The 106,630-nt window shown below is 68.6% G+C and carries 109 protein-coding genes, 5 tRNA genes and 1 pseudogene (2 of these 115 only partly in view); 43 read left to right on the top strand and 72 right to left on the bottom strand.

All coding sequences use genetic code 11. The features are described 5' to 3' along the window. The 21 genes from B043_RS0106750 to B043_RS0106645 all read right to left on the bottom strand — a co-directional run. Positions 1 to 265: the 5' portion of a cytochrome c-type biogenesis protein gene (locus B043_RS0106750; protein ID WP_016329812.1), read on the bottom strand. It extends 158 nt beyond the left edge of the window; only the first 265 of its 423 coding nucleotides appear in the window; its start codon is at positions 263 to 265; its stop codon lies off the left edge, out of view. Then, entirely contained in the window at positions 262 to 738 is a 477-nt protein-coding gene (locus B043_RS0106745; protein WP_413217682.1) for a TlpA family protein disulfide reductase, read from the bottom strand. Before B043_RS0106745 ends, B043_RS0106750 begins: the two co-directional genes overlap by 4 nt. Positions 739 to 791: 53 nt before the next feature. Continuing rightward, positions 792 to 2,723 carry a heme lyase CcmF/NrfE family subunit gene (locus tag B043_RS0106740; RefSeq protein WP_016329814.1) on the bottom strand — a complete coding sequence of 644 codons (1,932 nt, stop codon included), beginning with the start codon at positions 2,721 to 2,723 and terminating at the stop codon, positions 792 to 794. Further along, positions 2,720 to 3,148, bottom strand: a complete 429-nt coding sequence (gene ccmE / locus B043_RS0106735) for a cytochrome c maturation protein CcmE (RefSeq protein ID WP_016329815.1) — start codon at positions 3,146 to 3,148, stop codon at positions 2,720 to 2,722. The genes B043_RS0106740 and ccmE overlap by 4 nt, the downstream gene beginning before the upstream one ends. Before the next feature lie 91 nt (positions 3,149 to 3,239). Further along, positions 3,240 to 3,923: a cytochrome c biogenesis protein CcsA gene (gene ccsA, locus B043_RS0106725; RefSeq protein ID WP_038036929.1), complete on the bottom strand. Its 684-nt coding sequence runs from the start codon at positions 3,921 to 3,923 to the stop codon at positions 3,240 to 3,242. 47 nt (positions 3,924 to 3,970) lie between these two features. After that, a complete protein-coding gene (locus B043_RS0106720) occupies positions 3,971 to 4,636 on the bottom strand; it encodes a heme exporter protein CcmB (protein ID WP_016329818.1) in 666 nt (221 codons plus the stop codon). Continuing rightward, positions 4,633 to 5,202 carry an ABC transporter ATP-binding protein gene (locus B043_RS0106715; protein ID WP_016329819.1) on the bottom strand — a complete coding sequence of 190 codons (570 nt, stop codon included), beginning with the start codon at positions 5,200 to 5,202 and terminating at the stop codon, positions 4,633 to 4,635. Before B043_RS0106715 ends, B043_RS0106720 begins: the two co-directional genes overlap by 4 nt. A gap of 38 nt (positions 5,203 to 5,240) precedes the next feature. After that, entirely contained in the window at positions 5,241 to 5,909 is a 669-nt protein-coding gene (ccdA, locus tag B043_RS0106710) for a cytochrome c biogenesis protein CcdA (RefSeq protein WP_016329820.1), read from the bottom strand. Positions 5,910 to 5,918: 9 nt separating this feature from the next. Next, the gene (locus tag B043_RS0106705) at positions 5,919 to 6,467 is read right to left on the bottom strand and encodes a c-type cytochrome (RefSeq protein WP_016329821.1); all 549 of its coding nucleotides are present in this window, start codon (positions 6,465 to 6,467) and stop codon (positions 5,919 to 5,921) included. Further along, complete coding sequence (gene soxC, locus B043_RS0106700; RefSeq protein WP_018461394.1) at positions 6,460 to 7,743, bottom strand: sulfite dehydrogenase; 1,284 nt, start codon at positions 7,741 to 7,743, stop codon at positions 6,460 to 6,462. Before soxC ends, B043_RS0106705 begins: the two co-directional genes overlap by 8 nt. 64 nt (positions 7,744 to 7,807) lie before the next feature. Further along, positions 7,808 to 9,094, bottom strand: a complete 1,287-nt coding sequence (locus tag B043_RS0106695; RefSeq protein WP_018461393.1) for an FCSD flavin-binding domain-containing protein — start codon at positions 9,092 to 9,094, stop codon at positions 7,808 to 7,810. A 12-nt stretch (positions 9,095 to 9,106) separates the two neighbouring features. Then, complete coding sequence (locus B043_RS0106690) at positions 9,107 to 9,958, bottom strand: translation initiation factor 2 (RefSeq protein WP_018461392.1); 852 nt, start codon at positions 9,956 to 9,958, stop codon at positions 9,107 to 9,109. Further along, complete coding sequence (locus B043_RS0106685) at positions 9,955 to 10,386, bottom strand: rhodanese-like domain-containing protein (RefSeq protein WP_018461391.1); 432 nt, start codon at positions 10,384 to 10,386, stop codon at positions 9,955 to 9,957. Before B043_RS0106685 ends, B043_RS0106690 begins: the two co-directional genes overlap by 4 nt. Positions 10,387 to 10,388: 2 nt before the next feature. Further along, the gene (soxA, locus tag B043_RS0106680) at positions 10,389 to 11,183 is read right to left on the bottom strand and encodes a sulfur oxidation c-type cytochrome SoxA (protein ID WP_026234167.1); all 795 of its coding nucleotides are present in this window, start codon (positions 11,181 to 11,183) and stop codon (positions 10,389 to 10,391) included. Between the two features lie 3 nt (positions 11,184 to 11,186). Next, a complete protein-coding gene (gene soxX, locus B043_RS0106675) occupies positions 11,187 to 11,747 on the bottom strand; it encodes a sulfur oxidation c-type cytochrome SoxX (protein WP_026234166.1) in 561 nt (186 codons plus the stop codon). Continuing rightward, positions 11,744 to 13,465, bottom strand: a complete 1,722-nt coding sequence (gene soxB, locus B043_RS0106670) for a thiosulfohydrolase SoxB (RefSeq protein WP_018461388.1) — start codon at positions 13,463 to 13,465, stop codon at positions 11,744 to 11,746. Before soxB ends, soxX (B043_RS0106675) begins: the two co-directional genes overlap by 4 nt. Further along, the gene (gene soxX / locus B043_RS0106665; RefSeq protein WP_018461387.1) at positions 13,462 to 14,034 is read right to left on the bottom strand and encodes a sulfur oxidation c-type cytochrome SoxX; all 573 of its coding nucleotides are present in this window, start codon (positions 14,032 to 14,034) and stop codon (positions 13,462 to 13,464) included. The genes soxB and soxX (B043_RS0106665) overlap by 4 nt, the downstream gene beginning before the upstream one ends. Positions 14,035 to 14,046: 12 nt before the next feature. Further along, positions 14,047 to 14,814, bottom strand: coding sequence for a sulfur oxidation c-type cytochrome SoxA (gene soxA, locus B043_RS0106660; RefSeq protein ID WP_018461386.1), 768 nt, complete (start codon positions 14,812 to 14,814; stop codon positions 14,047 to 14,049). A 43-nt stretch (positions 14,815 to 14,857) separates the two neighbouring features. After that, positions 14,858 to 15,184, bottom strand: a complete 327-nt coding sequence (soxZ, locus tag B043_RS0106655) for a thiosulfate oxidation carrier complex protein SoxZ (protein ID WP_016329831.1) — start codon at positions 15,182 to 15,184, stop codon at positions 14,858 to 14,860. A gap of 12 nt (positions 15,185 to 15,196) precedes the next feature. Continuing rightward, on the bottom strand, positions 15,197 to 15,649 hold the full coding sequence (soxY, locus tag B043_RS0106650; protein ID WP_016329832.1) for a thiosulfate oxidation carrier protein SoxY: 453 nt from the start codon (positions 15,647 to 15,649) through the stop codon (positions 15,197 to 15,199). Then, positions 15,642 to 16,076 carry a SoxW family protein gene (locus B043_RS0106645; protein WP_016329833.1) on the bottom strand — a complete coding sequence of 145 codons (435 nt, stop codon included), beginning with the start codon at positions 16,074 to 16,076 and terminating at the stop codon, positions 15,642 to 15,644. Before B043_RS0106645 ends, soxY begins: the two co-directional genes overlap by 8 nt. A gap of 351 nt (positions 16,077 to 16,427) precedes the next feature. Between B043_RS0106645 and B043_RS0106640 the strand changes: the two genes are divergently transcribed. From B043_RS0106640 to B043_RS0106630, 3 genes are read left to right on the top strand one after another with little or no spacing between them, the layout of a single operon-like run. After that, the gene (locus B043_RS0106640) at positions 16,428 to 16,874 is read left to right on the top strand and encodes a c-type cytochrome (RefSeq protein ID WP_018461385.1); all 447 of its coding nucleotides are present in this window, start codon (positions 16,428 to 16,430) and stop codon (positions 16,872 to 16,874) included. Positions 16,875 to 16,930: 56 nt separating this feature from the next. Continuing rightward, complete coding sequence (locus B043_RS0106635) at positions 16,931 to 17,884, top strand: ABC transporter ATP-binding protein (RefSeq protein ID WP_026234165.1); 954 nt, start codon at positions 16,931 to 16,933, stop codon at positions 17,882 to 17,884. Then, positions 17,881 to 18,492 (top strand): thiamine diphosphokinase, encoded by a 612-nt coding sequence (locus tag B043_RS0106630; protein ID WP_018461383.1) that lies wholly within the window; start codon positions 17,881 to 17,883, stop codon positions 18,490 to 18,492. Before B043_RS0106635 ends, B043_RS0106630 begins: the two co-directional genes overlap by 4 nt. Before the next feature lie 75 nt (positions 18,493 to 18,567). Here B043_RS0106630 and B043_RS0106625 read toward each other — a convergent pair whose 3' ends face one another. Continuing rightward, a complete protein-coding gene (locus tag B043_RS0106625; RefSeq protein WP_018461382.1) occupies positions 18,568 to 19,029 on the bottom strand; it encodes a hypothetical protein in 462 nt (153 codons plus the stop codon). Between the two features lie 40 nt (positions 19,030 to 19,069). On the opposite strand from B043_RS0106625, the gene B043_RS0106620 reads away from it, so the two are divergent. After that, positions 19,070 to 19,303 carry a hypothetical protein gene (locus tag B043_RS0106620; protein ID WP_018461381.1) on the top strand — a complete coding sequence of 78 codons (234 nt, stop codon included), beginning with the start codon at positions 19,070 to 19,072 and terminating at the stop codon, positions 19,301 to 19,303. Positions 19,304 to 19,307: 4 nt separating this feature from the next. Here B043_RS0106620 and guaB read toward each other — a convergent pair whose 3' ends face one another. Together guaB and B043_RS0106610 are read right to left on the bottom strand one after the other, a co-directional pair. Further along, on the bottom strand, positions 19,308 to 20,792 hold the full coding sequence (guaB, locus tag B043_RS0106615) for an IMP dehydrogenase (protein ID WP_016329839.1): 1,485 nt from the start codon (positions 20,790 to 20,792) through the stop codon (positions 19,308 to 19,310). A 34-nt stretch (positions 20,793 to 20,826) separates the two neighbouring features. Continuing rightward, the gene (locus tag B043_RS0106610) at positions 20,827 to 21,990 is read right to left on the bottom strand and encodes an MFS transporter (RefSeq protein ID WP_026234164.1); all 1,164 of its coding nucleotides are present in this window, start codon (positions 21,988 to 21,990) and stop codon (positions 20,827 to 20,829) included. 45 nt (positions 21,991 to 22,035) lie between these two features. Here B043_RS0106610 and B043_RS0106605 point away from each other — a divergent pair, with 45 nt between their 5' ends. Next, the gene (locus B043_RS0106605; RefSeq protein WP_016329841.1) at positions 22,036 to 22,365 is read left to right on the top strand and encodes a tRNA-binding protein; all 330 of its coding nucleotides are present in this window, start codon (positions 22,036 to 22,038) and stop codon (positions 22,363 to 22,365) included. A gap of 12 nt (positions 22,366 to 22,377) precedes the next feature. Here the strand turns inward: B043_RS0106605 and B043_RS0106600 are convergent, their stop codons facing one another. Then, positions 22,378 to 23,409, bottom strand: coding sequence for an SIS domain-containing protein (locus B043_RS0106600; RefSeq protein WP_018461379.1), 1,032 nt, complete (start codon positions 23,407 to 23,409; stop codon positions 22,378 to 22,380). A gap of 30 nt (positions 23,410 to 23,439) precedes the next feature. Here B043_RS0106600 and B043_RS0106595 point away from each other — a divergent pair, with 30 nt between their 5' ends. The 3 genes from B043_RS0106595 to uvrA are packed head-to-tail and all read left to right on the top strand — an operon-like array spanning position 23,440 to position 26,952. Continuing rightward, the gene (locus B043_RS0106595; RefSeq protein WP_018461378.1) at positions 23,440 to 23,673 is read left to right on the top strand and encodes a YlcI/YnfO family protein; all 234 of its coding nucleotides are present in this window, start codon (positions 23,440 to 23,442) and stop codon (positions 23,671 to 23,673) included. Beyond that, on the top strand, positions 23,655 to 24,053 hold the full coding sequence (locus B043_RS0106590; RefSeq protein WP_016329846.1) for a type II toxin-antitoxin system VapC family toxin: 399 nt from the start codon (positions 23,655 to 23,657) through the stop codon (positions 24,051 to 24,053). The genes B043_RS0106595 and B043_RS0106590 overlap by 19 nt, the downstream gene beginning before the upstream one ends. Before the next feature lie 40 nt (positions 24,054 to 24,093). Then, positions 24,094 to 26,952, top strand: a complete 2,859-nt coding sequence (gene uvrA / locus B043_RS0106585) for an excinuclease ABC subunit UvrA (protein WP_016329847.1) — start codon at positions 24,094 to 24,096, stop codon at positions 26,950 to 26,952. On the opposite strand, the gene trmFO is transcribed toward uvrA, so the two are convergent. Then, positions 26,949 to 28,259, bottom strand: a complete 1,311-nt coding sequence (gene trmFO, locus B043_RS0106580) for a methylenetetrahydrofolate--tRNA-(uracil(54)-C(5))-methyltransferase (FADH(2)-oxidizing) TrmFO (RefSeq protein ID WP_018461377.1) — start codon at positions 28,257 to 28,259, stop codon at positions 26,949 to 26,951. The genes uvrA and trmFO overlap by 4 nt on opposite strands. A gap of 54 nt (positions 28,260 to 28,313) precedes the next feature. Between trmFO and hisF the strand changes: the two genes are divergently transcribed. From hisF to B043_RS0106555, 5 genes are read left to right on the top strand one after another with little or no spacing between them, the layout of a single operon-like run. Continuing rightward, positions 28,314 to 29,072, top strand: a complete 759-nt coding sequence (gene hisF, locus B043_RS0106575) for an imidazole glycerol phosphate synthase subunit HisF (RefSeq protein ID WP_018461376.1) — start codon at positions 28,314 to 28,316, stop codon at positions 29,070 to 29,072. After that, positions 29,068 to 29,691, top strand: coding sequence for a bifunctional phosphoribosyl-AMP cyclohydrolase/phosphoribosyl-ATP diphosphatase HisIE (gene hisIE / locus B043_RS0106570; protein WP_026234163.1), 624 nt, complete (start codon positions 29,068 to 29,070; stop codon positions 29,689 to 29,691). Before hisF ends, hisIE begins: the two co-directional genes overlap by 5 nt. 7 nt (positions 29,692 to 29,698) lie before the next feature. Beyond that, positions 29,699 to 30,667 carry a class II fructose-bisphosphatase gene (gene glpX / locus B043_RS0106565; protein WP_018461375.1) on the top strand — a complete coding sequence of 323 codons (969 nt, stop codon included), beginning with the start codon at positions 29,699 to 29,701 and terminating at the stop codon, positions 30,665 to 30,667. A 16-nt stretch (positions 30,668 to 30,683) separates the two neighbouring features. Then, a complete protein-coding gene (locus B043_RS0106560) occupies positions 30,684 to 32,444 on the top strand; it encodes an adenosylcobalamin-dependent ribonucleoside-diphosphate reductase (RefSeq protein ID WP_018461374.1) in 1,761 nt (586 codons plus the stop codon). After that, positions 32,441 to 33,115, top strand: a complete 675-nt coding sequence (locus tag B043_RS0106555) for a DUF58 domain-containing protein (protein ID WP_026234162.1) — start codon at positions 32,441 to 32,443, stop codon at positions 33,113 to 33,115. Before B043_RS0106560 ends, B043_RS0106555 begins: the two co-directional genes overlap by 4 nt. On the opposite strand, the gene B043_RS0106550 is transcribed toward B043_RS0106555, so the two are convergent. From B043_RS0106550 to B043_RS0106535, 4 genes are read right to left on the bottom strand one after another with little or no spacing between them, the layout of a single operon-like run. Continuing rightward, a complete protein-coding gene (locus tag B043_RS0106550) occupies positions 33,083 to 34,948 on the bottom strand; it encodes an aldehyde ferredoxin oxidoreductase family protein (RefSeq protein WP_018461372.1) in 1,866 nt (621 codons plus the stop codon). The genes B043_RS0106555 and B043_RS0106550 overlap by 33 nt on opposite strands. A gap of 56 nt (positions 34,949 to 35,004) precedes the next feature. Next, on the bottom strand, positions 35,005 to 36,258 hold the full coding sequence (locus B043_RS0106545; RefSeq protein WP_026234161.1) for an ABC transporter substrate-binding protein: 1,254 nt from the start codon (positions 36,256 to 36,258) through the stop codon (positions 35,005 to 35,007). A 53-nt stretch (positions 36,259 to 36,311) separates the two neighbouring features. Then, on the bottom strand, positions 36,312 to 37,508 hold the full coding sequence (locus tag B043_RS0106540; protein ID WP_018461370.1) for a carbohydrate ABC transporter permease: 1,197 nt from the start codon (positions 37,506 to 37,508) through the stop codon (positions 36,312 to 36,314). Further along, positions 37,498 to 38,691, bottom strand: a complete 1,194-nt coding sequence (locus tag B043_RS0106535) for a carbohydrate ABC transporter permease (protein ID WP_018461369.1) — start codon at positions 38,689 to 38,691, stop codon at positions 37,498 to 37,500. Before B043_RS0106535 ends, B043_RS0106540 begins: the two co-directional genes overlap by 11 nt. A 28-nt stretch (positions 38,692 to 38,719) precedes the next feature. On the opposite strand from B043_RS0106535, the gene tsaB reads away from it, so the two are divergent. Continuing rightward, positions 38,720 to 39,268, top strand: coding sequence for a tRNA (adenosine(37)-N6)-threonylcarbamoyltransferase complex dimerization subunit type 1 TsaB (gene tsaB, locus B043_RS0106530; RefSeq protein ID WP_155987405.1), 549 nt, complete (start codon positions 38,720 to 38,722; stop codon positions 39,266 to 39,268). Here tsaB and B043_RS0106525 read toward each other — a convergent pair. Beyond that, positions 39,265 to 39,912, bottom strand: a complete 648-nt coding sequence (locus tag B043_RS0106525; protein ID WP_018461367.1) for a flavodoxin family protein — start codon at positions 39,910 to 39,912, stop codon at positions 39,265 to 39,267. The two genes, tsaB and B043_RS0106525, sit on opposite strands and share 4 nt — an antisense overlap. 45 nt (positions 39,913 to 39,957) lie before the next feature. After that, entirely contained in the window at positions 39,958 to 40,938 is a 981-nt protein-coding gene (locus tag B043_RS0106520) for a lipocalin family protein (RefSeq protein WP_018461366.1), read from the bottom strand. Positions 40,939 to 40,995: 57 nt separating this feature from the next. On the opposite strand from B043_RS0106520, the gene B043_RS0106515 reads away from it, so the two are divergent. The 4 genes from B043_RS0106515 to aspS all read left to right on the top strand — a co-directional run bounded on the left by B043_RS0106515 (position 40,996) and on the right by aspS (position 44,706). Next, positions 40,996 to 41,754 carry a TatD family hydrolase gene (locus B043_RS0106515; protein WP_016329861.1) on the top strand — a complete coding sequence of 253 codons (759 nt, stop codon included), beginning with the start codon at positions 40,996 to 40,998 and terminating at the stop codon, positions 41,752 to 41,754. Next, on the top strand, positions 41,751 to 43,043 hold the full coding sequence (locus B043_RS0106510) for a phospholipase D-like domain-containing protein (protein ID WP_018461365.1): 1,293 nt from the start codon (positions 41,751 to 41,753) through the stop codon (positions 43,041 to 43,043). Before B043_RS0106515 ends, B043_RS0106510 begins: the two co-directional genes overlap by 4 nt. Next, on the top strand, positions 43,030 to 43,329 hold the full coding sequence (locus B043_RS0106505; RefSeq protein WP_016329862.1) for a hypothetical protein: 300 nt from the start codon (positions 43,030 to 43,032) through the stop codon (positions 43,327 to 43,329). Before B043_RS0106510 ends, B043_RS0106505 begins: the two co-directional genes overlap by 14 nt. A gap of 108 nt (positions 43,330 to 43,437) precedes the next feature. Then, positions 43,438 to 44,706 carry an aspartate--tRNA(Asn) ligase gene (gene aspS / locus B043_RS0106500; RefSeq protein WP_016329863.1) on the top strand — a complete coding sequence of 423 codons (1,269 nt, stop codon included), beginning with the start codon at positions 43,438 to 43,440 and terminating at the stop codon, positions 44,704 to 44,706. A gap of 93 nt (positions 44,707 to 44,799) precedes the next feature. On the opposite strand, the gene B043_RS0106495 is transcribed toward aspS, so the two are convergent. From B043_RS0106495 to sdhC, 4 genes are read right to left on the bottom strand one after another with little or no spacing between them, the layout of a single operon-like run. Continuing rightward, on the bottom strand, positions 44,800 to 45,498 hold the full coding sequence (locus B043_RS0106495; protein WP_018461364.1) for a succinate dehydrogenase iron-sulfur subunit: 699 nt from the start codon (positions 45,496 to 45,498) through the stop codon (positions 44,800 to 44,802). Positions 45,499 to 45,506: 8 nt separating this feature from the next. After that, positions 45,507 to 47,240 carry a succinate dehydrogenase flavoprotein subunit gene (gene sdhA, locus B043_RS0106490; RefSeq protein WP_018461363.1) on the bottom strand — a complete coding sequence of 578 codons (1,734 nt, stop codon included), beginning with the start codon at positions 47,238 to 47,240 and terminating at the stop codon, positions 45,507 to 45,509. 1 nt (position 47,241) lies between these two features. After that, positions 47,242 to 47,637 carry a succinate dehydrogenase hydrophobic membrane anchor subunit gene (locus tag B043_RS0106485; RefSeq protein WP_016329866.1) on the bottom strand — a complete coding sequence of 132 codons (396 nt, stop codon included), beginning with the start codon at positions 47,635 to 47,637 and terminating at the stop codon, positions 47,242 to 47,244. Next, positions 47,627 to 47,992 (bottom strand): succinate dehydrogenase, cytochrome b556 subunit, encoded by a 366-nt coding sequence (gene sdhC / locus B043_RS0106480; protein ID WP_016329867.1) that lies wholly within the window; start codon positions 47,990 to 47,992, stop codon positions 47,627 to 47,629. Before sdhC ends, B043_RS0106485 begins: the two co-directional genes overlap by 11 nt. Positions 47,993 to 48,273: 281 nt before the next feature. Between sdhC and speD the strand changes: the two genes are divergently transcribed. From speD to B043_RS0106460, 4 genes are all read left to right on the top strand, one after another. Beyond that, the gene (gene speD / locus B043_RS0106475; RefSeq protein ID WP_016329868.1) at positions 48,274 to 48,708 is read left to right on the top strand and encodes an adenosylmethionine decarboxylase; all 435 of its coding nucleotides are present in this window, start codon (positions 48,274 to 48,276) and stop codon (positions 48,706 to 48,708) included. A 65-nt stretch (positions 48,709 to 48,773) separates the two neighbouring features. After that, positions 48,774 to 49,919 (top strand): COG1470 family protein, encoded by a 1,146-nt coding sequence (locus tag B043_RS0106470; RefSeq protein ID WP_018461361.1) that lies wholly within the window; start codon positions 48,774 to 48,776, stop codon positions 49,917 to 49,919. 4 nt (positions 49,920 to 49,923) lie between these two features. Next, complete coding sequence (locus tag B043_RS0106465; protein ID WP_018461360.1) at positions 49,924 to 50,844, top strand: ABC transporter ATP-binding protein; 921 nt, start codon at positions 49,924 to 49,926, stop codon at positions 50,842 to 50,844. Further along, positions 50,834 to 51,790: an ABC transporter permease gene (locus B043_RS0106460; RefSeq protein ID WP_016329871.1), complete on the top strand. Its 957-nt coding sequence runs from the start codon at positions 50,834 to 50,836 to the stop codon at positions 51,788 to 51,790. The genes B043_RS0106465 and B043_RS0106460 overlap by 11 nt, the downstream gene beginning before the upstream one ends. A 42-nt stretch (positions 51,791 to 51,832) precedes the next feature. On the opposite strand, the gene B043_RS0106455 is transcribed toward B043_RS0106460, so the two are convergent. Beyond that, complete coding sequence (locus B043_RS0106455) at positions 51,833 to 52,213, bottom strand: cupin domain-containing protein (protein ID WP_018461359.1); 381 nt, start codon at positions 52,211 to 52,213, stop codon at positions 51,833 to 51,835. After that, positions 52,213 to 52,836 (bottom strand): phosphoribosyltransferase, encoded by a 624-nt coding sequence (locus tag B043_RS0106450; RefSeq protein ID WP_016329873.1) that lies wholly within the window; start codon positions 52,834 to 52,836, stop codon positions 52,213 to 52,215. The genes B043_RS0106455 and B043_RS0106450 overlap by 1 nt, the downstream gene beginning before the upstream one ends. Before the next feature lie 80 nt (positions 52,837 to 52,916). On the opposite strand from B043_RS0106450, the gene B043_RS0106445 reads away from it, so the two are divergent. After that, positions 52,917 to 54,599 carry a long-chain-fatty-acid--CoA ligase gene (locus tag B043_RS0106445; RefSeq protein WP_018461358.1) on the top strand — a complete coding sequence of 561 codons (1,683 nt, stop codon included), beginning with the start codon at positions 52,917 to 52,919 and terminating at the stop codon, positions 54,597 to 54,599. A 59-nt stretch (positions 54,600 to 54,658) separates the two neighbouring features. On the opposite strand, the gene rpsI is transcribed toward B043_RS0106445, so the two are convergent. Continuing rightward, on the bottom strand, positions 54,659 to 55,045 hold the full coding sequence (rpsI, locus tag B043_RS0106440; RefSeq protein ID WP_016329875.1) for a 30S ribosomal protein S9: 387 nt from the start codon (positions 55,043 to 55,045) through the stop codon (positions 54,659 to 54,661). After that, a complete protein-coding gene (gene rplM / locus B043_RS0106435; protein ID WP_016329876.1) occupies positions 55,045 to 55,470 on the bottom strand; it encodes a 50S ribosomal protein L13 in 426 nt (141 codons plus the stop codon). Before rplM ends, rpsI begins: the two co-directional genes overlap by 1 nt. Positions 55,471 to 55,610: 140 nt before the next feature. On the opposite strand from rplM, the gene B043_RS0106430 reads away from it, so the two are divergent. Next, positions 55,611 to 57,233, top strand: coding sequence for a CTP synthase (locus B043_RS0106430; RefSeq protein ID WP_016329877.1), 1,623 nt, complete (start codon positions 55,611 to 55,613; stop codon positions 57,231 to 57,233). Positions 57,234 to 57,252: 19 nt separating this feature from the next. On the opposite strand, the gene B043_RS0106425 is transcribed toward B043_RS0106430, so the two are convergent. Both B043_RS0106425 and B043_RS0106420 read right to left on the bottom strand, forming a co-directional pair. After that, positions 57,253 to 58,284, bottom strand: coding sequence for a DUF815 domain-containing protein (locus tag B043_RS0106425; RefSeq protein ID WP_026234160.1), 1,032 nt, complete (start codon positions 58,282 to 58,284; stop codon positions 57,253 to 57,255). A gap of 34 nt (positions 58,285 to 58,318) precedes the next feature. Continuing rightward, positions 58,319 to 58,394: transfer RNA gene (locus B043_RS0106420), tRNA-Lys, on the bottom strand. A 163-nt stretch (positions 58,395 to 58,557) separates the two neighbouring features. Here B043_RS0106420 and B043_RS0106415 point away from each other — a divergent pair. The 4 genes from B043_RS0106415 to B043_RS0106400 are packed head-to-tail and all read left to right on the top strand — an operon-like array spanning position 58,558 to position 64,886. Then, positions 58,558 to 63,036, top strand: a complete 4,479-nt coding sequence (locus B043_RS0106415) for a glutamate synthase-related protein (protein ID WP_018461355.1) — start codon at positions 58,558 to 58,560, stop codon at positions 63,034 to 63,036. A 55-nt stretch (positions 63,037 to 63,091) separates the two neighbouring features. Then, the gene (locus tag B043_RS0106410) at positions 63,092 to 63,643 is read left to right on the top strand and encodes a protoglobin domain-containing protein (protein ID WP_016329880.1); all 552 of its coding nucleotides are present in this window, start codon (positions 63,092 to 63,094) and stop codon (positions 63,641 to 63,643) included. Positions 63,644 to 63,689: 46 nt separating this feature from the next. After that, positions 63,690 to 63,917 carry an FmdB family zinc ribbon protein gene (locus tag B043_RS0106405; RefSeq protein ID WP_016329881.1) on the top strand — a complete coding sequence of 76 codons (228 nt, stop codon included), beginning with the start codon at positions 63,690 to 63,692 and terminating at the stop codon, positions 63,915 to 63,917. Positions 63,918 to 63,953: 36 nt separating this feature from the next. Then, positions 63,954 to 64,886: a prohibitin family protein gene (locus tag B043_RS0106400; protein ID WP_018461354.1), complete on the top strand. Its 933-nt coding sequence runs from the start codon at positions 63,954 to 63,956 to the stop codon at positions 64,884 to 64,886. Here the strand turns inward: B043_RS0106400 and B043_RS0106395 are convergent. From B043_RS0106395 to B043_RS12815, 5 genes are all read right to left on the bottom strand, one after another. Further along, positions 64,883 to 65,317 carry a DUF192 domain-containing protein gene (locus B043_RS0106395; RefSeq protein ID WP_018461353.1) on the bottom strand — a complete coding sequence of 145 codons (435 nt, stop codon included), beginning with the start codon at positions 65,315 to 65,317 and terminating at the stop codon, positions 64,883 to 64,885. The genes B043_RS0106400 and B043_RS0106395 overlap by 4 nt on opposite strands. Positions 65,318 to 65,325: 8 nt before the next feature. Continuing rightward, positions 65,326 to 65,784 (bottom strand): DUF192 domain-containing protein, encoded by a 459-nt coding sequence (locus B043_RS0106390; RefSeq protein WP_018461352.1) that lies wholly within the window; start codon positions 65,782 to 65,784, stop codon positions 65,326 to 65,328. Further along, positions 65,763 to 66,371, bottom strand: coding sequence for a dTMP kinase (gene tmk, locus B043_RS0106385; protein ID WP_018461351.1), 609 nt, complete (start codon positions 66,369 to 66,371; stop codon positions 65,763 to 65,765). The genes B043_RS0106390 and tmk overlap by 22 nt, the downstream gene beginning before the upstream one ends. Next, a complete protein-coding gene (locus tag B043_RS0106380; protein ID WP_018461350.1) occupies positions 66,368 to 67,093 on the bottom strand; it encodes a Nif3-like dinuclear metal center hexameric protein in 726 nt (241 codons plus the stop codon). Before B043_RS0106380 ends, tmk begins: the two co-directional genes overlap by 4 nt. Before the next feature lie 66 nt (positions 67,094 to 67,159). Continuing rightward, positions 67,160 to 68,245 (bottom strand): Ig-like domain-containing protein, encoded by a 1,086-nt coding sequence (locus B043_RS12815; RefSeq protein ID WP_026234159.1) that lies wholly within the window; start codon positions 68,243 to 68,245, stop codon positions 67,160 to 67,162. Between the two features lie 127 nt (positions 68,246 to 68,372). On the opposite strand from B043_RS12815, the gene B043_RS0106370 reads away from it, so the two are divergent. Then, positions 68,373 to 70,172: a S9 family peptidase gene (locus B043_RS0106370; RefSeq protein ID WP_018461348.1), complete on the top strand. Its 1,800-nt coding sequence runs from the start codon at positions 68,373 to 68,375 to the stop codon at positions 70,170 to 70,172. An 84-nt stretch (positions 70,173 to 70,256) separates the two neighbouring features. On the opposite strand, the gene B043_RS0106365 is transcribed toward B043_RS0106370, so the two are convergent. The 5 genes and pseudogenes from B043_RS0106365 to B043_RS0106340 form a co-directional block, all read right to left on the bottom strand. Next, positions 70,257 to 70,348 (bottom strand) — tRNA-Ser (locus tag B043_RS0106365). Continuing rightward, a pseudogene (tilS, locus tag B043_RS12650) lies at positions 70,327 to 71,867 on the bottom strand (tRNA lysidine(34) synthetase TilS). The gene B043_RS0106365 and the pseudogene tilS overlap by 22 nt, the downstream one beginning before the upstream one ends. 25 nt (positions 71,868 to 71,892) lie before the next feature. Next, positions 71,893 to 71,970: transfer RNA gene (locus B043_RS0106350), tRNA-Ile, on the bottom strand. Positions 71,971 to 72,182: 212 nt separating this feature from the next. Then, a tRNA-Met gene (locus tag B043_RS0106345) sits at positions 72,183 to 72,259 on the bottom strand. A 68-nt stretch (positions 72,260 to 72,327) separates the two neighbouring features. Then, entirely contained in the window at positions 72,328 to 72,777 is a 450-nt protein-coding gene (locus B043_RS0106340; RefSeq protein ID WP_018461347.1) for a YbjN domain-containing protein, read from the bottom strand. 104 nt (positions 72,778 to 72,881) lie between these two features. On the opposite strand from B043_RS0106340, the gene icd reads away from it, so the two are divergent. Continuing rightward, complete coding sequence (gene icd / locus B043_RS0106335) at positions 72,882 to 74,162, top strand: NADP-dependent isocitrate dehydrogenase (protein ID WP_016329903.1); 1,281 nt, start codon at positions 72,882 to 72,884, stop codon at positions 74,160 to 74,162. Here the strand turns inward: icd and B043_RS0106330 are convergent. Then, positions 74,159 to 75,949: an RNB domain-containing ribonuclease gene (locus tag B043_RS0106330; protein ID WP_018461346.1), complete on the bottom strand. Its 1,791-nt coding sequence runs from the start codon at positions 75,947 to 75,949 to the stop codon at positions 74,159 to 74,161. The two genes, icd and B043_RS0106330, sit on opposite strands and share 4 nt — an antisense overlap. 67 nt (positions 75,950 to 76,016) lie before the next feature. Between B043_RS0106330 and B043_RS0106325 the strand changes: the two genes are divergently transcribed. After that, positions 76,017 to 77,729: a M3 family oligoendopeptidase gene (locus B043_RS0106325; RefSeq protein ID WP_018461345.1), complete on the top strand. Its 1,713-nt coding sequence runs from the start codon at positions 76,017 to 76,019 to the stop codon at positions 77,727 to 77,729. Between the two features lie 14 nt (positions 77,730 to 77,743). Beyond that, positions 77,744 to 78,802 carry a tRNA pseudouridine(13) synthase TruD gene (gene truD / locus B043_RS0106320; RefSeq protein WP_018461344.1) on the top strand — a complete coding sequence of 353 codons (1,059 nt, stop codon included), beginning with the start codon at positions 77,744 to 77,746 and terminating at the stop codon, positions 78,800 to 78,802. Positions 78,803 to 78,854: 52 nt separating this feature from the next. On the opposite strand, the gene B043_RS0106315 is transcribed toward truD, so the two are convergent. Genes B043_RS0106315 through B043_RS0106305 form a run of 3 tightly spaced genes read right to left on the bottom strand, consistent with a single transcriptional unit; the run spans position 78,855 to position 80,308 of the window. After that, entirely contained in the window at positions 78,855 to 79,289 is a 435-nt protein-coding gene (locus B043_RS0106315; RefSeq protein WP_026234158.1) for a hypothetical protein, read from the bottom strand. A 21-nt stretch (positions 79,290 to 79,310) separates the two neighbouring features. Further along, positions 79,311 to 79,679, bottom strand: a complete 369-nt coding sequence (locus B043_RS0106310) for an alpha/beta fold hydrolase (protein WP_018461342.1) — start codon at positions 79,677 to 79,679, stop codon at positions 79,311 to 79,313. Continuing rightward, positions 79,676 to 80,308 carry an alpha/beta fold hydrolase gene (locus tag B043_RS0106305; protein WP_018461341.1) on the bottom strand — a complete coding sequence of 211 codons (633 nt, stop codon included), beginning with the start codon at positions 80,306 to 80,308 and terminating at the stop codon, positions 79,676 to 79,678. The genes B043_RS0106310 and B043_RS0106305 overlap by 4 nt, the downstream gene beginning before the upstream one ends. Positions 80,309 to 80,329: 21 nt before the next feature. Here B043_RS0106305 and B043_RS0106300 point away from each other — a divergent pair, with 21 nt between their 5' ends. After that, entirely contained in the window at positions 80,330 to 80,734 is a 405-nt protein-coding gene (locus B043_RS0106300) for a PaaI family thioesterase (protein ID WP_018461340.1), read from the top strand. A gap of 36 nt (positions 80,735 to 80,770) precedes the next feature. Further along, entirely contained in the window at positions 80,771 to 82,549 is a 1,779-nt protein-coding gene (uvrC, locus tag B043_RS0106295; RefSeq protein WP_016329911.1) for an excinuclease ABC subunit UvrC, read from the top strand. Here uvrC and B043_RS0106290 read toward each other — a convergent pair. Continuing rightward, complete coding sequence (locus B043_RS0106290; protein WP_016329912.1) at positions 82,521 to 83,555, bottom strand: RCC1 domain-containing protein; 1,035 nt, start codon at positions 83,553 to 83,555, stop codon at positions 82,521 to 82,523. The genes uvrC and B043_RS0106290 overlap by 29 nt on opposite strands. 53 nt (positions 83,556 to 83,608) lie before the next feature. On the opposite strand from B043_RS0106290, the gene B043_RS0106285 reads away from it, so the two are divergent. The 5 genes from B043_RS0106285 to B043_RS0106265 are packed head-to-tail and all read left to right on the top strand — an operon-like array spanning position 83,609 to position 89,129. Beyond that, complete coding sequence (locus tag B043_RS0106285) at positions 83,609 to 85,387, top strand: arginine--tRNA ligase (RefSeq protein ID WP_026234157.1); 1,779 nt, start codon at positions 83,609 to 83,611, stop codon at positions 85,385 to 85,387. A 33-nt stretch (positions 85,388 to 85,420) separates the two neighbouring features. Continuing rightward, positions 85,421 to 86,467 carry a S1C family serine protease gene (locus tag B043_RS0106280; RefSeq protein ID WP_016329914.1) on the top strand — a complete coding sequence of 349 codons (1,047 nt, stop codon included), beginning with the start codon at positions 85,421 to 85,423 and terminating at the stop codon, positions 86,465 to 86,467. Positions 86,468 to 86,470: 3 nt separating this feature from the next. Further along, entirely contained in the window at positions 86,471 to 87,064 is a 594-nt protein-coding gene (locus B043_RS0106275; RefSeq protein ID WP_016329915.1) for a deoxynucleoside kinase, read from the top strand. 8 nt (positions 87,065 to 87,072) lie between these two features. Continuing rightward, positions 87,073 to 87,672, top strand: coding sequence for a deoxynucleoside kinase (locus B043_RS0106270; RefSeq protein WP_018461338.1), 600 nt, complete (start codon positions 87,073 to 87,075; stop codon positions 87,670 to 87,672). Continuing rightward, positions 87,669 to 89,129 carry a Mur ligase family protein gene (locus tag B043_RS0106265; RefSeq protein WP_018461337.1) on the top strand — a complete coding sequence of 487 codons (1,461 nt, stop codon included), beginning with the start codon at positions 87,669 to 87,671 and terminating at the stop codon, positions 89,127 to 89,129. Before B043_RS0106270 ends, B043_RS0106265 begins: the two co-directional genes overlap by 4 nt. Here the strand turns inward: B043_RS0106265 and B043_RS0106260 are convergent. The 4 genes from B043_RS0106260 to B043_RS0106245 are packed head-to-tail and all read right to left on the bottom strand — an operon-like array spanning position 89,091 to position 92,798. After that, on the bottom strand, positions 89,091 to 89,687 hold the full coding sequence (locus tag B043_RS0106260; RefSeq protein WP_026234156.1) for a TetR/AcrR family transcriptional regulator: 597 nt from the start codon (positions 89,685 to 89,687) through the stop codon (positions 89,091 to 89,093). The genes B043_RS0106265 and B043_RS0106260 overlap by 39 nt on opposite strands. Positions 89,688 to 89,712: 25 nt before the next feature. Next, positions 89,713 to 90,207, bottom strand: coding sequence for a hypothetical protein (locus B043_RS0106255; protein ID WP_018461335.1), 495 nt, complete (start codon positions 90,205 to 90,207; stop codon positions 89,713 to 89,715). A 10-nt stretch (positions 90,208 to 90,217) separates the two neighbouring features. After that, a complete protein-coding gene (locus B043_RS0106250; protein ID WP_018461334.1) occupies positions 90,218 to 91,936 on the bottom strand; it encodes an FAD-dependent oxidoreductase in 1,719 nt (572 codons plus the stop codon). A 7-nt stretch (positions 91,937 to 91,943) separates the two neighbouring features. Next, positions 91,944 to 92,798 (bottom strand): NAD(P)H-dependent flavin oxidoreductase, encoded by an 855-nt coding sequence (locus B043_RS0106245; protein WP_026234155.1) that lies wholly within the window; start codon positions 92,796 to 92,798, stop codon positions 91,944 to 91,946. A 36-nt stretch (positions 92,799 to 92,834) separates the two neighbouring features. Between B043_RS0106245 and B043_RS0106240 the strand changes: the two genes are divergently transcribed. Beyond that, positions 92,835 to 94,004 carry an MFS transporter gene (locus B043_RS0106240; protein ID WP_018461332.1) on the top strand — a complete coding sequence of 390 codons (1,170 nt, stop codon included), beginning with the start codon at positions 92,835 to 92,837 and terminating at the stop codon, positions 94,002 to 94,004. Here B043_RS0106240 and B043_RS0106235 read toward each other — a convergent pair. The 3 genes from B043_RS0106235 to B043_RS0106225 are packed head-to-tail and all read right to left on the bottom strand — an operon-like array spanning position 93,966 to position 96,878. Further along, the gene (locus B043_RS0106235; RefSeq protein ID WP_018461331.1) at positions 93,966 to 95,396 is read right to left on the bottom strand and encodes a glycosyltransferase family 2 protein; all 1,431 of its coding nucleotides are present in this window, start codon (positions 95,394 to 95,396) and stop codon (positions 93,966 to 93,968) included. The two genes, B043_RS0106240 and B043_RS0106235, sit on opposite strands and share 39 nt — an antisense overlap. Further along, a complete protein-coding gene (locus tag B043_RS0106230) occupies positions 95,384 to 96,532 on the bottom strand; it encodes a HEAT repeat domain-containing protein (RefSeq protein WP_018461330.1) in 1,149 nt (382 codons plus the stop codon). Before B043_RS0106230 ends, B043_RS0106235 begins: the two co-directional genes overlap by 13 nt. Further along, entirely contained in the window at positions 96,516 to 96,878 is a 363-nt protein-coding gene (locus B043_RS0106225; RefSeq protein WP_026234154.1) for a response regulator transcription factor, read from the bottom strand. The genes B043_RS0106230 and B043_RS0106225 overlap by 17 nt, the downstream gene beginning before the upstream one ends. Before the next feature lie 57 nt (positions 96,879 to 96,935). On the opposite strand from B043_RS0106225, the gene B043_RS0106220 reads away from it, so the two are divergent. Further along, positions 96,936 to 99,314 carry a tetratricopeptide repeat protein gene (locus B043_RS0106220; RefSeq protein WP_245538886.1) on the top strand — a complete coding sequence of 793 codons (2,379 nt, stop codon included), beginning with the start codon at positions 96,936 to 96,938 and terminating at the stop codon, positions 99,312 to 99,314. Here the strand turns inward: B043_RS0106220 and B043_RS0106215 are convergent. Next, positions 99,286 to 101,451, bottom strand: coding sequence for an ATP-binding protein (locus B043_RS0106215; protein WP_018461327.1), 2,166 nt, complete (start codon positions 101,449 to 101,451; stop codon positions 99,286 to 99,288). The two genes, B043_RS0106220 and B043_RS0106215, sit on opposite strands and share 29 nt — an antisense overlap. Positions 101,452 to 101,496: 45 nt before the next feature. Beyond that, complete coding sequence (locus tag B043_RS0106210; RefSeq protein ID WP_016329927.1) at positions 101,497 to 101,814, bottom strand: cupin domain-containing protein; 318 nt, start codon at positions 101,812 to 101,814, stop codon at positions 101,497 to 101,499. 55 nt (positions 101,815 to 101,869) lie between these two features. Here B043_RS0106210 and B043_RS0106205 point away from each other — a divergent pair. Then, positions 101,870 to 101,946: transfer RNA gene (locus B043_RS0106205), tRNA-Pro, on the top strand. Positions 101,947 to 102,018: 72 nt separating this feature from the next. Continuing rightward, complete coding sequence (locus tag B043_RS12325; RefSeq protein WP_038036926.1) at positions 102,019 to 102,717, top strand: MIP/aquaporin family protein; 699 nt, start codon at positions 102,019 to 102,021, stop codon at positions 102,715 to 102,717. Here B043_RS12325 and fba read toward each other — a convergent pair. The 6 genes in view from fba to B043_RS0106170 are tightly spaced (at most 52 nt apart) and all read right to left on the bottom strand, a layout consistent with a single transcriptional unit that may run on beyond the window. Then, positions 102,692 to 103,615 (bottom strand): class II fructose-1,6-bisphosphate aldolase, encoded by a 924-nt coding sequence (fba, locus tag B043_RS0106195; RefSeq protein WP_018461326.1) that lies wholly within the window; start codon positions 103,613 to 103,615, stop codon positions 102,692 to 102,694. The two genes, B043_RS12325 and fba, sit on opposite strands and share 26 nt — an antisense overlap. Further along, positions 103,596 to 104,264, bottom strand: coding sequence for a ribulose-phosphate 3-epimerase (gene rpe / locus B043_RS0106190; RefSeq protein ID WP_018461325.1), 669 nt, complete (start codon positions 104,262 to 104,264; stop codon positions 103,596 to 103,598). The genes fba and rpe overlap by 20 nt, the downstream gene beginning before the upstream one ends. 9 nt (positions 104,265 to 104,273) lie before the next feature. Next, positions 104,274 to 105,239, bottom strand: coding sequence for a phosphoribulokinase (locus B043_RS0106185; protein WP_016329931.1), 966 nt, complete (start codon positions 105,237 to 105,239; stop codon positions 104,274 to 104,276). After that, entirely contained in the window at positions 105,229 to 106,107 is an 879-nt protein-coding gene (locus B043_RS0106180) for an AAA family ATPase (RefSeq protein WP_016329932.1), read from the bottom strand. The genes B043_RS0106185 and B043_RS0106180 overlap by 11 nt, the downstream gene beginning before the upstream one ends. Positions 106,108 to 106,159: 52 nt before the next feature. Next, positions 106,160 to 106,591 (bottom strand): ribulose bisphosphate carboxylase small subunit, encoded by a 432-nt coding sequence (locus tag B043_RS0106175; protein ID WP_016329933.1) that lies wholly within the window; start codon positions 106,589 to 106,591, stop codon positions 106,160 to 106,162. A gap of 12 nt (positions 106,592 to 106,603) precedes the next feature. After that, a protein-coding gene (locus tag B043_RS0106170) for a form I ribulose bisphosphate carboxylase large subunit (RefSeq protein WP_018461324.1) crosses the window boundary here: on the bottom strand, positions 106,604 to 106,630 show its final stretch. The gene runs 1,419 nt beyond the window's last position; only the last 27 of its 1,446 coding nucleotides appear in the window; its start codon lies off the right edge, out of view — the gene reads right to left on this strand; its stop codon occupies positions 106,604 to 106,606.

The raw sequence follows: 106,630 nt of genomic DNA, 5'->3' as shown, positions 1-106,630 counted from the left end.
CGTAGAGGATCCAGTCCCCGTAGCGCTCCACGAAGAAGGCCTTGATCTCCTCGGGGCTCTTGCCCTCTTGGAGCATCTCGGCGATGAGCCGGCGCATCTCCACCGCCACCCCGGAGTTGCTCTCCGCCGCGGACTCCCCCTGGCACACGGGGCAGCGGAGGGCCCGGGCGATCTGGAACACCTCCGGGGAAAGGTCGGGGGGCGGGGCGGTCTCCTGGGCCAGGGCCCCCGCCCAGAAGAGGAGGACGAGAAGGAAAAGCCTCACCGGAGCACCTCCTCCAGGTAGCGGCTCAAAGCGGCCTCGTCCACCGCCCCCGCGTGCCTTAGGACCACCCGGCCCTCCCGGTCGATGAGGAAGGTTTCGGGCACCCCGTACATCCCGTAGTCCACCCCCACCCGGCCCCGGGGGTCAAAGACGCTGGGGAAAGAAAGGCCGAACTGCTCCACGAAGCGCACCGCCTCCGCCTCCTTGTCCTGCACGTTCACCCCCACGAAGAGCACCCGCTCCCGGTAGCGCCGCCAGAAGGATTCCAGCACCGGGGCCTCCTCGTAGCAGGCGGGGTAGCACCAGCTGGCCCAGAAGTTGAGGAGGATGGGCTTCTTGCCCAGGTGGTCCCCAAGCCGGAAGGCCTCCCCCCACTCCGCCCGGTAGGGGGGGAGGAGGGGCAGGGTGAAGTCCGGGGCGGGGCGCCTTTCCTGGGCCAGGACGGAGGGCAGCTCCTTGGGGTTCCGCTGCATCCCCCACCAGAAAAGCCCCGCCAGGAGAAGGGGGAGGAGGAGCCAGAACCACCTCACGCCGCCTTCACCTCCCCCACCTCGGCCCGCCGGCCCGCGGGCCAGAGGATGTAGAGCGTCCCCAGGGCCATGAGCCCACCCCCCACCCAGAGCCAGAGGACCATGGGGGTGAGGATGAGCCGGATGGAGGCCCACTCCCCCTTCTCCCGGTCAAAGTCCATGAGGACGAAGTAGTAGTCGTCCTTCAGGGTGTAGACCACCTTGGGGGAGGGCAGGGGGGACTGCATCTGGGGGTAGAAGTGGAGCCTGGGGCGCACCTCCCCGAAGCGATCGGTGCGGAGGAGGGCCTCCACGGCGAAGCGCCGCCCCTCGTCCAGGGCCCGCACCCCCTGGAAGGTGAGGGTGAGGCCCGCCACCGGCCAGGACTGGCCCTTGTAGAGGGTCTTCTCCGCCTCGAGGCGGTAGGCCTGGCTGAAGGCGATGGCCAGGCCCATGAGGGCCACGCCAAAGTGGACGAGGAGGCTCCCCACCCGCCTGCGGTTTTCCAGAAAGCCCCAGGGGTTAAGCCCCGCCGCCTTTCTTGCTAGAAAGCCCTCCCGGAAAAGAAGCCCCACGGCCAGGGCGTTGTAGAGGAAAAGCCCCACCGCCAAGGAAGCCCCCAGGGTGTAGCCCCGGAGGAGGCCGAAAAGGGTTCCCAAGAGGAGGCCCGCAAGGAGAAGGTACAGGTTGCGGAAGACCTCGGGCCGCGGCCGCCGCCAGGGGAGGATGGGCCCCACCCCCATGAGGAGGAGGATCCCCACCCCGATGGGGGCGGAGATCTGGTTGAAGAAGGGGGCCCCCACGCTCACCTTAGCCCCGGAAACCGCCTCCACCAGGAGGGGGTAGAGGGTCCCCAGGAGGACCACCAAGGCCCAGCCCGCGAAGAAGAAGGCCCCCAGGAGCAAAGCCCCTTCCCGGGAAAGGGGACGGAAGACCGCGGCGTCCCGCACCTCCCGGCTCACCCGGTAAAGGAGGCCGAGGCCGAGGAAAAGGGAGGCCAAAAAGCCCCCTAGGAAGATGGGGCCCACGGGGCCTTCGGCGAAGGCGTGCACGGACTGGATGACCCCGCTCCGGGTGAGGAAGGTGCCGAGGAGGGTGGCGGAAAAGGCCAGGGTCACGAAGGCGAAGTTCCAGACCTTGAAGGCCCCCCGGGTCTCCTGCACGTAGGCGGTGTGGAGGAAGGCGGTGGCGAGAAGCCAGGGGATGAAGCTGGCGTTCTCCACCGGGTCCCAGGCCCAGTACCCGCCCCAGCCCAGAACCTCGTAGCTCCACCACCCCCCCGCCACCTTCCCCGCGGTGAGGAAGCCCCAGGCGATGAGGGCCCACCAGCGGGTCTCCCCCACCCAGGCCTGGTAGCGCCTGGTGGCCATGGCGGCCACCGCGTAGGCGAAGGGTACGGAAAACCCCACGAAGCCCAGGTACATGAGCACGGGGTGCACGGCCATCATCCAGTGGTTCTGGAGGAGGGGGTTGGGGCCCATGCCGTCCGGGGGAGGGTTGGGCAGGGTCTCAAAGGGGCTCGCCGCCGTGGCCATGACCCCGAAGAAGAAGACCTGGATGCCGAAGAGGACCGCTAGGATGAGGGAGGAACGCCAGGGATCGGGGAGGCGGCGGCTGGCCAGGAGGGTGTAGAAGGTCTGGAGGAGGCCCCAAAGGAGGATGGAGCCCTCCAGGGCCGCCCAGGGGGTCACCAGGGTGACCCAAAGGGGGTCCTTGGTGGTGTGGTGGGCGGCCACGTAGGCCAGGGTGAAGTCGTGGGTGAGGAGGGCCCACTCCAGGGCGAGGAAAGCGGTAAGGGCCGCGAGGAAGGCGGGGAGGACCAGGGCCCTCGCCCCCTTTAAGAGGCGGCCTTCCCCCTGGAGGTAGGCGAGGAGGGCCAGGGCCAGGCCCAGGAGGCTAAAGGCTAGGGCCAGGCTTACGCCCAGGTTGCCCAGAAGGGCCGGGGTCATTTGGCCTCCTCAATGAGCTTCCGGACCTCCTCGGGGGTGTAGCCCTCCTTGGGGGGCTGGTAGGTTTCCGAGTGCTTCACGAGAAGGTTGGTGCCCTGGAAGGTCCCCTCCCGGAAGCGGCCCTCCACCACCACCCCCTGCCCCTCCTTGAACATCCCCGGGGGGGTGCCCTTGTGGACCACCGGCACCTCCGCCACCCCGTCCGTGAGGACGAAGCGGAGCTCCAGCCGGTCCTTGTCGTACTGGACGGTGCCCGGCTTGACGAGCCCCCCCAGGCGCACGGGGCGGTTCTGGTAGCGGGCCTGCCCCTCCAGGTACTCGGAAGGGGTCAGGAAGTAGACCAGGTTCTGGCCCAGGCCCCCGAAGATGAGGTAGCCCAAGGCCCCCAGGATGACCAGAAGCCCCACCGCGTACTTGAGCCTCATCGCACCCTCCGGTACCGCCAAAAGAGGTAGGCCAGGTAGCCGAAGACCGTGAGGTAGGTGAGGGCGTAGACCCAGGTGACGAAGACCTCGCTCATGCCTCCTCCTTCCGGGCCTCGAGGGCGGCCAAGAACGCCCGGAAGCGCAAAAACCCCAGGTAAAGCAGGGTGAAGACCAAGAGGTTAAAGAGCAGGGCCTGGAGCATCTCCGGGGCCATGTGGATCTTGCCTGTGGTGAGGTCAATGGACTGGGTCTGGTGGAGGCTCCGCCACCACTTCACGGACATGTAGCTGATGGGCACGTTGATGAAGCCCAGAATCCCCACCGCCGCCGCCGCCTTGCGGCGGAGCTCGGGGTCCTCAATGGCCCCCCGGAGGAGGAAGTAGCCCACATAGACGGCGAAGAGGATGGCGGTGGTGGTGAGCCTAGGTTCCCAGGTCCAGTACACCCCCCAGGTGGGCCGGGCCCAGAGCATCCCCGTGACCAAGGCCAGCCCCATGAAGACCAGGCCGATCTCCGCGCTGGCCAGGGCCACCCGGTCCAGGCGGGGGTCCTGGCGGAAGAGGTAGAGGAGGGAGTAGAGGAAGGTGACGAAGAAGGCCAGGTAGCCCAGCCAGGCGCCGGGCACGTGCAGGTACATGATGCGGGCCAGGTACCCCTGGTTGGCGTCCGGGGGGGCCGCCAGGGCCAGGTAGAGCCCCACGGGCAGGAGGGCCAGGCCCAGGCCCAGGAAGAGCCAGGTCCAGGTGTCCGGTCGGTCCTTCATCTGCGCAGTCATGGTCACTCCTCCTTAAGTTTGCCGCCTCTCGGTTAAGCCACCGTGAACTACCCCTCCATGACCACCGGGAAGAGGAGGGCCGCGGCGGTGACGTACACCACGTCAAAGACCCCAAGGAGCTGCCACCAGCCCGCCACCTCTCCAAGGTCCACCCCCTCCACCAGGCCCAGGCTGGCCCGCACCGCGGCCAGGACCACGGGCACCACTAAGGAGAAGAGGAGGAGGGGCAACAGAACCTCCCGCCCCCGAAGCCGGGCGAGGAGCCCCGCGTAGAAGGTGGCCACGCTGGCGTAGCCCAGGGTGCCGAGGAGCACCGTAAGGTAAAGGGCGAGCCCCTTTTCCAGGGGAAGGTAGAAGAGCCCGGCCACCACCAAAAGGGCCAGGGCCCCCAAGGGGGCGAGGAGGAGCATCTGGAAGAGGAGCTTGCCGAAATAGACCCACTCCTTCCCCCCGGGGGTGAGGAGGAGGTCGTCCAGGGTGCCGTCCTCCACCTCCAGGGCGAAGGCCCGGCTGGCGAGAAGGGTGCTGATGAAGGCCAAGGCCACCCAGAGCACCCCTGGGCCCGCCCGCCTCAGGAGGCCCTCCTCCGGCCCCAGGGCCAGGGCCATGAGGAAGACGGTGAGGAGGAAGAAGGCCAGGAGGGAAGCGAGCCCGGCCCGGTCCCGCACCTCGAGGCGGAGGTCCCTCAGGGCCAGGAGGAGGATCCGCCTCACGCCGCCCCCAGGCGCAGGACCCGGTCCGCCACGCCCTCCGCCAGGGCCAGGTCGTGGGTGGCCAGCACCACCCCGCCCTCCCGCCTGGCCTCGGAGAGGACCTCCCTAAGGAGGCCCCGCCCCTCCCCATCCAGGGCCGTTTCCGGCTCGTCCAGAAGCCAGATCTCGGGCCTAAGAAGGAGGAAGCGGGCCAGGGCCAGGCGCTTTTTCATCCCGCTGGAAAAGGTGAAGAGGGGGCCTTCCGGGGGAAGGCCAAAGCGGGCCAACACCCCCTCCACCTCCCCCTTCCGCCCGTGGAAGGCCAGGTCGTAGGCCAGGTGCTCCCGGGCGGTGAGGTGGCGGTGGAAGGCCGGGGGGTTGGGGAGGAAGAGGGCCCGCCCCTTCCGCTCCACAAAGCCCCTTGTGGGCTTCAAGAGCCCCGCCATGAGCCTCAGGAGGGTGGTCTTGCCGGACCCGTTGGGGCCCAGGAGGGCCACCACCTCTCCCCTTTCTAGGGTGAAGGCGAGGTCTTTCAGGACCCAGTCGCGGCCAAAGCGCTTGGAGAGGCCCTCGAGGCGAAGCAACATGGCTTAAGTCTACCCCGCACCCTTCGGGAAAAACGTCCCTAGAGGTAGCGTTGGAGCCACTCGGGGGTCAGGCGCAGGAAGAAGGCGTTGAGGGCGGTGAGGGTATCCGTGAGGAGGAGGACCCCCACCAGGAGGAGCACCACCCCCGCCAAAAGCTCCACGTAGTGGGAAAGCCGCCCCGCCCGCCTAAGCCACCCTTTGAGCCGCTCCGCGAAGAGGGCCACCAGGAAGAAGGGCACCGCCAGGCCCAGGATGTAGGCCAAAAGGAGCCCCACCCCGCCCCCCACCGCGGTCAAGGTGAGGATGGCCCCCAGGATGGGGCCGATGCAGGGGGTCCACCCCAGGCCCAGGGTGGCCCCCAGGAGGAACGCCCCCAGGGGGCTTCCCGTCTCCCCCTGGTAGCGGAGGCCCACGCTCCAGCGGGGCCTTAGGCCCAGCATGTAGAGGCCGAAGAGGATGAGGAGCACCCCCCCGATCCGGGCGAGGAGGGGGCGGTACTCAAAGAGGAGCCCCCCGAGGAGGGTGAAGGGGAGGCCCAGGAGGAAGAACACCGCCCCGAAGCCCAGGATGAAGAAGAGGGCGTTGAAGAGGGGGCGCCCCCTCTCCCCCCCCAGGTAGAAGAGGTAGGTGGGGACCAGGGGCAGGACGCAAGGGGAGAGGAAGGAGAGCACCCCCGCCAGAAAGGCCGCGCCCAAGGAGACCGTCATGACCCCATCCTACGGCAGGGTGAGCCAGGGAAAGCGGCGCTTCGTCTCCGGATCCAGGTCCAGAAGCTCCCGGGCGGGCATGCGGATCTTGGGCAGGGTGGTCTGGTTGATGGGGGTGTCCGCGTCGGTGATGCCGTTCATGTAGAGGAGGTAGGCCACCAGGTGGTAGACCTCCTCGTTGGTGAGGCTCCCCTCGGCCCCGAAGGGCATGGCCCGGCGGATGTAGTCGTACAGGGTGGTGGCGTAGGGCCAGTAGTTGCCGATGGCGTACTCCACGGGCTCCGTATCCGGGGTGATGGGGAAGGGCTCGGCCACCAGGCGGTTGAAGGGGTACCCCTCCCCGCTGGCCCCGTGGCAGGAGGCGCACTTCTCCGCGTAGATCCGCCCGCCCTCCTCCACCTTCCCCTCCCCCGGGGGAAGGCCCCGGCCATCGGGGAGGACGGCGGGCCGGAGGTCGTACTGGAGGGCGAGGTCCTCGGAAATGGGGGTCCCGAGGCCGTAGCGGGCCCCCAAGGCCAGGCCCAAGAGGCTTAAGAGGATCAGGACGCGCTTAACCATCAAACACCTCCCCACCGCACCCGCCCGCCGGGCCGAAGGCCACGCTCCCCAGGGGCCGGTCCCCGTTCACCACCCGGCCGTCCTTCAGCACGCGCCAGGCCTGGATGGCGTTGTAGTGGTAGCGGTTGTTCTTCCCCCACTTCTTGAAAAACTCCTCCCGGGTGGGCTGGGTGTTCCCCTTCTCGTCCCAAGCCCGGCTCCAGAGGACCACCTCTTCCCCGTTCCAGTACCAGGGCATCTTGAAGCGCACGAAGGCGTAGCGCTCCACGGGGGGCTCGAGGGTGGCCTGGCGCCAGGTCCTGCCCTCGTCAAAGGAGATCTCCACCTTGGTGATGCGGCCGTGCCCGCTCCAGGCCAAGCCCCGGATCTCGTGGAAGCCCGGCTTGATCTCCTGGAGCCCCGAGGGGTAGGTGATGATGGACTCGGGGTCCATGACCCAGGTGAAGGCGAGAACGCGGCCGTCCGCCATCACGTCCGTGTACTCGCTGGTCTCGTCCTTGGCCATGGTGGGCAGGTCCGTGACCAGGATGCGGCGGAGCCACTTCACCTGGATGCTCCCCTCCCAGCCCGGCACCACCAGGCGCACGGGGTAGCCCTGCTCCGGCCTCAGGGCCTCCCCGTTTTGGGCGTAGGCCACCAGCACGTCCTCCATGGCCTTCTCCAGGGGGAGGGAGCGGGTGTACATGGCCGCGTCCATCCCCTCGGGGATGAGCCACTTGGCCTCGGGCTTAACCCCCGCCTCCTTGAGGAGGAGGGCCAAGGGCACCCCGGTCCAGCTGGCGTTGGAGGCCAGGCCGCGGCTACGGGTGGCGGTGAGGTTAGGGTCCGGAGGGTTGCGGTAGCCGTTTTGCCCGTTGCCCGCGCACTCAATGAAGTAGGTGCGGGTCACGGAGGGGAAGCGCTTGAGGTCCTCCAGGGTGAAGACCAGGGGCCGTTCCACCATGCCGTGGATCACCAGGCGGTAGGCCTTGGGGTCCACCTGGGGCACCCCCGCGTGGTGGCGCTCAAAGTGGAGGCCGTTGGGGGTGATGACCCCCTCCAGCTTCTCCAGCGGGGCGAAGTCCGCCCCCGAGTGCCGGGTGCGCAGGTTGGGGGAGATGTAGCGCACCACCCCTTCCTCAAAGGGGCTCCGGGTCCCGTACTCGGAAAGAGGGGCCCCCAGGGTCTTCAGGGGCTCAAAGGCCTTCTCGTCCCAGGGCGCACCCTGGGCCTTTCCCTTTAGGAGGCCCAAAAGGCCCCCTGCGCCTAGAAGCCGGAAAAACTTCCTTCGGTCCATATACCCTCCCACAGTATCTAGGGGCTACAGAAAACCCCGCCCCCTTGGGGGGCGGGGCAGGGGGTTAGGCGGGGCCGAACATGTCGTTCCAGATCCCCGTGGCCCAGCCGAAAGCCGCGGTGCCGTTGGCCGCGGAGCGCTGGTTGTCCACGGAGCTCTGGCTCTTGATCTGCTTGGCCGCCTCGTCCCAGGAGTAGTTGGCCGCCACCCAGATGGCCTCCTCGGAGTCCACAAAGGAGTAGCAGATGTTGTTGGGAAGCTCGGGCGGGATCTCGGTGAGGGGCTTCCCCTGGAGGCGTTCGGTGATCTGGCGGGCCACGATGGTGCCGGAGACGTAGGCCACCATGCCGCTCTTGGGGTAGGGGGTGTTGCCGGTGATGTCCCCCAGCAGGTAAACCCGGTCGTCCTTCTCCGAGAAGAAGTAGGGGATGCGCACGTTGGCCCAGCGTTCCCCCAGGCCCACCTGCTGGACGATGTCCGCGGCCTTCATGGGGGGGATGATGTTGGCCAGGGTGAAGGGCACGTCCCCAAGTTCGGTTTGCACCACCTTCTTCCCGTAGTCCAGGCCGGTGATGCGGGTGTTGGGCACGTACTCCAGGTAGTCCTTGTAGAGCTCGTTGTAGGCGGCGAGGAAGCCAGGGGCCTTGGAGATGGGCTGTGGGTTGGCGTCTAGGACGATGACTTTCCCCTTTACCCCCTTGGTCTTAAGCCGCCAGGCCAGCATGGCCGCCCGCTCGTAGGGGCCCGGGGGGCAGCGGTAGGGGGGGTTGGGGATGTACATGACGAGCTCCCCACCGGTCTCGTCAAACTGGTCCAGCATGCGCCTCAAGGCGATGTGCTCAAAGGGGCGGAAGCCCACGGGGAGGAACTGCTTGGCCTCTTGGTAGCCGGGGATGGCCTCGTACATGTAGGCGACGCCAGGGGCCAGGACCAGGAAATCGTAGGAAAGGTACCCCCCCGTGGTGCGCACCAGGCGGCGGCCCAGGTTGATGTCCAAGACCCTTTCCTGGACGAAGACCACCCCGTCCTTGACCACGTTGGTGTAGTCAAAGACGAGCCACTCCAGAGGCTTCACCCCCGCCAGGAAGAGGTTGGACATGGGGCAGGACATGAAAAGGGGCTTCTGCTCCACCAGGACCACTTCCACGTTGGGGTTCTGCTGCTTCACCTTTCGGGCCACGGTGGTCCCGCCCCAGCCGCCCCCCACCACCACCACCCGGGGGGCCCGGGTGCGGGGGAGGAGGGTGGGCGGGGAAGCGTAGAACTCCTGGGCGAAGCCCTGGCCCAAGGCCCCGGCCGCGGCCAAGGCGGCCCCCGTCTTGAGAAGCTGGCGCCGGTTCACCTTGCTCATGCGTTCCCTCCCTTATGGACCAGGGCGGTAGGGCACCCCGCCCACGGTCTCCAAAACGGAGCTCATCACCTGGCGGGCCTCCTGGAGCATGGCCACCGCAGGGGAGCCCATGACCCCGGGCATGATGGTCATGAGCATGGGCTCGATGGCCCCCACCAGGACGTCCTTGCCCATCTGCATGGCGAAGAAGCGGCAGGGTGCAGCGAAGCCCCCCGCGGGCTGGGTGAGGAACATGATCCGGGCCCACTCGCTCTTGCAGGGCATGATCACCGTCACCGGGCCCACCTTCACGTTGGGGAGGAGGTTAAGGCCGTTTGCCGCCAGTTCCGCCTCCACCTGGAGGACCACGTCCTCCAGGGCGGCGTTGGGGACGCGGTAGAAAAGGGCGGGCATCATGCCGCTAGAGGGGTCGGGCATCATGGCCGGAGGCAGGCGCTTCACCACCCCAAGCCGGCCCAGCGCGGCCTCCAGCCGCCAGGTGAGCCGCTCCACCTCGCCCCCGTACACCCCCAGCATCCCAAAAAGGAGGCGGCCGTCAAAGGTGCCCACGGTGTACCGCTCCCCCCCTCCGGTGATGAACACCGTGGGGGGCAGGACGATGGCCGCCATGGGGTTCTTGCTCACCGCCTCGAGGCTCCCCTTTTCCGGCTTGAGGACGATGAGCCGGTAGTCGGGGAAGCCGGGCCCCGTCACCTGGCGCACCTGCTCCCCCAGGTTCAGCACCCGGTCGGGCTCCAGGCCCACCGCCTTGAGGGCGGCCAGGGTCCTCCCCTCCACCGCCTCGAGGCTTCCCCGCACCTCCACCAGGAGAGATTGGGCCAGGGAAAGGCCCGCCACCAAAAAGAGCGCAAAAAGCTTCCTCATGATCCTCCCTCCACCGGCAGGCCGGCGTCCAGCCAGCCCTTGAACCCATGGGCGATGTTCTTCGCGTTCTTGTACCCGGCCGCCTGTAGGAAGGCGGCCACCACCATGGAAACGCTCCCCGAGTTGCAGTAGACCAGGATGAGGGCCTCCTTATCCTTGGGGAGCTCGGAAAGGCGCCTCGGCACCTGGCCCGCGTAGATGTGCACCGAGCCCGGGATGTACCCCTTTTTGCGCTCCTCCTCCGTGCGCACGTCCAGGACCAAGGGCTCAAAGAGGAGGAGGTCCGCGGCCTCCGTGGGGTAGACCAGGTAGCTCGCCGGGGGTACCTTTTCTATGAAGGTTCCAAAGGCCTGGACCCACCCCTCCCCCTCCGCCCCCCGGGCCAGGGGGAGGAGGGGGAGGAAAAGGAGGAGGTCGCGCCTACGCATGGCTAGCGGGTGAAGAAGGGGAGCTCCTCAAAGGTCTTCCCCGCCTTGGTGGCCTCGGCCAGCATGTAGACCGTAAGGGCGATGTGGGGCTCGGAGTAGAAGGCGGGGGGGTGGATGCCGATGGACTCGTAGCAGAAGTTGATCCGGTCCTCCATGGTGTAGAGCTTGTCCGCCTCAAAGCGGTAGGCCGGCCACTCGTTCCCCAGGCCCTGCTTGGGGCTCCGCACCGGGGAGAGGCGCACCCTCTGGCCGGCGTACTGGTCGTGGCAGACCGCGCAGCTCATGTCCCGGCTCCCGGCACGGGTATACCAGAGCTCCCGGCCCAGGTTGTACATGGCCAGCTCCTCCGGGTGCTTGGGCACCACCTGGATCTTGGCCTTGGAGGAGAAGGAAGCGATGTAGGTGGTGATGGCCTGCACCTCCTCCCGCTTGATCTCCCCTGGCTTATACCCCTGGACGGTCTGCATGCAGGTGTAGACCCGGCTTTCCAGGTCCTCCACCTTGCGGCTATCGGGGAAGTACCTGGGCAGGATGGCGTAGACCCCTTCCAGCACCCCAGGCCCCTTGCCGAAGTCGCAGGCCTCGAGGGTCTTCCCGGAAGGCCCTTTGCGGTGGAAGAGCTCCTTGCCCTCCTCCACGAAGAGCTCCCCGGGGAGCACGCCGAAGGTTTCCAGGTACATCTGCCGCTGGCGCATGGCCTCCTCAAAGGGGTCCAGGGGCTTCTGCCCTTGGGTGTAGGCGAAGAGGGCCCCGAGGCCAGCCAAGCCCAACAGAACAGGAACAAGGCGCTTCCTCACAGCTCACCTCCGGTTGATGGGGGACTCAGGGTCCAAGAGGAAGGCCACCAGGTCCGCGGTCTCCTCAGGGGTGAAGAGGCCGTGCACCCCGCCCCGGTACATGAGGGAGCAGGGCACGAAGGCCCAGGCGTTGTAGATCTTCTCGTAGGTGTAGCGCACCACCGCCTCGGACTGGCCCCTGGCCCCGTAGTTCAGGAGGCTCGGCCCCATGGTGCCGTGGGCCACCTCGTCCGCCACCCCCTGGTGGCAGGCGTAGCAGTTCCCCCGCCTGGGGTCGGTGAAGACCTTCTCCCCGTTCTTCCAGTCCCCCATGAGCTTCCCGTTCTGGGGGTACTTGATGAGGGCCTTCTGCTCCTCCAGGAAGGCCGGGATGAGCTCGGGGGGGAGCTTGTCCCGGTACTGGGTGCAGAGGGCCTGGGCCTTATCCTGGCCCAGCATCACCTGGGCAAACTCGGGGCCACCGGACTGGATGGCCGCCTGGAGCCGGGCCTTGAAGGGGCTTAACTGGGAAAACCCGAGGCCCAGGAGCAAAAGACCTATGGCCAAAACCGCACTTCGCTTCATCCCGTCACCTCCGGTACACGGTAGTTGCGCCCCAGAACGCGCACGTTGGGCTCGGGCAGGACGCGCACCCGCCCCACGGACTTCAGGTAGGCCGCCACCACCTCGTGGATGGGCCTGGGCTCATACCCGGGCTTGGCCTCCCCCACCCGCTGGAGCCTCCCCCCGTAGGCGGCCACCAAATAGCGGCGGTTCGGGTCTAGGGGCCTCCCCCCCACCTCCACCTCCCGGATGCGCCGGCCCGCGGGGGCGTCGGGGTCCAGGACGTACCGCAGGCCCACCGCCCGGCTCACGTCCCCCCCCTGCTGGTAGAAGGGGTCGGGGGTGAAGACGTTGCTGGCGATGTCCTCCAGCACGTTCCGGATCTGCTCCCCCCTGAGGTAGAAGAGGTAGAGCTCGGGGTAGGTGAAGCCCAGGTAGGCGTAGAGGTGGTCGTAGGTGATGGCCTGGCCGGGGAGAAGGGTGGTCCCCCAGCGCACCGCGGGGCTGAAGACCACCTCCACCTCCGGATAGGTGGCCCGCACCGCCTCCCCCACCAGCTGGTCCCAGGTGGAGTAGAGGGTGTCCCGCTTGTAGAGGAGGGTTTCGGTGACCGCCAGGGGGGCGAAGAGGTGGTCCCGGTGGGGGGCGGTCTTCTCCTCCAAGAAGGCCTCCACGTCCTCGGCCTTGGGAAGGTGGTTCGCCAGAACCGGCAGCACCCGCACCCGCAGGTTGGCCACCCCTCCCTTCTTGAGCTTCAGGTCCACCCGCATGAGGGCCTTCCCCGCGGTGCTCCCCGCCACGATCCAGGTCTTCCCCACCCGCCAAGGCAGGGGGGTGAGGTCGTGGGTGTGGCCGGAGAGGATGAGGTCTATCCCCTGCACCCGCTCCGCCAGGGCCGCGTCCAGCTGGAGGCCGTTGTGGGAGAGGAGGACCACCGCGTCCGCCCCTTCGGCCCGGGCCCGGTCCACCGCCTCCTGGAGCCGGCGCACGTCCAGGGCAAAGGAAAGCCCCTCGGTGAACTCCTCGGGGTGGGAGACCTTCACGTAGGGGTAGCTGGCCCCCACCACCGCGAGGGCGTAAGGCCCCACCCGGTGGAGGCGGTAGGCGGGAAAAAGGGGATCTCCGAAAAGCTCGTCCACCACGTTGTAGGAGAGGAGCTCCCCCCCAAACCGACTGAGGAGCTCCTCCACCCGCGCCCGCCCCAGGGTCCACTCCCAATGGGAGACCATGTGGTCCACCCCCACCAGGTTCTGCCACTCCACGATGGCCTCCCCCTGGGTGAGGAGGGAAAGCCCGGAGTTGGTCCAGGTGTCCCCCCCGTCCAGGACCAGGGCCTTCCCCCCTTCCGCCTCCACCTGGGCCTTCTGCGTTCGGATGAGGGCGGTGAGGGCGCTGAACCCACCCAAGGGGCCGAAGGCCCGGGCCAGCTCTACGAAGTCCAGGTAGGAGAGGAGGTGGGCGAGAAGGGAGCCTCGAGGCACCCCGTAGTAGCGCAGGATGGCCTCCCCCGTGAGGTACCCGGGCCGCCCCATGAGGGGCTTGGGGGCGATGAGGTTCGGGGGCTCCATGAAGTGGTGGGGGAAGGCCTGGCCGTGGAGGTCCGAGAAGTAAAGGAGGGTGGCCTCCCCGTAAGGGGGAAGGTCGTAAAGCTTGGACGGGTTCTCCAGCACCTGGGCCAGGGCCTTAGGGGAAAGGCCGGCCAGGGCGGAGAGCAGGAAGAGGAGCTCCCTTCGGTTCATCGCGACCCCACCGCGGGCTTGGTGTTGAAGTCGGACTCAGGGTCCAGGAGGTAGGCCACCACGTCGGCGATCTCCTCCGGGGTGAGGCCCCCCAAGGCCCCAAAGCGGTACATGACCGTGCAGGGGAAGTAGGCCCAGGAGTTGTAAATCACCTCGTAGGTGTAGCGCTGGACCGCCTCCGACTGGCCCCGCTGGAGACCGTACTTCTCCAGGCTGGGCCCCACGTCCCCCCCCAGGTGCACAGGGGAGCCAAAGTGGCAGGAGAAGCAGTTGGCCTTCTGCAGGTTGTTGAAGATGGCCCCACCCTTGCGCCAGTCCCCCATGAGCTTCCCGTCCGCGGGGTAGCGGATGAGGGCCCGCTGCTCTTCTATGAACTTGGGAAGGAGCTCCGCGGGAAGGCGGTTTTTGTGCAGGGAGCAAAGGGCCTGGTCCGGGCGCTGGTTGATGAAGACCTCCGAATAAGCCTTGCCGCCCTCCTGGATGCGCTTAAGCTCTTCCTCCGTGAAGTACCGCTGGGCCAAGGCCAGGGCCAAGACCAGGAGGAGAAGTGGGATGGCAAGCTTCCGCATGGCTACCCCCTTCTACCGCACGAAGGCGGGCCACTCTTCCACCACGGCCCCGTTGTTGTTATAGGCCAGGAAGAGCTCTAGGGCCAGGATGGGCGTGGAGTAAAAATTGGGCTGCGGGTGGCCGATGTTGCCGTAGCAGGCCCGGATGCGGTCCTGCATGGTCCAGATCTGGTCGTTGGAGTAGCGGTAGGCGGGCCAGTGGGTCCAGGACTTGTCCTCCCCCAGGACGTCCGCGTAGGGCAGGACCCCCGCCCGGCGCTTGACGTAGGTTATATGGCAGGTGGCGCAACCGATGTCCCGCTGGCCGCTTCGGGCGTAGAAGAGCTTTTCCCCCAAGGCGTAAAGGGCCCTCTCTTCCGGGAAGAGGAGGCGCACCTGGATCCTGTGCCCGGTGGACTTGCTGGCGATGTAAAAGGCCAGGGCCACCACCTCCTGCCGCTTCACCTCCTGGGGTTTGTAGCCCAGGACCCTGGTCAGGCAGGTCACGATGCGGCCGTCCAGGTCCTCCACCCGGCCCGTATCCAGGAAGTAGCGGGGAAGCCGGGCGGCCGCTCCCTCCAGCACCCCCTTCCCCAGGCCGAAATCGCACTCGGCCATGGTCTTCCCAGAAGGCCCCTTGCGGTTAAAGAGCTCCTCCCCCTGCTGGACCACCAGCTCCGTGGGCAGGATGCCCGCGGTCTGGAGGAGGAGCTCCTTTTGGCGTTTGGCCTCCTCCCGCGGGTCCGTGCCTTGGGCGAACGCCATGAGGGCCAGAAAAACGCCCCAAACCCATACCCGCATACCCCACCTCCATAAAGCGCCCGGGTTCCCCCGGGCGCCTCGCCTACGCCAGCTCCAGCTTGACGGAACCCTCGCCCGTATCCCCGTCGGTGTCCTTCAGCCTTACCACGAAGGTGCCCGGCTTCTCCGCCTTGAACTTGAAGCCGTAGAGGGGGTTGGCGCTGGTGGAGGGGCCGGGGCGGGCCTCCGAGACCTTTTCCCCCTCAAAGTAGACCTCTACCAGGTTGATGTACTTGGCGGGGATGAGCTTCCCCTCCGCATCCCGACGGGTGCCGGGCTCGTTGGGGTGCTGGGCCACCGCCTGGAGCTTCACTTCCTCCCCCGCCTTGGGCTTGGCGGGCGTTAGGCGTACGATCACACGGATGGCCATGGTCTACCTCCTTTAACCGCACCCACCCACGGTCACGCGGGTGCTGGCCGAGGCCAGAAGGAGCTTGCCGTCGGTGGTCTCCACCACCGCCCGCACCGCCGTGGTCTCCGCCAGGCGGACCCGGGTGGCGTAGTAGGGCAGGGCCTTCATGGGCATGAAGGTGACGAGCCTCGGGGTGGGGTTCTTGTCCGCGAAGAGGTGCACCGCCTTGATCTGGTTAGAGGGCAGGTTCACCTCCACCTCCGCGGGCACGTTGGCCCCGCTCTCCGCGATGGCGGGCATGGTGAGCTTGATGGCGCTCGAGGGGGTCAGGTCCTTAAAGCCCTTGCCCAAGGCCTCCTGGAGGGCCTTCTCCAGGTTGGCCAGGTCCTCGCCCTCCAGGGCCTGGGCCTTGGCCGGGAAGCCGGCTACGGCCAGGGCCCCGAGGGCCAAGCCGGTGGTCTTCAGAAAGCCTCGCCTATTCACACGCACCTCCTTTGGCGCACATCCGGCGCAGCTCCTCCAGAAACTGCGCCCGGGGCCGGCTGCCAAAAAGCCGGCCCACCTCTTCCCACGCCCCCCCTTTGGGGACGAGGAAGACAAAGGTAGGGTTGCCCGGCACCCGGTGGCGCCGGGCCAGGTCCTGGCCCTCCGGGGTTTCCGTGGATACGGAGGCCACCACGAAGCGGCTCTCCAGGAGGCTGGCCACCCTGGGGTCGGAGAGGACGAAGGTGTTCATCTGGTCGCAGTAAGGGCAGTGGGGGCTGTGGAAGTACACCATCACCACCCGGCCGTGGGCCTGGGCCAAGGCCAGGGCCTCGCCGTAGGGATACCAGCGGGAGAAATCGGTCTGGGCGCCCTGCACCCACCCCAAGAGGACCATCAGGAGAACCGCCACCCCGTAACGGCGCATACACTACTCCGCCTGGGTACACCCCAAGGACATTTGTACCTTACTGCGCCGTCAGGGGTTTGTCAACAAAAATACACTTTTCACAAAGGGGGACCCCCTCACAGATAAGCCTCTCCTTTACGGGTAAAAACAAAACACTTACCCCAAGGCCAAAGGGGGTCAAACCCTCCCCTTTCCCGGAGGGCGCAGCCGGATCTCGCGCAGGGATAAACCCCATACGGGTAAACCAAAGGCCGCCCTCACCGAAGTAACCCCCTTCCTCCGTGAGAACCGATAGCTTAAGGAAGGCTAAAGCCATACCCCTTGACGCGGGCCCCGGGACAAAATACCCTATCCCCCGGAGGGTTAGCGATGAAGCGGACCATCTTAGGGCTTCTGGTTTTGGGCAGCCTGGCCTTGGCCCAGGCGGACGGCGCCAAGCTCTACGCCCAGTGCGCGGGGTGCCACCAGGCCACCGGGCAGGGCCTTCCCGGGGCCTTCCCGCCCCTGGCGGGCCACGTGAGCGAGGTCCTGAACCTGAAGGGCGGGCGGGAGTACCTGATCCTGGTCCTCCTCAACGGCCTCCAGGGCCCGATTGAGGTGAAGGGCATGAAGTACAACGGGGCCATGCCCGCCTACGGCCAGCTCAAGGACGAGGAGATCGCCGCCCTGCTCAACCACATCTCCACCGCCTGGGGGGACGACAAGAAGGTCAAGGGCTTCAAGCCCTTCACCGCCGATGAGGTGAAGGCCCTGAGGAGCAAGAAGCTTACCCCCCAGCAGGTGCTGGAGGAGCGCAAGAAGATCGGCCTGAAGTAAAGGGTGCGTTGAAGGAAGCCCCGGGAGGTCCCCGGGGCCTTTGCTTTAATGGGGGGGTGCTGGCGCTTAGCCTTAAGAAGGCCTTTCCCGGCTTCCGCCTCGAGGCCCACCTGGAGGCGGCGGAAGGGGAGGTCCTGGCCCTTTTGGGCCCATCGGGAAGCGGGAAGAGCACCCTCCTAAAGCTCATCGCCGGGCTCCTCCCCCCGGACGAGGGCTTCGTGCGCTTTAGGGGGGAGGACCTCACCCCCCTCCCCCCCGAGCGGCGCAAGGTGGGCTTCCTCTTCCAGGACTACGCCCTCTTCCCCCACCTCAGCGTGGCGGAGAACATTGCTTTCGGCCTGGTGGAGGCCCGCTGGCCCAAGGGGGAGCGGGAGAGGCGGGTGGCGGAGCTTTTGGAGAGGATGGAGCTCACCCCCCACGCCCAAAAGAAGCCCGGGGCCCTTTCCGGGGGGGAGCAGCAGCGGGTGGCCCTGGCCCGGGCCCTGGCCCCCCGCCCCAGGCTCCTCCTCCTGGACGAGCCCCTGGGGGCCCTGGACCGGAGGCTCAGGGAGGAGCTCCTCCTCTTCCTCCGGAGGACCCTCCGGGAGGAAGGGGTCACCGCCTTGCTGGTGACCCACGACCAGGAGGAGGCCTTCCTCCTGGCCCACCGCCTGGCCATCCTAAAGGCCGGGCGGGTGGTGCAGGTGGGGCGGCCCGAGGAGGTCTACGGAAGGCCAAAGGATGCCTGGACCGCCCGCTTCCTGGGCCACAAAAACCTCCTCTCCCCCGAGGAAAGCGAGGCCTTAGGCCTTCCCCCAAGGCCCCACCTCCTCCCTCCGAGGGCGCTGAGACCAGGAGGGGAGCTTACTGGCGTGGTGGAGGAGCGGCTTTTCTTCGGAGGGCGGGTGGGGCTTTGGGTGCGGGTGAGGGGGGTTAGGCTCTACCTCGAGGCCCCCGAGGGCCCGGCGGAGGGGGCCCCCATTCCCCTGGCGCTGGACCTTGGGCTGGCCCTGCCCCTGGAGGAAGGATGAGCCACTTCGCCCTCCTCCTAGGCGGGCCCCTCCTGGTGACGGAGGCCCTGAAGGAGAGGCTTGAGGGCTTCCGCCTTCTGGCCGCGGACTCCGGGGCCCGGCACGCCCTGGCCCTGGGGGCGGTGCCGGAGCTTTGGCTTGGGGACATGGACTCCAGCCCCCCCTGGCTCCAACGGGCCCTGAAAGCCCCCAAGGAGATCCTCCCCCGGGCCAAGGACAAGACGGACGGGGAGGCCCTCCTGGAGCGGGCCCTGGCCCTGGGGGCGGAGGAGGTCCTCCTCCTCGGGGGGATTGGGGGTCGGCTGGACCACACCCTGGCCCACCTGAACCTGGCCTTCGCCCTGGCCCAAAAGGGTTTAAAGGTGGAGCTCACGGACGGGCTTACGCGGGCCTTCCCCCTCCTTCCCGGAGTGCACGCCTTCCCCCTCCCCCCCGGCACCCCCTTCAGCCTCCTCCCCTACCCCGAGGCCACCTTGGGGGTGGAGGGGGCGAGGTGGAACCTCCCTCCCACGCCGCTCAAGGCCACCACCCTCACCCTGGAGAACGAGGCCCTGGGCCCCATCCGGGTGGAGGTGGTGGAGGGGCGGGCGGTCCTTTACCTCTTCTAAGGCTTTCCTTTGGGGTACATCCTTATTATACACCGGTTTGCGGAGTTGTAAAGGGGTATGCAGCCCAAGCCCCCCTCACCCCCCCGCCACCCGGTGGAAGGCGTTGAGGAAGAGGGGGAGGTCCCGGGCCCTTTCCTCCTGTTCCCTTAGGGCCTCCTCAAAGGCCAGGGGGGCCATGAGGAGGTGGGGCAGGCGCAGGAAGCCCAGGTAGTAGGCCCCGGCCTGGCCGGGGTGGCGGAGGCGGGCGCGCTCCTCGGGGAAAAGGAGAGCCTCAAAGGCCTCGGGGGAGGCCCAGTAGGGAGCGTCCTTGGTCCTCTCCACAAAGGCTTTAAGGCGCAAGGGGTTCGTCCAGTACCCGTAGCGGAGGCGCTCGTCCAGGGCCTCCAGCTCGGCAAACCGCCCGGATCGGGCAAGCTCCAGCCGCCTCAGGCGGAGCCTGGCGTACTGGGCTAGGGAAAGCACCTCCCGGCCCAAGCCCCGGGCCAGGAGGAGCCTCGAGGCCACCACGTAGTCCTGGTACTCCCGGTAGGGGTCCACCCCTTCAGCTTGCCCCAGGGGCGCGGGGTAGGATGGTGCCATGGACCGCAAGGCCTGGGTCATGCGGGCGGTGGAGGCCCTTCGCTACGCCACCTTCAAGGACATCCAGCGCTATCTGGACGAGGAAGGGGAGCCCTTTTCCAAAAAGGAGCTGGAGGACACCCTGAAGGCCCTGGTGCAAGAGGGGAAGCTGGAGGAAAAGGAGGGCCTCTTCCGCCCCGCCCGGAAAAGGGGAGGCGGGGAGGCCCTGAAGCGGCTTTTTGGTGAGGAGTAAAGGCCTAGCGGGAGTAGTTGGGGGCTTCCTTGATCACCACCACGTCGTGGGGGTGGCTCTCGATGAGCCCGGCCATGGTCATGCGCACGAAGCGGGCCTTCTGGCGGAAGGTCTCTATGTCCGGCGCCCCCACGTAGCCCATGGCGCTCCTCAGGCCCCCCACGATCTGGTAGAGGACATCCGCCACCGGGCCCTTGTAGGGCACCATGCCCTCAATCCCCTCGGGGACGAGCTTTTTGGCCTCGGTCTCCCCGCCTTTCCCCGCCTCCTGGAAGTAGCGGTCCGCGGAGCCCTGCTTCATGGCCCCCAAGGAGCCCATGCCCCGGTAGAGCTTGTAGCGGCGCCCGTCCTTCAAGACCTCCTCCCCGGGGGCCTCGTCCGTGCCCGCCAGCATGCTCCCCAGCATCACCGTGTGGGCCCCCGCGGCCAGGGCCTTGGCCACATCCCCGGTGTACTTGATCCCGCCGTCGGCGACGATGGGCACGTCCAGGCCCGCCACCCCGGCCACGGCCTCGAGGATGGCCGAGATCTGGGGCACCCCCACCCCGGTGACCACCCGGGTGGTGCAGATGGACCCCGGGCCGATGCCCACCTTCACCGCGTCCGCCCCCCTTTCCGCCAAGGCCCTCGCCCCCTCCCGGGTGGCCACGTTCCCCGCGATGACCTCCACCTTGTCCCCGAAGGTCTCCTTGAGGTAGAGGAGGGCCTCCAGGATGCCCTTAGAGTGGCCGTGGGCGGAGTCCAGCACCAGGACGTCCACCCCCGCCTCCACCAAGGCGGCGGCCCGCTCGGGCAAGTCCCGGCCCGCCCCCACCGCGGCCCCCACCAGGAGGCGGCCCTTCTCGTCCTTGGCGGCGTTGGGGTACTGCTTGCGCTTCACGATGTCCTTCAGGGTGAGGAGGCCCTTCAGCCGCCCCGCCTCGTCCACCAGGGGAAGCTTCTCCACCTTGTGCCGCCTTAGGAGCTCCTCCGCCTCCTCCAGGGTGGTGCCGGGGGGCGCGGTGACGAGGCGCTCAAAGGGGGTCATGACCTCGGTCACGGGGCGCTTCAGGTCCCGCTCAAAGCGCAGGTCGCGGTTGGTGACCAGGCCCAGAAGCTTCCCGTAAAGGTCCACCACGGGCAGACCCCCGATGCGGTACTCCCGCATGAGCCTCTCCGCGTCCTCCAGGGTAGCCGTGGGGGGGAGGGTCACCGGGTCCTGGACCATCCCCGCCTCCGAGCGCTTCACCTTGCGCACCATGGCCGCCTGGGCCTCGATGGGGAGGTTCTTGTGGATGACCCCAAGCCCCCCCTCCCGGGCCATGGCGATGGCCATCTCCGCCTCCGTCACCGTGTCCATGGCCGCCGAGAGGATGGGGATGTTGAGCCAAAGCCGTTTGGTGAGCCGGGTCCTGACGGAAACCTCCCGGGGGAGGACCTCGGAGTAGTCGGGAAGGAGGAGCACGTCGTCAAAGGTGAGGCCCTCGTAAAGGATCTTCCCCTCGTACATACCCACCAGGCTAAGGGGGAAGGGGGGCTTTGGTCTAGGCCTCCGCCCCCCGTTGGGCCAGGAAGGCGAGGAGGCCCAAAAGGAGAAGGCCCAAGGCGAAGGGCACGGGCTCCCCCCTCGAGGCCTGCCCCACCCCCGTGGCTAGAAGGCTCGCGAGAAGGGTGGAGAAAAACCCCGTGAAGCTCGCCGCCAGGCCCGCCACCCGCCCAAGGCCCTCGAGGGCCCGGGCCTGGGCGTTGGGGAAGGCCAGGGTCACCAGGAAGAGGACCAGGGAGAGGTGGAGCCAAAGCCCCAGGGCGCTGGGGAAAAGGGCGGTGAGGGGAAGAAAGGCCAAGGCCAGGAGGAGGGCGAGGAGGCTTAAGCGGAGGCTTCGGGCAAGGCCTAGCCCCTCCACCGTGCGCCCGTTTAGGAGGTTGGCCAGGGCCTGGAGGAGGCCCGTGCCCCCAAAGGCCAGGGCGAAACCAAGCCCCGAAAGCCCAAGCCGCCCGTAAAGGAGGGGCGCGGCGCTCAGGTAGGCGTAGAGCACCCCAAAAAGGGCCCCCAGGGCCAGGGTGTAGAGGAGGGCCCGCCGGTCCCCTAGCACAAGAAGAAGCCCTTCCCAAAGGGTCCCCAGGGCCAGGGGCCTCCGCCTTTCCTCGGGGAGGGTCTCTCCAAAGCGCAAAGCCCCCCAAAGGAGGACGAGGAGGGCGAGGAGCACAGGAAAGGCAAAGGGCGCGCGGAAGCCCAAGGGGAGGAGGGCCACCCCTAGGCTCGGGGCCAGGACGGGGGCCAGGAGGAGGACGAAGAGGGCCTGGGAAAGCCGTCTCGCCATGGCCTCCCCCCGGTAGAGGTCGCGGATGGCCGCGGTGGCCACCACCCGGAAGGCCGCCCCGAAGAACCCCTGGAAGACCCGGGCCCAAAGGAGGAGGGAAAAGGTGGGGGCGAACAGGGTAAGGCTTCCCGCAAGGAGAAAGCCCAAAAGGGCCCCCATGAGCACCGGCCGCCTTCCAAAGGCATCCGCCAGGGGACCAAAGAGGAACTGGCCTAAGGCGAAGCCCAGGAAGTAGAGGCTCACGAGCAGCCCCCCCTGGGCCTCAGGGACCCCGTAGTGGGCCATGGCGGCCTTAAGGGCCGGCAGGATCACGTCTATGCTGAAGGCCACCAGGCCCATGAGGGCCCCGAGGTAGAAGGTGCGTTCCCCTCCCTTCACGAAGGCCATTATGGGGGCTTGCTAAGGGAAAGCCAAGCTGGAAGAATACCTTCCATGAACCCCTTGGAAGCCTTCCAGCTCCTGGACCTAAGGGTGGGGCGCGTCCTAAAGGCCGAGCCCCACGAGAAGGCCAGAAAACCCAGCTACAAGCTCTGGATTGACCTCGGGCCCCTAGGGGTAAAGACGAGCTCGGCCCAGATCACCGAGCTCTACCGCCCGGAGGAGCTCGTGGGGCGGCTTGTGGTCTGCGCGGTGAACCTGGGCACCCGCTCTGTGGCCGGCTTCCCCTCGGAGGTGCTGGTGCTGGGGGTACCGGACGAGGAGGGGCGGGTGGTCCTCCTCACCCCGGAGAGGCCCGTGCCCCTAGGGGGGAGGGTGTTCTAACGCTGCCTTTCCCTACCGGGTCCGGGTGACCTTGGAAAGGTGCCGGGGCCGGTCGGGGTCCTGGCCCCGTGCCCGGGCCAGGGCCTCGGCCAAGGGGTAGAAGGCCTGGGCCAGGAGGAGGGGGTTGAGCTCCGGGGGGAGGGCCAGGGGGACCTTGAGGGGGCTATGGGCCAGGGCCAGGGCGTCGGGCTCGGCGGAGAGGACCAGGAGGTGGGCCCCCTTGGCCTTAAGACCCTCCAGAGCGGAAAGGGCACCCTCAAAGGCCTCGTCCTTCTGCACCAGGGCGAGAACGGGAAAGCCCTCTTCCAATAGGGCCTGGGGCCCGTGGAGGAACTCCGCCAGGGAAAGGCCTTCCGCGTGGAGGGCGGCCACCTCCTTGAGCTTGAGGGCGGCCTCGAGGGCCAGGGGGTAGGCAAACCCCCGGCCCAGGGCGAAAAGCCCCTCCGCCTCCTCCAGGTACTCCAGGCTCCCCTCCACCCCCAGGGCCCGGAAGAGGGCCTCGGGGAGGAGGGGGAGGGCCTCCCTTAGGCGCCCCTCCTCCAGGAGGTGGGCGAAAAGCTGGAGGAAAGCGGCCAGCATGGCGAGAAAGCTCTTGCTGGCGGCCACCGCCTTTTCCTCCCCCGCGTGGAGGGGGAGGAGGACCTCCGCCGCCTGGGCCAGGGGGCTATCCTCCCGGTTCACCAAGGCCACGGTGAGGACCCCCGCCTCCCGGAAGGCCCGCACCGCCTCCACCACGTCCGGGCTTTCCCCGCTTTGGCTAAAGGCCAGGAGGAGGGCGGGGTGGGGCAGGCGGGGCCTGGCCCGGTAGAGGGTGAGGACGGAAGGGGCGAAGGAGAGGGTGGGCCAGAGAAGGCGGGCCTCGAGGAGGTACTTGGCGAAGAGGGCCGCGTGGTCCGAACTCCCCCGGGCCACGGTGAGGACCAGGGCCGGGGGGCGCCGCCGGAGGAAGGCGGCCAGGCCCTCCACCTCACCCCGGTTCTCCCGGAGAAGGCGCTCCACCACCAGGGGGGCTTCCTCGGACTCCCGGCGGAAGTGGGATGCCATAGCCCCACTTTAGCATGCTAAAATCATGCCGTGAGCACCCTTCAGGTCAAGAGGGTCCCCCCGGAGCTCAAGGCCCGCCTCCTCCGCCAGGCCAAAGCCCAGGGGGTCTCCCTCAGCGAATGGGTCCTAAGGGCCCTGGAGCGGGAGGTGGAGCGGGCCGAGTGGGAGGAACGGCTAAGGGGCCGGGAAGCGGTCCACCTCGGGGTACCGGCCGGCGCCCTCCTGGAAGAAGCGCGGGAGGAACGGTGGGGCGGCTCGTCCTAGACGCCTCTGCCGCGGCGGAATACCTCCTCCGCACCCCCCTCGGGCTCCAGGTGGAGGCCCTGGTCGGGGAACACCTCCTTTACGCCCCTGCCCTTTTGGACGCGGAGGTTCTGGCCGTCCTGAGAAAAGCCGTCCTATCGGGAAGGCTTTCGGAAAAACGGGCCCAAGAGGCGGTGGAAGACCTCAGGAGCTGGCCCCTAAGGCGGGTGGACCACCGCGCGCTTTTGGAAGAGGCCTGGGGCCTTAGGGAACGGGTTTCGGCCTACGACGCCCTCTACGTGGCCCTGGCCCGGAGGCTTTCCGCCCCTCTCCTCACGGCGGATGGCCCTCTGGCCCGAACCCCCGGGCTTGGGGTGCCCCTCCTCCACCTCCGCCTCTAGACCCTAGCCCCTCCTGGGAAGGGGTGGTATACTTCCACGGATGGACCGCATCGTCATCCGGGGCGCGCGGGAGCACAACCTCAAGAACATCAGCCTGGAGCTTCCGCGGGGCAAGTTCATCGTCATCACCGGGGTTTCGGGCTCGGGGAAGAGCACCCTGGCCTTTGACACCCTGTACGCGGAGGGGCAGCGGCGCTACGTGGAAAGCCTCTCCAGCTACGCCCGCCAGTTCCTGGGGGTCATGGACAAGCCCGAGGTGGAGAGCATCGAGGGCCTCTCCCCTGCCATCTCCATTGACCAGAAGACCACCAGCCACAACCCCCGCTCCACCGTGGGCACGGTGACGGAGATCCACGACTACCTCCGCCTCCTCTTCGCCCGGGTGGGCACCGCCCACTGCCCCGAGTGCGGCCGCCCCATAGAGAAGCAGTCCGCCACGGAGATCACCGACCGCCTCCTCGCCCGCCCCCCGGGGACCCGGGCCATCCTCATGGCCCCCCTGGTGCGGGGAAGGAAGGGGGAGTACCGCAAGCTCTTCGCCCAGCTCCTCAAGGAGGGGTACGCCCGGGTGCGGGTGGACGGGGTCATCTACCCCCTGGAGGAGGCCCAGGGGCTGAATCTGGAAAAGTACGAAAAGCACGACATTGACCTGGTCATTGACCGGGTGGCCCTCCGCGAAGAGGAGCGGCCCCGGATCGCGGAGGCGGTGGAGCTCGCCCTCCTCCGGGGGGAAGGCCTCTTAAGGGTCCTCTACCCCGACCTGGGCGAGGAGGAGCTCTTCTCGGAGAAGTTCGCCTGCCCGGAGCACGGGAGCGTGCTGGAGGAGCTGGAACCCCGCATCTTCTCCTTCAACGCCCCCTACGGGGCCTGCCCCGCCTGCTCGGGGCTTGGGTACAAGCAGGAGTTTGACCCCGCCCTGGTGGTGAACCCCGAGGCCTCCTTGGCGGAAGGGGCCATCCTCCCCTGGGCCCGGGGGCGGGACACGGGCCGGAGCTACCTCTGGGAGCGGCTTAGGGCCTTGGCGGAGCACCTGGGCTTTGACCTCAAGACCCCCTTCAAGGACCTGCCCGAGGAGGCCCAGAAGGCGGTGCTCTACGGCCTCCCCGAGCCCTTCCAGGTGGTCTTCCGCCGGGGGGGGAAGGAGACCTTCCGGGTGGAGGTGCACTACGAGGGGGTCATCCCCTGGCTGGAAAAGCGCTACCAGGAGGCGGAGTCCGAAGGGGTGCGGGAGGTCCTGGAGGGGTTCATGAGCCTAAGGCCCTGCCCGGTCTGCGGGGGGACGCGGTACAAGAAGGAGGTCCTCTCCGTGCGGGTGGCGGGGAAGAACATCGCCGAGGTCTCGGCCCTCCCGGTGCGGGAGGCCCTGGAGTTCTTCCGGGGCCTCGAGGAAAAGCTCCCCCCCTTCCAGGCCAAGATCGCCCACCCCATCCTGCGGGAGATCGTGGAGCGGCTGGGCTTTTTGGTGGACGTGGGCCTGGACTACCTCACCCTGGACCGGGCGGCCAACACCCTCTCCGGCGGGGAGGCCCAAAGGATCCGCCTGGCCACCCAGGTGGGCTCGGGGCTCACCGGGGTGCTCTACGTGCTGGACGAGCCCAGTATCGGCCTCCACCCCCGGGACAACCAGCGCCTCATCCGGACCCTGAAGCGCCTCCAGGCCCTGGGGAACACCCTCATCGTGGTGGAGCACGACGAGGAGACCATGCGGGCCGCGGACTGGATCGTGGACATGGGCCCGGGGGCGGGGATCCACGGGGGGGAGGTGGTGGCGGAAGGCCCCCTGGAGGCCATCCTGAATAGCCCAAGAAGCCTCACCGGGGCCTACCTCCGGGGGGAGAAGAAGATCGCCGTGCCCCGGGAAAGGCGGAAGGGGAACGGGAAGTGGCTGGTCCTCAAGGGGGCTAGGGCCAACAACCTGAAAGGGGTCACCCTGAGGATCCCCCTAGGCCGCTTCGTGGCCGTGACCGGGCCTTCGGGCAGCGGCAAGAGCACCCTCATCCACGACGTGCTCTACGCCGCTTTGGCCCAGAAGCTCATGCGGGCCAAGGCCGTCCCCGGGCCCTACGAGGCCCTGGAGGGCCTCGAGCACCTGGACAAGGTCATCGAGATAGACCAGTCCCCCATCGGCCGCACCCCCCGCTCCAACCCCGCCACCTACACCGGCATCTTTGACGAGATCCGCGACCTCTTCGCCAAGACCCCGGAGGCCAGGAAACGGGGGTACGGCCCCGGCCGCTTCTCCTTCAACGTGAAGGGGGGCCGGTGCGAGGCCTGCGGGGGGGACGGCACGGTAAAGATTGAGATGCTCTTCCTCCCCGACCTCTACGTGCCCTGCGAGGTGTGCAAGGGCAAGCGCTACAACAAGGAGACCCTGGAGGTGAAGCTTCGGGGCAAGAACATCGCCGACGTGCTGGACATGACCGTGGAGGAGGCCCTGGACTTCTTCCAGAACATCCCCACCATCGCCCGCAAGCTCCAGCTCATGGTGGACGTGGGCCTGGGCTACATGAAGCTGGGCCAGCCCTCCCCCACCCTCTCCGGGGGCGAGGCCCAACGGATCAAGCTGGCCACGGAGCTGGGGCGCAAGGCCACGGGCCGCACCCTCTACATCCTGGACGAACCCACCACCGGCCTCCACTTTGACGACGTGGCCAAGCTCCTAGACGTCCTCCACCGCCTGGTGGACGCGGGGAACACCGTGGTGGTCATCGAGCACAACCTGGACGTGGTGAAGACCGCGGACTGGGTCATAGACCTGGGCCCCGAAGGGGGGGACCGGGGCGGGGAGATCGTGGCCGAGGGCACCCCGGAGGAGGTGGCCCGCTCGGGAAGCCCCACCGGGGTCTTCCTGGCCAGGATCCCGGAGATCGCGGAGAGGATCGGGGTGGCGGCGGACTAAGGGTTGGGCACGGGGAGGAGCTCCTCCAGCCAGCGGGCGAAGGCCTGTAGGCCCCTTTGGTACATGGCCTGGCGCTTGGCCTTCTTGTCCTTGACCTCCACCGGGGGCACCAGGCCCCAGTTGGCGTTCATGGGCTGGAAGCCCTCGGGGTTGGCCGTGGCCAGGAAACGCACCAAGGCCCCCAGCATGCTCTCCTCCGGGGGGGCGGTGGGGGGAAGGCCAAGGACCTTGCGGGCGGCGTTGAGCCCGGCGAGGAAGCCCGTGGCCGCGCTTTCTAGGTAGCCCTCCACCCCCGCCAGGACCCCCGCGGCGAAGAGGCCCTCCTCCCCCTTAAACTCCAGGGTCTCCTGGAGGAGCCGGGGGGCGTTCAGGTAGGTGTTCCGGTGCATGACCCCGTAGCGCACGATCTCCGCGTTCTCCAGCCCGGGGATCATCTGGATGAGGCGCTTCTGCTCGGGCCACTTGAGCCCGGTCTGGAAGCCCACCAGGCTCCACATCCGCCCCGCCTTGTCCTCCTGGCGGAGCTGGACCACGGCGAAGGGCTCCCGCCCCGTGCGGGGGTCCTTGAGCCCCACGGGCTTCATGGGGCCGAAGAGGAGGGTCTGGTAGCCCCGGCGGGCGAGCTCCTCCACCGGCACGCAGGCCTCGAAGAACTCTAGCCTCTCCCACTCGTGGGGGGTGTGGCGCTGGGCCTCGAGGAGGGCCTCGTGGAAGCGGCGGTACTCCTCCTCCGTCATGGGGCAGTTCAGGTAGTCCGCGCTCTGGCCGTAGCGGCCCGCACGGAAGCACTTTGTGAGGTCAATGCTCTCGTAGAGGACGATGGGGCTTGCCGCGTCGTAGTAGGCCAGGAAGTGGTCCCCGAAGCGCCGCTTCAGGGCCTCCGCTAGGGCCTCGCCCGTAAGGGGGCCGGTGGCGAGGACGGTGATGCCCTCCGGGATCTCCCGCACCTCCTCCCGCACCACCTCCAAAAGGGGGTGGGCGGAAAGCCTCTCCGTGATGTAGGCGGAAAACTCCTCCCGGTCCACGGCGAGGGCCCCCCCGGCGGGGACCCGGGCCCTATGGGCGGCCTCCATGACCAGGCTTCCCGCAAGGCGCATCTCCGCCTGGAGAAGGCCCTTGGCCTGGGTCTCCCCTTCCCCCCCTAAGGAGTTGGAGCAGACGATCTCCGCGAAGCGGTCGGTGGCGTGGGCGGGGGTCATGCGCTTGGGTCGCATCTCAAAAAGGCGCACGGGCACCCCCAGGCGGAGGAGGGTCCAGGCGGCCTCGCTCCCCGCAAGCCCAGCGCCCACCACGTTCACCCGTTCCATCCCTCCCACTCTAGCAGGGGAAAGGCCTTGGGGAAAGTGGCCTATAATGGCCCCGTGGGCCTGGCCAAGCGCATCATCCCCTGCCTGGACGTCCACGCGGGCCGCGTGGTGAAGGGGGTGAACTTCGTGAACCTAAAGGACGCGGGGGACCCGGTGGAGGCCGCCCGGGCCTACGACGGGAGCGGGGCGGACGAGCTGGTCTTCCTGGACATCTCCGCCACCCACGAGGAGCGGGCCATCCTTCTGGACGTGGTGGCGAGGGTGGCGGAGTCCGTCTTCATCCCCCTCACCGTGGGGGGCGGGGTGCGGAGCGTGGAGGACGCCAGGCGGCTCCTCAAGGCCGGGGCGGACAAGGTGAGCGTGAACTCCGCGGCCGTCCGGCGCCCCGAGCTCATCGCCGAGCTCGCCGACCACTTCGGCGCCCAGGCGGTGGTCCTGGCCATTGACGCCCGCTGGAAGGGGGATTTCCCCGAGGTCCACGTGGCGGGGGGGCGCATCCCCACGGGCCTCCACGCGGTGGAGTGGGCGGTGCGGGGGGCGGAGCTGGGCGCGGGGGAGATCCTCCTCACCAGCATGGACCGGGACGGGACCAAGGAGGGGTACGACCTGAAGCTCACGGAGATGGTGGCCCAGGCGGTGAACGTGCCGGTGATCGCCAGCGGGGGCGCCGGCCGGATGGAGCACTTCCTGGAGGCCTTCGCCGCGGGGGCGGAGGCCGCCTTGGCCGCCAGCGTCTTCCACTTCGGGGAGATCTCCATCCCAAAGCTCAAGGGCTTCCTGGCCCAAAGGGGCGTGGAGGTGCGCCTTGATTGACCTTTCCCAGGTGCGCTTTGACGAAGGGGGCTTGGTGCCGGTGGTGGTGCAGGACGCCCGCACGGGGGAGGTCCTCACCCTGGCCTACGCCAACCGGGAGGCCCTGGAGGAAACCCTAAGGACGAGGCGGAGCACCTTCTACAGCCGAAGCCGGAAGGCCCTCTGGCGCAAGGGGGAGACCTCCGGGCACGTGCAGGAGGTGGTGGAGGTCCTCCTGGACTGCGACGGGGACGCGGTGGTCTACCGGGTCCTGCCCCAGGGCCCCGCCTGCCACACCGGGGAGAGGAGCTGCTTCCACCGGGCCCTCCTGCCCGGGAACCCCCCTCTCGGCTTCGTCCTGGCCCAGGTCTACGCCACCATAGAGGAGCGCCTGAAGACCCTCCCCGAGGGGAGCTACGTGGCCCGGCTACACCGGGAGGGGCTGGACCGCATCCTGAAGAAGATCGGGGAGGAGGCGGGGGAAGTCATGATCGCCGCCAAAAACCACAACCCAGAGGAGCTCCGCCACGAGGCCGCGGACCTCCTCTTCCACCTTCTTTTGGTCCTGGCGGAGGAGGGGGTGGGCCTCGAGGCCCTGGCGGAGACCCTCTGGGCGCGGCACCGGCCCCGGCCGGTATGATGGAACCATGGAAATTGAGCGCCGACTGGTCCTGGAGGTGGTGCGGGTCACGGAGCAGGCGGCCCTGGCCGCCAGCCGCTTCGCGGGCAAGGGGGACAAGGAGGCGGTGGACGAGGCGGGCACCGAGGCCATGCGCCGCGTCCTGAACGAACTCCCCATCCGGGGCACGGTGGTCATCGGGGAGGGGGAGATGGACGAGGCCCCCATGCTCTACATCGGCGAGGTCCTGGGCCAGGGAGGGGTGGAGGTGGACATCGCCGTGGACCCCGTGGAGGGCACCACCACCGCGGCCAAGGGCCTCCCCAACGCGGTCACCGTCATCGCCCTAAGCGAGAAAGGGGGGCTCTTCCACGCCCCCGACATGTACATGGAAAAGCTCATCGTCCCTCCCCCTGCGGCCGGGCTCGTGGACCTCACCTGGCCCGTCTCCGCCAACCTCAAGGCCCTGGCCTTGGCCCTGCAGCGGGCGGTGGAGGACCTGGTCATCGTGGTCCTGGACCGGCCCCGGCACGAACGGCTCATCCGGGAGATCCGCGAGGCCGGGGCCCGGGTCAAGCTCATCTCCGACGGGGACGTCATCGCCGCCCTGGCCGCGGCCATAAGGGGCACGGGGGTGCACGCGGTCATGGGCATCGGCGGGGCCCCGGAAGGGGTCTTGGCGGCGGCGGCGCTCAAGTGCCTCGGGGGGGAGATCCAGGCCCGCTTCACCCCCCAAAACGAGGAGGAGCGGGCCCGCCTCAGGGCCATGGGGGGGGATGAAAGGCGGGTCTACCGCACGGAGGACCTGGCCCCAGGCCGGGAGATCGTCTTCGCCGCCACCGGCATCACCGACGGGGACATCCTCCAGGGGGTGCGCTTCTTCGGCGGCGGCGCCCGGACCCACTCCATCGTCATGGGCCACGCCACCCGGGTGGTGCGCTTTATAGATTCCATTCACCTTTTTGAAACGGGGGCCCGGGTGACCATCCGGGTCTAGGGCGTAAACTGGAAGGGTGCCCAAGGCCTATCGGGAAGAGGAAGCCTGGCGGCTGGCCCTGGACTTCTTCGGTGGGGACGAGCTCAGGGCTGGGGTCTTCCTGAACCGCTACGCCCTTAGGGACGAGGAGGGCCGCCTTCTGGAGGCCACCCCCGAGGAGCTTTGGCAGAGGCTCGCCCGGGGGGTGGCCCGGGTGGAGCGGGGGGCGGAAGGGGAGGTGCTGAGGCTTCTCGGGGACTTCCGCTTCGTCCCCGGGGGGCGGATCCTCTTTGGCCTCGGGAACTGGCGCAAAAGCACCCTTTTCAACTGCTACTTCATCCCCATCCGAGAAGACTCCGTGCGGGGCATCGCCCGCTTTCTGGAGGAGGCCATGCGCACCTTCGCCTACGGGGGCGGGGTGGGCACCAACGCGGACGTCCTCCGCCCCCAAGGGGCCAAGGTGGGCAACGCCGGCGTGGAAAGCTCGGGGGCGGTGAGCTTTTTGGAGCTCTTCTCCACCCTGGCGGGGGTGATGGGGGCGAGCGGCGGCCGGCGGGGGGCCCTCATGCTCACCTTCTCCGACACCCACCCCGACCTCCCCGCCTTCATAGAGGCCAAGACCGACCCCGAGCGGCGGCGCATCCGCCACGCCAACCTCTCCGTGCGGGTTACGGACGCCTTCCTCGAGGCCGCCCTGGAAGACGCCCCCTGGACCCTAAGCTTCACCACGCCCCGGGAGGAGATCCAAAAGACGGTGCGGGCCAGGGAGGTGTGGCAGGCCCTGGTGGAGGCCGCCTGGAAAAGCGCCGAGCCCGGCCTGCTCTTCTGGGACCGGATCCGCACCTGGGCCACGGCCCAGTACGGGGGCCTGGAGGTCCAGGGGGTGAACGTCTGCGGGGAGGTGCCCATGGAGCCCTACGGGGCCTGCAACCTGGGAAGCCTGAACCTGGCGGCCTTCGTCCAGGCCCCCTTCACCCCCAAGGCCCGGCTGGACTTCGCCGCCCTGGAGGAGGCGGCCATGGGGGCGGTGCGCTTCCTGGACGCCATCGTGGACCTGGGGAAAACCCGCCACCCCCTAAGGGCCCAGCGGGTGGCCTCCCTCCGAAGCCGCCGCATCGGGCTTGGGGTCATGGGCCTGGCGGACGCCCTCGCCATGCTGGGCCTCCCCTACGGCTCAGACGAGGCCCTGGCCCTGGCGGAGGAGGCCCTGCGCCGCATTAAGGAGGCGGCCTACTGGGAAAGCGCCCGCCTGGCGAAGGGTAAAGGGCCCTTCCCCGCCTTTGACCCCCGGGCGCACCTCCAAAGCCCCTTCATCCAGGCCCTGCCCGAACCCCTCTTTCTCCAGGTGGAAAAGGGCCTGCGCAACGCCGCCCTCCTCTCCATCGCCCCCACGGGCTCCATCTCCCTCCTGGCGGGGGTGACGAGCGGGATCGAGCCCATCTTCGCCCTCACCTACCTGCGGCACGCGGGGGGGCAGGTCTACCTGGCGGAGCACCCCCTCTTGAAGCGCTACCGGCAAGCGGGGGGCAAGGACCTCCCGGACTGGCCCACGGCCCACCAGGTGGACCCCTTCCGGCGGGTGCGCCTCCAGGCGGTGCTCCAGCGGCACGTGGACCAGAGCATCTCCTCCACGGTGAACCTGCCCCGGGAAACCCCCAAGGAAACCGTGGAAAAGCTCTTCCTGGCCGCCTGGAAGGAGGGGTGCAAGGGGATCACCGTCTTCCGGGAGGGGAGCCGGGAAGAGGTCATCGAGCCCCTACCCCCCTTGGGCGTGTGCACCTTCTGCCAGACCCCATGACCCGCTACCGCATCGCCACCCGCCCCCACCTCCCCTACCCCGGGGAGCGCCTGGCCCGGAAGAAGGGCACAGGGGGAGAGTTCTACGAGCTCCGCCCCTACGCGGAAGGGGACGAGGTGCGCCGGGTCCACTGGCGGGCCTACGCCAAGACCGGCCGGCTCTACACCCGGGTGGAAACCGCCCCCGAGCGGGCCCGCTTCCGCTTTTTTCTGGACGAAAGCGAGAGCATGCGCCTCCACGGGAAACTCCCCTACGCGCAAAAGGTGGCCCAGCTCCTCCTGAAGATCGCCCGCCAGGAGGACGCGAGGGCCCGCCTGGAACGGGGCCCCCTCACCGCCCTAAGGCCCGGCCGGGGCGTCTTGGTCCTCCTCACGGACGGCCTGGACCCCCTGCCCTGGGCCCGCTTCCTCCCCCGGCGGGTGGTCCTGGTGCAGGTGCTCTCCCCCCTGGAGCTTAACCCCCCCTTCCGGGAAGCCCTTCTCCAGGACGTGGAGACGGGGGAGGCCCTAAGCGTGGGGCTAGGGGAGGTGGAGGCCTACAAGGAAGCCCTAGCCGCGCACCTCAAGGCCCTGCGGCTCCTCGCCCTAAGGCGGGGGCGGTACGCCCTCCTAAGGGTGGGGGAAGCCCCCCTCCCTGCCCTAGTGCGCCAGGGCGTCCTGGAACTCCTCTAGGCCGAGGGCAGAAAGCCTTCCCCTATCCACCCCCTCCTCCCAGCCCGCCAGGCGCCGGTAGGCCTTAAGGGCCTCCTGGAAGGCCTCCCGCTCCAGCCGGGCCTCGGGGTTTCCTTTCCGGAAGGGCTGGAAGAAGCGCTCCGGCAGGCGGTCCTCCTCCGGACCCAAGCCTTCGCGCAGGTTGAAGAGCCGGGTGAGCTGGAGGGTCCTCTCCCCTACCTGGAGCATCTCCTCCGGGGAAAGGCGCCAGCCCGTGGCGGCGTAGACCGCCTCCTGCCACTCCTCCGGGGTCCAGGGGACGAAGTCGCAGAGGACCAGGCTGTTCACGAACCCCCGCTCCCGGGTCTTGGTCCAGAGCATGCGCACCTTGGCCTCGGAAAGGTCCTCCACGGGGAGGGGGGCGAAGTCTTCCCCGTAGAAGCGGAGCTCCTTCAGGGCCCGGCCCTCCTTGGCGTAGGCGGTGTCGTGGAGGTTGTGGTTGTGGTCGGCCCCCGTGGGGCTCACCGCGTACCCCACCCCCAGGGCCCGCTTGTACCGGGGGTCGTGCATGGGCACCTCCTGGCCCTTCACGTGCATGGCGAGCTCCGGGTGGCCTATGGCCTCCGCGAGCCGCTTGGCCCCCTGGGCGAGGAGCTCCCCCAAGCGCCCTTCCCGCCGGGCGAGCTTCTCTATGGCCGCGATGAGGGCCTCCCCGTTCCCGAAGCGGAGGCCCAGGCCCTCGTCGTCCAGATAGCCCTTCTCCACCGCCTCCATGGCCGAGGCGATGGCCACCCCCACCCCGATCACGTCCAGGCCGTACTGGTTGCAGAGGGTGTTGGCCTTGGTCACCGCGTAGGGGTCGGTGACCCCGCAGGTGGAGCCCAAGGCCCCCAGGCCCTCGTACTCCGGCCCCCCGTACTCGGGGCGCACGTCGTAGCGGCCCGTGCCCTCGATGCGCACCACCTGCTTGCAGCGGATGGCGCAGGCGTAGCAGGTGTCCCGGCCGATGCGGATGCCCAGGGCGTCCAGGCTGGTGCCGTCCAGGGCCTCGGCTCCCTCGAGGTGGCCGTCCAGGAAGTTGTGGCTGGGAAGGACCCCCCGGAGGTTAAAGGGCTTCACCGTGCCCACGGTGCCCATGGTGACCAGGCCCGCGGCCCGCTCCATGCGCTCCTCTACCATGCGCCGGGCCAAGGTTTTGAGGAGGGCGGGGTCGTGGTAGGCGGGCCGGGTGGCGGGCTTGGCCCGGGCGGAGACCGCCTTCAGCCCCTTGGCCCCCATGACCGCCCCCAAGCCCCCCCGGCCGGCGAAGTGGGCCAGGTCGTGGATGACGTTGGCGGTGAGGACCCGGTTCTCCCCCCCAAGGCCGATCTGGGCCACCCGGGTGGTGGGCCCGTGGACCTCCTTGATGAGGGCCTCCACCTCCAAGGGGTCCTTGCCCCAGAGGTGGGGGGCGGGGTGGAGGCGCACCTCCCCGTCCTCCACGTGCAGGTAGACGGGGCCTTCCGCCCGCCCCAGGACCACCAGGGCGTCCAGGCCGGCGTTTTTCAGCTCCGCCCCGAAGAAGCCGCCCCCCTCCGCGTCCCCGTACCCTCCGGTGAGGGGGCTCTTGGCGGCCACGGTGTTCCGGCCGGAGCCGGAGATGGGGGCGCCGGTGAGGACCCCGGGGGCGAAGACCAGGGCGTTTTCCGGGCCCAGGGGGTCCGCCCCCGGGGGCACGTGCTTGAGGAGGAGGTAGGCGGCTAGGGCCCGCCCCCCCAGGTACCGGCGCCAGAAGGCCTCGCCGTAGCTCTCGTACCAGATGCGGCCCGTGGAGAGGTCCGCGAAGGCCACGCGGTCGTGGTAGCCCTTGGGCATGGCCTAAGTATACGCCCCGCCGCAAGGGGTCTTGCGGCGGGGACGGGGCCTTGCCCTTAGCGGGTCTTGCCGGCGAGGAGGTCTTCCGCCTGCTTCTGGGCCTTGTCCAGGGCGGCCTTGGGGTCCACCCCGTTCAAGATGGCCTCCTTGATGGCCTGGCCCAGGATGTCAAAGCGGATCTGCTCCCACTCCGCCAAAGCGGGCTCCAGCTTGGCGTAGCGGGACTGGCGCACGATGGTGGCGAAATCGGGGTTCTCCGCCACGTAGCTCTGGTACACCGGGTCCTTAAGGGCGGCCTCGGTGACGGGCACGTACCCCGTGGCCGTGGAGAACACCGCCTGGGCCCGGGGGCTGATGACGAACTGGAGGAAGTCCTTGGCCACCGCCTGGGCCTCCTTGGGGCTATTCCGGAAGACCACCAGGTTGGTCCCCTGCACCAGGCCGAAGCCGGGCTGGCCCGCCTTCCTTCCGGGCAGGGTGGCCACGCCCAGGTCAAACTTAGCCCCCTGACGGTAGAAGGTGTAGCCCGCGGAGGTGTCCACGCTGAAGGCGTAGGGCCCGGAACCCAGGTTCTGGTTGATGTAGCCGGAGGTGATGGCCTTGGCCCAGCCCTCCTTCACCCCCCGCTGGAGGAGGCTTAGGGCCTCCACCGCCTCCTTGGAGTTCAGGACCAGACGGCCCCCCTTCAGGTACTCCCCGCCCAGGTTGAAGAAGAAGTAGGCGAAGGTGGAGGCGTCGGGCTGGAACCAGTAAACGGGGCCCCCCTCCGCCTGGGCCAGGCGGCGGCTTAGGGCCACGAACTCCTCCAGGGTGGCCGGGGGCTTGGCCTTGTGCTTGCGGAGGAGGTCGGCGTTGTAGTAGAGGACCTGGATGCTCTTGTTGAAGGGCACCCCGTAGACCAGGCCGCCGAAGCGCACCCCGTTCAGGAAGGTGAGGTTCACCCCCTGGAGGCGCACGCCCAGGGTTTCAATGGGCAGAAGGGCTTTGGCCTCGAGGTACAGGGCGATGTTGTTCTCGTAGGCCTGGGCCATGGCGGGCACGTTCCCCGCGGCGAAGGCGGCCTTGATCTTGGTGGAGAGGTCCCGGTACCCCCCCTGGGGCACGGGGCGGACGCACCGGCCCTGCTGGGCCTTGTTGAACTCCACCACCAGGTTCTCCAAGGCCGCCTTGGGGGCCCCGCCGGTGAAGCCGTGCCAGAGCTCGGCCACCACCTTGGCCTTGGCGCACTGTTCCTTGATCACGTCCTCGGGCTTGGCCCCTTGGGCCAGGGCCAGGCTGAGCACCGCCGGTAGGAGAAGCCAACCTTTCATACGCACCACCGGGCTTAGCCTACCACAGGGTTGGTCATCCCTCGGTCAAGGCCTCACTTGAGCCCCGAGCGGGCGATGCCCTCGGTGAACTGGCGCTGGGCCAGGAAGTAGCCCAGGATGACCGGCAGGATGACGAAGGTGCTGGCGGCCATCAGGGCCCCGTAGTCCGAGCCCGCCTCCTGGACGAAGGCCTGAAGCCCAAGCTGCACGGTGCGCATCTCCGGGCTCTGGGTGACGATGAGGGGCCAGAGGAGGGCGTTGTAGGCCCCCAGGAAGGTGAAGATGCCGTAGGAGATCATGCCCGGCACGGCCAGGGGCAGGGCGATGCGGAAAAGCTGGGTGAGGGGGCCCGCCCCGTCAATGCGGGCCGCGTCAAAGAGATCCTGGGGGAGGGAGAGGAAAAACTGCCGCAGGAGGAAGACCCCGAAGACCGAGGCCAGCCAGGGGACGATGAGGGCGTAGTAGGTGTCCAGCCAGCCCAGCCGGGCCAGGAGGACGTAGTTAGGGATGAGGAGGACCTCCCCCGGCACCATCATGGTGGCCAGGATGAGGACGAAGACCCCCTCCTTGCCCGGGAAGGGCAGGCGGGCCAGGGCGAAGGCCGCCAAGGCCGCCAGGAAGAGGCCCACCGCCACCTGGGTGAGGGCGGTGAAGAAGCTGTTGAAGAAGTAGCGGCCCCAAGGGGCGGCCCGCCAGGCCTCGAGGTAGTTGTGGAAGACGTACCCCAAGGCCCCCGGGGCGATGTTCACCCACTCCAGCCGCCAAAACGCCCCCTGGGAGCGGAGGGCATCCGGGGGCAAGGGGGGGCTTAGGGGCAGGTCCTTGGGCCAGAGGACCACCAGGGGCAGCACCCTAAAGGCCTCCCCCGTGGTGTTGAGAAGCCGGATGCGCCAGGCCCCTTCCCCGTAGACCACCTCCACCTTGGTCCCTTCCGCCCGGGGGTCCACGAAGGCCCCCGGGGTCCTGGGCACCAAGGCCCGGGGGGGCTCCCCCCCTTCCGGGGCCGGGAAGCGGAGCTCGAGGCTCCGCCCGGGGCCCAGGCCCCCCCAAAGGGGGCTATCCCCCAGGCGGGCGGCCTGGAACCAGTTTTGCGGCTTCATCCGCTCGGGCCACCAGATGGGCTCGGCCTGGAGGGCCTCCTGTGGGCTTTTGAAGCTGGTGGCCAGCATCCAGTAGAAGGGGAAGGCCATGAGGACCCCCCCAAAAAGGAGGAAAGCGTGGACGAGGAGCACCCCCAGGCTACGCCTCATAGTGCACCCGCCTTTCCAGGACCCGCCGCTGGAGGAGGGTGAGGGCCAGGATGATCAGGAAGGTGAGGGTGGCGATGGCGCTGGCGTAGGAGAAGTCCGCGTCCCTGAAGCCCTTGTTGTAGAGGTAGAAGGCCACGGTGAGGGTGTCCTGCAAGACCCCCCCCGTGGGGGTGAGGACGTAGACCTGGGTGAAGACCTGGAAGGCCCCGATGAGCCCCAGGGTGAAGAGGAAGAACAGGGTGGGGGAAAGGAGGGGCCAGGTGATGTAGCGCTGCTTCTGCCAAAAACTCGCCCCGTCCAGCTCCGCGGCCTCGTAGTACTCCTTGGGGATGCTCTGGAGCCCCGCCAGGAGGATGACTACCTGGTAGCCCAGGAAATGCCACACGCTCATGACCATCACCGCCAAAAAGGCCAGGCTGGGCCCGGCCAGAAACCCCTGGACCTTGAGGCCCAAAGGCTCCAGGAGGAGGGCAAAGACCCCCTTGGGGGTGTTGAGCCAGTCCAGCCCCGGGGTGCCCAGGAGCCAGTTCAGAAAGCCGAACTCCGGGTGGTAGATCCACCGCCACACCGCGGCCGCCGCGGTGAGGGCGGTGATGTAGGGCAGGAAGAAAAGCGTCCGGTAAAGGCCCTGGAAGGCCAGGCGCAGGTTCAGGAGGATGGCCACCCCCGTGGCCAGGAGAAGCCCCGTGGGCACGGTAAAGAGCACGTACCAGAAGGTGTTGCCCAACGCCCGCCAAAAGAGGGGGTCCCGGAGGAGGATGGCGTAGTTCTCCAAGCCCGCAAACTCTGCCCGGCGCAGGAAGTTCACCTTCTCGAAGAGGCTTAGGTAGAAGGCGTACAGGGTAGGAAAGACCTGCCAGATGAGGAGGAGGGCGAGAAAGGGCCAGACGAAAAGCCAGCCGTAAAAGGCCCCCTGGGCCTTCTCGGGAAGGCGGCGGGCCTCGAGGAGGAAAAGGAGAAGGACCGCCAGCACCGGCGCCCAGGGCCAGACCCAGGCTAAAAGCCCCAGGAGGAGAAGGCCGTACACCGCCCCATACCGGAGCCCCCAAAGGGCGAGAAGCCCGTAGAGGAGGAGGGCCAGGTAAACCCCCCCGGGAGGGAAGAAGCCAAGGGCCCTGGCGTAGGCCGCCAGGGCCAGGAGCACGCCAAGCCCTAAGGCTAGGGGAAAGGGGTAGGGCCGCATCCCGGGAAAGTATACCCAAGGGCGTAAGATGGGGGGCGTGTGGACCCTGGCCCTGGACACCGCCACCCCCTACCTGGCCCTGGGCCTCTTCCGGGACGGGGAGGGCCTGGGCCGGGTGGTGCGGGTGGAACGGCGCCACGAGGAGCACCTCTTCTCCCTCCTGGATGAGCTCCTAAAGGAGGTGGGGGCGCGGAAGGAGGAGATCGGCACCCTGGTCCTGGGGGAAGGTCCCGGCTCCTACACCGGGCTCCGCATCGCCCTAGCCGCAGGGGAAGGGGTGGCCCTGGGCCTCTCCGCCCGGGTCTATGGGGTGTCCAGCCTCCTCGCCGCCTGCTGGCCCTTTCTGGAGGAGGGAGGCCCCCCCCTTACCCCCCTCTTCACCGCCCGGAACCGGCTCTACTACGGGGCCACCTACGCCAAGCGGGAGGGAAAGCCGGTGGAGCTCCACCCCCCTGCCCGCTGGAAGGCGGAAGAACTCCCCCAAGAAGGCCTCCTCCTGGACGCCCCCCCTGACCCCCGGGCCCTCTACGAGCTCCTCCCCTTCGCCCACCCGGGGCTCAACCCCCTGTACCTCTAATCCGCGGCCACCTTGGGGGGCGTGCGGTAGAGGTGGCTGGGCAAAGGCTCGCGGAAGGGAACCCCTTTAAGCCCCTCCGCCAGGCGCACCAGGTTTTCCCCGGCGATGCGGGCGTCCTCCAGGAGCTCGGGGTTGTCCTCCAGCCGCCTAAGCCCCCGCCGGTGGGCGTAGACCAGGCCCAAGGGGGCCAGGACAAAGCCCATGTAGGCCAAGGGCAGGAGCATCTGGGAAAGGGCCTGGGCCGCCCCCTCCTCCTCGGCCACGGCCAGGAGGGCCATGGGCTTGCCCAGGTTGAGGAGGCCCTGGTTCTCCATGGAGGTCATCCGCTCCAGCAGGGCCTTCATCTGGGCGGAGACGCTGAACCAGTAGACGGGGGTGGCGAAGACCACCGCGTCCGCGTTCAGAATGCGCTCCGCGATGCGGCCAAACCCGTCCCAGGGCCCCTGGACGCAGGTTTCGGGGCCGCAGGCCGCGGGATCCAGGGAATAGTTCCCCACGCAAAAGGGAAAAGGGTGCTTCACCAGATCCAACCGCTCCGTGTGCGCCCCCAGGTTCCGGGCGGCTTCCAAAACCTTTTCCAAAAGCTCCGCGGTAAACCCGTCCGTTCTGGCCGAGGCGTTGACGCCTAGGACGCGTAAGCCCATACTCATCACCCGACGACTAAACCTCCTTTAGTATAACGGGCTCAGCTAGGGCTGCCAAGCCCCGGCCACGAACTCCCCCATCCCCTGGGCCCGGACCCGGTAGCCGAGGAGGGTGCCCTCCCCGGCCACCGGCCCCTCCCAGTAGGCCACCCGGGTGGTGCGGGAGAGGATCTCCCCCTCGGGGAAAAGGGCCTTCAACTGGAGGTCCAGCCCCGGCCCCCGAAGCCGCCACTCCAAGGGGTAGCTCCGGCCGGAGGGTGAGGTCCAGAGGGAAAGGGGCTCCAGGGTGAGCTCCAGGGCCTCCGCCCGGCCCAGGGGGTCTATCCGGCTCCCCAACACCTGCACCACCCGCCCCTCCCGGTCCTTCACCCGGTAGGCCATGAGCTCGGAACCGTCGGAAAGGTGCAGGCCGAACCAGTCCCAGGTGGCGGAGACCCCGGAAAGCTGTTCCCCCCACTGGTGGTCCAGCCAGGCCTCCCCCGCCACGGCCTCCTCCCCCACCCGCCCCAAGGCGGGGACGCGGGTGTAGGACTGGTAGTACATCCGCCCCGTGGCCTCCGTACCGGAGTAACCGGGGGGGTGGACCACCGGGGGTTTGCCGGGGAGAAAGCGAAGGTCCAGAAGGGGGGCCTGGAGGCGGAACCCCTCCCCTTCCCGAAAGAAGCGGTACCCCTCGAGCTCCAGGCTGGGCCCCGGACGGGCCTCGCCCTTAGGGCCCAGGAAGTCGGAGGCCTCGAGGAACCCCCTCTTTCCCGTCCTCAGGTCCGTGAGGGCCAGGTGGACGGCGTGGAAGGGGCCGAAAAGCTCCCCCGGCAGGCCGAAGATCCGGTAGCCGGGCGGGGGGAAAGCCTTGAAGAAGGCGAAGTGGAAGGCGTAGGGCCCCACCCACCCCGAGGCGTACCACCACTCCAGGGGGGCGGGCTTGGGGTCCCAGTCCGCGGGGTCGGGGAGGCGGAGGGGGTCCACCCGGAGGAGGGTGGGCGCGCAGGCCGAAAGGAGAAGGAGGGCCCAAAGAACGCGCCGCATTTTTCCAAGGATACCAAAGGCCCCCTTCCCCCCTTGGCTTGGGCTACAGTAGGGATCGTGACCGACACCCACGCCCACCTGGACTTCCTGGAACCCGAGGAGCTTAAGGAGGCCCAGGCCCATCTCCCGGAGCTCAGGGCCGTCCTCACCCTGGGGGTGGACCCCGCCCGCTGGGAACGGACCTTAGCCCTGGCCCAGGGCAACGTCTACGCCGCGGTGGGCCTCCACCCCACCTCCGCCCACCTCCTCTCCCCGGAGGTGGAGGAGGCCCTGAGGCACTACGCCCGCCACCCGCGGGTGCGGGCCATCGGGGAAACGGGCCTGGACTACTACTGGACCCCCGAGACCGGGCCCGCCCAGTACCGGGCCCTGGACTTCCAGGCGGCCCTGGCGGAAGCGCTCGGCCTTCCCCTGGTCCTCCACGTGCGGAGCAGGGACGGAAAGGCGGAGGAAGACCTCTCGGAGTGGCTCCTCCAAAACCGGCCCAAGAAGGCGGTGCTCCACGCCTTCTCCGGGCACCCCGCCTTGGAGAGGGCCGGCCTCGAGACGGGGGCTTACTTCAGCTTCGCCGGCCCCCTCACCTACAAGAAGAACGGGGCCCTCCGGGAGGCGGCGAGGAGGCTCCCCCGGGAAAAGCTCCTGGTGGAAACGGACACCCCCTTCCTCCCCCCGGAGCCTTTTCGGGGCCAAAGGAACCGCCCCCACTACGTGCGCCACACCCTCTTTCGCCTGGCGGAAAGCCTTGGGGTAAGCTTTGAGGAGGCGGAGGCCCTCACGGACAGGAACGCCGAGGGGCTTTTCCGGTGGTCCCTATGAAGCGCGCCCTTGCCCTTCTTCTCGCCCTTTTGGGCCTGGCCCTGGCCGCACCCCGGCTGGTGGTGGAGCCCGAGGACGGGCTTGCCCCCCTCCTTGGGCTCATCGGGGAGGCCCGGGAGGAGATCCTGGTGAAGATGTACCTCTGGACCCCAAGCCGCATGGACCTGGTGGAAGCCTTAGGCCAGGCGGCGGCCCGGGGGGTCAAGGTGCGGGTCCTCCTGGAGCGGGAGCCCTCCGGGGGCCGGGTGGACCTCTCCGTCTACCAGGCCCTAAAGGACCGGGGGGTGGAGGTGAGGCTCACCCAACCCTTCCGCTTCGTCTTCGTCCACGAAAAAAGCCTGGTGGTGGACGGGAAGAAGGCCTGGGTGGGCACCATGAACTTCACCGGCAGTTCCTTCAGCGCCAACCGGGAGTACGCCCTCATCCTGGACGATCCGGAAAGCGTGCGGGAGATCCGCCGGGTCTTCCAGGCGGACTGGAATGGGGAACGGCTGGACCTGAGCCGCGCCCGCCTGGTCTGGGCCCCAAGCCGCACCCTGGGGGGCGTGCGGGAGGGAAACGCCCGGGAGGTCCTCCTGGGGATGATCGGGGGGGCCAAGCGGGAACTGTTCCTGGAGCACCAGGCCATGGCCGACCGGGAGGTGATCGAGGCCCTGAAGGCCGCCCTGAAGCGGGGGGTGAGGGTGCGCCTCCTGGGTAGCCCCCAGGAGGAGGGGGACACCTACTTCCTGGCGGGGGCCCTGGAGCTCCAGGCGGCAGGGGCCGAGGTACGCTTCCTCCCCTCCCCCTACGTGCACGCCAAGGTCCTGGTGCGGGACCGGGAGGAGGCCCTAGTGGGGAGCCTCAACCTGAGCGCCAACAGCCTGAACGCCAACCGGGAGCTTGCCGTGCGGCTTGGGCGGGGGGAGGCCCTGGAGAGGCTCCTCAAGGTCATGGAGGGGGACTGGGCCAAGGCCCTCCCCCAAAACCCCTTCGCCCTGCCCCCTCTGGAAGGGGTCATCCCCTGGACGGAGGCCCCCAGGCACTACGGCCGCATCGCCACGGTGGAAGGGGTCATCCGGCGGGTGGAGGACCGGGGCACGGTGGCCTTCCTCCACTTCGGGGAGGGGGAAAGCGACCTAAGGCTCGTGGTCTTCCCCCGGAGCTACGGCCTCTTCGCCCAGCCCTTCCCCCAAAGCTACCTGGGTAAGACCGTGCGGGCCCGGGGGCGGATCGTGATCTACGCCGGGTATTACGAGATCGTCCTGGACGACCCCAACCAGCTGGAGGTGGTGGATGGAAGCCCTTGAGGCTCTGGGCTACGAGGTCTTCCAGGAGGAGGGCTACTGGGTGGGGGAGAAGCGGCGGGGGGGCCTCCTCCTCCGGGTCTACCTCTCCCCCCAGGGGGACGTGCGCCTCCTTAAACGGCGGCTTCTCCTGGAGGAGGCGGAGGAGCGCTCCCTTGGGGGCTTTTCCGGCACCTGGGCCAGGCGGCGCTGGGAGGAGGCGGACTTCTTCACCGTGGCCCCCCTCGAGGCCCTCCCCGGGCTCCTCCTGGCCTGGGAGGCGCTTGACGCGGGGGAGGCCGCCCCCTAAACTGGAGGGCAACATGCGCCCTGCCGTCCTGAATAACGCCTAACAGGGGGGCCTGGAGGACCCCCCCGGCCACCGCTTGCCGGGGGGGTTTGGCTATAGGGAGGGAAGATGCGCGTTCTGGTAAAGGACCTGAAGGAGCACATCGGGAAGCAGGTGGAGCTTTGGGGCTTCCTGCACTGGCGGCGGGATTTGGGGAAGATCCAGTTCCTCCTCCTCCGGGACCGGACGGGCATCGTCCAGGTGGTGACCGGGGGGCAGAGGCTCCCCTTACCCGAGTCCAGCCTAAGGGTGCGGGGGGTGGTGGTGGAAAGCCCCAAGGCCCCGGGGGGCCTCGAGGTCCAGGCGGAGGCCCTGGAGGTCCTCTCCCCCGCCCTGGAGCCCACCCCGGTGGAGATCCCCAAGGAGGAGTGGCGGGCCCACCCCGACACCCTCCTGGAGTACCGCTACGTGACCCTACGGGGGGAGAAGGCCCGCGCCCCCCTCAGGGTGCAGGCCGCCCTGGTGCGGGGCTTCCGGCGGTATTTGGACCGGCAGGGCTTCACGGAGATCTTCACCCCCAAGGTGGTGCGCGCCGGGGCGGAAGGGGGGTCGGGGCTTTTCGGGGTGGACTACTTTGAGAAAAGGGCCTACCTGGCCCAGTCCCCCCAGCTCTACAAGCAGATCATGGTGGGGGTGTTTGAGCGGGTCTACGAGGTGGCCCCCGTGTGGCGCATGGAGGAGCACCACACCAGCCGCCACCTGAACGAGTACCTCTCCCTGGACGTGGAGATGGGCTTTATCGGGAGCGAGGAGGAGATCATGGACCTGGAGGAAGCCCTCCTCCAGGAGATGCTGGAAGAGGCCCTTACGGGCGCCGGGGACGAGATCCGCCTCCTGGGGGCGGAGTGGCCCTCCTTCCCCAAAGACATCCCCCGCCTCACCCATAAGGAAGCCCGGAGGATCCTGAAGGAGGAGCTCGGCTACCCCGTGGGCCAGGACCTCTCCGAGGAGGCCGAGCGGCTCCTCGGGGAGTACGCCAAGGCCCGCTGGGGCACGGACTGGCTCTTCATCACCAAGTACCCCCGGGCCCTTAGGCCCTTCTACACCCACCCCGAGCCCGACGGCACCACCCGGGGCTTTGACCTCCTCTTCCGGGGCCTGGAGATCACCTCCGGCGGCCAACGGATCCACCGCTACGAGGAGCTTTTGGAGAGCCTAAAGGCCAAGGGCATGGACCCCGAGGGCTTCCAGGGGTACCTGGAGGTCTTCAAGTACGGCATGCCCCCCCACGGGGGCTTCGCCATCGGGGCCGAGCGGCTCACGCAAAAGCTCCTCGGCCTCCCCAACGTGCGCTACGCCCGGGCCTTCCCCCGGGACCGGCACCGGCTTACCCCCTAGGGCCCCACAGCTACACCCCAGGGGGCTTGGAGGAAAGGCGCGCCCAAACCCCTTTCTGGGGTCCCCGCCGAAGCTTTCGCTTCGGCGGGGCGCCTAGAACCGGTCAAAGAGGATGGCCCGCTTGACCTCCTCAATGAGCTGGGTCACGGGGATCTCCCGGGGGCAGGCCTCGGTGCAGTTGTAGGCGGTGCGGCACCGCCACACCCCGCTTCCCGAGCCCAAGGCCTTGAAGCGCTCCCTCTTCCCCCGGTCCCGGGAGTCGAAGATGAAGCGGTGAGCCTGGACGATGGCCGCGGGGCCCAGGTAGGCCCCGTTCACCCAGAAGACGGGGCAGCTGGTGGTGCAGCTGGCGCAGAGGATGCACTTGGTCCCGTGGTCAAACCGCTCCCGTTCCTCCGGGGACTGGAGCCTTTCCCGCTGGGGCGGAGGCTCGTCGTTGATGAGGTAGGGCTTCACCGCCCGGTAGGCGGCGAAGAAGGGCTCCATGTCCACGATGAGGTCCTTCTCCACCGGCAGGCCCCGGATGGGCTCCACGGTGATGGTGTGCCCCAGGTCCTTGACCAGGGTCTTGCAGGCCAGGCGGTTCTTACCGTTGATGAGCATGGCGTCGGAGCCGCAGATGCCGTGGCCGCAGCTTCTCCTAAAGGAAAGGGTTCCGTCTTGGTCGGCCTTGACCTTGTGCAGGAGGTCCAGGACCCGATCCCAGGGCTCGGCCTCCACCTGGTAGGTCTCCCAGCGGGGCTTTTGGTCCTTGGCGGGGTCAAACCGGAGCACCTTGAGCGTGACCTGCATGCCGCCTCCTAGTAGGTGCGGGCCTTGGGCTCAAACCGGCCCAGGACCACGGGCTTGTAGCGGAAGGCCACCTTGCCGTCCTCCACCTTGTAGGCCAGGGTGTGCTTAAGCCAGTTCGCATCGTCCCGCTCGGGGTAGTCCTCCCGGGCGTGGGCCCCCCGGGACTCCGTGCGGTTCAGGGCGGAGTGCACCAGGGCCTCGGAGACCTCGAGGAGGTACCCCAGCTCCAGGGCCTCCACGAGCTCGGTGTTGTAGGCCTCGCCCTTGTCCTCTATGGAGATCCGCTGGTAGCGGTCCATGAGCTCCTTCAGGATCTCCACCTGTTTTTGGAGAAGCTCCCCGGTGCGGAAGACGGAGGCGTGGTCCATCATGGACTGCTGGAGCTCGGCCCTCAGCACCGCCACCCTCTCCTTGCCGGTGGAGTTCTTGATGCGCTCAATGCGCTCCCGGCTTGGGCCCAGGTGCTCCTCGGTGAGCTCGTGGTAGTCGGCGTCCTTGGCGAAGCGGGCCGCGTGGATCCCCGCCCGGCGGCCGAAGACCACCAGGTCGCCCAGGGAGTTGGTCCCCAGGCGGTTCGCCCCGTGGAGGCTCACGCAGGCCGCCTCCCCCGCGGCGTAGAGCCCCGGGACCACGGTGTTCTTCTCGTCCCGGATCACCTGGCCCCACAAGGTGGTGGGGATCCCCCCCATGGCGTAGTGGGCGGTGGGCATCACGGGCACGGGCTCCTTCAAGGGGTCCACCCCCAGGTAGATGCGGCTGAACTCGGTGATGTCGGGGAGCTTCTTCTCAATGACCTCTGGAGGCAGGTGGGTGAGGTCTAAGAGGACGTGGTCCTTCTTGGGGCCCACCCCCCGCCCTTCCCGCACCTCCAGGTACATGGCCCGGGAAACCATATCCCGGGGGGCCAGGTCCTTGATGGTGGGGGCGTAGCGCTCCATGAAGCGCTCCCCCAGGGCGTTCCGGAGGATCCCCCCCTCGCCCCGGGCCCCTTCCGTGAGGAGGATGCCCAAGGGGTAAAGCCCCGTGGGGTGGAACTGGTAGAACTCCATGTCCTCCAGGGGCAGGCCCTTGCGGTAGAGGATGGCCTGGAGGTCCCCGGTGAGGGTGTAGGCGTTGGAGGTGACCTTGTAGATGCGCCCGAAGCCCCCGGAGGCGATGACGATGGCCTTGGCCTGGAAGAGGTGGAGCTCCCCGGTGGCAAGCTCCAAGGCCACCAGCCCCTTGGCCACCCCGTCCTCCAGGATGATGTCCGTGACGTGGAACTCGTTGTAGAAGGTGATGCCCAGCTTCACGCACTGCTGGTAGAGGGTCTGGAGGATCATGTGCCCGGTGCGGTCCGCGGCGTGGGCCGCCCGGTGCACGGGGGCCTTCCCCCAGTCCTTGGTGTGGCCCCCGAAGCGGCGCTGGGCGATCTTGCCGTTGGGGAGCCGGTCAAAGGGGAGGCCCATGTGCTCCAGCTCAATCACCGCCTCGATCACTTCCTTGGCGAAGACCTCGGCGGCGTCCTGGTCCGTGAGGTAGTCCCCCCCCTTGACCGTGTCAAACATGTGCCATTCCCAGTGGTCCTCCTCCACGTTGCCGAGGGCGGCCCCTATCCCCCCCTGGGCCGCCCCGGTGTGGCTCCGGGTGGGGTAGAGCTTGGAAACCACGGCCACGTCCGCGCCTTCCCGGGCGGCGTAGAGGGCGGTGGCCAGGCCCGCCCCCCCCGCGCCCACCACGATGACCTCGTGCCTGTGCGCCATACTAGTTCACCCCGAAATCATGGTTGAAAAGGGAAAGGCTCCCGTAGAAGAAGAGGAACGCGATGAGGCTGTAGGCCACCACCTTGGTCCAGAAGCGCTTCGCCGGGTCCCGGATCCAGTCGTCCAGGACGTAGCGGAGCCCGTTGGCCCCGTGCAGGAGGCCCAGGGCCAGGATGAGCCAGTCGTAGACCTTCCAGGTGGTCTGGGAGAGTCTCTTGGCCACGTACTCGTAGTCGATGGTGTTCAAATCGGCCAGGATGGCGTTCATCCACATGTGGCCGATGAGGAGGAAGACCAGGACCACCCCGCTGATCCGCATGAAGACCCACCAGTAGAGCTCGAGGTTGGTGTTGGCCTCGAGCCGGGCCTCCGGGTACCGCTTGGACTTAATCGCCATGGCTACCCCCTAAGATCCCGCCCCCGATCTTGATGAGGAAGGGCAGGTAGAAGACCACGAAGAGCACCCAGACCCCGTACCAGAGGGCCCGCTGGTAGCGCACCCCCCAGGCGGTGAAGTCCATGAGGATGATCCGGAGGCCGTTGAAGCCGTGGTAGAGCACCCCGGCGATGAGGAGGAGAAGCCCCAGCTGGAACACGGGCTGGTGGTAGAACTTCATGAGCGCGTTGGACACCTCCGGCCCCCACATGGCGCTCCCGATGTTCAGGATGTGAAGGATGAGGAAGACCAGGATGCCGAGCCCCGAGATGCGGTGCAGGTAAAACGCCCACTGCCCTTCTCTGCCCCTGTACATGGCACCTCCTTGCCAGGGGCCATCATACCACCCTGGCCCTGGGGCCGGGCTTTGCTGGAGGCCACAAACCGCCCCCTATACCCCATATAGGTATAAAGGCTTCTCCCAGAAAGGCAAACCCCCCGGTGGCCTGGGGAAAGGAGAAAGGGGTAACCCCCCGGGAGGGGGCCTGGGGGTTTTCCGCACCAGCACAAGGTATTGACAGGGGGGGGAGGGGGGGCCATAATGGGGGGCGTGCCGCGGGGGGATACCCCGGGGGGCACGGGAAGGAGGTGGTACGGGTGGAACTCTTCGGTTTTGGTCCACACCTGATGCTGGACGGCTACGACGCCAACCCGGAAAAGCTCCGGGACGCTGAGCTGGTCCGGCGCGTCCTGGACGAGCTCCCCGAGGAAATGGAGATGACCAAGGTCCTGCCCCCCTTCGTCTACAGCTACGGGCCCGGGGGGGAGGACGGGGTGACGGGCGTGGTGATCATCGCCGAGAGCCACATCGCCATCCACACCTTCCCCAAGAAGCGCTTCCTCTCCATTGACATTTTCTCCTGTAAGGCCTTTGACATGAGCAAGGCCCTGAAGAAGCTGGCCGAGGTGTTTGAGATCGGCCGCTACGAGACCTACATGATCCAGCGGGGCAAGGAGTTCCCCAAGGACCCGGAGCTGGCCCGGCAGATCGTTTTGGGCGAGCGGGAGTACCTCGAGGCCCGGGTGGGCTAGGCCCCCTGGGCCCTTTTTCATTTTGGGCTCATCCTTTCCCCCTAGCCTCGTTTAAGGAGGCAGGTATGGTGCGAAAGCTCCTTGCGCTCTTCGTCTTGGCGCTGGGCGTGGCTTCGGCCCAAGGCTTCCGGGGGCTTTCCCTGGGCACCCTTTACCCGGAGATCGGGGTCCAGCCCGGGGAGAGCGTAACCCTGACCCTAACCCTTAAAAACTACGGCCTGCCGCCGGGGCCGGTGCGGGTGGGCCTGGCGGAGGTCCCCCAGGGCTGGCAGGCGGTGCTCATGGGCGGGGGGCGGCTGGTGCGGGCGGTCTACCTGGCCCCCGACGGGGAGGCCACCCTCACCCTCAAGCTCCAGCCCCCCAGGGAGGTGCGCCCCGGCACCTACCGCTTCCTCGTCACCGCGGAGGGCCTGGGCCAGCGGGCCCAACTCCCCCTCACCCTCATCGTGGGGCAGGGCCTGCCCAAGCGGCTTAGCCTCGAGGCCGAGCTCCCCATCCTGAAAGGCCCCCCCACGAGCTCCTTCCGCTACCGGGTGACCCTCAAAAACGAGTCCGACCAGGACCTCCTGGTCTCCCTGGAGTACGAGGCCCCCCAGGGCTTCCAGGTGACCTTCACCCCCGCCTTCAGCGGCCAGCAGGTGACGAGCCTCCCCATCAAGGCTGGGGAGAGCAAGGACCTGGACGTGGAGGTCTCCCTGCCCAAGGACACCAAGGCGGACACCTACGGCCTCACCCTGAGGGCCCAGGCGGGGGACGCCAAGGCGGAGCTCGCCCTCACCCTGGAGGTCACGGGCCGCCCCGAGGTGCGCTTCAGCACCAAGGAGGGGCGGCTTTCCGGCCGGGTCACCGCGGGCCGGGAGAACCCGGTGAAGCTCCTGGTGAAGAACGAGGGGAGCGCCCCCGCCAAGAACCTCTCCTTCAGCGCCATGGAGCCCTCGGGCTGGGAGGTGAAGTTTGAGCCCGAAAAGATCGACACCCTAGACCCCGGCCAGGAGCAGGAGGTCACCGCCCGCATCAAGCCCTCCCCCAAGGCCGTGGCCGGGGACTACATGGTCACCCTCTCCCTCTCGGGGAGCGAGGGGGTGAGCGAGAGCCTGGACTACCGGGCCACGGTGGTCACCTCCACCCTCTGGGGCCTGGTGGGCGTGGCCCTGGTGGCCGTGGCCCTCCTGGTCCTGGGCTTCGCGGTGAGCCGCTTCGGCCGGAGGTAGCCCCATGGTGGTCCAAACCCGGGGCCTCAGCAAGCGCTACGGCCGGGTGGTGGCCGTGGAGGACCTGAACCTGGAGGTGGCCGAAGGGGAGGTCTTCGGCCTCCTAGGCCCCAACGGCTCGGGCAAGACCACCACCATCCTTATGCTCCTGGGCCTCACCGAGCCCACCTCCGGGGAGGCCCGGGTCCTGGGGCACGACCCCGTGCGGGAGCCCCTCAAGGTGAAGGCCAAGGTGGGCTACCTCCCCGACCAGGTGGGGTTTTACGGGGAGCTCACCGCCTGGGAGAACCTGCGCTACACCACCCGCCTCCTGGGGCTTTCCGACGGGGAGGCCCGGGCCCGGATTGAGGAGGTCCTAAAGCGCATGGGGCTTTGGGAGGTAAGGGACCGGCGGGTCTCCGCCTTCAGCCGGGGGATGCGCCAGAGGCTGGGCCTGGCGGAGGTCCTCCTCAAACGGCCCAAGGTGGCCATCCTGGACGAGCCCACCCTGGGCCTGGACCCCGAGGCCGCCCGGGAGTTTTTGGAGCTCATCAAGGGCCTGAAGGGGGAGGGGATCACCGTCTTGCTCTCCAGCCACCTCCTCCACCAGGTGCAGGAGATCTGCGACCGGGTGGGGCTTTTCCACAAAGGCCGGCTCGCCCTGGTGGGCAGGGTGGAGGAGCTGGCCCAGAAGGTGCTCGGAGGGGGGTACGAGATCCTCCTGGAAGGGGCGCCGGGCCTCGAGGCCCGGTTCCTGGCGGTGGAGGGGGTGAGCCGGGTGGAGGCCCAGGGGGGGGTTTACCGCATCCTGGCCACCCAGGACGTGCGGGCCCATTTGGCCCAGGTGGCGGTGGAGGGCGGGGGGCTTTGGGGCCTCACCCTTCGCCGCCCCAGCCTGGACGAGGTCTACGCCCACTACTTCAAGGAGGTGGCCCATGCGGCGTGAGGGGTCTCCTTGGACCGGGCTTTGGGCGGTCTTCTTCAAGGAGATGGCCGACCACCTCTCAGGGCTTAGGATGCGGATCCTCGAGGCCCTCATCCTCCTTTCCGCCCTGGGGGCGGTCTACACCGGGAGCCAGGCCCTGCGCCAGACCGTGGGGGAGGACCCCTTCCTCTACCTGAAGCTCCTCACCACCGCCCAAGACCCCCTGCCCTCCTTCGTGGGCTTCCTCTCCTTCTTCGTCCCCCTGGCGGCCATCGCCCTGGCCTTTGACGCGGTGAACGGGGAGTACGCCCGGGGCACCCTTTCCCGGATTCTGGCCCAGCCCATCTACCGGGATGCCCTCCTCTTCGGCAAGTTCCTGGCGGGCCTGGGGACCCTCGCCGTCCTCCTCTTCGCCCTCTTCCTCCTGGTGGTTGGCCTGGGCCTCTTCAGCCTGGGGGTGCCCCCCGGGGGGGAGGAGGTGGTGCGGGCCCTCCTCTTCCTCCTGGCCACCCTGGCCTACGCCGGGGTGTGGCTGGCCTTGGGCCTCCTCTTCTCCGTGCTCTTCCGCCAGCCCGCCACCGCCGCCTTGGCCGCCCTTGGGGTCTGGCTCTTCTTCGCGGTCTTCTTCCCCATCCTCACGGACCTGGCCGCCAGCGCCCTCCTCCTCCAGGCGGACCCCTTTGACCCCGAGTCCCAGCTCCGGCAGGCCAACCTGGCCCTCTGGATCTCCCGCCTCTCCCCCAACACCCTCTACGCGGAGGCCCTCACCGGCCTCCTCAACCCCGCGGTGCGCTCCCTAGGCCCCGTGCTCATCACCCAGCTGGAGGGGGCCGTTTTGGGCACGCCCCTTCCCCTTTCCCAGAGCCTCCTTCTGGTCTGGCCCCAGCTCACGGGGCTCATGGCCCTCACCCTCCTCCTCTTCACCCTGGCCTACGTGGCCTTCCAAAGGCAGGAGGTGCGGGCCTAAACACCCCGCCGCAGCGCACGCTGCGGCGGGGCTTTTAAGCTTCTATTCCTCCAGCCACTCCGTGGCGTAGGCCGAGGTCTTGGGGATCACGCAGAGGAACTCCACGGGCTCGTCCCCCTCGTTCACGTAGGCGTGGGGGGTGTCCGGGGGGATGTACACCGCCTGGCCCGCGGCCACCTCCTTCACCTCGTCCCCCAAGAAGACCTTCATGCGCCCGGAGAGGACGTACTGCTCGTGCTCAATGGTGGGGTGCTTGTGCTTGGGGATGCGCCCCCCCGGGAGGAGGGTGAACTTGCGGGTGATGAAGTGGGGGGCCCCGTCCTCAGGCCCGATGAGGACCTGGATGAAGGCCTTCTCCCCCCGCTCCACGGGGCGGGCCTCCACGCTGGCCGCCTGCTTGACCACGGGCTTCATGCCCCCCATTATACCCGGGCGGCGAGGAGGGCCTCCACGTCCTCGTCCGTGACCTCCCCGAAGTCCAGGTAGTAGGCCCCCACCGCGGCGAAGTCCTCCGGGGCGGAGAGGGCCACCACCTCGGCCTTCTCCTTTAGGCGCTTTAGGGCCTCGGGGCTCCCCACGGGCACGGCCACCACCACCCGCCGGGGGGCCTCCGCCAGGACCGTGGCCAAGGCGGCCTCGAGGGTGGACCCCGTGGCCACCCCGTCGTCCACCAGGACCACGTCCCGCCCCTTCAGGGGCACCTTGGGGCGGGCCTTGCGGTAGCGCTCCGCCCGCTTGCGCACCGTTTCCCGCTGCCTGGCCGCCTCCCGCAGGAGGTAGCTCTCGTCGGCGTAGTTCCGGGCGTAGGGCATGAGGATGAGGTCCCCCTTCTCCCCCACGGCCCCCAGGGCGAACTCGGGGTTGCCTGGGGCCCCCACCTTGCGGGCCAGGACCACGTCCAGCTCCCCCCCCAGGGCCCGGGCCACCTCGTCCGCCACCACCACGCCGCCTCGAGGCACCCCCAACACCACGGGGTTCTCCAAACCCAAGGGTTTAAGGGCCTCGGCCAGAAGGGCCCCGGCGTGCCTTCGGTCGCGAAAACGCATAAGCCCTCCTCCCCCATGCTACACCCCCAGCCTTGAACGCGGTATAAAGTTTTTGGTACCCTCGAGGCGGAGGTCCCAAGATGGAGACGGCCAGCGCCAAACCTTGGGTAAAGCACTACGACCCCGGCGTGCCCCCGGAGATCCAGGTGCCCCCCATCCCCTTGTGGAAGATCCTGGAGGAAAGCGCGGGGCGCTACCCCCATGGGGTCGCCCTGGACTTCCTGGGCAAAACCCTCACCTACCGCGCCCTGTGGGAGGAGGCCCGGCGCTTCGCCGGCGGGCTTAAGGCCCTGGGGGTCAAGCCGGGGGACCGGGTGGCCATCATGCTCCCCAACTCCCCCCAGTTCGTCATCGCCTTCTACGGGGCCCTGATGGCGGGGGCGGTGGGGGTGAACGTGAACCCCCTCTACACCCCCCGGGAGCTTAGGCACCAGCTCAAGGACGCGGGGGCGGAGTACCTGGTCATCCTGGACCACCTCCTGCCCCGCTTCCTGGAGGTGGAGGGGGAAACCCCCGTCCGGCACACGGTGGTCACCGGCATCCGCGACTACCTGCCCTTCCCCAAAAACCTCCTCTACCCCCTGAAGGCCAAGCGGGATGGGCTCCCCCTGGGCTTCCCCAGACGCCAGGGGTTCCACGCCTTCACCGAGCTCCTCAAGGCCAGCCCCGCCACCCCCCACCCCGCGGACCCCGAGGACCTGGCCCTCCTCCAGTACACCGGGGGGACCACCGGGGTTTCCAAAGGGGCCATGCTCACCCACAAGAACCTGGTGGCCAACGTCCTGCAAATCGACGCCTGGGACCCCACCTCCAAGGACCTGCACGGCCAGGGGGTGATGCTGGGGGCCCTGCCCTTCTTCCACGTCTACGGCATGACCGTGGCCATGAACTACGGCCTCTACGCGGGCTTCAAGATCGTCCTCCTCCCCCGTCCTGAGATCGGCCCCATCGTGGAGGCCATTGAGAAGCACAAGGTCACCCACTTCCCCGGCGTGCCCACCCTCTACGTGGCCTTCAACAACTTCCCGGGGATTGAAGGGCGCAACGTGAAGAGCATCCGCATCTGCCTCTCCGGGGCCGCGCCCCTGCCCGTGGAGGTGGCCAAGCGCTTTGAGGAGATCACCGGGGCCCGGCTCATAGAGGGCTACGGCCTTTCCGAGGCCAGCCCCGTGACCCACTCCAACCCCGTGCTGGGGGAGATCAAGAAGGGCTCCATCGGGATGCCCCTCCCCAGCGTGGAGGCTAAGGTGGTGGACGAGGAGGGGAAGGAGGTCCCCCTGGGCGAGGTGGGCGAGCTCATCGTCAAAGGCCCCAACGTCATGAAAGGCTACTGGAACCGCCCCGACGAAACCAGCCGCGCCCTCAAAGACGGCTGGCTCTTCACCGGCGACCTGGCCCGCATGGACGAGGAAGGCTACTTCTACATCGTGGANCGCAAAAAGGACATGATCATCGCCGGCGGCTACAACATCTACCCCAGGGAGGTGGAAGAGGTCCTCTACCAGCACCCCGCCGTCCAGGAAGCCGCCGTGGTGGGCGTCCCCGACCCCTACCGGGGGGAGACCGTGGCCGCCTTCATCGTCCTGAAACCCGAGTACCAGGGCAAGGTCACGGAAAAGGACCTCGAGGCCTTCTGCCGGGAAAACCTTGCCGCCTACAAGGTCCCCCGCATCATCCGCTTCCGGGAAAGCCTCCCCAAGTCCAGCGTGGGCAAGATCCTGCGCCGGGAGCTCAGGGACGAGTTCGCCCGCCAAAAGGGCTAGAGGTGCCCCATAGGGAAACCCCCCAGGAGGGCCTGGGGGGTTTTCCCATTCCCCTCGGGCTAGCGCTTGGAGTACTGGGGCGCCCGGCGGGCCTTGTGCTTGCCGTACTTCTTCCGCTCCACCACGCGGGCATCCCGGGTGAGGAAGCCCAAGGGCTTAAGCCGGGCGCGGTAGTCGGGGTTGTACTGCAGGAGGGCGCGGGCCACGCCCAGGCGGATGGCGTCCACCTGGCCGCTCTTGCCGCCCCCCTGCACGGTGATGTAGGCGTCAAAGCGGTTCTGGGCGTCCACCACCCTAAGGGGCTCGAGGGCGGCCACCGCCCGCACCAGCCCCCGGAAGTACTCCGCGAAGTCCTGACCGTTCACGGTGACCTTGCCGCTCCCGGGGCGCAGGAAAACCCGGGCCACCGCCTCTTTACGCCTGCCGGTGCCGTAGTACTGCTCCATCACTGGACCTCCAGCTTCACGGGCTTCTGCGCCTGGTGGGGGTGGTTGGGCCCCGCGTACACCTTAAGGCGCTTAAAGAGCCGACGGCCCAAGGGGCCCTTGGGGAGCATGCCCTTCACCGCGTGCTCCAGAACCCGCTCGGGGTGGGTGGCCAGGAGCTTTTCCGCAGGGATCTCCTTAAGCCCGCCCTGGTAGCCGCTGTAGCGGGTGTAGATCTTGTCCTTCAGCTTCTTGCCGGTGAGGCGGATCTTGTCCGCGTTCACCACCACCACGAAATCCCCCATGGCCAGGTTGGGCATCCAGTCGGGGCGGTGCTTGCCCCTAAGGAGGGTGGCGATCTGGGTGGCGAGCCGCCCCAGCGTCTTCCCCTCCGCGTCTATGAGCACCCAGCGGGGCTCCACATCTTTCGGTACGTAGGTCTTCACCAGGGCCCTCCTTTGTTCTTGCCGGGGGATCGGGGGACCCCGCAAGAACGCCAAAGAAGACTCTACCACAAACCCCCACCCCCTTGCCAGATGTGGTAGGCTGAAGACCCGTGGGAGCTTCGGATAAGGGCTCAAGGCCCATGAAATACGTATTCGTCACCGGCGGCGTGGTTTCCAGCCTGGGCAAAGGCATCCTCACCTCCTCCCTGGGGGCCCTCCTCCGGGCCCGGGGCTACCGGGTCACGGCCATCAAGATTGACCCCTACGTGAACGTGGACGCGGGGACCATGCGCCCCTACGAGCACGGGGAGGTCTTCGTCACGGGGGACGGGGCGGAAACGGACCTGGACATCGGCCACTACGAGCGCTTCCTGGACGTGGACCTCTCCCGGGGCAACAACCTCACCACCGGCCAGGTCTACCTCTCCGTGATCCAGAAGGAGCGCCGGGGGGAGTACCTCTCCCAGACCGTCCAGGTGATCCCCCACATCACGGACGAGATCAAGGAACGGATCCGCAAGGTGGCGAGGGAGCAGGAGGCGGAGATCGCCGTGGTGGAGGTGGGGGGCACGGTGGGGGACATCGAGAGCCTGCCCTTCCTCGAGGCCATCCGCCAGTTCCGCTTTGACGAGGGGGAGGAAAACACCCTCTACCTCCACCTGACCCTGGTCCCCTACCTGGAGACCAGCGAGGAGTTCAAGACCAAGCCCACCCAGCACTCCGTGGCCACCTTGAGGGGCGTGGGCATCCAGCCGGACATGGTGGTCCTGCGCTCGGTGAAGCCCGTGCCCGAGGAGGTGCGCAAGAAGGTGGCCCTCTTCACCAACGTCCGCCCGGGGCACGTCTTCTCCAGCCCCAACGTGGAGCACCTCTACGAGGTCCCCCTCCTCCTGGAGGAGCAGGGCCTGGGCCGGGCGGTGGAAAGGGCCTTGGGCCTCGAGGCCGTCTTCCCCAACCTCACCTTCTGGCAGGAGGCGGTGCGGGTCCTGAAGCACCCCGAGCGCACGGTGCGCATCGCCATCGCCGGGAAGTACGTGAAGATGCCCGACGCCTACCTCTCCCTCCTGGAGGCCTTAAAGCACGCGGGGATCAAGAACCGGGCCCGGGTGGAGGTGAAGTGGGTGGACGCGGAAGGGCTGGAAAACGGGGACCTGGAGGAGGCCTTCCGGGATGTCTCCGGCATCCTGGTGCCCGGGGGGTTCGGGGTGCGGGGGATTGAGGGGAAGATCCGGGCGGTCCAGTTCGCCCGGGAGCGGAAAATCCCCTTCCTCGGCATCTGCCTGGGGCTCCAGGTGGCGGTCATAGAGTTCGCCCGGAACGTGGCCGGGCTCAAGGGGGCCAACTCCACCGAGTTTGACCCCTACACCCCCCACCCGGTCATCGACCTCATGCCCGAGCAGCTGGAGGTGGAGGGCCTCGGGGGGACCATGCGCCTGGGGGACTGGCCCATGCGCATCCAGGAGGGCACCCTCCTCCACCGCCTCTACGGGAAGGGGGAGGTGAAGGAGCGCCACCGCCACCGCTACGAGGTGAACCCGGCCTACGTGGAGGCCCTGGAGCGGGCGGGGCTTACCGTCTCCGGGGTGACCCCGGGGATGGCCGGCCGGGGGGCGGGGCTGGTGGAGGCCATCGAGCTAAGGGACCACCCCTTCTTCCTGGGCCTCCAGAGCCACCCCGAGTTCAAAAGCCGCCCCATGCGCCCCTCCCCCCCCTTCGTGGGCTTCGTGGAGGCCGCTTTAGCCCACGAAGCGTCGCTGCGCTGAACCCTTGGGGCCCCCGCACTTAGCGCAGGGTCCTGGCGAACTGCTCCGCCGCCCGCCCGGAAAACCCCCGGGCCAGGGCGAAGCGGAGGGCTCCTTCCTCCTCCTCCCGGCTCAAGGGGCGGCCCAGGTGGTGGGCCACCGCCTCGAGGTACAGGGCCCGGTCAAAGGGCGGGAAGGTGAGGACCAGGCCGAACCGCTCCGCCAGGGCCAGGGTGTCCTGCAGGGCGTCCCAGGCCTGGGGGTCCTCCCCGGGTAGGGGGTTCTTCCCCAGGGCGCGCACCAGGTGGCGGCGGTTGGTGGTGGCGAGGAGGAGGACGTTCTCCGGCGTCCCCTGGAGGCTTCCCTCCAGGAGGGCCTTCAGGTGGTGGAAGGCCTCGCTTTCGGGGTCCAGGGAGAGGTCGTCCAGGAAGAGGATAAAGCGCTTAGGGAGACGGCCCAACTCCTCCAAAAGGCGGTCCAACGCCGGCAGGGCGGAAGGCTCCACCTCCACCATGTGGGCCTCCGGCAGGCGGAGGAGGCCCTTGGCCAGGGTGCTCTTCCCCGTGCCCCGGGCCCCGTAGAGGAGGGTGTGCAGGGCGGGGCGGCCCTCCAGGAAGCGCCGCACGTTCTCCTCCAGGGCCTTCCGCTGGGCCTCGTAGCCCACCAGGGCGTTCTCCGGAGGAAGCTTGGGGCGCAAGACGGGCCTCACCTCTCCGTCAAAGCGGAAGGCCCGGTAGAGGGCGTAGGGCCAGGGGCCGTGGGCCTGGAGCACCCCCACCAGGGCCCTGGGGTCCCGGGCGAGAAGGGCCTCTAGGGCCCCCTCCTCCGCGGGGTGGGGGGGCCTTTCCCCCAAGGGGCCCAAAGGCTCCTCCTCCCGGCGGCGGAGGAGGTCCAGGTAGAGTTCCTCGAGGCTCCGCCCAATGAGGTCCAAGACCCCCGGGGTGGGCCTCAGGGCCCGCCAGGCCCAGGGGGCCTTGAGGAGGGCCTGGGCGTAGGCGTAGCCCCAGGGCTCCCCCGCGGGCAGGTCCAGGGCCAGAAGATCTAAGGGGCGCTCCGGCCTCATGCCGCCCATCATAGCGAAGCCCCGGGGTTTCCCCCGGGGCCTTTGGTGGGCCGCACAGGACTCGAACCTGTAACCCACCGATTAAGAGTCGGTTGCTCTACCGGTTGAGCTAGCGGCCCAAACGCCAAAACGTAGTGTACCGGGGGAAAGAGGGATTGTCAAGGTGGCTCGGGAAGGAGTTCCCAAGCGCCTTGACCCTCCCACCCGGGGTGTGTATAATCCGGGGAACGACGCGCATATCTTTGCCTACCCCAAACTCCCCCGCACCAAAGGAGCCCGAAGATGACCTGGAAGGAAGCCTACCCGGATATCCCCATAGGCCAGGACGCCTGCGGCATCATCGCCATGGCGGAGAAGAGCGGCAAACCCTCCCACCGCATCGTGCGGAGGACCCTGGAAAGCCTATACCGCATGGCCCACCGGGCCGGGGCCATCCGGGGGGAGGGGGACGGAACGGGCATCCAGACCGACATCCCCCGGGAGCTATGGGCCCACTTCTTGGAAAAGGCGGGGCTGGAGCCGGAACTGGCCTACAACCCCCGCTTCTTCGTGGGCCACTTCTTCCTGCCCAAGGGGGAGGAGGGGCGCATAGAAGCCTTCCTGGACCTCCTCAGGGCGGAAGGGGCCCGGCTTGGGGTCCGCCCCGTCTACTGGAAGCGGGGGGAGGTGGTGAGCGAGGTCCTGGGCCCCGTGGGGCGGCGCACCGAGCCCATCTTTCTCCAGGTGGCGGGCATCAGCCCCGATGGGGATGCCCCCCTTTGGGAGCTGGGGCTAAAGCTCGAGGCCCAGTTCCCCGTGCACGTGGTCTCCCTTTCCACCCACAGCGTGGTCTACAAGGTGCGGGGCGCGGCGGAGCTCCTCAAGCGCTACTACCCCGAGCTTTCCCGCCCCGAGTTCAAGAGCACCATCGCCCTGGGCCACAACCGCTACTCCACCAACACCCTCTCCACCTTTGAGCAGGTCCAGCCCTTCGGCCTCCTCGGCCACAACGGGGAAATCAACACCATTGAGCGCCTAAGGCGGGAGCTGGACTTCCTGGGCATCCCCCGCACGGGGGGCTCGGACTCCCAGGACCTGAACCGCATGCTGGAGGGGCTCATCTACCGCTTTGGCCTCACCCTCCCCGAGGCCATGGACCTGGTCTTCCCCCCCATCCTGGGGGAGATCAAGGGCCTGCCCGAGGAGCTTCAGGACCTCTACATGGCCCTCCGCCAGCGCTTCGGCCCCCTGGCCCAGGGCCCCGCGGCCATCGTGAGCCGCCACCGGGACGAGGCGGTCTTCGCCACGGACGCCATGGGCCTTAGGCCCCTGTGGCAGTTTGAAACCCCTTACGAGATCGTCTTCTCCTCGGAACGGGGGGTCTTCAGCGCGGAGGAGTTCGTGAGCGAGCCCAAGCCCCTGGCCCCCGGGGAGAAGGTCTACCTGCGCCTCACCCCCGAAGGCCCCAGGGTCCTGCCCTTTGACCGCCACCAGCGCCTGGTCCTGGAGCGCCTGGCCGCCCGCACCCCCCTCTCGGGGTACCGGGTCCACCTCCAGGGCCCCCTGCGCCAGGCCCCGCCCCCCCTCTCGGGCGGGAGCGAGGCCCAGGTGGAGGAGAAGCCCGCCCCGCCCCCCCTGGGCCTGGAACGGGCCTTCGGCTGGGACCGGTGGGACGGGGCCTACCTCGAGGCCCTGGCCAAGACCGGGAACGAGCCCATCGGCTCCCTGGGCTACGACGGGCCCCTGGCCGCCCTCAACCCGGAAAAGCCCAACCTCTCCGAGTTCTTCAAGGAGACCGTGGCCGTGGTGACCAACCCGGCCATTGACCGGGAGCGGGAGATCGAGCACTTCTCCACCCGCACCCTCTTAGGGCGGCGCCCCTTGCCGGACGGCCGGGGTGGGGGCCGGGTGGAAGAGCTCCTCCTCCCCATCGTCCTGGAGAGCGATCAGGGCCTCGCGGAGGCCTTCGGCACCCTCACCCTGGAGGAGGTCAAGGCCCGCTTCCAGACCGCCACCCTCGTCCCCCAGTTCACCGTGGAGGAGGGGCTTCTTTTGGGCCTTAAGCGCCTGGAGGAGGAGGCCGTAAGGGCGGTGGAAGGGGGCGCGGAAGTCCTCATCCTCTCCGACCGGGAGGCCTTCCAGGGGGGCATCTGGATCGACATCGGCCTGGCGGTGGCCGCAGTGAACCGGGCCCTTTCCAAGAAGGACCGGGACGGGGTGGCCCTGAGGCGCAAGACCTCCCTCCTGGTCCACTCCGGGGGGGTCAGGAACCTCCACGACGTGGCCTTCCTCCTGGGCCTTGGGGCGGAGGCCGTGGCCCCCTGGCTCATGGAGGAGAAGGCCCGGGCCCTGGAGGGGCGGAAAGGGGTGGCGAACACCCTCGAGGCCCTCAAGAAGGGCCTGGAGAAGGTCATCTCCACCATGGGCATCCACGAGCTCCGGGGCTACGGGCGGATCTTCAGCAGCCTGGGCCTGAAGCCGGAGCTTGCGGAGTACTTCGGCACCCGGAACTTCTTCGGCTCCGAGGAGGGGGGGTACGGCTTCCTGGAGCTGGAACGGACCCTGTTGGAGCGGGAGGGGTTCTTCCGGGCGGAAAAGGTCCTCCCCGCCAAGGACTTCCGCTTCAACCCCAGGATCTACAAGGCCGCCCAGGAGGTGGCCTCGGGCCAGGCCCCCTACGCCCACTTCCAGGAGAAGGTGCGCTCCTTAGAGCGGGAAAGCCCCGTGGCCGCAAGGCAACTCCTGGAGGTGCGCTTCCCCGAGCGGAGCGAGGTTTCGCCGGAGGAGGTGGACCTCTCCGTGGGGGGCCACTCCCTCCCCTTCCTCATCAGCGCCATGAGCTTCGGCTCCCAAGGGGAGGCCTCCTTCCGGGCCTACGTGGAGGCGGCCAAACGCCTCAACATGCTCTGCATCAACGGGGAGGGCGGGGAGATCCCCGACATGCTCGGCCGCTACACCCACTGGCGGGGCCAGCAGGTGGCCTCGGGCCGCTTCGGGGTCCACGCCTACATGCTGAACTCCGCCAGCGTCATCGAGATCAAGATCGGCCAGGGGGCGAAGCCGGGAGAAGGGGGGCACCTCCCGGGCAAGAAGGTCTCGGCCAAGGTGGCCGCGGCCCGGAACGCGGTGCCCGGGGTGGACCTCATCAGCCCCTCCAACAACCACGACCTCTACTCCATCGAGGACCTGGCCCAGCTCATTGAGGAGCTCAAGACCGTGAACCCCAAGGCCCTGGTCTCGGTGAAGGTGCCGGTGATCCCCGGCATCGGGACCATCGCCGTGGGGATCGCCAAGGCGGGGGCGGACGTCATCACCCTCTCGGGGTTTGAGGGGGGCACGGGGGCGGCCCGCCTCCACGCCCTGAAGTACGCCGGCCTCCCCGTGGAGCTCGGGGTGCGCCGGGCCCACCGGGCCCTGGTGCGGGCCGGGCTGCGGGATAAGGTGGAGATCTGGGCCGACGGGGGCCTGAAGACGGCCTACGATGTCCTACGCATGGTCCTCCTGGGGGCGGACCGGGTGGGCATGGCCACCATGGCCATGGTGGCCATCGGGTGCACCATCTGCCGGGGGTGCCAGCTGGACACCTGCCACGTGGGCATCACCACCCAGATTGAGAGCGTGGAGGAGGCCTTAGCCCACGGCCTCAAGCGCTTCGTCCCCCAGGACCTGGACCGGGCGGTGGAAGCCCTCACCCGCTTCTTCCAGGCCAAGGGGGAGGCCCTAAGGGAGCTGGTGGCCGCCTTGGGGGCCCGTTCCTTAAGGGAGATCCGGGGCCGCTCCGACCTCCTCTACCAGCGGGACCACCTGGAGGAGATGGACCTCTCCTACCTCCTCCTCCCCGTGGAGGAGCCGGACTGGCTCAAGGACACCTCCGCCCACCTCCTGCGGAAGCCCCTGAACCAGCTCACCCGCACGATCACCGAGGTGGTCATGGGGGCCTACGGCGAGGGCGGGCGGCGCCTGGTCTTCCAGGAAGGCCCCGTGAACTCCACCGACCGGGCCCTGGGGGCCCACCTGGCGGGGGAGATCGCCCGGAGGCGGCTCTACGGTAAGGGCTTTGACGCGGAGGTGGAGCTCCGCTTTGACGCGGGAAGCATCGCGGGCAACGGCCTCGCCGCCTTCAACGTGGAGGGGATGAAGGTGGTGGTGGAGGGCGGGGCCCAGGACGGGGTGGCCAAGAGCGCCTTCGGGGGGGTGGTGGCCGTGCTCAAGGGCCGGAACCCCTACGGGGCCTACGTGGACGGGTCGGTGGGCAAGAGCTTCGCCTACGGGGCCATCGGGGGCCTGCTCATCGTGGAGGGGATGGCGGATAGCCGCTTCTGCATCCGCCTTTCGGGGGCCGACGTGATCCTGGGCGGGGAGCCCGAGCGGCCCCTCAGGGACGACCTGGGCAACCTGGCCGCCCGGGCCCAGGCCAAGGGCTTCGCCTTTGAGTACATGACCCGGGGGCGGGCCCTGGTCCTGGGGGACCCCGGGCCCTGGATCTGCTCGGGGATGACGGGGGGCCGGGTCTACCTGCGCCACTGGCCGGAGATGGGCCTCACGGAGGAGGCCATGCGCAGGCGGCTGGCCAAGGGGGCCAAGGTGGCGGTGAAGCCCCTGGACGCCCGGGGGGTGGAGGACGTGAAGGAGCTCCTTTCCGCCTACATCCGGGTCCTCCTCGAGGCCAAGCGGGAGGAGAAGGCGAGGCGCCTGGAGGCCCTCCTCCAGGACCCCGCCCAGCACTTCCGCATGGTGGAGCCTGTGAACCAGCAGGTGGAGCAGGGGGTGAGCACGGAGTAACCTCCCCCTCCCCGGGGGCTCCCCTTCTTTACCCTTTACCTGGTACATTTGTCCCATGGACCCCGGGGCCCTCCTGGACCTCCTCAAGCGCCGCACCGGGTTTCTCCCGGCCCATGCGGAGCTTCTTAGGGAGCTTGGCGGCCTCATGACCCCCCTGGCCCCGGAGGTGGCCCTGGCCTTCTACGACTACCTGGGCCGGGACGGGGAGCTCGCCGCCATCCTCCACGCGGTGCCGGGGCGGGTGGAGCGGCTCTATGGGACCTTCGCCCGCTGGTACGGGGGGCTTTTCAGCGGGGTCTACGACCGGGCCTACGCGGAAGGCCGCCGCCGCATCGGGCTGGTGCACGCCAGGCTCGGCATCGGCCCCCGGGCCATGATCCCCGCCATGGGCCTGGTGCAGGAGCTCTCCTTGGAGCACCTGCGTTCCGCCCTAAGGGGCCCCGAGGTCTTCCCCGCGGTGGAGGCCTTTGAGAAGATCATCGCCATAGAGGTGGCCCTCATCGAGGAGAGCTACCTCGAGGCCCTCTCCACCGGCCTAAGCCTGGGCCACCGGGACCTGGACAAGGCCCTGGTGGCGGGCGCGGCGGAGCTCCTCGCCGGGGCTTGACACTCAAAGAGCTTGAGTGTCAAAATGCCCCATAGGAGGGAAGGGTATGCCGGTCTACGTGTACAAGGGCTTGGAAACGGGCAACTACTACGAGTTTGAGCAGGGCTTCCACGACGAACCCCTGAAGGCCCACCCCGAGACCGGGGAGCCCTTGAAGCGGGTCATCACCGCCCCCGCCATCATCTTCAAGGGGTCGGGCTGGCACATCAAGGACTACGCCAAGAAGAGCGAGGGCAAGTCCGAAAGCGGGGAGAGCGGGGAGAAGAAGGAGTAACCGGCCCCGCCCCGACCATGGCCCTATGATGGGGCCATGGTCAATCTTTTAGCCCTGGTGCTCCTGGGTTTAGGGGTGGCCCTGGCCCTCCGCCCGGAAAGGCGGACCCTGGCCCTTCCCCTTGTGGTCCTGGGGGGGGTGGCCCTCCTGCTCGCCAACAGCCTGGTCCTGGTGCCCGCGGGGCACGTGGGGGTGGTCTTCAACGTCTTCCGGGGGGTGCAGCCCCGGCCCCTGGGGGAGGGGGTCCACCTGGTCCTGCCCCTGGTGCAGCAGGTCATCCTCTACGATGCCCGGGTGAAGGAGGTGACCCTCTCCGCCCCCCACGAGGGGGAGCGTCGGGTGGACACCTCCATCCGGGCCCGTTCCAAAGAGGGGCTGGAGATCGGGGTGGACGTTACCGTCCAGTACCGCGTCTTGGCCGCGGAGGCGGCCCGCCTCCACCAGGAGGTGGGGCCGGGGTACCTGGAAACCCTCCTGATCCCCCAGATCCGCTCCAAGGTGCGCGATGCGGTGGGGCAGTTCGGGGCCGCGGAGCTCATCAGCACCCAGCGCACCGCTTTGGAAACCGCGGTCATCGCGGGCCTCGAGGCCACCCTGCAGGCCTACCACATCGAGCTGGTCTCGGTCCTCCTGCGGGAGATCCGCATCCCCGAGGCGGTGGCCAAGGTCATAGAGGAGAAGCAGACCGCCGAGCAGCAGGTCCAGATCGAGATCAACCGCCGCAAGCAGGCGGAGATCGCCGCCGAACGGCGCATCATAGAGGCCCGGGCCGAGCGGGACGCCGCGGTGCTCCGGGCGGAGGGGGAGGCCCGGGCCATTGAGCTCCGGGGCCGGGCCCTGAAGGCCGCCCCGGAGGTGGTCCAGCTCACCTTCGCCGAGAAGCTGGCCCCCGGGGTGCAGACGGTCTTCGTCCCCAGCACGGGGAACTTCCTCCTGGACCTGAGGGGGCTCGGCGCCCAGGGGCGTTAGGGCAGAACCCGGTCCCCAGGGCGGGGCTCAAAGACCCCGGCGCGCACCTCCAAGATCCCCCGGTAGGCGGTGTCGGGCGCCACGCTTTCCCCCGGGGCCAGGCGGGCCACCCGGAGCACCCGCCCTTCCCCGTCCAGAAAGGCCACCACCACGGGAAACCGGTACCCCTCCGTGCTGAAGGGGGCGTCCGTGGCCTCGGGGAAGAGGTAGAGGAGGGCCTCGAGGTCCTCCCGCCTGAGGCCCAGGCCAAGCCGCCAGGCCTCGGGGGTGCGGGCCAGCCGGGCTTTGAGGGTGAAGGTCTTCCCCTCCCGCTCCACCACCACCCCCTGGGGGGGCGGGGGGGTGCGCAGGCGGCCCGCCGCCAGGAAGTACCCCAGGAAGGAGAGCACGAAGAGGAAGAGGAGAAAGGCAAACCCGATGAGCCGGAGCATGAGGGCCCTCACGGCCTGGGCCAGAACCGGAGGGCCTCCCCCCCCACCCGGTCCCCGGGCCGCACCCCCCGGCGGGCGAACCAGCCCCGGTTCACCTCCAAGGCCCCCTGGTAGACCACGCCGGGGTAGTAGACGGGGCAGGGGTCGGCCCGGCAGGGCTCCATGTCCAGGATGCGGAGGATCACCCCCTGGCGGTCAAAGAAGGCGATGGAAAGGGGGATGAGGGTGTTCTTCATCCAGAAGCCCCCCGCGCTGGGGGCGGAGAAGAGGAAGACCATGCCCTCGTCCTCCCCCAGGGCCTTGCGGAACATGAGCCCCTGGGCCTGGCGCTCGGGGGTGTCCGCCACCTCCACCTTCAGGAGGTGGCGCTTCCCCCCGCTTTCCACGTAGAGGGTGCTCTTGGGGAAGGTGAGGCCCTGGGCCAGGGCCAGGAGGAGAAGCCAGGCTAGGGCGAAACCTCGGGCCATAGGGCCATTATGGCACTGCGGATGGCCGCCTGGACTTCCTCCTTATCCTTCCTGGCATCCAGGACCAAAAAGCGTTCGGGCTCCCTCCTCGCAAGCTCCAGGTACCCTTCCCGCACCCGGGCGAAGAAGGAAAGGTCCCGGCCCTCAATCCCGTCCCGCACCCCTTTGCGCCGTAGGGCCTCCTCCGGGGGGAGGTCCAGGAGGACGGTGAGGTGGGGTCTAAGCCCCCCTGTGGCCCCTTCCGCCACCTGGAGGAGCCAGGGGAGGGGAAGCCCCAGGCCAAAGCCCTGGTAGGCCAGGCTGGAGTCCAAATAGCGGTCGGAGAGCACAAAGGCCCCCTCCTCAAGGGCCGGGCGGATGACCCTCCTCACGTGCTCCGCCCGGTCCGCGGAGAAGAGGAGGTACTCGGCCTCGGGGGAAAGCGCCCCTTTTAGGAGAAGGCCCCGCACCTCGGGAATCCCCCCGCCGGGCTCCCGGGTGAGGAGGACCCTAAGGCCCCTCTCCCTAAGCCAACGGGCGAGGAGCTCCGCCTGGGTGGTCTTGCCGGAGCCGTCCAGGCCCTCAAAGGTGAGGAAGCGGCCCCTCATAGCCCCGTGGGGTGGTCCAGGAAGACCCAGGGGAGGCCGAAGCGGGCCTCGAGGTGGCGGGCCAAGGCCTTCACCCCGAAGGTCTCCGTATCGTAGTGGCCGGCGTAGATCACGTTCCTCCCCCGCTCAAAGGTCTCGTGGAAGAGGCTGTGCTTGGGCTCGCCCGTGACGAAAAGGTCGGTGTCCACCTTTTCTAAAAGCCCGGCCGCCCCCCCGGAGACGATGGTCACCGTCTCCACCCACTCCCCTCCCCCCTGGTGCACCAGAGGCTGCATCCCCGTAAGCTGGCCCAGCATGTCTGCCACCTGCACCAAGGGGGTGGGCACGGGAAAGCGCCCCTTCACCCCCACATCAAAGGGGGTGAGGTCCAAGAGGCCCAGGGCGCGGGCGATCTCCCAGTTGTTCCCCACCTCGGGGTGGGCGTCCAGGGGGAGGTGGGCGGCGTAAAGGCTGATCCCTCCCTGGAAGAGAACCTCCAGGCGGCGCTTGTGGTGGCCGGTGATGGGGAAGGGCTTGCCCCAAAAGAGCCCGTGGTGGACGATGAGGAAGTCCACCCCGGCCTCGAGGGCCTTCTCAAAAAGGGCCAGCCCCGCGTCCACCGCCGCCCCTACTTTTTGCACCTCCCGCTTCCCCTCCACCTGCAGGCCGTTTAGGGAGAGGTCCTGGAACTCGCGGATCCTCAGGTACTCGTCCAAATAGGCCACCAGCTCGTCCCGGTCCATGGGCCCTAGCTTACGGCAAAAGACTGGGGTCCTAGGGGTTTGCCCTAGGACCCAGCCTCGAGGCCCTTAGTGAACGTCTATGGGCAGGTAGCGGAAGTGGCTATTGCCCGCCGCATCGTAGGCCACCACATGGAGGTAGTAGCGGCCAGGAGCAGACGGTGTCCAGTTGTAAGACCACGTGGGGTTGGGCGTATTGAGCCCGGTCACCGTGGCTTGCACCTCAGAGAAGTTGATGTAGACCTTGATGGCGGCAACCTTGTCGTTGTCAAACGCCCAACCGCTCAACGTGTGAGTTCCCATTGTCACCTGGGCTGGATAGCTGGCCTGTTGGCCATCGATGTTTATCTGGCCCAAGAAGGGAGGCGAAAGGTCGATGGAAACACCCACACTTACATCCGCAACCCGTATGGCAAAGTACTTGGTCAACGTCTTGGGTTGATGATCCTCGCCCAAACCGGTGATCTCCGCCTTGAGCCCAATCCAAGTGTTAATCGGGACACCAGGACCAATTTGCACCATGGCGCCAAGTTTATTGGAAGCAGCAATGGTAGCTACGCCGGTGTTCTCAGTAAAAGATGTACAGGAGCCATCCGAACAGGTTCCCACAGTGTACACAACGTCAAAATCATCTAAGGGAAAGTCGTCAGGAGCATAGGGGGGTTGAGGGCCATCTGGGTAGGTAACCCAAAGGCGAACAGCCACCTGCGCTCCTGCGCTAGCTGTATTGCCATCGGCACTCAGGAAGGCATTGGCCAAAATGGTCTTGGGTACAAGGGAAATAGACGTGTCGCCGGTAACGGAAAGGGACTGGCTCACCCAAGCAACCTCTGTTCCCGAGAAATTTTTAACAGAGGCTTCTATAGAGTAGTTCCCGGGCTGAAGACCAAGGGAACAAGTGGGGTTATTCGATGAAAGCGAACAGGTGTCCGCCACATGTCCTGTATCTTGCCTGATCGCCGTTATCTCTGCCGACTGAGCACTAACGGGAACCCCCTGAGGGGATATGGAAGTAGGAGAAGGGTTCCTCTGGGGGAAGGCTACAGAAACCCTCACCTGGTACTTCTCTGACGAGGGAGCTTGGGAGGAGGTGTTGCATCCTCCCATCAATAAAGCCAAAAACAAAGCGCCTAAGGCCAGAAGGTGTTTTTTCATAACCCCACTCTCCTTTCGGCTCCTAGGAAAAGGTTGGTTTTAGGAGCGGAGCCCAAGGTAATTCTAGGACCAGAAAATCGCCGGTGTCAAGCTTTGCGGTTGACCGGACGGTCAGTATCATGGGGGCATGGAACCCGAACTCCTCTTTCGCCTCCGCTTCCTTTCCGACCTCACCCCCGGCCCCGAGGGCCTGCCCCTTTTCGTCCTCACGGAGATCCAGGAAGGGACCCCACCCCGCTACCTCCCCCGCCTGGCCCTGTGGGACGGAAGCCTTCGCCTCCTCACCCAGGAGGAGGCCAGAAAGCCCCGCTACGCCCACCCCTACGTCTACTTCCTGCGAAAGGTGGAGGAGCGCCCCGAGCTCTTCCGCCTGGACTTAAGGGGCGGGGAGGCGGAGCGGCTCACCCGCACGGGCGGGGTGCTGGACTACTTTCTGGGGCCCAAGGGGGAGGTGGCCTACCTGGCCCTGAAGGAGGCCAAGGGAAAGGACCTCCCCCGGGTCTACGAGACCTGGCCCTTCAAGTTTGACGGGCGGGGCCTCCTGCCCGAGGGCGGGGTGGGGCTTTACCTCCTGGGGCAGGAGGAACCCCTCCTGGAGCGCCACCCCTACCCCAAGGAAGCCGTCTTCGCTCCCGAAGGGCTTTACCTGGTCATGCCCGAGGACAAGGTGGCCCAGGCGGAGTGGCGGGATAGCCTCTTTCTCCTCCGGGAAGGGAGGCTGGAAAAGGTCTACGGGGGCTTTGGGCCCATCCAAGGCCTCACCTGGAGCCCCGAGGGCCTCTTCTTCCTGGGCCACGCCTTTGAACGGGGGGGCGGGACGGAGGCCCGGCTCTACCACCTGAAGGGGGCCGAGGCCCGGGTCCTCTTTGAGGGAAGCCTCCTCAACTCCCTGAACTCCGACCTCCGCTACGGCAACGCCTTCCAGGGGCCCTTCTGGGGGGAGGACGGGGTCTATTTGGTGCGCACGGAGAGGGGGGAGGCCCGGCTTTACCGGGTGGACCTGGAGGGGAGGGCGGAGGCCCTCACGGAAGGGGGGAGCGTTCTCGCCTTCGCCAAAACGGAAAAGGGGCTTTTCCTCCTCAAGGAGGACTTCGCCCAGCCCGCCCGCCTCGAGGGCCCCCTGGGGGTCTTTGACCCGAACGCCGGGCTTCTTTCCCTTAAGGAGCCCATCCGCACCGTCTGGCGGAGCCCCGAAGGCCACGAGGTGGAGGGCTGGGTCCTCCTCCCCGAGGGGGAGGGCCCCCACCCCCTCATCCTCTACATCCACGGGGGGCCCCACACCGCCTTTGGGGCCGCCCCCATGCTGGAGCTCCAGCTCTTTAGGGCCCTAGGCTACGCCGTGGCCTTCTCCAACCCCCGGGGCTCCACGGGCTACGGCCAGGCCTTCGCCCTCCTGGAGGGGGAGTGGGGGGAGCGGGACGAGCGGGACCTCCTGGGCTTTCTGGACCACGTCCTGGCCCACTTCCCCGTGGACCCCAGCCGGGTGGGGGTGGCCGGGGGGAGCTACGGGGGGTACATGACCAACTGGCTCACCGCGCGCCACCCGGAGCGCTTCCGGGCGGCGGTCACCGACCGGAGCATCTGCAACTGGCTCAGCTTTTTCGGGGCCAGCGACATCGGCCCGCGCTTCAGCTGGTGGGAGCTCTTCGCCAAGCCCTGGGAACGGCCGGAGGTGCTCTGGGAAAAGAGCCCCCTGAAGTACGTCCAGGGGGTGAAGACCCCCACCCTGGTGGTCCACTCGGAGGGGGACCACCGCTGCCCCATAGACCAGGGGGAGACCTGGTACACCGCCCTCTTCCACCTGGGGGTGAAGACCCGCTTCTTTAGGGTGCCGGAGGAGGGGCACGAGCTTTCCCGCTCCGGCCGGCCCGACCGGCGGGTGGCCCGGCTCAGGGCCTATCTGGACTGGTGGCGGGAAAACCTCTGAAATACCCCGGGAAAGGGGCTCGTCGCCCCTCGGCCCAGCCCGCGGTAGGCCCCCAAAGGAAAAAGGCCCCCAAAGGGCCCCTTTTGGCGGAGGGGGCGGGATTCGAACCCGCGAGGCCCCTTGCGGGGCCTACCGGTTTTCGAGACCGGCCCGTTCAACCGCTCCGGCACCCCTCCGGGCGCGGAAGAAGTCCTCTAAGAGTTTAGCACAGGCCCGGGCCCTCACCCCCCCCCTAAACCCCTCCCCCACCCCGAAGCGGGTGAGGGCCCCCTCCTTCAGGTTCTCCGCCCCGTAGACCACCTCCACCCCGGCCTCCTTCAGGGCGTGGGCGCACATGAGGCAGGGCTCGAGGGTCACATAGAGCCGCCCACCCCGGGCCTCCTTCCCCAGGGTGCGGAGGAGGAGCATCTCCGCGTGGGCCGTGGGGTCCTTTAGGGCCTCCACCCGGTTGTGGGCCCGGTGGACCTCCCCCCCTAAGAGGAGCACCGCCCCCACGGGCACCTCCCCTTCCGCCCTGGCCTTTTCCGCCTCCTCCAGGGCCAGGTCCATGAGGCGCACCTCTTCCCGGGGATAAAGGCCGTACACCGCCTCCACCCGCCCCTCCCCCCGCACGGGCCAAAGGGATTTAAGTTCCTTGGGCACGCCCTCTTCCGCCAAATAGTCCAGAAGGCGCTTCCTCCCGTAGGGCCTCTCCAGATAGTCCCCGGGCCTTGGGCGGCGGAAGCCCGGGGGAAGGGGCGGAAGGAAGCCCTCCGGGAAGAGGAAAAGGGTACCCCCCTTGGCCCGGGCCCGGAAGCCCCCGGGCAAGGTGGCGGCCTTCCCCCCCAAAGCCCCCTCCAGGTCGGCGATGAGCCGGGCCTCGGGGCGAAGGTCCAAAGCCTCCAGGATCTGCCTCAAGGCCCGGCGGCGAAGGGCAGGGGGGGCCAGGCGGAGGGGCGGGATGCGGTAGGCGAGGAGGCCCTTGAAGAGGCCGTGGAAGCGGGCGTCGGGGACGAGGCGCCTTTTGGCCTCCTCCTCTAAAAGGGCGTCCTCCTCCTCCCGCACCGCCACGAAGCGGGCCAAGGCGGCCTTGGCCCCGGGGAAGCGGGCCTCCAGGAGGGGAAAGACCCGGTGGCGGAGGTAGTTCCGGTCCAGGGCCAGGTCCCGGTTGGTGGGGTCCTCCCGCCAGGCCTCCCCGAGGGCCTCCAGGTAGGCCCTGAGCTCCAGACGGCTAAAGGGGAGGAGGGGCCTTACCACAAGCCCCTCCTTCTCCCGGATGCCAAGCCCCCGGGCCGTGCCCTGGAGGAGCTTAAGGAGAAGGGTTTCCGCCTGGTCGTCCAGGGTGTGGGCGGTGAGGATGGCCCCCGCCCCCACCTCCTTGGCCACGCGGTGGAGGAAAGCGTAGCGGACCTTACGGGCCAGGGCCTCGAGGTTCTCCCCCCGGGCCTCGGCGAGCCGCCCCACCTCCACCCGCTCCCAAAGGAAGGGAAAGCCGAGCCTCCCCGCCAGGGCCTCCACAAAGCGGCGGTCCTCCTCGGAATCGGGCCTCAAGGCATGGTCCAGGTGGGCCACCACCCCCTTTCGCCCCGCGGCCTTCACCAGGTGGGCCAGGGCCACGGAGTCCCCACCCCCCGAGACCGCCAGGACCAGGGGGTCCGTTGGGGCAAGCCGCTGGAGGTGGGCCGCAAAGCGCTCGGGGAGGCTTCCCCCTTCCATGCCCTCACTTTACGGGGGGTTGCCCTGGTAGGGGCGGTGGGACTTGAACCCACGACCTGCGGCTTATAAGGCCGCCGCTCTCACCGGGCTGAGCTACGCCCCCCCGCAAACCCCTCCCTCCGGCCAGGGGCATACCCTAGGCCGAAAGAAGGGGTATTCGTTTAACCGGCATGCCCCTAGGATAAGGGGGATGGTCTTTTGGAGGCAAGGGGTGTCCTGAGTCCCCCTGGGGACCTACCGGCACTTGCCAAGCCCTACGTTAGGGTCAAACGAAAACCCCGGGGAACCTGACCCCGGGGTTTTCGCGTCCCTGACTGGTGGCGGTGGTGGGACTCGAACCCACGACACCACGATTATGAGTCGTGTGCTCTGACCACCTGAGCTACACCGCCGGGCTTGGAACCCAAAGACGCCCGCCCCTACCGGGCACTCCCCATCTTAGGGAAGGCCCTTCGCCCCGTCAAGGCTTAAAGCCGATGAACTCCATGAAGTCCGGCAGGGTTTCCTGGGCAAAGGTCTGCAAGAAGACCTTCACCGCTTCCCGGCTCACCCCGCCGGTGAGGTCCAGGTCGGACTCCACCCAGGCCGCGCCCTCCTCGTCCAGATAGGCCCGGCTTAGGAGGGCCTCCCCGTTCCAGAGGTTGAGGTCCTCCAAGGCCGGGGGTTCCTCCAGGGTAAACCCCGCGGCCAGAAGGAGCACCCCGCAGGAGCTCCCTTGGCAGTACTCCAGGCTCAGCCAGACCTTGTCCAGCCCCGCCATCTCCAGACGGAAGCGGCCGGGCTCCGTACGTTCATAGGGGATCCCCGCCTCTTTCAAGAGAGCGGCCACCTCCGCCTCGGTTACCCCCTTCACCACACCCTGGGCTAAGGCCAGGGGGGCGAGGGCCAATAGGATAAGAAGAATCCTCACGGTGCTCCTTTCCCCCTCACCCTAGCCCCAACCCTCCCCGAAGTCAATGCCAAAGGGACACACGGCCCCCCCAGGAGGGGTATGCTAGGGCCGGAGGTAAGGCTATGGCCTACACGCGTATCCAGATCCCGGCGGAGGGCGAACGGATCCGGATCCAGGACGGGAAGCTTGTGGTGCCCGACCAGCCCATCATCGGCTTCATCGAGGGGGACGGCACCGGGCCCGACATCTGGAGAGCGGCCAAGCCCGTCCTAGACGCGGCGGTAGAGAAGGCCTACGGAAGTAGGCGCCGCATCGTCTGGGTGGAGCTTTACGCGGGGGAAAAGGCCAACCAGGTCTACGGGGAGCCCATCTGGCTCCCCGAGGAAACCCTGGAGTTCATCCGGGAGTACCTGGTGGCCATCAAGGGCCCCCTGACCACCCCGGTGGGTGGGGGCATCCGCAGCATCAACGTGGCCCTGAGGCAGGAGCTGGACCTCTACGCCTGCGTGCGCCCCGTGCGCTGGTTCAAGGGGGTGCCGAGCCCAGTGAAGCACCCGGAGCTGGTGAACATGGTCATCTTCCGGGAAAACACCGAGGACATCTACGCGGGGATTGAGTGGCCCGCGGGGAGCGAGGAGGTGAAAAAGGTCCTGGACTTCCTCAAGCGGGAGTTCCCCAAGGCCTACGCCAAGATCCGCTTCCCCGAGACCTCGGGGCTCGGCCTAAAGCCCGTCTCCCGGGAGGGGACGGAACGGCTGGTGGCCGCGGCCATAGACTACGCCATCAAGGAGGACCTGCCCAGCGTCACCCTGGTGCACAAGGGCAACATCATGAAGTTCACGGAAGGGGCCTTCCGGGAGTGGGGCTACGCCCTAGCCCGGGAGCGCTACGGGGCGGTGCCCTTAGACGGCGGGCCCTGGCACGTGCTGAAAAACCCCCGCACCGGCCGGGAGATCGTCATCAAGGACATGATCGCCGACAACTTCCTGCAGCAGATCCTCCTCCGCCCCGACGAGTACTCGGTCATCGCCACCCTGAACCTCAACGGGGACTACATCTCCGACGCCCTGGCCGCCCAGGTGGGGGGGATCGGCATCGCCCCCGGGGCCAACATCAACTACCTCACGGGGCACGCGGTCTTTGAGGCCACCCACGGGACCGCCCCCAAGTACGCGGGCCAGGACAAGGTAAACCCCTCCAGCGTGATCCTCTCGGGGGAGATGATGCTCCGCTACCTGGGTTGGAACGAGGCCGCGGACCTCATCATCCAGGCCATGGAGCGCACCATCGCCAAGGGCCTGGTGACCTACGATTTCCACCGCCTCCTGCAGGCGGAAGGGAAGCCGGCCACCCTGCTCCGCACAAGCGAGTTCGGCCGGGCGCTGATTGAGCACATGGACTAAACGAGGGCGAAGCGGGCCTCGAGGGCGGGAAGGTCCGCCTCCAGGAAGCGGAGGCGGACCTCCGCGTCTAGGGGAAGGGGGGAAGGCAGGGCCACCTGGGCGGTGAGGCCGAGCTCAGGGAGGAGGAAGACCCCCTGCCCGCCCCTTCGCTCCACCAAGACCCCTGGGCCTTCGTAGCCCTTTTCCTGGAGGTAGAGAAGGGTCCAGTGGAGTTTGCTCTTCCGTTCGGCCTCCCGCACCAGGTCGGCCACCGCCTCCGCCGCCCCCACCCGCTCCAGGATCTCCCCCTGGGCGAGGGGCCTTTCCCCCTTGAGCCAGGCCCGAAGCTGCTGGTGGGCCACCAGGTCCAGGTAACGCCTTAAGGGGCTCGTCACCTGGGCGTAGAGGGGAAGGCCAAGGCCCTTGTGGGGGGCGGGCACCGCCTTGAGCTGGGCCCGTTTCAGGGCCTTCCGCTGCTCCCAAAGGGCGCTTAGGCCCTCCCCCTCCACCCGCCTGGTGGGGGCCTCCTGGGTGGCGAAGGGGAAGGGAAGCCCCTCCCTTAGGGCCAAATGGGCCGCGGCGTAGCCCGCAAGGAGCATGGCCTCCCGCACCCAGACCCGGCTCTCGTAGGGGGGCAGGGGGAGAACCTGGATGGCCTCCCCCTCCACCCGCACCTTCACCTCGGGCAGGGCAAGCTCCACCGCCCCCTGGGCCAGGCGCCGCCGCCGGAAGGCCTCCGAAAGGGCCTTCAGGGCCTCCAAGCCCTCCGCCTCCAGGGCCTCCCGGTAGGTGAGGCGCTGGACCCGCACCCAGCTCGGGTAGACCCTTTCCTCCAGAAGCTCCCCCTCCTCGGAAACGAGAAGCTCAAAGGTGAGGGCGGGAGAGGTCTCCTGCAGACCTAAGCCGAGGGCCTGGGTCACCCCCTCGGGGAGCATGGGCACCGTCCCCTCCGGGAGGTAGAGGTTGGCCCCCCGGCGGCGGGCCTCCTCGTCCAGGGGGCTACCCGGGGCCACCAGGGCGGCCACGTCCGCCACGTGCACATAAAGCCGGAACCCCTCCCCCACCCTTTCCGCCCAAACCGCGTCGTCCGGGTCCTGGCTCCCCTCGTCGTCGATGGCGAAGGCGGGGAGGTGGGTGAGGTCGGCCCGCTCCTCCTCGGGCAAGGGGGGGACGGGGAGGCCTGGGGGGCTTAGGGGAAGGCCGAGCCGCCTCGGGTGGGGGTTTTCCCGCCGCCAGACCCCCAGGCGGAGGAGGAGGCCGTGGGCGGCCTCGGGGGCCTCGGCAAGGCCCAGGGCGCGGAGGACGGGGCTTTCCTTCCTCTCCCCTAAAGCGAAAGCCTCCACCTCCTGGAGGAGGGGGCGGTCCTCCGGCAAAGGGGTGCCCTTTCTAAGCCGCTCCACCCCTTCCCGGAAGGCCCGCTCCCGGGCCTCCTTTTCCTCCCGCGCCCGGAGGAGGGCGGCAACCTCCTCCTCCGTGCGGGCCCTCACCCCCTCCCCTTCCAGGACGAAGCGCTCCCCCCTTTGGGCCAGGAGGTAGGCCCCGTAGGCCGCCTCGGGGGTGTAGGCCCCGTAGACGAGCTCGGCGAGTTCCCTTAGGGAAACCCGCTCCCCCTTTAGGAGCTCCCAGGCCGCCTCCTCCTCCCCTTCCGGGACCCTTAGGTCCAGGCTCGCGGGCCCCGGGTGGAGGAGGAGGACGTCCTTGGGGCGCACCTTCACCCGCTCCCCCGTGGGGAGGAGGAGCTCCAGCCGCCCCTCCTTCTCCCAGGCCAGGGCGGGTTTTTGGCGGTAGATGACCAGCGCGGCGTTCATGGTCGCTTCCCTTGTTGGGCCGGGACCTTCCCGGAAAAAGGCGCCACCCCCCAGTATACTGGGCGCCGTGGAATGGGACCTTTCCGACCTCTACGGAGGCCCCGAGGACCCCAGGCTATGGGAGGACCTCGAGGCCGCCTTGGCCCTCGCCGGGGAGCTTGACCCCAAGGACCTGGAAGACCCTCTTCGGGCGGAAGCCCTCTTCCGCCGCTACGAGGAGGCCCTGGAGAAGGCCTACAAGCCCCTGAACTACGCAAGCCTCTACTTCGCCACCCGCACCCAGGACCCCACGGCCAAGGCCCTTTTGGACCGGGTGCGGAGCCGCTACACCGAGGTGCGTAACCGCCTCGTCCCCCTGGAGGTGGCCTTAAGGAAGCTTCCCGAGGAGGCCTTCCGGCGCCTTGTGGAATACGAGGGCCTTTCCGACCTCCGCCACTTCCTGGAAAGGCAGCGGGCCTACGCCCCCCACACCCTTTCGGAGCGGGAGGAGGAGCTTTTGAACCTGAAAGGCCTCGTGGGGCGCTCCGCCTGGAGCCAGTTCTACACGGAGTACACGGGCCGCTTCCGCTTCCTGGTGGGGGGGAAGGAGCGCACGGAGATGGAGGTGCGGGCCCTGAGGCGGGACCCCGACCCCGCCCTCCGGCGGGAGGCCCACCGGGCCCTTTATGGGAAGCTCCTGGAGGAGGCCCCCACCCTGGCCTCCGTGTTCAACGCGGTCTACCTGGACTACCTCCAGGACCTGCGCCTTAGGGGCTACCGCCACCCTCTGGAGCCCGTGGCCCTCAGGGACGAGGTGGAGGTGAAGGACATCGAGGCTCTCCTGGAGGCCACGGAGGCCCACTATCCCCTGGTGGAGCGCTACTACCTCTGGAAGGCGAAGCGCCTAGGGCAGGCGAAGACCCCGAGCGAGGACCTCCTCGCCCCCCTTGGGGAGAAGCCCAAGGTGCCCTTTGAGGAGGCGAGGGCGCTGGTCCTCGAGGCCTTCCGCCGCTTCAGCCCCGAGATGGCGGCCATCGCGGAGCGCTTCTTTGAGGGGCGCTGGATTGACGTCTACCCCCGGCCGGGCAAGCGGGGCGGGGCCTTCTGCAGCGGGGGGCTCCCCTCCACCCACCCCTACGTCCTGCTGAACCACACGGACGATCTGGACAGCGCCCACACCCTGGCCCACGAGCTCGGGCACGGGGTGCACTTCTACCTGGCGAGGAAGCAGCGCCTCCTGAACTTCGGGGCCTCCACCCCCCTCGCGGAGACGGCCAGCGTCTTCGCGGAGATCCTCCTGGACGACCTCCTTCTGGAAAGGCTTCCTGAGGAGGAACGGACCCTCCTCCTCGCCGAGCGGGTGGAGGACGCCATCGGCACCCTCTTCCGCCAGGTGATGTACACCTTCTTTGAAAGGAGGAGCCTCGAGGCCCGGAAAGAGGCCGCCCTGGCCCCCGAGGAGTTCCACCGCCTCTGGCAGGAGGAGCAGGCCAGGCTCTACGGGGCGGGCGTGGCCTGGACGGAGCTGGATCGCTCGGCCTGGGCGGGCATCCCCCACTTCGTCCACTACCGCTTCTACACCTACAGCTACGCCCTGGGCTACCTGGTGGTCCTGGCCCTCTACGGGCGCTACCGGGAGGAGGGGGCGGCCTTCGTGCCCAAGTACCTAAAGGTCCTGGAGGCGGGGGAAAGCCTGGGGCCCAAGGAGATCCTGGCCCAGGCGGGGGTGGAGCTCGGCTCGGAGGCCTTCTTCCGCTACGGCTTTGGGGTCCTGGAGGCTTGGCTTAAGGCCTTGCCCTAGGCGAGAATAAGAGGATGGACCTCGTCTACCGGCCAGGGCGCTACCCCTTCCTCACCGCGGGCCTCCCGGGGGTGGGAGGGGCCATCCGGGCTATCCCGGAGGACTTCCAGGTGGAGGAGATCCCCGCCTACCGCCCCAGCGGGAAGGGGGAGCACCTCTACCTCTTCCTGGAGAAGGAAGGGCGCACCACCCGGGAGGTCTTTGAGTTCCTCCGGGACGAGCTAGGGGTGCCGGAAAAGGAGATCGGGGTGGCGGGGCTTAAGGACAAGCGCGCCCGCACCCGGCAGTGGTTCTCCATCCCAAGGAAGTACGAGGACGCCCTCTGCCTCCTGGAGAACCTAAAGGGGGTGCGCCTTTTGGAGGCCGGCCTCCACACCAACAAGCTCCGGACGGGCCACCTCAAGGGGAACCGCTTCCGGATCCTCATCCGAAACGCGGAAGGGGGAAAGGAGAGGGCCGAGGCCATCCTGAGGGTCCTAGAGGCCCAGGGCCTTCCCAACTACTATGGCCCCCAGCGCTTCGGCCTTGGGGGGCTGAACCCCCTAAAGGGGTACGAGCTGGTGAAGAAGGGCAAGGGGCGGGGAAGCCCCTGGCTCAAGCGCTTCCTGGTGGGAAGCCTCCAAAGCCTCCTCTTCAACGACTGGGTGGCCTTGAGGATGGAACGGGGGCTTTACGCCGCGGTGATCCCCGGGGACTGGGCCAAGAAGCACGCCACCGGGGGGGAGTTCCTGGTGGAGGACCCCAAGGAGGCGGAGCGGGCCTTAAGGCTGGAGATCAGCGCCACCGGGCCCCTTTTCGGCAAGAAGTACCCCGAGGCCCAAGGGGAGGCCCGGGCCCTGGAGGACGAGGTTCTAGCCCGCTACGACCTCCGCCGGGAGGAGTTCAGCGCCCGCCGGGGGGCTAGGAGGCCCATAAGGGTGCCCCTTCAGGACTGGCGGGTGGAGGAGGCCCCTGAGGGGCTTTGGCTCTCCTTTTCCCTCCCCAAGGGGAGCTACGCCACGAGCCTCCTAAGGGAGGTGATGAAGGTGGAGGTGGACGCCCCGGAAGGGGGGGAGGAAGGCCAGGAGGGGTAAGGAAAAACACCCCCCGCAGGCGCGAACCCGCGGGGGGAGTGCTTCCGCCTACTTAGAAGCGGTAGCCCAGCTTCAGGTGGCCCGCCGGCTTATCCCCAAGGAGGCCGAAGTCCGCCCCCAGGAAGAGGGGGGCCCCCACCAGGGCCTTCAGGTGGTACTCCGCGTCCAGGCGGAGGTAGAGCTTGGGGTCCCAAAACTTGGGGAAGCCCACGCCCATCCCCGCCCCCGCCCTCAACTCTTCGGCGAAGGGGTAGTGGTAGCGGAAGAGGAAGGCCCCGCTCGCCTCGCCCGCCGCGGTGAAGCCCAGGTCCAAGGCCGGGCGGACCTCCCCCACGGGGGGCTGGAAGAGGAGGCAGTGCCAGGAGAGCTCCACCCCGAACCCCTGGCTCCCCCCCATGAGGGCCACGGAGGGCTTGAGGCCTTCCAGGGAAACCTGGGCCGAGGCCAGACCGAAAAACACACCAAGCGTCAACAGAAGCTTACGCATACCCCACCTCCCTAGGGCATTCTAACCTTCTTCGCAAAGATTTGACAAGGCCGTTATCAGGTCTTCTTCCGCGGGACAAACGGCGAACCCCCGGGCCTCGAGGAAAGGCCCCACCAGAAGCCCCACCCCCCGGAGGAGAAAAGGAGGGTTCCCCAGGTTCAGCATCACCGCGAAGGCGGCGGCGTACTCCGCAAGCTCCTCCGGGGCCATGGAAGGCCCACCGGTGCGGCCATAGCCCGGCAGGTCGGGAAGGTAAAAGGCAAAGCCCTCCGGCAGGCGCTCCGGCCAGCGCCCCGCCTCCTCGGCCAAGAGGACCACCGGCCGGCCCCGCCCCACCCGGTCAAAGACCAGGTTCAGGCCGTAAAGGTGGAGGTAGCCGGTGCGCCTCATAGGGCAAGCCCCCCCGGCAGGGGCCTAAACCCCTCCCCCAGGAGGAAGTCCCCCACCCAGGAGGCCACCTCCTCCGGGGCCTCCCAGGGGACCAGGTGCCCCGCCCCCTCCACCGCGAAGAAGAGGGCCTCCCCCTTGGCCCAGTCCGCGGCCTCCCGGCCGTAGGGGGGCGGGGTGAAGGCGTCCAGGGCCCCCTGGACCACGAGAAGCCGGGCCTCCGTCCCCCGGAGCCAGCGCCGCTCGTCCCCTAGGGCCGAAAGGCGCTCCAGCCAGGCCCTCACCTTCCCCTCCGAAAGCCCTTCGCGCCAGGCGGAAAAGATCTCCTCGCTTCCTGCGGTGCGGGGGCCGAAGAAGAGGGCCCGGCCCACGGTGGCGAAGCCCTCCACGCCCCCCCTTTCCAAACCGAAGCGGAGGGCCTGGAGCCGGGCCTCCAGGAAGGCGTCCCTCCGGAGGATGGGGGAAAGGAGGACGAGGCTTCTCACCCCCCCCTGGAAGGCCACCCGCAAGGCCTCTAAGGCCCCCTCCCCGAAGGCCAGGAGGTGGAGGCCCGGCTCCGAGGGAAGGTCCAGGAAAAGGTCCAGCCCCGAAGGGGGGGAGAGGAGGCCTGGGAAAAGGCGGAGCTCGCCCACGCCCCCTTTATACTCCAGGGCATGGAATCCCTGGCCTTCTTGGAGCGGGAAACCCTGGACCGCACCCTGGGGGTGCGCTACCTGAAGCTGGAGAAGGAGGAGGTCATCGCCGAACTGGAGGTCACCCCCAGGGTCCACCAGCCCTTCGGCTTCCTCCACGGCGGGGCCACGGTGGCCCTGGCGGAGAGCGTGGCCAGCGTGGGGGGCTTTCTGAACGCCCCCGAGGGGCACGCGGCCTTCGGGCTGGAGATCAACTGCAACCACATCCGCAAGAAGCAGGCCGGGACCATCCGCGCCGTGGGCCGCCCCCTCCACCTGGGGCGCACCACCCAGGTGTGGGAGGTGAAGGTCTACGACGAGGAGGGCCGGCTGATGGCCGCAAGCCGGTGCACCCTGGCGGTGGTGCCCTTAGAAAGGCAGGCTTAAGCGTCCGCGCCCTCCTTTGCCTACAATCGGGGAAGGATGAGGCCGGAAGCCCTTCCCCCCCTCCCCGAAACCCCCGGGGTCTACCTCTGGAAGCGGGGGGAGGAGGTGCTTTATGTGGGGAAGGCCAAGAACCTCAGGGCCCGGGTGCGGAGCTACTTCCACGCGGAAGGGAAGGCCCGGCGCATCGCCGAGGAGGCCACCCTCCTGGAGTTCATCGCCACCCGGGACGAGGTGGAGGCGCTCCTCCTCGAGGCCAACCTCATCAAGGCCCACCGCCCCCCCTTCAACGTCCTCCTCAAGGACGACAAGCACTACCCCTTCCTGAAGCTCACCAACGAGCCCTTCCCCACCCTTCTCGTGGTGCGGCGGGTGGAGCCCGACGGGGCCAAGTACTACGGGCCCTTCCCCGAAGCCGGGGCCCTGAGGCGGATCAAGGCCCTTATAGACCGGCTCTTCCCCCTTCGGAAGAACTCCGGCTACCCCATGAAAAGGCGCCGCCACCCCTGCCTGAACCACAGCATGGGCCGCTGCCTGGCCCCTTGCGCCGGGCTTGCGGACCCCGAGGCCTACCGGGAGGTGGTGCGCCAGGTGGAGGCGGTCCTGGAGGGGCGGGTGGAGTGGGTCCTGGCGGAGCTCGAGGCCAAGATGCGCGAGGCCGCAAGGGCCCTCCACTTTGAGCGGGCGGCGGAGATCCGGGACCAGATGGAGGCCCTGAAGGCCTTCTTCTCCACGAACCAGCAGGCCTTTGACCCTGAGCTTGGGGACCTGGACTTCTTGGGCTTCGCCCGGGCGGGGGCCTTGGCGGTGGTGCAGCTTTACCAGGTGCGCTCGGGGCGGATCCTGGGGCGCATCAGCCGGGTGGTGGAGAAGGAGGAGGCCTCGGACGAGGAGATCCTCTGGGCCTTCCTGCGGGGGCACTACCTCGAGGCCTCCCCCCTCCCCCCCCTGGTCCTCCTCCCCTTCCCCGTGGAGGAGAAAGAGGCCCTGGAAGCGCTCTTAAGGCGGCGGGCCGGGCGGAGGGTGGAGGTGCGCATACCCCAAAGGGGGGAGAAGAAGCGCCTTTTAGAGCTTGCGGAGCGAAACGCCCGCCTAGCCCTGGAAACGGAGCTCAAGGCCCTGGAGAAGCGGGGGGACCACCCCGCCCTGAAGGCCCTCCAGGAGATCCTGGGCCTCGCCCGAAGGCCCTTCCGCATAGAGGGGTACGACATCAGCCACCTCCAGGGCCAGGCCCGGGTGGCCTCCATCGCGGTCTTTGAGGGGGGCAGGCCCAAGAAGGCGGAGTACCGTAGGATGCGCCTTAAGGCGGGGAACGACGACTACGAGGCCCTGGAGGAGGCGGTCTACCGGCGGTTTACGGGAAGCCTCAAGGAGATGCCCCTGCCGGACCTCCTCCTGATAGACGGCGGCCTGGGCCAGGTGCGGGCCGCAAGGAAGGGGCTGGAGCGGGCGGGGCTCAACCTCCCCCTGGTGGGCCTCGCCAAGCGGGAGGAGGCCCTGGTCCTGGAGGACGGGCGCACCCTGCACCTCCCCCTCACCCACCCCGCCTTAGCCCTTCTCATCCACCTCCGGGACGAGGCCCACCAAAACGGCCTCCGCTACCACCAAAAGAAGCGGGAGGAGGCGGTCTTCCGCTTCCTGGAGGGGATCCCGGGCCTCGGCCCCGCGCGGAAAAAGCTCCTTCTGGAGCGCTACGGGGGGCTTTCCGCCCTAAGGGAAGCCCCCCTGGAGGAGCTCGCCCGGCTTCCAGGGATGAACCTCAAGGTGGCCCAGGCCCTAAAGGAGGCCCTTAAGGAAGCCGGACCCGCACCGGCTTAAGGCGCATCTCCCGGGTGCCGTCCCCCAGTTGGCCGAAGCGGTTGTCCCCCCAAGCGAAGAGGCCGCCGTCCCGGAGAAGGGCCAGGCTGTGGGCGTCCCCCGCCCCCACAGCCACCACCCCTTCCAGGCCCTCCACGGGCCTAGGCTCGAGGCGGCCCTCCTGGGTCCCGTCCCCCAGCTGGCCCATCTCGTTCTCCCCCAGGGCGTACACCCGGCCGTCCTCCCCAAGGACAAGGAGGTGGGCCCGGCCCGCGGCCAGGGCCACCGCCTTGGGCAGGCCCTCCAAGGGGCGGAAGGTGGCGCTGTCCAGCCCCGCGACCAGGACCCGCCCGTCCCTTAGGAGGACCGCGCTAAAGGTGCCCCCGCCCACGGCGGCCGCCACCCCCGCCAGGACTTTGGCTGGCCTTAGGAGGGACTCCACCGTACCCGTGCCCAGCTGGCCCGAGAGGTTGCTACCCCAAACGTAGAGGTCCCCGTTTTCCGCCACCGCCAGGCTGTGGAAGTACCCCGCGGCCACCTGGCGGATGGGGGGCAGGCCCTCCACGGGGGCGAGGGCGTTCCGGCGGCGGCGCGTGCCGTCCCCAAGCTGGCCCTCCTCGTTGCTCCCCGCGGCGTACACCCGGCCGTCTTGGGCTAGGAGAAGGGTATGGGTATAGCCTGCGGCCAGGCCCCTGGCCCTAAGGGGAAGCTCCACCGGCCGCCCCTTGGAGGCGAAGGTGCCGTCCCCAAGCTGACCGGCCTCCCCTGCCCCGAAAGCGCGCACCCGCCCATCGGGAAGGAGGACCAGGCTGTGGAGGTTGCCCGCGGCCACCCCGAGGACGCCTTCCAAGACCCTCACCGGCCGGGTGCGGTTGAGGAAAGAACCGTCCCCCACCTGCCCGTCGTAGTTCCAGCCCCAAGCCCAAAGGACCCCCTGGACCACCGCTAGGCTGTGGCCCTGCCCGCCCGCGAGAAGGCCCTGGGCCAGGGCAGGGCCCATAAAAAGGAGGAAAAACCACCGCTTCATAGGGCCTCCATCTTACCCCTAGGGAAGGCAAAGGGCGCGGTATGATGACCGGGATGGTGCGCCGCGCCCTGGAAGACGCCGTACAGACCGCCCTCAAGACCCTAGGCCTGGACCTCAGGCTCAAGGTGGCCAAGGCCCCCAAGGACAAGCCGGGGGACTACGGGGTCCCCCTCTTCGCCCTGGCCAAGGAGCTTAAGAAACCCCCCCAGGCCATCGCCGAGGAGCTAAAGGGCCGGATGGAGCTTCCCCCCTTCGTGGAGGAGGCCATCCCCGTGGGGGGGTATCTGAACTTCAGGATCCGCACGGAGGCCCTTTTGGAGGAGGCCCTAAGGCCCAAAACGCCCTTCCCGGAAAGGGAGGGCCTGGTCCTCCTGGAGCACACCTCCGTAAACCCCAACAAGGAGCTCCACGTGGGGCACCTGAGGAACATCGTGTTGGGGGACAGCCTGGCCCGGATCCTGCGCTTTGCCGGCCGGAAGGTCCTGGTCCTGAACTACATTGACGACACCGGCCGCCAGGCGGCGGAAACCCTCTTCGCCCTCCGGCACTACGGCCTCACCTGGGACGGGAAGGAGAAGTACGACCACTTCGCGGGCCGGGCCTACGTGCGCCTCCACCAGGACCCCGACTACCCCAGGCTCCAGGAGGGCATAGAGGAGGTCCTCCACGCCCTGGAGCGGGGGGAGCTGCGGGGGGAGGTGAACCGCATCCTCCTGGCCCAGCTCGCCACCATGCGGGCCCTAAACGCCCACTACGACCTTCTGGTCTGGGAAAGCGACATCGTGCGCGCCGGGCTTTTGGAAAAGGCCCTGGGGCTTCTGGAAAAGAGCCCCCACGTCTTCCGGCCCGAGGAGGGGAAGTACGCGGGGGCCCTGGTCATGGACGCGAGCCCCTTCATCCCCGGCCTCGAGGACCCCTACTTCGTCCTGGTGCGCTCCGGCGGGGCCGCCACCTACTACGCCAAGGACATCGCCTTCCAGTTCTGGAAGATGGGCCTTTTGGAGGGCCTCCGCTTCCGCCCCTACGAGAACCCCTTCTACCCCGACCTAAGGACCAGCGCCCCCGAGGGCGAGCCCTACACCCCGAGGGCCCAGGAGACCATCAACGTGATCGACGTGCGCCAGAGCCACCCCCAGGCCCTGGTGCGGGCGGCCCTGGCCCTGGTGGGGCGGGAGGACCTGGCCAGGGGAGCCTTCCACCTGGCCTACGAGACCGTGCTCCTGGAAGGGCGGCAGATGTCGGGGCGGAAAGGGCTTGCGGTGAGCGTGGACGAGGTCTTGGAAGAGGCGAAGCGGCGGGCCCTTAAGGTGATTGAGGAGAAGAACCCGGACCACCCGGAAAAGGAAAAGGCGGCGGGAGAAGTGGCCCTGGGGGCCATCCGCTTCGCCATGGCCAAGACCGAGCCCAGAAAGCAGATTGACTTCCGCCTGGACGAGGCCCTTTCCTTTGACGGGGACACCGGGCCCTACGTGCAGTACGCCCACGCCCGGGCCCACGCCATCCTGAGGAAAGCGGGGAGCTGGGGCCGGCCCCACCTCGCCAAGGCCACCCCCTACGAGCGGGCCCTGGCCCTGGCCCTTCTGGACTTTGAAGAGGCGGCCTTGGAGAGCGCGGAGGAGAAGACCCCCCACATCCTCGCCCAGTACCTCCTAGACCTCGCCGCGGCGTGGAACGCCTACTACAACGCCAAGGAGGGGGGCAGGCCCGCTACAGCGGTGCTCACCGCGGAGGAGGGCCTGAGGGAGCTCCGCCTGGCCCTGGTGGAAAGCCTGCAGAAGACCCTGTCCACGGGGCTTGGGCTTCTCGGCATCCCCGCCCCCGAGGTGATGTAGGTGCCCCGGTACACTGGGGAAAGGGGAGGCGCCGTGCGGTTCCTAAGCCTAACCTTCGCGCTTTTGCTCTTCGCCCTGGCCCAGCGCCTGGTAGCCCCCGAGGAGGTGGCGAGGAGCGGGGTCATCGGGAAAGCCCTGCCCGCGGTGGTGCGGGTCCAGGGCACCCCCCTCGCCCCGGGGGAGGAAGGGGTGGTGGGGACGGGGTTCTTCGTGAGCCCCATCCGGGTGGTGACCAACTACCACGTGGTCCGGGACCTCACCGACCTCACCGTGCGGCTTTCCGACGGGCGCACCTACCCCGCGGAGCGCTTCGCCGTGGACCCGGGGATCGACATCGCCCTCCTCACCGTGCGGGGGGTGCAGGCCCCCAGGGTCCTCACCCTCACCAAAACCCCCGCCCGCAGCCTGCCCCTGGGGATGGGGGTGGTGCTGGTGGGCTTCCCCTACGGGCAGGGGCCTTTGGCCTCCTACGGCATCCTCTCCGGGGTGGGGCCCTTGGAGGTGCCCACCCCCGACCCCAGCGTGGGGGCGGAGGTGGGGGAGTACCTCTTCACGGATGCCCCCCTCACGGTGGGGAACTCGGGAAGCCCCCTCCTGAGCCTCCAGGGGGAGGTCATCGGGGTGGTGGCGGACGTGATCGGGGGCCCCGCGGGGGTGGGGGGGATCGGGGTGGCCGTGCCGGGGGAGCTGGTGGCCCAGAGCATCCAGGACCTCGAGCGCTTCGGCATCCCCCAAAGGGGGTGGCTGGGGGCGAGCCTGGTCTCCCTGGACGAGCTTCCCCCGGTGCTCCTCAGGGCCGTGGGCCTCACCACCGTCCAGGGGGCCATGGTGGACAAGGTGGAGCCGGGCTCCCCCGCGGCCCGGGCCGGGCTTAGGGGGGCCCAGCGGGACGCCCAGGGGCGGCTTCTGGCCCTGGGGGACGTGATCCTGGCGGTGGAGGGCCAGGCGGTAAAGGACAAGGCCGACGTGGTGCGCCTCCTGGCCCGCCACCGCCCGGGGGACCGGGTGCGCCTGCAGCTTTGGCGGGAGGGCCGGAGGCTGGAGGTCACCCTCACCATGGTGGCCCGGCCCAGGAGGTGAGGGGTGTACCTGGCGGTGGAAGGCCCCATCGGGGTGGGCAAGACCACCCTGGCCAAGGCCCTGGCGGAGGCCCTGGGGTTAGAGCCCCTTCTGGAGGTGGTGGAGGAAAACCCCTTCCTGCCCCTCTTCTACCAGGACCGGGCCCGCTACGCCTTCAAGACCCAGGTCTTCTTCCTCCTCTCCCGCTACCGGCAGCTTTTGCCCCTGGCCCAGCGGCGGCTTTTCGGGGGGGTGGTGGCGGACTACCTCTTTGACAAGGACGCCCTCTTCGCCAGCCTCACCCTCGAGGGCCCCGAGTGGGACCTCTACCAGGACCTCTACCGGGAGCTCGCCCTAAGGCTCCCCCCGCCCGACCTCACCCTGTACCTGCGGGCCCCGGTGCCCGTCCTCCTGGAACGCATCGCCCGCCGGGGGCGGCCCTTTGAGCGGGGCATGGACCCCGGCTACCTGGAGGCCCTCCTCCAGGCCTACGACCGCCACTTCGCCCGCTACCCCCACCCCCTTCTGGTCCTGGAGGCGGAGGGGCTGGACTACCGGCCCGGGGGGAAGGACCTAGAGCGGGTGGTGGGGCTGGTGCGGGAGAGGCTTGCCCTCTAGGAGGCCCTATGTACCTGGCGGTGGCCGGAAACATCGGAAGCGGCAAGACCTCCCTCACCGCCCTTCTGGCGGAGGCCTTCGGCCTAAGGCCGGTCTACGAGGCGGTGAGCGAGAACCCCTATCTGGAGGACTTCTACCGGGACATGGGGCGGTACGCCTTCCACTCCCAGGTCTTCTTCCTGGCCCACCGCCTGCGCCAGCACCGAGAGGAGGTGCAGGAGGGGAAGGTGGTGCAGGACCGCACCGTCCACGAGGACGCCCTGGTCTTCGCCCAGCACCTCCACCGCCTGGGCCACCTCTCGGAGCGGGACTGGCGGACCTACCTGGAGCTCTACCGGAGCGTGGCCCCAACCCTCCGCCCCCCCGACCTCCTGGTCTACATCCGGGCGGGCCTCCCCACCCTGAAGCGCCGCATCGCCAAGCGGGGCCGCCCCTTTGAGAAGGCCCTATCCGAGGCCTACCTCCAGGGGCTAAACGCGCTGTACGAGGAGTTCGTGGCCTCCTGGCGGCTTTCGCCCGTGTACGTGGTGGAGGGGGACCGGGTGGACTTCGTGGAGGACGAAGCGGCCCAGAGGGCACTTCTGGAAGAGATCCGGAGGCGGCTATGACCCTAAAGGAGCTCTTCGCCCCCTTCGGCCTAGAGGCCCCGCCCCTCCCCGTGCGGGGGCTTACCCTGGACTCGAGGCGGGTGGAGGAAGGCTACGTCTTCGTGGCCGTCCCCGGGGTGCCCCTGCCCCACCGGAAGCCCCTGGACGGGCACGACTTCATAGAAGAGGCCCTCCGCCGGGGGGCCATCGCCGTGGTGGGGGAAAGGCCCCTCGCCCTCCCCGTCCCCTACCTCCGGGTGGAGGATGGCCGCAAGGCCCTGGCGGCGCTTTCCGCCCGCTTTCATGGCCACCCGGAGCGGGCCCTTCCCCTCCTCGGGGTCACGGGGTCCAAGGGGAAGAGCACCACCTCGGCCCTCCTCCACCACCTCCTGGAACGGGGGGGCATCCCTTCCGCCCTCCTCTCCACCGTGGGCCTCCGCCTGGGGGAAGAGGAGCGAGCCCCCATCGGGCACTTCACCACCCCCGAGGCCCCCGAGGTCTACGGCTTCCTGCGGGAGGCCCTGGACCGGGGGCTGAAGGCGGCCGTGCTGGAGGTCTCCAGCCACGCCCTGGCCTTGAAGCGGGTGGAGGGGCTTTCCTACCGGGTGGGGGTCTTCGTGAGCTTCTACCCCGACGACCACCTGGACCTCCACGGCACCCCGGAGGCCTACTTCCGGGCCAAGGCCCTTCTGGTGGAACGCTCGGAGCTCGCCGTGCTGAACGCCAGGCTCCCCCACCTGGAGGCCTTTAAAGCACGGCCCCACCTCCTCTTCGGCGAGGGGGGGGAGGTGCGGGGGGAGGGCCTAAAGGAGACGCCGGAGGGGCTTCGCTTCCGTCTGGAAACCCCTTGGGGCGGGGGGGAGGCCTTTTTGCCCCTCCTTGGGGCCTACAACCTGGAAAACGCCCTGGCGGCCTCCGCCGCCGCCCTCGCCTTCGGGGTGGGGCTTGGGGCAGTGCTGGAGGGGCTTTCCAGCTTCAAGGGGGTCAGGGGGCGGATGGAGGTGGTGCAAAGGGTGCCCTTCCGGGTGGTCATTGACTTCGCCCACACCGGGAAAAGCCTGGAGGAGGCCCTGAAAACCTTGCGCAAGACCACAAAGGGCCGCCTCCTCCTGGTGGTGGGGGCCGCGGGGGAAAGGGACCCGAACCGCCGGCGGGACATCGGGCGGGTGGCCGCTAGGTTTGCGGACAAGACCTTCTTCACCGAGGAGGACCACCGCACGGAGCCCCTGGAGGCCATCCTCGAGGCCCTGGCCCGCTCGGCCCGGGAGGAGGAGGGGGTCTTTGAGCTGGTGCCGGACCGCAAGGAGGCCATCTTCCGGGCCATCCGGGAGGCCCGGCCCGGGGACACGGTGCTCCTCGCGGGCAAGGGGCACGAAAGCACCCTGGAAAGGGGCCTCCTCGCCCTGCCTTGGGACGAGCGCAAGGTGGCCCTGGAGGCCCTAGGGGCGGACCAGGATGCCCTCGAGGCCGATCCTTAGGGAGCGCTCAATCTCCTGGTCCAGGTCCCGGTGGGGGGTGTAGGCGGCCCAGCGCAGGGCGGAGAGGAAGTAGAGGTCCGCCAGGGTGCGCCCCATGCGCTCCAAGGACATGTCCTGCCGCACCAGCCCCTTTTCCCTTAAGGGCTTTAACACCTCCGCCAAAAGATCCCCCAGGGGCAGGGCCTCAAAGGCGGCCTTGGCCCTTAGGGGGTCGGGGTTTAAGAGCTCGTAGAGGAGGGGGAGGAGGAGGTCTTTTTCCTGGCGGGTGGCCTCGCTCAGGCGGGCGAAGATGAGGCGGAGGAGGGCGAGGGGGTCCTCCCCCCCGGCCAGGCGCTTCCGCACCTCCTCCCTAAGGCCCGCAAGGAGGAGGCTCCCGTAGTCCAAAAGCACGGCCTCCTTATAGGGGAAGTAGTTGAAGAAGGTCCCCCGGGAAACGTGGGCCGCCTTGGCGATGTCCGTGGCGGTGGTCCCGTGAAAGCCCCGGGTGCGGAAAAGCTCCATGGCCGCGCGGAAGATCCGCTCCCGGCGGCGCTTCTTTTGGTGCTCCCGTACGCCCATGGGGAAAGTGTACTTGAGTTCAAACTTAAAGGGCAACCTCTTTCCCAACCCAGTCCGCCAAAGCGGAAAGGAGGGCAAGCCCGCCGGCGGTGCCGTAGACCTTCCCCGTGCGGGCGAAGGGCCCGGGCAGGAGGGCGTAGCCCCGGGCCTTTAGGGCCTCCCCCACCTCGCCCCCTGCGGCCACGGGGGAGGGCAGCCGCCCCGCCTCCGCCAGGAAGAGGTGGGCGTTGGATCCCAAAAAGACCGCCTCCAGCCCCTCCCAAAGGGCGGAGAGGAAGTCCAGGTAGGCGGGGTCCTGGGCCATGCGCTCGGGCCGCCTGGCCGCGGGGATGAGGAGGGCCGTAGGAGGGGGGGCCGCGGGGAAGGCGTAGGTGGGGGTCCAGACGGAGCCCGCCAGGGCCGGGGTCCCCTTCCGCCCCTTGGCCACGGTGTAGGCGGGAAGGCCGAGCCTGCGGGCGGCCTCGAGGAAAAGGGCGGCTTCCAGCTCGCTGAACTCCGGGAGGAGCAAGACGGCCAGCACCCTGCCGCCATTATGGCAGAAGCCGGAAGAGGAGGACCGCCGCCTCCCCGCGGGAGATGGGGCCCTCGGGGCCAGGGAGGGGGGGCTCGCCCAGGGCCCGGAGGAGGTGGTTGAGGAGGGCGCGCTCCAGGGGCTGATGCAGGGGGGCCCCCGCGTGGAGCTCCCGGGCCTTCAGGACCACCCTCAGGGGGTCCTCCAGCCCCCGGGCGCGGTAGTAGTGCTCGAGGTTCGCCAGGAAGTCCCCCAGGAGGATGGGGGCCCCCAGCCCCAAGCGCCCCTCCAGATGGTAGGGCCCGGCGAAGAGGCCCCGCCGGAGGAGGGCTATGGCCTCCTTGTACCCCCGCTTCCCCTCCTCCGAGGCCGGGGGCTTTTCCGCCGGGAAAAGCCGGGCCCCCCGGGCAAGAAGCCTCTCCTGGAGCTTGCGGATGGCCCCGGGGCTCTCGGCGAAGGCGGCGAAGTCGGGCAGGGGGGTGGGCTGGAGGCCGGTCCAGGGGCTCCGGCGGAGGAGGGCCGCGGCCACCCCCGCGGCCTCCCCCAGGGCCATCCCTAAGGGCACCACCCGGGCGGAGAAGGCGGCCACGCTGTCAAAGCCCGCGGCCTGGGAGACCACCAGGAGGTTTTTGAGGCCTTTGGGCACCAGAGAGCGGAAAGGGACCCCATAGGGCGCGGGGGTTCCCAAGAGGTAGGGGGTTTCCCCGGGGAAGTAGGCCTGGCCGTCCAGGGGGTAGCCCCCTAAGGCCACGGCGTCGGGGAAGGTCTTGCCCAAAAGGACCTCCTCGGCCCTCAGGCGGTACAGGGCCTGGAGGTGGCGGGTTTCCCGCAGGTAGAGGGCGAAGGCGGTGCCCGAGAGGCGGGCGGTGCCGAAGATCAGGGGGTCTTTCGCCTTAAGGTACTCCACCACCCGCTCGGCCTCCTTGGCCGCCCGGGCCCGGGCCTCCTCCACCGAAAGGGGGTCGGTGCCGTCCACCCCGAAGAGCAAGAGGGCGTTCACCAGAAGGCCCCCGTCCTCCTGGCGGGCCAGGTTCAGGCCCCGGAGGTGGAAGCGGGCGGGGTCGCTCGGGGCGTAGCCCCGCACCAGCTCGGCGAAGCCCCAGCCGCTCCGGCCCCAGGCCCCTGCCCCTGTGCGCCGCACCTGGCCTTCAAAGTTGAGGGCCAGGAAGACCGCCCCCCAGGGAACGCCCTCCAGGCGGAAGACCAGGGTGGCGGCCATCTGCCTCCGGTCCAGCCCCGTGTCCTCCCGCCCCAGGGTGAAGGCCGCCCCCGCACGGTAGGCCAGCTCGGCGGTGTCGCTGGCGTCGAGGAAGAGGGGGGCCTCGAGGCGGCCCGAAGGGGTCTTGAGGGCGAGAAGGCGCCCCTCCTCCACCTCCGCCTCCAGAAGGGGCTCTTGGAGGCGCACCTCCACCCCCGCCCCCTCGGCCATGGCCCTTAGGGCCCCTTCCGCGTCGGCCACGTCAAAGGAGGCCTCTCCCCCAAGGCGCTGGTAGAGCTTCCGGAAAAGCCCCCCCTGGAGGAGGCCCTCCTTGTCCCGCGCCAGGTCCCAGGTGGCCAGCCACCCCCGGGTGAGGACGCCCCCCAGCCGGTCCGAGGGCTCCAGGAGGAGGACCTTTAGGCCCTCCTCCGCCGCGGCCACGGCCGCCGTCACCCCTTGGGGGGTGCCGCCGTAGACCACCAGGTCGTACTGGGCCCAGGCCAGGCCCAGCCCCAGGAGAAGGGGAACCAGGCGCCGCATGGCGTCCTCAGGGCAGCCGGGCCTTGGCCCTTTCGTACTCCTCCACCAGCCGGGCCACCACCGCCTTGGCCGAGGGGATCTCCCGGATGAAGGCCACCCCGTGCCCGGCGGAGTACACCTCCTTCCAGGCCTTGCCCCCACCCTGGCGGAAGCGCTCCAGGGAGTCCCGGAGGAAGTTGGCGGGCACCCCGGTCACCTCGGGGGTGTAGACGATGTCCTCGGGCTGGGCGCGGAGGAGGGCCTCCTTGTACTCCAGGGGGGCCGCAGACTCCAAGGTGGCGATGAAGCGGGTGCCGATGTAGACCCCATCCCCCAGGGCCAGGGCCGCCAGGACCTGGGCCCCCGTGGCGATCCCCCCGGCGATGAGGACCGGCACCCCGAGCTCCTCCCGAAGCCAGGGCCCCAGGACGAAGGGGCTCACCGGCCCCGCGTGCCCCCCCGCCCCACAGGCCACGGCCACCAGGGCGTCGGCCCCGGCCTCCACCGCCTTTTTTCCGTGGCGGAGGCCCACCACGTCGCACCAGACCACGCCCCCGTAGCCCTTCACCGCCTCCACCACCCGGGTGGGGTCCCCCAGGGAGGTGACCACCAAGGGGACCTTCCGTTCCACCACGGCCTGTAGGTCCTCCTCGAGGCGGGGGTTGTCCTTCAGGATCAGGTTCACGCCGAACTTCAGCCCCTCGGGAAAGGCCTCCAGAAACTCCCGAAAGGCCTGGTGGGTGCGGAAGTTGAGGCTGGGGATGACCCCGATGGCCCCGGCCTCGGCCACCGCCTGGAGGAGGGGCGCGTTGGAAACCAGAAACATGGGGGCGGCCACGATGGGGTAGCGCAGGCCCAGCATCCGGGTGATGGCGGTCTCCATGGGGAAGATTTTACCGGGTTCAAGCATAATCGGGGGGTGGAGCCCCATCGGTCCCTCAGGATCTCCCTTTTGGAAGGCCTCCTGGCCATCCTCTTCATCCAGTTCAGCACGGGGGTCATCGCCACGGGCTACGCCCTGCACCTGGGGGCGGGCCCGGGGGCCCTGGCCGCCCTGGGGGCCCTCCCCTTCCTGGCCCAGCTCCTCGCCCCCTTGGCCCTCTTCCTCCGGGGAAGCCGGAAGGCCCTGGCCGTGCGCCTCAACCTCCTGGCCCGGGGGCTTTTCGCCCTGGCCCTTTTCCTCCCCTTGTGGCCGGGGGAAGGGCGGGTGGCGGCCTTTCTGGCCATCGCCGGGGCCAGCCAGCTCCTGGCGGCCCCCGTGGGGGTCTTGTGGCTCAGCTGGATGGCCGACCTGGTGCCCGAGGAACGGCGGGGGCGGTACTTCGGCCTGCGCAACGCCCTCATGGGCCTGGTGGGCACCCTGGGGAACCTGGCGGGGGGGTACCTGCTGGACGCCCTGGGGGGGCCAGGCTACCCCCTGGTCCTGGGGGTGGGGGTGGGGGCCGGCCTCCTTTCCGTGTGGCTCCTCACCCTCCAGCACGAGCCCAAAGCCCCGCCCCCCGAGGCCCCCTGGCCCCAGGTCCTGCGGGCGGTGCGGGATGCGGGCTTCCGGCGCTACCTCGTTCTGGTCCTCGGCTGGTTCGCCGCGGTGATGGTGGGGGGGCCCTACGTCATCCCCTACTTCCTCCAGTGGGGCGGGCTCTCTTTGGGCCAGGTGGGGCTTTGGACGGTGCTCTCCGCCCTCTCCGGCCTGGCCTTCGGGCCCTTATGGGGGCGGGCGGCGGACCGGCTTGGGCACGGCCGGGTCCTCCTCCTCACGGGAGGGGTGGCCGCGGTCATGCCCCTTTTCTGGCTTTGGGGCCGGCCCGGCTTCCCCTGGCCCATCTGGGCCTCGGCCCTCCTGGACGCCCTGGCCTGGAGCGGGCTCAACCCCGCCCTCACCAACCTGGCCCTGGGCAAAAGCCCCAAGGAAGCCCGGAACGGGTACCTGGCCCTGTTCTGGCTGGCCCTGGGGCTTGGGGGCCTTCTGGGAAGCCTCCTCGCGGGGGAGCTCGCCGCCCTCCACCTCGGCCCCACCCCCTACCACCTCCCCATCCTGGCCTCCATGGGCCTACGCCTTCTCATGCTCCTGGGCTTCCGGCGCCTCTAGGCCCTTGCGGCGCATCTCCCCCCACTCCCCCCGCTTCCTTAGGACCTGGAAGGTGGCGAGGAAGCGCTCGAGGGCGAGAAGCTGGCGGTAGCCCAGGCCCTCCAGGAGGGAAAGGAGGAGGAGGGCGAGCCGGTCCTTAAGGCGCGGGTAGCGCTTTAGGAGGAGGGCCTCCACCCCCACGGAAAGCTGGGAGAGGAGGACCCCATAGGCCAGGGCCAGGAGGAGGAAGAGGAGGGCAAAGGGGGGGTTGAGAAACCCCAAGAGGGCGTACACCGGGAGGAGGGCGTACCCCAGGACCTCCACCACCGGCCCCAGGGCCTCAAAGAAGAGGAAGTAAGGCAGGGCCACGAACCCCAGCCGGCCGTAGCGGGGGTTGAAGAGCATGGCCCGGTGGGCCAAAAGGACCTCCCAAAGCCCCCGGTGCCAGCGGTTCCGCTGCCGCCTCAAGGTGGCCCAGTCCGAGGGCACCTCGGTGTAGCAGATGGGGTCTGGGGTGTAGAGGACGCGGTAGTCCCGGCCCGCCTCCCGCGCCTTTCGGTGGAGCCGGACCACCAGCTCCATGTCCTCCCCCACGGTGTCCGTGCGGTACCCCCCCACCCTCAAGGCCTCCTCCCGCCGGAAGATGCCGAAGGCCCCGGAGATGATGAGGAGGGCGTCCATGGCGCTCCAGCCCGCCCGGCCCAGGAAGAAGGCCCGGGCGTACTCAATGATCTGCATTTTCTCCAGGAAACCCCGGGGCAGGCGGAGCTCCTCCACCACGCCCCCCCGCACCCGGGCCCCGTTCAGGGGGCGGATGGTCCCCCCCACCGCCAGGACCCGTTCGTCCTCCAAAAAGAGGCGGCTGGCCCGGAGGAGGGCCTCGGGGTCCAGGAGGCTGTCCGCGTCCACGGCGCAGAAGAGGGGGTAGCGGGCGAAGTTGAGCCCGGCGTTTAGGGCGTCGGCCTTGCCTCCGTTTTCCTTGTCCACCACCAGGAGGTTGGGGTGGGCCAAGGAGCGGTACACCGCGCGGATGGGCTTGGTGGGGAGGGCCCGGCGGTAGACCCAGTCCACCTCCACCAGGGCGAAGGCCTCCTTCAGGACCTCCAGGGTCCGGTCCTTGGGCCCGTCCGCCACCACGATGACCTCAAACTCGGGGTAGCGCAGGGCCAGGAAGGAGCGCACGGAGGCGGCGATGGTCTTCTCCTCGTTGTAGGTGGGCACCAGGATGGAGACGGGAAGGTAGGCCTCCCGCTCCAGGAGGTCTTTCAGGGAGAGCTCGGAAAGCTCCCGGGCGTAGCGGGCCACCATGTTGAGGCCAAAGAAGGTAAAGGTGGTGTAGAGGAAGTTGAGCACGGCGAAGTAGTAGAGGACGAAAACCTGGTAGGCGAAAAGAAACCACCCTAAGGCCTCCATGCCCCCTCCCGCAGGACCTGGGCGGCCATGGCCCGCCCGTAGGGGTCGGGGTGGGTCTTGGCCGCCTCTTCCAGCGCCTCCCCGCCCAAGGCCCTAAGCGCCTCCGCCGCCGCCCGGCGCACGTAGAAGGAAGGGTCCTTTAGGGCCTCCCAAAGGGCCCTTTGGGCGAGGGCTTGGGGCAGAAGGGGGAGGAGACGGACGGCCTGGAGGCGCAAGAACTCCTCCCCCGACCTAAGAAGCCCCAGCACCGCCCCCTCATACCCCAACGGGGGGTAGCCCAGGCGGTGAAGGGCCCTCATGGCCGCGGCCTGGAGCTCGGGGTCCTCCGCCTCCAGAAAAGGGAGAACCTTCTCCCCCAGGGCGTGGAGGCGGAGGCGGCCGATGGCCTCCAGGGCGGCCCAGGCCTCCTCCTTCCCCCCCCTTTCCAGGAGGAGGGCCGCCGCCGGCTCTGCCCGTTCCTCCAGAAGGAGGAGGGCCTCCAAGAGCGCGCCCCGGGGGAGGCCCGCGGAAAGGAGGGCCTCCCCCAGGCGCAGGACCCCTTCCCCCTGGGCGGTCCTGGCCCCGGCCCGGGCCGCGGCCAGGCGGAGGATGGGGTCGGGGTGGTGCAGGTAGGGCAGGATGGCCTCCAGGGTCTCGGGGAGGCGGGCCAGGCCCAGGGCCTCCAGGGCCTCGAGGCGCTCGTAGCGGCCGGGCCAGCGCATCTTGAGCTTTGGAACCCAAGGGGGGCGGGCTTGGCGGAGCCAGTCCGCCACCCTTTCCCCCATCTCCCCCTTCAAGGTCTCCCGGAGGTGAAGGAGGGCCTCCAAGGCGGCGGGGGGCCAGGGCGGGGGCGGGGGATCCCCCCCGGTAAAGAGGGCCTCGGTGAAGAGGTCCAGAAAGCGGCGGTAGGCCTCGCTGTCCTGAGCCTCCTTTTGAATCGTGTAGACGTGGTAGACAAGGATGTAAGCGGAAAGGACCAAAAGGACCAGCCCGGTGAGGAAAAAGGCCTGAAGGAGGGCGTTCCAAGCCGAAGGCGCCCCGCTTAGGCGAAAGAGCTGGGCGGAAAAGGCCAGCACCAAGACCGCCAGGGCGTAGGCCTCCAGGGCCACCACCAGGAAGACCAAAAGGGCGTAGAGGCGTTCACCCTTGCGCCACATACCGCTCCAGACGGAGGAGAAGCTCATTGGGGCTAAAGGGCTTGGCGAGGTAGTCCTGGGCCCCTAGGCGCAAGGCCTCCAGAAGGGTCTTCTCCTGCTTGAGCCCGGAGAGGACAAAAACCGGGGTCCTCCGGCCCAGCTCCTGCCGCAGGTGGCGGAGGAGGTCCAGGCCAAAGCCCCCGGGGAGGTTCAGATCCAAGACGATGGCGTCCCAGGCCTGGTCCAGGGCCTTCTTGGCCAAGGGGAAGTCGGAAACCAGATGAACCTCATGCCCCGCCCGCTTGAGGGCGATCTCCAGCACCCGGGCCACCACGGGGTCGTCCTCCACCACCAGCACCTTCGCCACGTGTGGTATTATCCCATCGCGCTGTGAATGCGGTGTAAAAGCCTCGTTCTCGTATGGGTGGCCGGAGCTCTCGCTTGGGGGGCGCCAAGCCCCTTGGAGGGGGGGTGGGCGGCCTACCGGGCCGGCGACCTCGAGGGGGCGCTCGCACAGGCGGCCCCTCTGCTCCAAGGGTATGACCCCCCTGCGGAGGCCCTCCTCCTTGCGGGGTTCGCCCATTACCGCCTAGGGGAGATGGAAGAGGCCCTTTTCGCCTTCAGCCGCCTGGTGGGCACCCTCCAGGGTGGGGGGGAGGCGGCCTATGGCCTGGGCCTCGTCCTAAGGGCCCTGGGGGATCTGGAGGGGGCCCGGGCCGCCTTGGACTACGCCTTTAGGCTGGGCTACGCCCCCGCGGAGGAGATCCTAAGGGGCCTCCCTCCACCTCCACCTCCCTCGCCCAAGCGGCGCCTGCACCCCCTTGGGGTCCCCTTCCGGGCGGAAAGGGGGCGCTTTTGGGTGGAGGACAGGCCCCTTCTGGTGCGGGGGGTCAACCTGGGGGTGGCCCTGCCCGGGCGCTTTCCCGCGGAGTTTCCTGAGGAGGAAGCCCTCTACCGGGCCTGGCTGGAGCTCCTTTGGGCCATGGGGGCCAACGCGGTGCGGGTCTACACCCTCCTGCCCCCAGCCTTCTACCGGGCCCTCCACGGCCTCAACCGCACCCGTCCAAGGCCCCTTTACCTCTTCCAGGGGGTCTGGACGGAACTGCCCGAGGAGCTGGGCTACCCCTCCTACGAGGGGGCCTTTCTGGAGGAGTTCCTCCTTGAGGGGCGGGACGTGTTGGATGCCCTCCACGGCAACCTCCTGCGCCCCAAACGCCCAGGGCACGCGGGAGGGGCCTACACGGCGGACGTCTCCCCTTGGACGCTTGGCCTCCTCGTGGGCCGGGAGTTTGAACCCTTCTCCGTGGCCCGCTACAACCAGGCCCATCCGGGGCGGGTCTACCGGGGGCGTTTTCTGGAGGCCGCGCCGGAGGCCAACCCCTTTGAGGCCTGGATGGCCGAGGTTCTGGACCGCCTCCTCGTCTACGAGGCCGAGGCCTACGGCACCGTGCGGCCCATGGGTTTCAACAACTGGCCCACCCTGGACCCCCTCCACCACCCCACGGAGAGCACCGCAGAGGAAGAAAGGGCCCTCCGCCGGGCCCGGGGGGAACGGGTGGAGGGGGTGCCCCTGCGGGCGTACAACGAGGATGAGGTGAGCCTGGACGCCCGCAACATCCGCCCCCTTCCGGGAAGCCCGGCCACGGTCTTCGCCAACTACCACGCCTACCCCTACTACCCCGACTTCCTGAACCTGGACCCGGGCTACGGCCAGGCGGTGGGGCCTTTCGGGCGGTCCAACTACTTCGGCTACCTCCTGGACCTCAAGCGCCACCACGGGGAGCAGCCTGTCCTCATCGGGGAGTACGGAGTGCCGAGCAGCCGGGGCCTCGCGCACTTCCAGCCCCAGGGGTTCCACCACGGGGGCCATTCCGAGGAGGATCAGGCGGAGCGGAACCTCAGGCTCTGGCGAGAAATCGAGGCCGCGGGGCTCGCTGGAGGGCTCCTTTTCAGCTTCCTGGACGAGTGGTTCAAACGGAACTGGCTTTTCCAGGAGTGGGAGGACCGGGAGCGGGACCCTCTTTGGCACAACCTCCTGGACCCCGAGGAGAACTACGGCCTCCTGGCGGCCACTGCCCCTCGAGGCCCCAGGCTGGACGGAAGGGGGGAAGAGTGGGAAGAGGTTCCCTTCCTCCTCAGGGGGGAAAGGGCCTTCCTCAAGGCCCGGACCGACCCCGAGTACCTATGGCTCCTCTACGGGGGCCCCCTGCCCCTCCGGCTCCACCTGGACACCGCCCCGGGCGGGGCGGAGGTGGCGCCGGGCTTCGGAGCGGAGTTCGTCCTGGAGGTGGGGGCGGAAGGGGGGCGGCTCCTGGTGGAGGCGGGCTACTACCCCTTCCGGGAGGTGCGCACCGGGGGGGAGGGGACGGAGGCCCTCACCTTTCTCGGCCCCACCCGGCCCGGCGGGGGCCCCTTCGTGCCCTTCCTCCTGGAGCCCAACCGGCGGCGCACGGGGCGGGACGGAACGGACTACCCCCGGCAGGTCTACGAGCTGGGGGCCTTAAAGAGGGGACGGGACCCCGAAGGGGCCCGGGACCCCACCGCGGACTACGCCCTGGGGGAGTTCCTGGAGCTCCGCCTGCCCTGGGGGATGCTCCTCCTCACGGACCCCTCGAGGCCCAGGGCCTGGTACGCCCCCGAGCCCCTCCCCATCCCCGGCCTGGGCTTACGGGTGGAGGGGCTCGGGGAGGCCCAGTTCGCCTGGAAAGGGTGGGAAACCCCCTCCTTCGCCCTGAGGCTCAAGCCGGCCTACTTCCGCTTCCGGGAGGCCTGGGCTAGGGAAGGCGCTCCAGGAAGGCCCTGACCTCGGGGTCGGGGTTCAGCCGGAGCTCCTCCAAGAGAAGCCTCCGGACCTCCTCCGCCTTTCCCCTCTCCAGAAGGGCCTTGGCCAGGGTGAAGCGGGCCAGGGGGTAGTCGGGCTTCAGGGCCAGGACCTGGCGGGCGAGCAGCTCCGCCTCCCCCGCCCGGCCCAGGGCCAGGAGGACCTCCGCCAGGCCCCAGCGGGCGTCCAGGTTGCCGGGGTCCTGGAGGAGGACCTGGCGGTAGCTCTCCTCCGCCTCCCCGTACCGCCCCATGTGGTAGAGGAGGCGGGCGTAGCGCACCCGGATGTCGGGGGCGTCCAGAAGGGCGAGGGCCCTTTCGTAAAGGGGCTTGGCCTCCCCGTGGCGGCCCTGGAGGTAAAGGGCGAAGGCCAGCTCCCCCAGGGCCTCCGCGTCGTCGGGGAAGACGGCCACCGCCCGCCTCAAGAAGGTCTCGGCCCCCCCAGGGTCCTGCGGTAGGCGCTTTTTCCCCTCGTAAAAGCTAAACCGCTCCCGGAAGGAAACGGGGTCCGAGGGGTAGCCCTCGAGGCCCACCTCGTCCCAGGCGAAGGCCCGCACCTGGCTCACCCGGTCCGCCTGGGGGCGGTAGGTGAAGGCCGCCCCCTGCACCTTGGCGGAAAGGAGGATCCGGTCCCCGCTCCCCACCTCCACCCGGAAGCCCTTGGCCCCTTCAGGGCCCAGGAGGCGGAAGACCACCTCCCCCTCCGCCCCGGGCACAGGGCGCACCAGGGGCGCGGGGAGGAGCTTCCGCCTCACCCCCTGGCCCAGAAGGGCCCCCTCCCCTTGCGGCAAGGGCTCCTTCCCCAAGGCCACCCGCCCGCGGTAGAGGGAGACCCGCCCCTCCCCTTCCCGGTAAAGGCGGAGGTGGGTGCCCGTGGGCCTGACCTCCCCCTCGGGGGTGGAGAGGGTGAGGGGCACGGGGGCCTCGCGCACCGCCTCCACCCCCCCGGCCTCCAGGGCCACCCGTACCCTTTCCCCCCCGCCCCAGAGGCTCCTCCAGCGCCGGGCCTCCCCCCGGGCTTCGGGGCTGAAGGCGAGCTCCAGCCCCCCAAGGCGCACCACCTCCCCCGCGGGGACCTCCCCGAAGGCCCGGGAGCCCAGGGGAGCCGGGTAGATGGGAAACCGGGCCAGGGCGAGAAGGGCCAGGGCCAGGAGGAGAAGCCGCCCCACGGGGGCCCTGCGGCCGGGCTTGGGCCGGGGAAGGAGGAGGAGAAAGGTGGAGCCCCGCCCCAAACGGCTTTTCAGGCGCACCTCCCCCCCATGGGCCTCCAGGACCCGCTTCACCAAGGCGAGCCCGAGCCCCGTCCCCTCCGCCTCCCCCCGGGTGGAGGCCCGGTAGAAGGGCTCAAAGACCTTGGCCTGCTCCTCTTCGGGGATGCCGGGGCCGGTGTCGGAAACCGCAACCCCGTACCGGTCCACCCCCTTGAGGAGCCGGACCAGGACCCGGCCCCCCTCTGGGGTGTACTTCACCGCGTTGTTGAGGACGTTCAAAAAGGCCTGGTAGAGCCAGTCCCGGTCCCCATACACCCAGGCCTCCTCCCGGGGAAGGCGCACCTCCAGGCGCACCCCCTTCCTGCGGGCCAAGGGCCTGAGCTCCTCCACCCCCTGGAGGAGGAGCTCTTTCAGGTCCACCCGCTCGCTCCTCAGGCGCACCCCCTCCCCTAGGCGCAGGTAGTCCTGGGCCTTCTCCAGGAGGATGCGGATGCGTTCTGCAGAACGGCGGGCGATCTCCAGGAGTTCCTTGAGCTCGGGGGTAAGGGCGGGGTCCTCGAGGGCCAGCTCCAGCGCCCCAAGAACGCTCATGAGGGGGTTTTTCACCTCGTGGAGGAGGAGCCGAAAAAGCCGCCCCGTCTCCCCCTGGGCCTTAAGGAGGGCAAGCTCCCGCTCCCTTAAGCGCCAGACCTCCAAGAAGGCCTTGAAGGAAAGGATCAGGGCCTCCCGCAGTTCGGGCCTGGGGGGCGGGCCCTCCCAGTAAAGGGCCGCCTCCCCCTCCTCCCAAAGCTTCTCCCCCCTTAAGGGCCCCTCGGGCAGGACCTCTCCCCGGAAGGCCACCCGCACGGGGTAGCGGCGGAGAAGCTCGGAGAGAAAAGCGAGGTCGGTAGGGGGCGCGGCCTGCGGCACTTCCCCTTTAGCTTAGCCGGGGGCTGTGCAAACGGGATGAAAGCCCTAGGGCCGGGGGGCCATGACCACCAGGAGGAGGGCGGGGCTTGCGGACTCGTTCCGCACCCCGTGGGGCTCCCCCGCCCGGGCCAGGGCGGCCATCCCGGGGGCCAGGAGGGCCTCTTCCTCTCCAATGCGCACCACCACCTCCCCCTCCAGGACGTAGTAGGCCTTGTCCGAGCCCTCATGGGCGTGGACCTTCTGGGCCTGCCCGGGAAGGAGGGCGTAGAGGTCATAGAACATGCGCTCGGACTGGAAAACGGGAATCTTGGCCAGCTTCTCCGGGTCAAAGCGGGCCAGGCGCTTCAGGTCGGCGATCTCCATAGCCCAAGTCTACTTGACGAAGGGCCGGGGGCAGGCTAGACTAGGCTTTGCGCGCCGGGGAGTAGCGCAGCCTGGTAGCGCACACGCTTGGGGTGCGTGTGGTCGTCGGTTCAAATCCGGCCTCCCCGACCAAAGGCCCCCCGCCTCTTGGCGGGGGGCTTCACCATGACCCTGCCCTGACCCTTGCCTGCCTAAAATGACCCCATGGGTTCCAAAGAACGGGAAGCCCTGGGGGAGGCCTTGGGCACGTTCCTCCTGGTCCTCCTCACCGTGGGGAGCGCCGCCAACGCCACCCTTTCCCCACGGCTCGGACCCCAGGCCTTCGGCTACGACGCCCTGGCCCTGGGCTCGGGGCTGGGGGTGCTGGTGGGGGTACTCTGCGCGAGGCCCCTTTCCCAGGCCCACCTTAACCCCGCGGTCACCCTGGCCCTGGCCCTGAGGGGGCTTTTCCCTTGGGGCAAGGTGTTCCCCTATCTTCTGGGCCAGTTCCTGGGGGGGGTTTTTAGGGGCCCTAGGGGCCTACTTGGCCTACCGGGAGGGCCTCCTCCTCCAGGGGATGCCCAACGTCTTCTCCACCGGCCCCAGCCTGCTCCCTGGCGGCGGGGCCTACCCCTGGAAGGAAGCCTTGGCACCTTCACCCTCATGGCGGTGGTCCTTCAGGCCCGCCCGGCCCACCTCCTACCCCTTTGGCTAGGCCTCACCGTGGCCGGGGTGGGGTACGGGCTGGGAGGGCCTGGGGGCTTCGCCCTCAACCCCGCCCGGGACCTAAGCCCCAGGCTCCTAGCCTCCCTCCTGGGGGCGGAAGGGGCCGCTTCCCCTTACGCCCTGGTGCCCCTCTTCGGTCCCCTCCTCGGGGCGGGCCTGGCCGCCTTCCTCCTCAGGCCCGGCCCACGGTCCCCATGAGCTCAAACTTCTCCCGGATGACCATCTTGAGGTAGTCCCGCCCCTTGCCGATGATCTTCCGGGGGTCGAACTCCTTGGGGTTCTGCGTGACCACCTCCCGGATGCCCAGGGTCATGGCCAGGCGCAGGTCGGTGTCAATGTTGATCTTGGCAATGCCGTTGGGGATGGCCTTCCGGATGTCCTCGTCGTGGATGCCCGTGGCCTCCTTGAGCTCGGCCCCCGTGGCCAGGAGCTTCTCCTTGAGCCAGGTGGGCACCCCGCTGGCCCCGTGGAGGACCAGGGGGATGGAGACCCGGTTGGCGATCTCCTCCAGGCGCTTGTGGTCAATGTAGGGCCGGCCCTTCCCCTTGTAGGCCCCGTGGCTGGTGCCGATGGCGATGGCCAGGTAGTCAATCCCCGTTTCCGCCACAAAGCGCTCCGCCTCCTCGGGGTCGGTGAGGAAGGCCTCCGCCTCGGAAACTTGGATGTTGTCCTCTATACCCTGGAGGCGGCCGAGCTCTGCCTCCACGCTCACCCCCACCGCGTGGGCCGCCTCCACCACCTTCTTGGTCTCGGCCACGTTCTCGTGGAAGGGGTGGTGGCTGGCGTCGATCATCACGCTGGTGAAGCCCGCCCGCAGGGCCTGCATGACCATTTTGAAGTCCGCCCCGTGGTCCAGGTGCAAGACCACGGGCACCCGGACGCGGCTTGCCATGTCCTTCACCAGGTTGGCCAGGTTGTCCATGCCCGCGTACTTGCGGGCCCCGTCGGAAACCTGAATGAAGACCGGGGCCCTAAGCTCCTCGGCCACCTCCAGGATGGCCTGGGTGATCTCCAGGTTGTTGGTGTTGAAGCTGGGGACCGCGTAGCCTTCCCGCCGAGCCTTGTCCAGCACTTCCTTACCGACCACCAAGGGCATAGAGAACCTCCTTTAGCGCCTTAAGGTTTTCCGCCACCGGCCTATCGTTGAAAAGCGCGCTCCCCGCCACCGCCACGTCGGCCCCTGCCCGGTAGACCTCGGCCACGGTGGACAGGTTCACCCCCCCGTCCACCTCTATGAGGCACCTGGGGTTGAGGGCGTCCCGCATGGCCTTGAGCCGGCGGAGCCTCTCGGTGGAGCGGGGGATGTACTTCTGCCCTCCAAACCCCGGGTTCACGCTCATGAGGAGGGCCAGGTCCAGCTCGGGGAGAAGGGGTTCAAAGGCCTCCAGGGGCGTGGCCGGGTTGATGGCCAGCCCCGCCTTCTTCCCCAGCTCCTTGATCTTCTGGACCGCCCGGTGGGCGTGGGGGGTGGCCTCGTAGTGGACGGTGATGAGGTCGGCCCCCGCCCGGGCGAAGTCCTCGAGGTAGCGCTCCGGGCTCACGATCATGAGGTGGACATCCAGGGGCAGGGCGGTCACCCGGCGCACCGCCTCCACCAGGAGGGGGCCGAAGGTGAGGTTGGGGACGAAGACCCCGTCCATCACGTCCAGGTGGATCCAGTCCACCCCCGCCGCCTCCGCCTCCCCGATGGCCTCGGCCAGCCGGGAAAGGTCCGCCGTGAGGATGGAGGGCGCGAACTTCAGCATCCTTGCCTCCTAGGCCACCCGCAGGTGCCCCCGCTCGATGGCCAGCTCCCGCATCTTAACCAGGTAGTAGGCGATGATGAGCTGGGTCAGGGCCAGGGGGTAGCTCTGCCCCGCTTTGTCCCAGAAGGTGCCCACCAGGCTGGGGTCAAAGTGCTCCGCGTGGTGGCCTAGGTGCTCCCAGATGATGCGCTCAAAGGTCTGGGCCTGCTCGGGGCGGACGTTGCCGGTGATGTCCAGGATGTCCGCTTCCTTGCGGGCCTCCAGCCGGATCAGGGCCTCGTCCTCGTAGGCGGAGTGGAGGACCTCGGAGAGGTCCAGCCGGGGAAGGGTGTGCTTCAGGGTGATGCGGACGTTCAGGGTGCTGGGGTTTTCCGGATCGTACCCCGGGGGGCGGTAGAAGCGGACGATGATGTCCGCGTGGGCCTTCTGGGGCCAGATGAAGGCCCGGGAGTCGGGCATGCGCCGCTCTATGTCCGCCAGGACCTCCTCGGGGGTGTAGCCCCGCTTGGCCACGTCCCGCTTCACCTTCCACTCCCGGCGGAGCTCCTCCTCGGGGTCCAGGTAGACCGTGAGGTGGTAGCGGCCCCGCATCTCGGGGGAGAAGAGGGTGAGGAGCCCCTCCAGGATCACCACCCGGGGGATGAGCCGCCCCCCCTCCTCCACCGCCCGGGGGGCGGGCACGTAAACCGGGGGGTCAAAGGTGCCGGTGGTGTGGTTGTAGACGGGCTTCAGGATGGGTTCCCCCTCGGAAAGGAGCCGGACGTGCTGCTCCATGATGTCCATGTAGTTGCAGGCCGGGTTCAAGGGGGTGATGCCCAGTTCCTTCCGCTGCTTGCGATCGTACTTGTGGTAGTCGTCCACGCAGATGTTGGTGGTCCGCTCCACGCCGAGAAGCCGGGCCACCCCGCTGGACAGGGTGGTCTTCCCCGCCCCGGAGTCCCCGGCGATGCCGAGCATAAAGGGCCTATGGGGCATGCTCCTCCTCCTTAAAGAGGGAGCTGGCGTAGATGTCGTCCGCGGTGATGGTCACCAGCTCCTCGGGGGTCACGGGGCCCGCCTTCTGGTAGAGGCGGTAGGCCTGGCGGAGCTTGAAGCGATCTATGGCGTTGCGCACGCTCCTGGCGTAGGCGAAGTTGGGGCGTTCCATCCGCCGCTCCAGGTACTCCTTAAAGGCCACCTCGGCCTCGGGAGTGAGGCGGTACCCCTGCTTCTCCAGCATGATCAGGCCAATCTGGTAGAGTTCTTCCAGGTTATAGGGGGGGAACTCAATGTGGTGGGCGATGCGGGAACGCATCCCGGGGTTCAGGGCGAAGAACTCCTCCATGCGGTCCTTGTACCCCGCCAGGATGACCACCAGGTCCTCCCGCTGGTTCTCCATCACCTGGAGGAGGATCTCTATGGTCTCCTGGCCGTAGTCCCGCTCGTTCTCCGCCCGGTAGAGGCTGTAGGCCTCGTCAATGAAGAGCACCCCCCCCATGGCCCGCTTCAAGACCTCCTTGGTCTTGGGGGCGGTGTGGCCGATGTACTGGCCCACCAGGTCGTCCCGGCTGGCCACCACCAGGTGGTCGCGGCGGATGTAGCCCAGGCGGTGGAGGATGGTGGCCATGCGCATGGCCACCGTGGTCTTGCCCGTGCCCGGCGGCCCCACGAAGGCCATGTGCAGGGTGGGGCGGTCGGCCACCAGGTTAAGCTCCCGGCGGAGCTTGTCCACGGAGAGGTAGGCGGCGATCTCCCGGATGCGCCGCTTCACCGGGGCCAGGCCCACCAGCTCCTTGTCCAGGGCCTCGAGGACCGCCTCCACCTCGGGGTTTTTCACCAGGGCCAGGGCCTTTTCCTCTCCCATGCCGCCTCCTTAAAGGTAGGGGGAGGCCCCAAAAGCCTCCCCCAGAGGACCGTTACTCCTCCTGGTAGCGCTGCCCCTCAGGCCTCATGGTGGCGTAGGCCTCGAGGGTGTACTTAAGCCGCCTCCCGTCCGAGTAAAGCTGCCGGTGCAGGCGGAAGCCCGGCTCCTCCACCTTGGGCCGGTGGGCGATGAAGGACACCCGCTGGGCCTGCCACATGGGGGAGGGGTCGTAGCCGTTGATCTTGATGTAGTGGTTGGGGAAGGCCTCCCGGCACTTCTGGAACTCGTAGAAGGCGGGGGCGGCGTCCTCCAGGTCAAACATGGGCAGGCCCCACATGTTCCAGTAGACGTTGTAGGGGTGGGGGTCGTCGGTGTACTCGATGGAGACCGCCCAGCCGTTCTTGATGATGTACTCAATCTGAAGCCGAATTTCCTCGTCCGTCAGGTCGGGCAGGTAAGAGAAGGTTCCTTGGGTGATCCGCATGGCTTCCTCCTTTTAGCTCGGGGTGGGCAGGACATCGGG

The organism is Thermus oshimai DSM 12092, assembly GCF_000373145.1.
GTDB lineage: Bacteria > Deinococcota > Deinococci > Deinococcales > Thermaceae > Thermus > Thermus oshimai.
Note: the sequence above shows the minus strand (reverse complement) of the source record. Positions and strands in the feature narration are given on the sequence as shown.

What these genes read in the sequence shown, in the direction of transcription:
- B043_RS0106745 (WP_413217682.1), bottom strand. Translation starts at nt 738, where the DNA reads ATGCAGCGGAACCCCAAGGAGCTGCCCTCCGTCCTGGCCCAGGAAAGG.
- B043_RS0106740 (WP_016329814.1), bottom strand. Translation starts at nt 2,723, where the DNA reads ATGACCCCGGCCCTTCTGGGCAACCTGGGCGTAAGCCTGGCCCTAGCC.
- ccmE (WP_016329815.1), bottom strand. Translation starts at nt 3,148, where the DNA reads ATGAGGCTCAAGTACGCGGTGGGGCTTCTGGTCATCCTGGGGGCCTTG.
- ccsA (WP_038036929.1), bottom strand. Translation starts at nt 3,923, where the DNA reads ATGACTGCGCAGATGAAGGACCGACCGGACACCTGGACCTGGCTCTTC.
- B043_RS0106715 (WP_016329819.1), bottom strand. Translation starts at nt 5,202, where the DNA reads ATGTTGCTTCGCCTCGAGGGCCTCTCCAAGCGCTTTGGCCGCGACTGG.
- ccdA (WP_016329820.1), bottom strand. Translation starts at nt 5,909, where the DNA reads ATGACGGTCTCCTTGGGCGCGGCCTTTCTGGCGGGGGTGCTCTCCTTC.
- B043_RS0106705 (WP_016329821.1), bottom strand. Translation starts at nt 6,467, where the DNA reads ATGGTTAAGCGCGTCCTGATCCTCTTAAGCCTCTTGGGCCTGGCCTTG.
- soxC (WP_018461394.1), bottom strand. Translation starts at nt 7,743, where the DNA reads ATGGACCGAAGGAAGTTTTTCCGGCTTCTAGGCGCAGGGGGCCTTTTG.
- B043_RS0106695 (WP_018461393.1), bottom strand. Translation starts at nt 9,094, where the DNA reads ATGAGCAAGGTGAACCGGCGCCAGCTTCTCAAGACGGGGGCCGCCTTG.
- B043_RS0106690 (WP_018461392.1), bottom strand. Translation starts at nt 9,958, where the DNA reads ATGAGGAAGCTTTTTGCGCTCTTTTTGGTGGCGGGCCTTTCCCTGGCC.
- B043_RS0106685 (WP_018461391.1), bottom strand. Translation starts at nt 10,386, where the DNA reads ATGCGTAGGCGCGACCTCCTCCTTTTCCTCCCCCTCCTCCCCCTGGCC.
- soxX (WP_026234166.1), bottom strand. Translation starts at nt 11,747, where the DNA reads ATGAAGCGAAGTGCGGTTTTGGCCATAGGTCTTTTGCTCCTGGGCCTC.
- soxB (WP_018461388.1), bottom strand. Translation starts at nt 13,465, where the DNA reads ATGAACCGAAGGGAGCTCCTCTTCCTGCTCTCCGCCCTGGCCGGCCTT.
- soxX (WP_018461387.1), bottom strand. Translation starts at nt 14,034, where the DNA reads ATGCGGAAGCTTGCCATCCCACTTCTCCTCCTGGTCTTGGCCCTGGCC.
- soxA (WP_018461386.1), bottom strand. Translation starts at nt 14,814, where the DNA reads ATGCGGGTATGGGTTTGGGGCGTTTTTCTGGCCCTCATGGCGTTCGCC.
- soxZ (WP_016329831.1), bottom strand. Translation starts at nt 15,184, where the DNA reads ATGGCCATCCGTGTGATCGTACGCCTAACGCCCGCCAAGCCCAAGGCG.
- B043_RS0106645 (WP_016329833.1), bottom strand. Translation starts at nt 16,076, where the DNA reads ATGCGCCGTTACGGGGTGGCGGTTCTCCTGATGGTCCTCTTGGGGTGG.
- B043_RS0106640 (WP_018461385.1), top strand. Translation starts at nt 16,428, where the DNA reads ATGAAGCGGACCATCTTAGGGCTTCTGGTTTTGGGCAGCCTGGCCTTG.
- B043_RS0106630 (WP_018461383.1), top strand. Translation starts at nt 17,881, where the DNA reads ATGAGCCACTTCGCCCTCCTCCTAGGCGGGCCCCTCCTGGTGACGGAG.
- B043_RS0106620 (WP_018461381.1), top strand. Translation starts at nt 19,070, where the DNA reads ATGGACCGCAAGGCCTGGGTCATGCGGGCGGTGGAGGCCCTTCGCTAC.
- guaB (WP_016329839.1), bottom strand. Translation starts at nt 20,792, where the DNA reads ATGTACGAGGGGAAGATCCTTTACGAGGGCCTCACCTTTGACGACGTG.
- B043_RS0106610 (WP_026234164.1), bottom strand. Translation starts at nt 21,990, where the DNA reads ATGGCCTTCGTGAAGGGAGGGGAACGCACCTTCTACCTCGGGGCCCTC.
- B043_RS0106605 (WP_016329841.1), top strand. Translation starts at nt 22,036, where the DNA reads ATGAACCCCTTGGAAGCCTTCCAGCTCCTGGACCTAAGGGTGGGGCGC.
- B043_RS0106600 (WP_018461379.1), bottom strand. Translation starts at nt 23,409, where the DNA reads ATGGCATCCCACTTCCGCCGGGAGTCCGAGGAAGCCCCCCTGGTGGTG.
- uvrA (WP_016329847.1), top strand. Translation starts at nt 24,094, where the DNA reads ATGGACCGCATCGTCATCCGGGGCGCGCGGGAGCACAACCTCAAGAAC.
- trmFO (WP_018461377.1), bottom strand. Translation starts at nt 28,259, where the DNA reads ATGGAACGGGTGAACGTGGTGGGCGCTGGGCTTGCGGGGAGCGAGGCC.
- glpX (WP_018461375.1), top strand. Translation starts at nt 29,699, where the DNA reads ATGGAAATTGAGCGCCGACTGGTCCTGGAGGTGGTGCGGGTCACGGAG.
- B043_RS0106555 (WP_026234162.1), top strand. Translation starts at nt 32,441, where the DNA reads ATGACCCGCTACCGCATCGCCACCCGCCCCCACCTCCCCTACCCCGGG.
- B043_RS0106550 (WP_018461372.1), bottom strand. Translation starts at nt 34,948, where the DNA reads ATGCCCAAGGGCTACCACGACCGCGTGGCCTTCGCGGACCTCTCCACG.
- B043_RS0106545 (WP_026234161.1), bottom strand. Translation starts at nt 36,258, where the DNA reads ATGAAAGGTTGGCTTCTCCTACCGGCGGTGCTCAGCCTGGCCCTGGCC.
- B043_RS0106540 (WP_018461370.1), bottom strand. Translation starts at nt 37,508, where the DNA reads ATGAGGCGTAGCCTGGGGGTGCTCCTCGTCCACGCTTTCCTCCTTTTT.
- B043_RS0106535 (WP_018461369.1), bottom strand. Translation starts at nt 38,691, where the DNA reads ATGCGGCCCTACCCCTTTCCCCTAGCCTTAGGGCTTGGCGTGCTCCTG.
- tsaB (WP_155987405.1), top strand. Translation starts at nt 38,720, where the DNA reads ATGGGGGGCGTGTGGACCCTGGCCCTGGACACCGCCACCCCCTACCTG.
- B043_RS0106525 (WP_018461367.1), bottom strand. Translation starts at nt 39,912, where the DNA reads ATGGGCTTACGCGTCCTAGGCGTCAACGCCTCGGCCAGAACGGACGGG.
- B043_RS0106520 (WP_018461366.1), bottom strand. Translation starts at nt 40,938, where the DNA reads ATGCGGCGCGTTCTTTGGGCCCTCCTTCTCCTTTCGGCCTGCGCGCCC.
- B043_RS0106510 (WP_018461365.1), top strand. Translation starts at nt 41,751, where the DNA reads ATGAAGCGCGCCCTTGCCCTTCTTCTCGCCCTTTTGGGCCTGGCCCTG.
- B043_RS0106505 (WP_016329862.1), top strand. Translation starts at nt 43,030, where the DNA reads ATGGAAGCCCTTGAGGCTCTGGGCTACGAGGTCTTCCAGGAGGAGGGC.
- aspS (WP_016329863.1), top strand. Translation starts at nt 43,438, where the DNA reads ATGCGCGTTCTGGTAAAGGACCTGAAGGAGCACATCGGGAAGCAGGTG.
- B043_RS0106495 (WP_018461364.1), bottom strand. Translation starts at nt 45,498, where the DNA reads ATGCAGGTCACGCTCAAGGTGCTCCGGTTTGACCCCGCCAAGGACCAA.
- sdhA (WP_018461363.1), bottom strand. Translation starts at nt 47,240, where the DNA reads ATGGCGCACAGGCACGAGGTCATCGTGGTGGGCGCGGGGGGGGCGGGC.
- B043_RS0106485 (WP_016329866.1), bottom strand. Translation starts at nt 47,637, where the DNA reads ATGGCGATTAAGTCCAAGCGGTACCCGGAGGCCCGGCTCGAGGCCAAC.
- sdhC (WP_016329867.1), bottom strand. Translation starts at nt 47,992, where the DNA reads ATGTACAGGGGCAGAGAAGGGCAGTGGGCGTTTTACCTGCACCGCATC.
- B043_RS0106470 (WP_018461361.1), top strand. Translation starts at nt 48,774, where the DNA reads ATGGTGCGAAAGCTCCTTGCGCTCTTCGTCTTGGCGCTGGGCGTGGCT.
- B043_RS0106465 (WP_018461360.1), top strand. Translation starts at nt 49,924, where the DNA reads ATGGTGGTCCAAACCCGGGGCCTCAGCAAGCGCTACGGCCGGGTGGTG.
- B043_RS0106460 (WP_016329871.1), top strand. Translation starts at nt 50,834, where the DNA reads ATGCGGCGTGAGGGGTCTCCTTGGACCGGGCTTTGGGCGGTCTTCTTC.
- B043_RS0106455 (WP_018461359.1), bottom strand. Translation starts at nt 52,213, where the DNA reads ATGGGGGGCATGAAGCCCGTGGTCAAGCAGGCGGCCAGCGTGGAGGCC.
- B043_RS0106450 (WP_016329873.1), bottom strand. Translation starts at nt 52,836, where the DNA reads ATGCGTTTTCGCGACCGAAGGCACGCCGGGGCCCTTCTGGCCGAGGCC.
- rpsI (WP_016329875.1), bottom strand. Translation starts at nt 55,045, where the DNA reads ATGGAGCAGTACTACGGCACCGGCAGGCGTAAAGAGGCGGTGGCCCGG.
- B043_RS0106430 (WP_016329877.1), top strand. Translation starts at nt 55,611, where the DNA reads ATGAAATACGTATTCGTCACCGGCGGCGTGGTTTCCAGCCTGGGCAAA.
- B043_RS0106425 (WP_026234160.1), bottom strand. Translation starts at nt 58,284, where the DNA reads ATGGGCGGCATGAGGCCGGAGCGCCCCTTAGATCTTCTGGCCCTGGAC.
- B043_RS0106415 (WP_018461355.1), top strand. Translation starts at nt 58,558, where the DNA reads ATGACCTGGAAGGAAGCCTACCCGGATATCCCCATAGGCCAGGACGCC.
- B043_RS0106410 (WP_016329880.1), top strand. Translation starts at nt 63,092, where the DNA reads ATGGACCCCGGGGCCCTCCTGGACCTCCTCAAGCGCCGCACCGGGTTT.
- B043_RS0106405 (WP_016329881.1), top strand. Translation starts at nt 63,690, where the DNA reads ATGCCGGTCTACGTGTACAAGGGCTTGGAAACGGGCAACTACTACGAG.
- B043_RS0106400 (WP_018461354.1), top strand. Translation starts at nt 63,954, where the DNA reads ATGGTCAATCTTTTAGCCCTGGTGCTCCTGGGTTTAGGGGTGGCCCTG.
- B043_RS0106395 (WP_018461353.1), bottom strand. Translation starts at nt 65,317, where the DNA reads ATGCTCCGGCTCATCGGGTTTGCCTTTCTCCTCTTCCTCTTCGTGCTC.
- B043_RS0106390 (WP_018461352.1), bottom strand. Translation starts at nt 65,784, where the DNA reads ATGGCCCGAGGTTTCGCCCTAGCCTGGCTTCTCCTCCTGGCCCTGGCC.
- tmk (WP_018461351.1), bottom strand. Translation starts at nt 66,371, where the DNA reads ATGAGGGGCCGCTTCCTCACCTTTGAGGGCCTGGACGGCTCCGGCAAG.
- B043_RS0106380 (WP_018461350.1), bottom strand. Translation starts at nt 67,093, where the DNA reads ATGGACCGGGACGAGCTGGTGGCCTATTTGGACGAGTACCTGAGGATC.
- B043_RS12815 (WP_026234159.1), bottom strand. Translation starts at nt 68,245, where the DNA reads ATGAAAAAACACCTTCTGGCCTTAGGCGCTTTGTTTTTGGCTTTATTG.
- B043_RS0106370 (WP_018461348.1), top strand. Translation starts at nt 68,373, where the DNA reads ATGGAACCCGAACTCCTCTTTCGCCTCCGCTTCCTTTCCGACCTCACC.
- icd (WP_016329903.1), top strand. Translation starts at nt 72,882, where the DNA reads ATGGCCTACACGCGTATCCAGATCCCGGCGGAGGGCGAACGGATCCGG.
- B043_RS0106330 (WP_018461346.1), bottom strand. Translation starts at nt 75,949, where the DNA reads ATGAACGCCGCGCTGGTCATCTACCGCCAAAAACCCGCCCTGGCCTGG.
- truD (WP_018461344.1), top strand. Translation starts at nt 77,744, where the DNA reads ATGGACCTCGTCTACCGGCCAGGGCGCTACCCCTTCCTCACCGCGGGC.
- B043_RS0106315 (WP_026234158.1), bottom strand. Translation starts at nt 79,289, where the DNA reads ATGCGTAAGCTTCTGTTGACGCTTGGTGTGTTTTTCGGTCTGGCCTCG.
- B043_RS0106310 (WP_018461342.1), bottom strand. Translation starts at nt 79,679, where the DNA reads ATGAGGCGCACCGGCTACCTCCACCTTTACGGCCTGAACCTGGTCTTT.
- B043_RS0106300 (WP_018461340.1), top strand. Translation starts at nt 80,330, where the DNA reads ATGGAATCCCTGGCCTTCTTGGAGCGGGAAACCCTGGACCGCACCCTG.
- uvrC (WP_016329911.1), top strand. Translation starts at nt 80,771, where the DNA reads ATGAGGCCGGAAGCCCTTCCCCCCCTCCCCGAAACCCCCGGGGTCTAC.
- B043_RS0106290 (WP_016329912.1), bottom strand. Translation starts at nt 83,555, where the DNA reads ATGAAGCGGTGGTTTTTCCTCCTTTTTATGGGCCCTGCCCTGGCCCAG.
- B043_RS0106285 (WP_026234157.1), top strand. Translation starts at nt 83,609, where the DNA reads ATGGTGCGCCGCGCCCTGGAAGACGCCGTACAGACCGCCCTCAAGACC.
- B043_RS0106270 (WP_018461338.1), top strand. Translation starts at nt 87,073, where the DNA reads ATGTACCTGGCGGTGGCCGGAAACATCGGAAGCGGCAAGACCTCCCTC.
- B043_RS0106265 (WP_018461337.1), top strand. Translation starts at nt 87,669, where the DNA reads ATGACCCTAAAGGAGCTCTTCGCCCCCTTCGGCCTAGAGGCCCCGCCC.
- B043_RS0106260 (WP_026234156.1), bottom strand. Translation starts at nt 89,687, where the DNA reads ATGGGCGTACGGGAGCACCAAAAGAAGCGCCGCCGGGAGCGGATCTTC.
- B043_RS0106250 (WP_018461334.1), bottom strand. Translation starts at nt 91,936, where the DNA reads ATGCGGCGCCTGGTTCCCCTTCTCCTGGGGCTGGGCCTGGCCTGGGCC.
- B043_RS0106245 (WP_026234155.1), bottom strand. Translation starts at nt 92,798, where the DNA reads ATGGAGACCGCCATCACCCGGATGCTGGGCCTGCGCTACCCCATCGTG.
- B043_RS0106235 (WP_018461331.1), bottom strand. Translation starts at nt 95,396, where the DNA reads ATGGAGGCCTTAGGGTGGTTTCTTTTCGCCTACCAGGTTTTCGTCCTC.
- B043_RS0106230 (WP_018461330.1), bottom strand. Translation starts at nt 96,532, where the DNA reads ATGTGGCGCAAGGGTGAACGCCTCTACGCCCTTTTGGTCTTCCTGGTG.
- B043_RS0106210 (WP_016329927.1), bottom strand. Translation starts at nt 101,814, where the DNA reads ATGGAGATCGCCGACCTGAAGCGCCTGGCCCGCTTTGACCCGGAGAAG.
- B043_RS12325 (WP_038036926.1), top strand. Translation starts at nt 102,019, where the DNA reads ATGGGTTCCAAAGAACGGGAAGCCCTGGGGGAGGCCTTGGGCACGTTC.
- fba (WP_018461326.1), bottom strand. Translation starts at nt 103,615, where the DNA reads ATGCCCTTGGTGGTCGGTAAGGAAGTGCTGGACAAGGCTCGGCGGGAA.
- rpe (WP_018461325.1), bottom strand. Translation starts at nt 104,264, where the DNA reads ATGCTGAAGTTCGCGCCCTCCATCCTCACGGCGGACCTTTCCCGGCTG.
- B043_RS0106185 (WP_016329931.1), bottom strand. Translation starts at nt 105,239, where the DNA reads ATGCCCCATAGGCCCTTTATGCTCGGCATCGCCGGGGACTCCGGGGCG.
- B043_RS0106180 (WP_016329932.1), bottom strand. Translation starts at nt 106,107, where the DNA reads ATGGGAGAGGAAAAGGCCCTGGCCCTGGTGAAAAACCCCGAGGTGGAG.
- B043_RS0106175 (WP_016329933.1), bottom strand. Translation starts at nt 106,591, where the DNA reads ATGCGGATCACCCAAGGAACCTTCTCTTACCTGCCCGACCTGACGGAC.